The sequence below is a fragment of the Oxynema mangrovii CENA135 genome, assembly GCF_016632315.1.
GTDB lineage: Bacteria > Cyanobacteriota > Cyanobacteriia > Cyanobacteriales > Laspinemataceae > Oxynema > Oxynema aestuarii.
This window is the reverse complement of record NZ_JAEOXH010000002.1, coordinates 1-101,688: the sequence shown is the minus strand read 5'-3', so window position 1 is coordinate 101,688 and position 101,688 is coordinate 1. Positions and strand designations below refer to the sequence as shown.

The following is a 101,688-nucleotide window of genomic DNA, read 5'->3' as shown; positions in this document are numbered from 1 at the left end:
GCATCCGAGCGATCGAAATCGGCCTTCGCCGATCGTGGGATGGATGCTATCGACCCCCACAGCTCGAGCTGGGACCCCAGTGCAGAAATGGGCATTCGCGGCCCCTCAAAGTTTCGTGGGTCAGACCTCGAACTTCAGGTAGATTGCCCGGCAGGATTCCACCCCTGTCGGGCTAATTCCCCCATGCCACTTTTTCGCCTAAATAGGGAAATGGGGCCACTCGCCCCCCGGGTAATTCGTGTGCTTGGCTTGAGGGGTTTCAATCAGCAACTACCCCCAAAACAATGAATACAGATTTTTTAGTCATGGGCGTCGATGTTTCGGCCCATCGGCTCGATATTTTTTGCTCGTTTTCTGACTTTGAAGTGTCCCCTAGGGATCTCTACGAGTCGCCAGAACTCGATCGATTCCACCTTTGCCTAGATATGGACATAGAGGCAGTGGAGCGCATCGCCGAAATGAATCCCGATGTTGTCGTTTTTGAGCCAACTGGGCCATATTCCCGCTTCCTCGCCTCAGCACTTGAAGAGCGCGGCATCGCCTACACCCTCTGCAATCAGACTATGGTCAAGGAGACTCGAAAAAGCTTCGCGGGGACCGACAACAAGGACGATGCATTTGATGCCGTACTCCTTGCTTGGATTTATCGAGAGCGGTACTTGCGAGTCTACGATCGCCGCTACTGGATCAAAAATAGGCACGCCAGTATCAAGAAACTCCGAGATCTGTTACTAAGGCGCAAGACATTGATCAAAAAGAGGACGGCGGCTATCAATACGGCAAAGCAGCGACTCGCTCAGGGCGAGTGGATAGCCAAGTCTAGAGTCCAATACAAGATCGGCTCCGGCGCAAGGGACGGTACTCTGCCCGGGTTTTGGGCTTGGGTTGCCGGGTGGACGGAAAACAGAGAATGGAGCATGGGAACCTCTCAGGCTACCCGATTCACGAATCAACACCAGGCGGCGAAAGAGAAGGGAGAGGCGCGCGAATTCTCGCACGAAACCAAGAGTCTCGCTCGATGTATCTGCCTACTCGCCGATTCAGAACTGAGCTTGAAGCGAGAGATAGACTCGGTTCTCTACTCGCCAATCTTTCACCCATACCACAAGGCCTTCAATCGGTTCGGGTTCGGCGACGATCTAAGAGCCTGGATACTTTGCCGGGTGTACCCCTTCGAGGACTTTCTCGACGAGAAAGGGCGCGCGATCGTCCAATTCACAAAAGGCATAAAGGATCCCTCTACCAACAAGAGAACCTCTAAACCTCGAAGCAAACGGCGATTCAAGCAAGCTCTAGGCGTGGGTAGAGTTTCACAAAGCTCCGGATCTAGCGTCCGATCTGGATCCAAAATGAAAGGCAGCAGTGACGCGCGCTCGGCTATATGGCTGCACCTAAACACCGCCTATGAAATGTGCCTGAGCCAGTCGGGCAACAGAAGAAAAAACATCCGGTTCACGGATGAGCCTATCCGCGCGAAAATCGAGGAGTATTTCGTATCCCGAGCTTTCGAGCCTGACAGCAAGGGGTTGAAGAAAAAGAAGGGCGACGCATTGAAGGCCGCACGGAACGCGACCTGTAGGAAGATTGCCGAACTCGTATTCTCGGAATTACTTAAAGATCTTGGATCTGGATCCGATCCTGATACCCATTGAGAAACAGTCCCCCTGCCCTCCAGTTAGGATAGGGGGACTGTTTTTGTGACTTACTGAGATCCATAGGGAAACTTTCGAGGTGGATGCCCAAGGGAATTTAGTTGAATCTGTCAACCGTCGAGGGGAGGCGATTCAATATACCTACAACGCCGATGGGTTGCCAGTTCGCAAACAGTATCAGGACGGGTCGGCGGTTGATTTTGCCTATGACAACCGGGGCAATTTGGTTTCAGTGACAGATAAAAGCGGCACCATTTCAATGGTCTATGATGCCACTGACCAACTGACTAAAATTAGCTATTCTGATGGGCGATCTTTACAGTACACCTACGATACTGCGGGTCGGCGCACCCAAATGGTTGACCAAGATGGGTTTACGGTTAACTATGCTTATGACCCAGTAGGACAGCTAACCCGTCTGACGAATCATAACGGCGAAACAATTGTCAGCTATACCTACGACGATGCGGGTCGTTTGGTTCGGGAAGATAATGGCAACGGCACAGCGACCACTTATGAATATGATGCTGGGGGACAAGTGCTGCACGTCGTTAATCTTGCCCCCGATAACAGCGTTAATTCGCGGTTTGACTATACCTACGACAGCTTAGGGCGCCGTACCACCATGACCACCTTAGAGGGAACTTGGCAATATGGCTATGATGCCAACAGTCAACTAACCTCGGTGCAATTGCCAGACGGTCGCACGATTCATTATCAATATGATGCGGCAGGAAATCGGATTGCGGTGACAGATGATGGGGAGGCAACCGCTTACACCACCAATAATCTGAATCAATATACGGCTGTCAGTGGCGCAACCTATACTTACGATACCGATGGCAATTTAATTGCTAAAACTGAGGCGGGTCAAACTTCCACCTATACTTATGATGCGGAAAATCGCCTCGTCGGTGCGATTACTCCAGAAGGAAACTGGACTTATGAATATGATGCCCTGGGAAATCGCACGGCAACAATCAAAGATGGTCAGCGCATAGAATATCTGGTTGACCCATTTGGGTTGGGAGATGTGGTGGGGGAATATGATGCCAATGGTAATCCAGTCGCCCGCTATATTCACGGCATTGGTTTAGAAAGTCGGGTTGATGCCAATAATGCTAAATCTTTCTACGATTTTGATGCTTTAGGTTCCACCGCAGGATTAAGCGATGCCAATGGGGACTATCTTAACCATTACAGTTATCTGCCTTTTGGAGAAGATTTAACCAAAGTCGAAACGGTGCCGAATTCCTTTGAATATGTCGGTGAGTGGGGCGTGATGGATGAGGGGAATGGCCTCGATTTCATGCGAAATCGTTATTATTCTCCAGAGTTAGGACGGTTTACGGCTGTAGATGCGATCGGGCTTGCTGGTGGCGATACTAATTTTTATCGTTATGTGGGTAATAACCCTCTAAATTTAGTAGATCCACTTGGATTAGATCCAGTAAGCGAGGATGAGGCCGCTCATACTCACTGCGATGATGGAACCACAGAAGTACACTTCGATCCTGCATATAAAGATGACTTAGGCACAATTCTGCACGAATATGTACATGAACTACAGTGTCGCCAGGGACTATGGTCTGAAAATGAGAGTCCGAGAGAGTGCAACCTTGCCGAAGTACAAGCTCTATCAGTTCAGCGTAGGTGGCGTGAGATAGATCCAAATGTTAAGTGGTCGCAAGTAGAAGAAGTTGATTATTTGCTTAACCGGGCGAAGCATGGTTTATATCCAGGCTGTGATTTTGCTCAGGAGCTTTTTCCCCCCTACCTACCACTACCTACATCTCCGGCTCCTCTTTACACTAAGTTCTCGGATTCAGATTTTGAACCAATTATTTTGGATTCAGATTTTGAACCAATTATTATCGAGCGTTGTCCAGAAGACAAAGAAGACAAAGACAAGCCACCAGTCCCGGATGATAAAGAACCACCAGTCCCGGATGATGAAGAACCACCAGTCCCGGATGATGCCACCAGTCCCGGATGATAAAGAACCACCAGTCCCGGATGATGAAGAACCACCAGTCCCGGGTGATGGCGAACACCCGGGAGGTAGCGGAGGAGGTGGTTTGATGGATAGTGGACGTTTTCCCAGTCGTCCCTCCAAAACCCCAGAAGACAAATTTGGCCCACTGGGTTACGACAACCCCGACACTCCCACCGAGGAAAAACAACGCTTTATCCTCCCAGACCAAACCTTCAACTATCGCATTGACTTCTGGAACAAACCCGATGCCGAAGTTCCCACCCAAGATGCGGTAATTGTCGATACTCTCGACCCGGATTTAGATTGGAGTACCCTTTCTTTTACGAATATCGGTTTCCTGGACTGGGATGTAGACCTACCCGGTGGTCAAGCAGTGGATACCCGCGTCGATTTACGTCCGAAAATGGATTTAGCCGTGGATGTAGAAGCCACCTTTAATCCTGAAACCGGGGAAATTCGCTGGTGGTTCCATGCTGTCGATCCGGTGACAGGGGAATCTCCCGATGACCCGATGGCAGGTTTCTTGCCACCATTCAATCCCGAAACCCAATACGAACTCGGTTGGGCAGAATTCACTGTCGAACCCAAAGAAAATTTACCCAGTGGCACCGAAATCGAAAACCAAGCTTTTGTCCAGTTCGATTTCCTCGGCCCATTTAACCCTGCACCGAAACCAGACCCTTGGTTAAATACGATCGATTCCGAAGCCCCCACCAGTACGGTGCAACCCTTACCGGAAACAGTGGATCAGGAAGCGTTCGCGGTTTCTTGGTCGGGTTCCGATGCAGAAAGTGGCGTCAAATCTTATGATGTGTTCGTTTCTGTGGACAGCGGGCCGTTTACACTCTGGTTGGATGACACCTCGGACACCGAAGCTACCTATACCGGGAAAGATGGTAAAACATACAGTTTCTATACCGTCGCTACGGATAACCTCGGTCATGTTGAATTAGTCTCCGCAACAGGGCAAGCATCTACCACCGTGGACAGTGGTGGCACCCTCCCTCCGAGGATTACGATCGCGCCCGAACTTCCTAGCCTGCCGAGTACGACCGTCGGCGATGCAGTCAGCGAGGAGGACGCCAGTTCCACTAGCGTTGTCGAAACCCGTCGCGAAGGCATCAGCTACTTACCCCCCAGCCTGACTGCTGGCATTCCCAGGGATCTCTTCGTTCTGCTGTTCGATACCGATTTTTATCTCAATAGTAATCCCGATGTAGCCGAAGCAGTTGCCAGTGGTGCTTTCCTTGATGGTTTGGAACACTTCCGGCTGTTTGGTTTTGCTGAAGGGCGCGAACCCAGCGCCATCTTTGCTCAAGACTACCTCAACGACAACCCGGACGTGGCGGATGCGATCGCGGGTGGCGCGTTCCATAGCAGTTACCAGCACTTTATTAAATATGGCTTCGCCGAAGGACGCGCACCCAGTTCGTTATTGACCCCCTTGGAATTGTTTTATCTCTCGGAAAACCCGGATGTTGCCCAAGCTGTAGAAGGCGGTAGTTGCAGTAACGGACTCGAACATCTAATTTTGTACGGCATCGCAGAAGGGCGCGACCCAGGCGATCGCTTTCAGGTGATTTCCGAAACCTTTGATGCTAACTTCTATCTTGGAGCCAACTCCGACGTAGCCCAAGCTGTCAATTTAGACGAGTTTGACAGTGCTTTAGAACATTTTGTCCGCTATGGCTTATTTGAGGGGCGCGACCCCAGCCTTTTCTTCAACAACAGCGACTATCTCACCAACTATCCAGACGTCGCTGAAGCGGCAAATAACGGCGCTTTCTCCAGTGGGTACGAGCATTTTATGCACTACGGCATGGCTGAAGGTCGAGTCGGTGCAGAAATTGTCGGTTCGGAATTTGACGACACCCTTATCGGCAATGCAGGTGCCAATGTGCTTGATGGAAAACCAGGCAAGGATTCGATTACGGGTGGCGCTGGCAATGACGTGCTATTGGGTGGCAATGACAACGATATTTTAATTGGGGTTCAACCCGATGCAGGCTCTCCCGGAAACGGCGAGGTCGATCGTTTGACGGGTGGGGAAGGTGCCGATACTTTTGTCTTGGGCGATCGAACAACGGCTTACTATACCGAGACTGGAAACGGTGACTACTCGCTGGTTGCCGATTTTGATGCCACTGTCGATCGAATCCAGTTACAGGGAAGTTCGGCAGATTATCTGCTTGCCCCATCCCCAGAAGGTTTACCTGCAGGAACCGCGATTTTCTATCAGCCAGAAAATGGAGGTGAACTGATTGGGATTTTGTTGGGAAATACTGATTTTAGCCTTGATAGCAACTCGTTGAGTTTTGTCTGATGTGTTGCAGTTGCGGACATGAATGGAATGAAGTAGGGCGTTTGAACCCGGAATTCTGGCGGGCAAGATGCTTGTCCTACGGAGTCGCTCACGAGCCGATCAAATGCTGTTGCGATCGCCGATAACGGGCGAGGTGCAGGGCGCGGGCAATCGGAAGTGAGATACCGACGGCGACCACCGGGAGGGTCGTTACGGCGATACCGAGTAGCAATAATGGCGGCCATGCGGCCCATTTTAGACCGATTCCTACAGCCATTCCCGAGAGGGCGCTGAGCAAGGACAGTCCGGCAGCCCACCGGGCGCCGAAATCGCGCTTGACTCGGGTTGCGGTCCACAACAGCGCGCCCCCGGTGACCATGGTCGAGGCGAGGGCGATCGCGGTGGCAAAGGCTCCCGCTACGGTGGCTCCGGCAATAGTTCCCAGGGTAAATCCGGCGATCGCGGCGAGGCAACCCGTCGCCCCGGCGGTGACTAAAAACCTCATCCACAGGGCTTTTGACTGCATCAGCTTCGACAGTCCGGCCCAGGTGACGAAACCGCCGAGGGCGATCGCAATCGGGCTGGCAACGGTCGGTAAAGCCACGATCGCCGATATCACACAAATCGCCCACAAACTGAATAAAGAAGTATAGGGAAAATGGCGCGCGATCGCGGGAATCGGAGCGGTACGAACCGAGAGCGAGACCTCGATCTCGGCGGGAATGCCATTGCCGTGCAGAACTAACAGGCGCTCGTAAGTCCGCCCTGCCTGCAACAAGGCCGTATCGACCTCGATTTGACACTCGATCCGGTTGCTGCACACTTCCTCGGGAGTTATTGTTATCCAGGGATGGGCAGCACCGGATGCGGTCGGCAACAGGGGGGTATCGCCCCGATGGCTCCTCACTTGCCAGCGTCCGACTAACTGGGTTTTTGATATAGTATTTTTAATCAAAATTATCGCACTTAGTTTTTGATCGATTTTGTCCGCACTTAAAGCCAACGCCTCGGGTTGGAGTTGTACGTGAGGAGTACGGACGATCGAGATCGATTCGAGGGCACTTCGTGCGCTGAGGGCATCGGGAAAGCGATCGCCCGGATTCGGTTTGACCAATTTCGCCAGCCACTGGCGCCAAGATTCGCTAACGTCGGGGAGGCGATCGGCGAATTGAATGCGATAATCCTCGTCGAGTAAATCGGCGATCGCCGTCGAAGGGGTTCGAGTCAGCAAGCAGATCGAGGTCGCCCCGACGCCGTAGAGATCGGAAGCGAGGGTCAACTCTCGATTTAACATTTGCTCCGGCGGCATAAAACCGAGGGTTCCTTTAACCATGCTGCTCATGGCGACTTCGCCCATGCCAAAACGAGCGAAACCGAAGTCTACCAAATAAACCCCGAGGCGATCGTCCACTAAAACATTTTCCGGCTTGATATCGCGGTGAATCACCGGAGGGTCTCGCCGTTGCAAATACACGAGAATATCGAGCAACCGCGCCATCAACAGCTCGATCTGTTCCGGGTCGAAACTGCGCGGAACGGCTAAAGAACGGGCAGGTTTATACTCTTGAACCAGACAGAAGCCGGAGGGGGTCGCAAACGAATCGAGGTAGCGCGGAATTCCGGGATGGTCGAGTTCTTGCAAAACGGCGATTTCGCGTTCGTGGGCTTGGTAGGCGGACCATTCGGCAGTGGCGCGGGCAAACTGAAATTGCTTGAGGGTGACGAAGCGATCGCCCTTGAGGTCGCGGGCGAGATAGGTGACGCGCCCCCCGGCAAAATTATGACCTAATTCCCGTTGAATCTGGTAGCCGTGGGCGGTGAAGTCGGGAAACTGACTCATGGCAAAAAGAAGGGACGGGGGAGATCGGACTTGGAGGATCGAACCTGCAAGATCTGACCTATTCTGACCTTTATTGTAGGGCGATCGCGCCGGATCCGGCTGAGGGAACGGTGGGGATGAAGGAAGCAGCAGCGATCGCCCCGTAGTCTGCGAGGCGGGATGGAGGGGACTGCGCCCCTTCAAAACAAACGTGTCGGCGCGATTCTCCTACGGAGATGCTCCGCGAACGGGCGATCGCGCGGCGCAAGCGGCCAACTATCAGGAGGGTTCGCGCCCCCAGTGCCGATCGCGAGCGGAGATTGGGTACTATTGAGGAGGGCTGATGGAGGGCAATGTCCGGCTCTCTAGGGCATAAGGAGTTTATTGTATTGTTATGGATAACGCAATCCCCGAACTCGATAACATCAGAAGTCAGTTGAAAAGCTTAGAGAGACGAAAAAAACCGAAAATGCTCGTGGTAGACGACGAACCAGACAATCTGGATTTGCTCTACCGCACCTTCCGGCGAGAATTTCAAGTCCTCAAAGCGGAAAGCGGCGGCAGTGCCTTAGAGATTCTCTCGCAAGAAGGAGAAGTTGCCGTAATCATCTCGGATCAGCGAATGCCCGAGATGAAAGGGACGGAGTTTTTAAGCAAAACGGTTCCCCAATTTCCCAACACGGTTCGGATCATCCTGACGGGATTTACCGATATCGAGGATTTGGTCGAAGCGATCAACTCCGGACAGGTCTATAAATATATCACAAAACCCTGGGACCCCAACGAACTCAAAGCGGTCGTGCAACGGGCCGCAGAAACTTACGAACTGCTCAAACAGCGCACGGAAGAGTTGCGCCGGGCTCAAGCGCAAACCAACTTGTTAATGACCTTAGTCCGTTCGGCGCAAGAGTCCCAGAGTTTTGACGAATGTTTTGAACCGATCGCCCGTGCCTTTGGCGAGAACTTTTCTGCGGATATCGCGATCGTGCAGATGCTCGAAGGCAGCGAAATTGCTGGCGCTCACGGGATTTACGCTCGGGAAGGAGAAGCGGAAAACTGGCTCGCGGACGATCCCCTCGTCAAAGAGGCGATCGCCACCGGATCGATCCAGGTCGTCGTCAACGTGCCTGCGGATGACAAGTTGGCGGAATTAGGCCACTATCAAAAATCCGACGTGCAGGCTCATTTAATCATCCCGATTAAATACCGGGAGGTCTCGATCGCCCTGCTGTCCTTGCAGTGGAAGCGACCGTGTACCCTGCGCGAAGACGAACTCTCTACCTTGCACCTGTGCGTGCAACAAGCGGCGATCGCCCTCACTTGTACCCGTTACCATCCGTGAACCCCTTGAATTCTCCCGCATCTACCACCCCGACCGCGCGTTCGCGTAGCGACGCCGTTAGCGAAGCGACTCCGAAGGAGTTAGGCGGATCGCGTAAGGTCTCCAACCCCGAAGTCCAACAGCTCTTCAACCGCATTGCCCCAGTTTACGATCCCCTCAACGACTGGCTCAGTCTCGGCCAACATTGGATCTGGAAAGGCATGGCGATCGCGTCGAGTCGCGTCAAAGCCGGAGATACGGCCCTCGATCTTTGTTGCGGTAGTGGGGATCTCGCCCGACTCCTCGCCCGCGAAGTCGGTCCCGAGGGGCGGGTCTTCGGCGTCGATTTTTCCCCCATCCAGCTTCAAGTCGCGCGCGATCGCTGCAAAAACAGCCCGACCGCGATCGCCTGGGTCGAAGCCGACGCCCTCCATCTCCCTTTTGACCCCGACAGCTTCGACGCCGCTACAATGGGATACGGCTTGCGAAACGTCGCCGACATTTCCCAATGTTTGCGCGAACTCCACCGAGTCCTCAAACCGGGCGCCACCGTCGCGATCCTAGACTTCCATCGCAGCGAACAGCCCTGGATGCGACAGTTCCAACAGTGGTATCTCGATCGCGTCGTCGTCGCGATCGCCCGTCAGTTCGGACTGACCGAGGAATACGCTTACATCAGTCCGAGTTTAGATCGCTTTCCCGTCGGCGCCGAACAGGTCGCCCTCGCCCGACAAGCCGGATTCGATCGCCCCAACCATTACACCCTAGCCGGAGGGATGATGGGCATCTTACGCGCCACCAAACCCCACGATCCGCACCTGTAACCCAACCCACCCGAACCCCGCCGATTTGCCGTTCCTCTTGCCCAACCCCAATCCCGGATCCCGATGGATGTTGCAACCCTATGGCCTTACGTTTTACCGCCGATCGCGGGGGGCATTATTGGCTATTTCACCAACGATCTCGCCATTAACATGCTCTTTCGTCCCTATCGGGCGATCTTCATCGGCGGGCGTCGCCTTCCCTTCACTCCCGGCTTGATCCCGCGCAATCAAGAACGCCTCGCCCAACGGGTCGCCGATACGATCATGGGATCGTTGCTGACCCCGGAAGAATTGCAAAACCTGGCGCGACGACTGCTGGCGACAGAACGAATGCAATCGGCGATCCTCTGGTTACTCGAACTCGCTCTCGACCAGCTTAAATCGGATACGGAACAAAAAACCGCCAAGATTCTCGCCGGAATTTTGCGCGATTTGCTCGGCGAATCTTTACCCCGCCTGATCAAAGTTCTCGCACGTCGGGAAGACTTTCTCGAAGAACAACTCAACCAAATTTTCGACCAAGTTTTACTCGAATTTCAACTCTCCGATCTCCAAGCACGCCAACTCTCCGATTGGTTGCTCGCGGCGGTCATTCCCCCGGATGTCATCCGTCAAAACCTCGTCGATTTCCTCACCGATCGCAACATCGCCATTATCGATGAAGGATTTCGAGAAAAAACCAGTGGCACCTATTGGGTCGTTGCCAATTTATTCGGCTTGCGCAACGCCTTAACCCGCCTGCGAACCTTTTGTTTGGACGAAAAAGAACAAGCAAACGCCCGTATTGCCGAGTTAATCGAGACCTTAGCCCTGTCCGACCGCTTCCAAGAATGGTTGTTAAATATTTCCCTGCAAAATCTGCCCGTTTCTACCGTTCGCCAACTGCGTAAAACCATGCGCGATACCGTGCGCGCTTACATCCGCGATCGCGGCGCCGAACTGTTGCAAGGATTGAGCGATTCGGTCAATTGGGAAAATGTCGCCAATTTAATCCTCAAACGCCTGCAAGCGTCCTCCGTAGTCAGTACCTCCTTGGGATTGGTCAGCCAAGAATTAGCCTTAATTCTCGAACGCTATTTAGAAAGAGATCTAGAAACCATTGTCGCCAAAGCCATCCCGATTCTCAACATCGATGGCGTCATCGTCGATCGCGTTAAAGGCACTTCGCCGGAAAATTTAGAAGCCGCCGTACAAGGGATCGTCCGCAGCGAACTGCAAGCGATCGTCAATCTGGGTGGGGTTCTAGGGACACTGGTCGGTTTATTGCAAACCGTTTTACTCCTGTTGCGCTAACCGGAAATCTCCTGGGCGATCGAACTGTTGAGGAGTTGGCTCAACCCTCAGTGGGTCACTTGAGGTGACCTACAGCATTTTCCTCTGCTATGCAAGACATTTAGATCCCCCTCAATCCCCCTTAAAAAGGGGGACTTTGCTCGTTCCCCCCGAAATCCCCCCAACCCCCCTTTGAAAGAGGGGCGAAGGGGGGATAGGAGGATCGGTACTGTACCTCATCAGACGCCCAAGTGCTGTATTCCCGACACCGATGCAAGCATACGGTGGGAGAAGCTCCCACCAGAAATCTTTTCCCACTGGCTACCGGATTCGAGCTGTTTAGACTGAGGTGGGCGTCGGGATACTTCGAGTCGCAACAACCAGCTCATTTAACTTTTGAAGGGTTCGGGGAGCGATAAGTCCCGCCCTGCGGGAAGGGCCAAGCCCTACGATCGGTATGAGACCAGCATTTATCAGCAGCTATAGCCTGTGGTCAACTCCGGTCATGCTGACCATGAACTACACCTACCGAATCTATCCAGACGCCACCGGGCAGACTGAACTGCGGTCGTGGCTTGAGACGTGCCCAGGCGTATATAACTACGCTTTGCGCGAACTCAAAGACTGGATTGCTTCGCGTAAGTGTCAGGTAGACCGATGCTCGTTGGAAAAGGAATACACCATTCCTGCCGATGAACCATTCCCGTCTTACCATCGTCAGCAGAACAACCTGCCCAAAGCGAAGAAGCAATTCCCACATCTGGGTCAGGTGCATTCTCAGGTGTTGCAGACCACAATGTCGGGAGGATGTCACGCGGTTCCTATGAGAGCTTCCTAGGGTCTGTCATCAATTAAGAAAATTGACAAAAATAGTGAAATGTGTGTAGCCTGCTACCCGTTCACTCAAGATAGCTCAAAACCGGGATGAAACGGCGTTACGCTTTACGAGACGACCAATGGCAACGCATTGAACACCTGCTTCCGGGTCGTCCGGGTACAGTTGGGGTCACAGCTAAAGATAACCGTTTATTCGTCGAAGCCGTGTTGTATCGCTTTCGAGCAGGGATTCCTTGGCGAGATCTTCCCGAACGCTTTGGGGATTTTCGAGTCGTCCACACACGCTTCACTCGCTGGTCAAAAACTGGGGTGTGGGAGCGCGTTTTCCAAGTCCTCTGCGAGGAAGCCGATAACGAATATGCTGCCATCGATTCCACCATTGTGCGAGCGCATCAGCACAGTGCTGGAGCATCAGGGAGTTCAGCCGAAGAGGAAAATATCGGTCGTAGCCGAGGCGGGTTGAGTACGAAAATTCATGCGGTGGTGGATGCTTTGGGGAATCCCATATCTTTTTTTTAACTCCCGGTCAGGCCAGCGATCTAGTCGGTGCCGAGCGGTTGCTACCATCAGTGGAAGTCCAGGCACTGCTAGCGGATAAAGCTTACGATGCCGACGAACGAGTCAGACAACCGTTGCACGAGCGAGGGATTGAAGTCGTCATTCCCTCGAAAAAGAATCGAAAACAAGCCCACGATTACGATCGATTCTTGTATCAAACCCGACATCTGGTGGAAAACTTCTTTGCCAAGCTCAAACAGTATCGAGGGATTGCCACTCGTTATGACAAGCGCTCGGTGAACTTCCTGGGTGGCATTTACCTGGCTGCATCCGTGATTTGGCTGGCTTAAATGTCCGCAGGCGCTTTCCTCCACATTTGGTCACTTTTGTCAACCTACATAATTGATGACACGCCCTAGGAGCAAGCCTATGAAAGTCGTGATAATCTGACAGAGGATTCGAGGGAACGGAAACCATCGAGTCCCCACCCCACTCTCAAGAGACTGGGGTTCGAGCCTCAACTTGAGGAGATGGTTTGATGCGGAAGACCCGATCGCCCGATAGAAATAAAGAGTTGCAACGGTTAGTGCGATCGCTTTTGATTTCACTTCACGTTTGATTTCGCTTAAGAAAGGACGACGCTCTAAAAATGAACATTTTGGATTCAAAAGGACGTTTATTTGGCAAAATTAGCGTCTTGGACTTGGGTGCGGCCCTGGTGATTGTTTTCGTGATTATCGGGATCTTTTTCTTCCCCGGACAAACAGGTTCGGTGGCACAAGTCGGCGTGACGACCAAACCCGTAGAAGTCGATCTGATTGTGCGCGGGTTGAGTGTTCGCGATCCCCAAGCCTTACTCGAAGAATTTAGAGAAAAAGGCCAAACTAATATTATTATCCGCAACCAACCGCACGGAGCGGTGGACGTTAAATCGATCGAATTGCTGACCAAAACTTTAGCAGTTCCGCAGCCGGACGGCTCAGTAAAAGCGCTTCCGGATCCGAGACAGGAAGAATCTTTTAGTTCTAATTTGATGATTACTTTGGGTGGTCGCGCTCAGATTACGGAGAATGGCCCGGTGTTGGGGAACAACAAACTCAAAATTGGTACCCCGGTGGAGTTGGAAGGACTGACCTATAACTTTAATGCGAGCGTGATCGACGTTCGGATTAAATAAACGAATAGCTAGAAGCGGTTTTGAGAGAAGGGCGATCGCGAGGCAGGGGGATGCGCTTCCCCTGCCTTTTTCGTCGGTGGGAGATCAGGCGGCGCCGTCGAGTAAGGATAGAAAGTGGCGAATCAGTCCGATCGCGATCGCCGGGACTTCTAATTGCGGGGTGAGTCCGACCTCTTCCAGGCGCTGGAAATAGCGAATGGCTCGGGGGTTGAGGCTGGCGAGTCGCTCGCCGATTTCGGGTCCGGTAAATTGGGATTGGCGTCCCCAAATGATGGCAGTGGGGACGGCGAGCTGATGGATGTAGGCGGATAGGTCGAAGCACAGATCGCCGCGCACGAAGGATAAGGCGGCGTATTCGGCGTTGGGTTGTTGGGCCGATCGCAGGTAGGCGTCTACGATTTCGTCGTGGATGCGGTTGGGACGGGCAAATTGACGGGTTTCTAAAAAGCTGCGAATCCCTCCGGGGGTGGCGATCGCACTGCTATAGAGGAAGCGGTCGATTAAGGGGGTTTTGACGAGTTGGGCGAAGAAACTGCCGCGATAATCTTCGCCGAAGTCGGACAGTCCCGCCGGAGTGGTTAAAATCAAGCTTTTGAACAGTTCGGGACGGGCGATCGCCACCCGGATGACGAAGGCGGCGGTGAGGGAGGAGGCGACGACGGGGACGGGTTCGCTACAGGTTTGTTCTAAAAATTCGGCGATCGTGGTGGTGTAGTCCTCGATCTGGTAATCCCGTTGGGGATGTTCCGATCGCCCCCAGCCAATTAAATCCGGTGCCAAAATCCGGTAGTCGCTGGCAAATGCGGGATAGACTTTCGACCATTCGTAAGCGGAGGATCCCCCTCCAAAGCCGTGCAGAAACACTAAGGTCGGTAGGGGAGCCTCTCCGGATGCTGCGTCGGTGGAGATCGGCCAGGGTTCGCCGACGGCGGTGTAATAAACCATTCTCCCGAGGGAGGTCACGATCGAGCGCTGGTCAAAACCGAGGGGAATATACATAAAAGACCTCTAGTTGCTGCGGTACGGGACACGGGCGATCGCGCGCCGAGAACGGGCGATCGCCGTAACATCAAGTTCAGTGGCATTTTATAGAGATTCACGAAAAATCTTAAAAACTGTCCGGATGGCGGGCGCGATCGCCTGTTTTATAAATGCAATCTGCGCACCCGATGCCTCAATTTCTTAAACTTGTTGTTTTCCTAATGCCAAAATACGCCAGATCGGTAATAATTTTTAAAGTGTGGGGTGTAACCCCACACCCCCTTTCCCCACCTTGAAGTTGCGATCGACTTTTTTTAAAAAAGCAAGGGTACTACGGGGAAAACTAGGGAAAGGGAATCAAAGAACGACTGGCATCCGCTTGACCCCCTGGCGGCGACCGACCCGAGCCAGTTGACTTGAAGCTTTGCCATTCATGAAGTGCTATCGAATGACGGAGAAGTTAATGACAGTCAAACAGGGATTTATGGTAGATCGAGTGCAAGTTAACGGCGACCCGGCTCAAGTGTCCCCCCCCTCGCCGATGCCGTGGTCCGAATTGTCCCCCGCAGAGCGTAGACGGGCGATCGCCACCAACGGCGTACCATTCGAGTTGCCGATACCTTCAGAAATCGACGTGCGCTTGAATCTTCAAGACTTAAACTGTTTTGAAGTCGTCGAACGACAATTTGAGAAGTGGGGGGCGATTTTCCGCAACGCACTCGCCTTGAGTCCGTCGAATCCGGCGTTTCCGACTCACTCCGGTTCGATCGTCTTGATGGGAGGTCCCAAAAGTGGCTCGATGGAAGTCATTTTTACTCAGCCGATTTCTCGGGTAAGAGCCCTGGTGACCAGTTCGCGACGCACGGTGTTGTCCGCTTACGATCGCGACGGTCAATTGTTAGCTAAAACGGAAACGAGCGCTCCTAATTTGGCCGGATCTCAATCGAATTTGTCTCCAAATACCCTATTGAGTCTCGACGGTCAAAATATTCATCGGATCGGCTTTTATGCTTTTGACGGTCAATTAACGGTGGCCGATTTTGCGTTTGGATTTTAGAACGAGCTGACGACGATCGCCCGTTCCGGGAGCGACTGCGGCAAGAAAATGCAAATTTAAACAAATTTTCCCCGCGAGATTCGAATTCGCTCGCTTGTTTAACTTGAAAATCGTTTAAAGACAAGGGATTTACCAAGAAAACGAGGGCGATCGCCGCGTCTCAAATTAAATTATTGTTTTAATCTGCACTTTAATTGGGAATATTTTAGCCATCGGGTGGGGCGATCGCCTGCCTAGGGCTACAGAGCAAAGGAAACTCAAACCGCACAGCAAGACCCCTCAACTCGGTGGCGCCAGGCGATCTCATCGACCCGCGAGTCGCGCAAAGATTCCAAGCGGGGTGGCTGACGGGTTAAAATTGCTCCAGTCAATCGCGACCGTCCGCTCACGCATTCCATCGGATTCGAGATTGGTTTGAGATTGAATTTGGCTTCAATTCGCAGTAACTAGGTAAGTAACGTGGCACAGGCGTCCTCCCAGTGGCGGCAGTTGTCCGAGTTCGTTCGGACGATCCCCCTTTCCGCTCTCGATCAACCCACCCTCGATCGCCTTTGGCGAACTCGGTTGCGAAACAATCCCAGTTTGATCTTGGGCTTGTTTGTCGCGACCCTCCTGCTGGCTTGTAACTGGAAGTTGGCCGTCGCGATCGCGATCGGAACGGGGGCCATGCTCGGAGTTTACGCCTTGCAAAGCAGCCACTGGCCGGGGTTCGAGACGAAATTGCGCCAATTCCTGCACGGAACCAACCGGGATCTGGCGATCGCCGTCGGTAGTGGAGGGGTGGCGACCTTCGGCAGCTACCTCGCCGTTTCGATTTGGGTCGAGTCGGAGAACCCGTGGCTGGCAACCGGGGCGATTTTCCAAGGACTCTGTACGATGGCAACTTTGGGCTTGCTGACCTGGCATTTTCTCGACCGCCAAACCGGATCGGGACGAGACCGTTTCCACGCCTTACTCGACGATCTCACCGACACCGACCCGCTCAAACGACTGATCGCCGTACGACAACTGACCCGGATGATGAACGCCAGCACGGCTGAAGACCGTCAGGCGATCGCCGATTGTTTCCGCCTGCTGCTCGCTCGCGAAACCGAGCCGATCGTCCGCAATGCGGTACTCGACGGTCTCAAACCCACTCAGGACGGCAGACCCCATCAATTGGGCGTCGGTCGCGACCCCTTATCGATTCCCGTGTCCGCACCGCGAACGACGCAGAACGTCCGGCGCCGGGTCTACGAGGGCGATCGCGACTGAAAGCGGCGCACCTGGGGCGGCAGTTTACACGAGCATGACGCTGACGAGTTCTCCCGGGGCGATCGGACCTCGATCGACCCCGACGACGGCTAAGGCGGTGGTTTGCGCCAAATTAATCAGATTCCCGGAACTGTGAGAGCCTTGGGACAGTTCAAATTCGTATCCTCCGGAGACGGGATGGAGTTTGCCCCACAGATAGGTTTCCCGACGGCCCGCTCCTTTCAATTCGTGGCGCGATCGGGCGGTGAGAAAGGTCGGCTCCCATCCCTGCGGTTCTCCGGCCAATTTTTTAAGGGCGGGTCGCACGAAACGCCAAAAGGTGACTAATGCCGAAACTGGATTTCCCGGCAGGCCGAAATAGAGGCGGTTCGGTCGATCGGTTTCGGCACTAAAGCGGGCGACGGTAAGGGGTTTACCCGGTTTGACGGCGACGGATTTAACGTGAATTTGACCGCCTAATTCTTCTAAAATTTGCTCGACGTAATCGTAATCGCCGACGGAGACGCCTCCGGTGGAAACAACGAGGTCGGCTTGCTCTAAGGTGCGGGCGATCGCCTGTTTGAGGGCGTCGGGTCGGTCGGGAACGATTCCCGAGAGCAGGGGAATGGCTCCGGCAGCCGTGACGGCGGTCGCGAGGGCGTATTGGTTGGAATCGACGAGCTGTCCCGCTTGTAAGGGGGTGCCGGGGGGGACGAGTTCGTTTCCGGTGGAGAGGATGGCGACTCGGGGACGGCGGTACACCGGGACTCGGCTACATTGGGCGATCGCCAGCAGGGCGACGTCGGCAGCACCGAGGCGAACCCCCGCAGGCAGTAAGGGGGTTCCCGCCCGGTAAAACGAACCTGCTATCCTCACGAAATCGCCCTTTTCGGCGGGGGAAGCGAGAATTTCGACGCGATCGCCCGTTCGGCGGGTCTGTTCCTGCATGACCACGGTATCGGCTCCTGGGGGCATCATCGCCCCGGTGAAAATGCGGGCGGCTTGTCCGGGGGCGATCGCCGTTTGCGGGGTCGTTCCGGCGGCAATTTCGGTGACGAGTTCTAAAGGGATAGGGCGCTCGGGACTGGCGCCGCTTACGTCTTGGTAGCGCACGGCGTACCCGTCCATTGCGGAGTTATCCCAATAGGGAAAGTCGGAGTGGGCGGACAGGGGGGTGGCGAGCAGGCGATCGCCGCAAGATTGCAAATCGACCGTTTCGATATCGGTTTGTGGGTCGAACGGTCGGATGAGGTCTAGAATAATCGATTGCGCGTCTCGGACGGACAACATGGCAAGCACTCAGCTTTTTTTCTCCCGATAGTTTAGGGGAAATCCGTTGAGGGCGATCGGACTGAGTCGGTCAGCTTTAAGCGGGATCTGAAGGTTCCGATGGCGGTTCTTCCCCAATTTGCAATTCTTTTTTCGAGGTTTTGAGGTCTTTCCAAAGTTTTTTGATTTCTTCGTAGGCTTCGATGCTCGAAATTTTGCCCCCGGTTTCCAAATTGCAAATATAACTGACTTTTTGGGCAAATTCCTGCAAGTTGGCATTAAATGCCAGTTTTTGAGGCGTAAAATCGCCGTAGTAACGACCGCGCGGGTAGAGAAAATCGGATTTTTCAGACATAGTTTTCGTGGTTGTCGATCGGTTATCTAAATCACTGAAATTCCGAAAACAAGCCGGGTCTGGGATCTCAGTTTCCTAATGAACAGTATAGTTTTAACCTCTTGTTAACTTCTAGATAAAGTTTAAATAATCTCGATAGACCCGACGGGCGATCGCGATTCGGGGAGGGCCGATCCGGTGGTTCGGGGCGATAACGGCGATACCATAGATCTGCGTCGATCGCCGCTTTGTGCCCCCTCGGGAGAAAACGCACGATCCGCATCAGCAAGATTGTCAGGGATTCAAGTAGATATGGAAAGCAATCACAGCAGTGCGATGCCAGCAACGACCGATTCTGTAGAATCGGGTTTGACGGCGGAACAATACCGCCAAAAGATGCAACGCCGCAAGGCGGTTCAAGAGGAACGGCTGAAGGCGTCAAACCGCGAAAAGGGTTTGATTATTGTCAATACGGGCAATGGGAAAGGAAAAACCACGGCGGCCCTCGGAATGGTGATGCGATCGCTCGGTCACGGATATCGGGTCGGTATTGTGCAGTTTATCAAAGGAGCCTGGGAACCTGCGGAAAAGGCGGTGTTAAACCAGTGGTCGCAGCAACTGGAGTTTTTCGCGATGGGGGAAGGCTTTACCTGGGAAACGCAAGATCGCGATCGCGATACCCAAAAGGCTCTCGAAGCTTGGCAGAAAGGACTAGAATTCCTTCACCAACCGGAGTACAAGTTGGTTTTACTCGACGAGATTAATGTAGCGATGAAACTGGGTTATCTGCCCGTCGAAACCGTACTGGCAGGTCTCGACCAAAAACCGGAAGACACCCACGCAATTTTAACCGGGCGCGGCGCCCCGGACGCCCTCATCGATCGCGCGGATTTGGTCACAGAAATGCGCCTGGTCAAGCATCCCTTCCGGGAACAGGGAGTGAAAGCTCAACCGGGAATTGAATATTAGCTTAATCGGCGGGAAGCCCCGCACTCTACGCACCTCAAAACGAAAGACTCCCAATCTGCGGCTGGACGGGTCGTGGATGTCAAACAAAATGCCTGTGGACGGGTTCGGTCGGGGGCGTTGCCTAGACCAGACCGGATGAAACAGGAACTTCCCAAGACGCCGGGGCAGATGGACTTCTGTCCGTGAGGTGGGAAGCCCGCGCTGTACCCTTGGCGAAGCCTGGACGAAGCGCATAGGTCAGCGTCGGGAGAACGTCACGATTGAGGGAGATTGAGGGAGGGATGGTTCAAGATTTTAACAAAGAATCTCGAATCTCGCTCTTATTCTCCCCACAGTTTTTGTTGGTAGTTTTGCTGACACACGCCTAAGATCCGGCGATCGTTGTCGCTGAGTTCTTTGAGGCGGCTCATTCCTTCCAGTCCAAATTCACCCACGCCGGAATCGTTGGCGCCAGCGACAGGTTGGGCTTCAATGGGCATGGCGTAAGCGTATTCGCTTTGTTCGTAACTGTCGATGATGGTCAACGCCAGTTGACGGTCTTCGATATTGCCGTAGAAACAGTCAAAGGAAGAATGAGGCATGTAAAATGCACCCAAAAGGCGATCGCCCCGGACTTCAAAGACCATGTAGGCTTGTCCGATTTCTTCCGGCGTGGCGGACTGACCGTACAAGTACACTCCGTCGGATAACTGCGGACCTTGACGGGTCGCGGTGGCGCCCGTGTCAGTGCTTTCGGCGGTCAGTAATGCGGCGTCAGTCAGGGGTTGGGCTGCAATGCGACTTTCGGAAAGTCCCAAGGCGTAAGTGGTGGCGATCAGGGTACATAACCCTCCCGCAACCCATTCAAAGACTCCGTTCAAACCCTTGTGAGGGGTTGGTTGCGTTTTATTTTTCGGCGATCGGTTGCTTGCCGAACGCAAATCTTCTAATATATCTAGCACCCTCATACTCTCCCTAAATACTAAAATGCCAATCGACCTCAGTCGCGAAACCTCCCTACAAGGATTTCGCACTTGCTGAGTATTGACTTCACCCTCGGCTTTGCAGATTGCCGATTTTGTTTACATTTGTTTACAAAATCGAAAGCATTTGCTCTTGATTGAAAGTTGCGAGCGGTGGCGGTCACGGCGATCGCCCTGGCTGAAGCTGACCTTCAATTCCCTTGGGCTAAGCTGTTTTCAGCGAAAACAGGTAGATGCGATCGCCCCTTACTCAAGAGGTAAAGGGCTGTAGGGGCTTTCGATCTCTAGCTTTAGATCTTTAGAAATTATCCCGAAGGATGATTTTCTTTTTCCGGTTTTTTGGGGTTAACCGCAAGTTTCTTGACGGTCGAGATTAGACAATCTCGGAGCTTTTAGTTTTTTTTAAACGTTCTAAAAAAAGATACAGATCGCCTGCTAGAGGAAGAACTTGAGTTTAATTCTAACGCCTGCGATCGCGCCTTCGAGGGCTGCTATTCACAAAAATTAGTGTTTTGAGACGGTTGTTCATATTGTCGGGGCGATCGCTCACCAGGGGGCTTACCAGGGGGATTGATGCGAGGGGGTGGGTCGTGGTGGCGAGGGAGTTCGATTGTCTCTAAAACATGGCACTGTTGCGTACTAATTTTGCCGAGCAGTTTTGCGATCGTCGCTCCGGATAGGTTTCAAATATCAGAATATATCCCTCTTTTGTCAAGCAGGGGTGAAATCCTGTTACAAAAAGTCCCCAACGTCTTGCAGAACTCGATCTGGGGAAATTTTAGGCGCAAAAAATATACAACTTCTAAAATTCGAGTCGAAAGATCTCTCAAAGCTGCTATTTGAGAAGAATTAAACGGCTGCGATCGAAATTTCGATCCCGAAAATGACAAAAAAGGGCGATAGTCCCCCTAAATCCATGGAATCTGAGATCGACCTTGTCAAGTTGCCAAATCTCTTTACTAACACCGCATGGCCGTGTCCCTGCAACCCATAAATAGCACGACCTGGATCGCTCCGGTTGTTTTTTGGTTGTCCTTTCGATCGCCAACAAAAAATAACACACCTTTGCGGGTTATTGGTAAATTGATAAGACTGAATTATTTCAACTCAAAATCAACTCAAAAGCCTTTATCGGACCCGGGCGCGATCGCGTTCCGTCACTTCGACGGCGCTGGTTTCTCCCGTTGCCAACCCATTCGCCTCGTTAATACTGGCAGGATCTAAATGAGCGTCGGTCAGATTTGCCGCTTCCCAACTGACCCCGCTTAAATTCGCACCGATTAAATTGGCTCCGCGTAAATCGGTATAACTTAAGTTCCCATCGCTCAAGTTAGCCATCCCTAAATTGGCTTGGGATAAATTCGCCCCGTTCAAGTCCGAACGGCTTAAATTAATAAAACTGAGATTGGCATTTGCTAACTGCCCTTGTTTGAGATTGACCCCAGATAAGTTCGCTTCAAATAAATTGGCATTAATTAATGTCGCTTTTTCTAAATTAGTTTCTGATAAATCCGCATTACACAGGTTCGCCGCTTCCAAATTCGCTCCCGTTAAATTCGCACCCCTTAAGTTCGCTTCGCGCAAATCCACCCCGACTAAATCCGCATTACTTAAATCGCATCCCTCGCATTGTTTCGTTTCTAACAATTGGGTGACGTGTTCTGGGTTGGCAGCGTGACCGGGAGTAGACCAAGCGATGGCTACGGGTAAAACTAAAGAGAGTAAAAGACTGAGTTTCACGGTTTCCCCCCGTAATTTATAATCTTGCCGCTTAGTGTTCCCCCGCTCCGGCGATCGCTAACAGGTTCTCTCTACAAAAAATCTCCATTTTCCATCGACCGCAGACCTTCAATAATTATTCTTTTAAAACAAATAAAAACGCCACAATCTGACCTTTACTTTCGGTCTCGTCGCGGCGATCGCTCCGACGTCCTCAAACCTTCTTATTTATGGCGTAAACCCAATAGCATTGGTAAAGTTACCGCCTCTCGAACCGAGGACGTTCGCCCCGATTAAATTCGCTGCATTAAAATTGGCATTGAGTAAATTCGAGCCTCTTAAGTTTGCCGCATTCAAATTTGCCCGAAATAAATCGGCATTGCGCAAATCTACTTCTACTAAATGGGCTCCACTCAAGTTTGCAGCTTTTAACAGTGCGTCTTGTAAATTAGCTCCGTCTAAGGTCGCCTCGACTAAATTCGCAACGGATAAATCGGCTTCTGTTAGATTGGCTGCGCGTAAATTTGCCCCTCTGAGGTTGGCTCCGGTTAAGTTCGCACTGGATAAATTGGCGCCGGATAAATCGGCGCCGTTGAGGTTGGCTCCACGCAGATCGACCCCCGCCAAATCCCTACCGGAAAGATCGGCGCCGTTGAGGTTGAAACCCGCACCGTTCCCGGTTTCTAGCAGCTCTTGCACGGGGGCGTTGACTTGGGCGAGGATGGGAAGGGAGCATCCCAGGACGAGGGCGAGGGCGCTGGCGGTCAGCAATGTGGGACGGTTCATGGAAATCGTGCCTCCTAGCTGCATGAGTTGGCGGAGTTGACCTCAATCGGCGATCGCGATCGAATCGGATTGGCGATCGCGCGATCGCTCTCGATTCGGTATTCTTACGGTCAGTTGCTTACGTGCTTTTACTTAATTTTAACATGAGGGTTTCAAAGCTAACCCGGTTGCAGCAGGGTGACCGGGGGCGATCGCCCCTCGTCATCCTCGAAAAGGGGATCGAAATGGGGGGCGATCTGGATTTATTTTTGTCCGATTTTTTTCAATAAATCTTTAAATTCAGGTTGATGAGGTAGGGAGACGGCCATGCCGCATCCCTACATTTCTCGTTCAAACAAATGGGGTGAATGATGTTTTCGATCGCCCGTCTTCCCTGGGCGATCTCCCGGGGTTAAAATCAGCAACTCTACGGTTGCACTGGAGGAGTGACAATTTCCGATTTCGATCCCCGTTCTAAAAATTAAACTGCGTTCTCACCGTTCCCGTATAAATATTGGGATTGCTATTAAAATTATTGGCATTACCAATCCAATATAAGGAAGGAATCACCGCAATTTTATCGGTAACGGGAAAATAATAGGTCGCTTCGATTTCGTACTGAGTTCCGCCATCGCCATCGCCGGACACTAAAAATCGTCGTCCCTCGATCGGGCTGAAGGGAATCACATAAGATAAAGTGGCTAACGATCCTTCTTTGCCCAAATCGGGAAATGCCATGCCGAGTTGGAGGGACTGCACGGTCAAATCGCCGCCGGGAACCGCATCGCTCGCCGGATCGATATCGATATTGCCGTAGCTGTAGCGTCCGAACAGCCCGAATTTCGGAGAAACTAACCAATCGAAGTTGACCGCGAAGACATCGGCGTTGGCGTCTTCGAGATCGCCGCCGAAGCCGTCGTCGGCGACACCGATGAGAGGTCTGCCGCTCACTTGACCGTTGCTGGCTGCGATTTGGGAGCGATCGTAGAGTAAGCGTAAGTTGAGATTGGGAAGGGGAGAGATGGTCAATTGTGTGGTGAGGGCGCGATCGCCGCGAAATAAACCCTCACTGGGGTCGCTACTATCGATCGCCGCGTAACCGAGGCGTAACTCGAACTGTTCGCTGATGCGCCAGGTGGCGACAGCTCCGGAACTGCGGGCGAGATCGTTAATCAGGGGGGAGCCGTAAGTATCGAAACCACTGGCGCCGCGACCGAAAGCGGAGGTAAAGGCGTTACTGTCGAAGAAGCGCGACCACAGGAATTTCGGCCCGATCGCCAGTTGCACGGAAGGGGTGACGGGGAAAATATAAATGGCCTCGGAAATACTGAGGCGGTTCGTTTCCGGGGTGGGCGTGAGATTTAAAACCGGGGTGCCGAAACTGTTAAACCAGCCGTCTGATGTATAGTTGTTGGTCGGCGAATTACCGTTTCCCGTGACCAAGGTGGTAATTAAAGTATCTTTTCCGGTGAAAGAAGTAGTGAGAAAGAAGGCGATCGCCTCGGAAAAAGTGATGCTGGGGTCTTCGCGAACGCGACTGACGATCGCCCGACCGTCGGCGTCGCGTCCGGAACCACTGCCCGTATCGCCGGGATCGAGGCGATTGACCCGCAGATCGTCCCCCGCCGTGGCGGCGGCGACGTTGAAAGTGGCGAGGACGTTGAGTTTGGTGGTAGTGGAGAATTGACGGGCGTCTACCTCGGCGAGGCGGGTTTCCACGTCGGCGAGGCGATCGCGGGTGGCGGCGAGTTCGGCGGCAAATTCCGCCTGCAGTCGTTCGACAACGGCGAGATCTTCCGGGGTCAGGTCTACGGATCCGACGGCGATCGTGTCGAGAAAGGCATTGAGTCCGGCGGCGAATTCGTAGCGGGTGAGGGCGCGATCGCCGCGAAAGCTGCCATCGGGATAGCCTTGGAGGATGCCGTAGGTTTCCACGAGGGATTGCAAGGCTTGAAAGGCCCAGTCCGTCGGTTGCACGTCGGACAATTGTGAGACCGAGGTGATTTGAGCGAGGGGATCCGCTTCTCTGGGCGCGGCGATCGCGCCGAGATCGGCCCATCCCGCGCTGACGAGGGCGATCGCGCCGAGGCTCGATCGCAAAAAAATGGAGAACTGTTGGGAAACACTGAGCCGTGCGAATCGGTAAAGCCCTTGGCGAAGGGCAAGGCGAAGGGAAAATCGATCTAAATTATCTGTTATTTGTCTCACTTTAGGCAAAAAGAGAGGAGTCCAGGGCGATCGCGTCACTGGAGCCATCGCGATCGGGCGATCTTGAAATCGGCGATCGATCCCGGGGAAATGCCAAATTTCCCGAGGCAGTCATCGCCGACGAACCCTGACGTTTCATCGGTTATATAAAAATGGCGTATAGATGCGACCCTCGCCGATCGCCCTCGTTTGCGGCCAAACGGGCGATCGCGCGGTCAAAGAAGTTTAAAAACTAGGCCAATTCGGGGGCGAATTTCCCCTCGATGCTCCCCAATTATTAGCACTGAGTTCTTACAATGTCTAGAGGGATTTACAAATATTTTTTGGCGATCGACGAAGCGAGAAGAGCGCGGCAACGGCGATCGCCCGCTCCCCGTTGCCGCGCTCTCGCACTAGAGTTGTTGGTACCCTTGCAAATTTTCCGGTTCTAACTTGCGTAACAGTCGCGACGCTTGGCGCGTCAGAGTTTCGCTTCCGGTGACCACGACTAAATACTTCCCCGCATTGAGGCGATTGCGATAGGGGAGGGCGTCGCCACTGCCGAGGGCAATCCCGACCCCGCCACCGACAAAAAAGCTGCCCATTGCTCCCGAAGCAGCTCCCAGCAACCCACCGACCAAGTGATTGCCGAGTTCCCCCGCCCAAGCGAAGGTATTCAAGCCCGTAATGATGCTGAAGGTCGTCCCGGCGGCAAATCCGAACGGAACCAACCATAGGGCCATAAATTTGATTTGTTTGTACGCTTGCTCGTTCGGGTCGATCAAGCCAAACTCATCGGCGCTTTTGTAGCCTTTGCCTAAAATTTGGATTTGATTCGCAGATAAGCCTTCTTTTTCGAGGGTACAGTACGCCTCTTCGGCCTGAATGCGATCGGGAAAAACGGCAACCAAATAATTCATAAACTAAAAAAACAAAAATCCTTGCGATTAAATAAAAATTTTAGAGCAATGGGGAGAATCGAGAACAGGGCAACCGGAGTGAAGCCGAGGCGATCGCCCCTTGCCAACCTAAAAAATTTCCCCCCTCGACCCTGTAAGCGCCCCATTTACGGTTAAAATGTCCTACTGCAGCAAGTCTGCCGAGTGGCGAGGTAAGCGCAAGATTGCTGCTTGACACCACCGATGTCGATCGCCCGTCAAGTCCCGAAGCTCGCCAATGCTAGGCGGCTATTGCGGCTCATGCATTCACCCTCAGTCGTTCCGGGACTATTGTTTTTTGTTGCCACTTAAACGCTGACCATGCCAAAGCTTCTCGTCTCCGATCCAATTGACCAAGCTGGGATTGATATCCTTTCGCAAGTTGCTCAAGTCGATGTCGAAACCAGTCTATCCCAGGAAGATTTAGTGCGCGTCATCCCAGAATACGACGCGCTGATGATTCGTTCTGGCACCCGCGTCACCAAAGAAATCATCGAAGCTGCCACCCAGCTTAAAATTATTGGCCGTGCGGGCGTCGGTGTCGATAATGTGGACGTTGCCACAGCCACTCGTAAAGGGATTGTCGTCGTCAACTCGCCCGAAGGCAATACGATCGCCGCCGCCGAACACGCGATCGCCATGATGCTCTCCCTTTCTCGCTACATTCCCGATGCCAACCAATCGGTCAAAAGCGGCAAGTGGAACCGCAAGGCGTTTGTCGGTACCGAAGTTTATAAAAAAACCCTCGGGATCGTCGGCTTGGGGAAAATTGGCTCCCACGTCGCCGCCGCCGCTAAAGCGATGGGCATGAAATTGATTGCCTACGATCCGTTCATTTCCACCGAACGCGCCGAACAAATCGGCTGTCGGTTGGTCGATCTGGATTTGCTTTTCCGCGAAGCCGACTACATCACCCTCCACGTTCCCAAAACCGCAGAAACGGCGAACATGATCGACGCCGCCGCCTTGGCGAAAATGAAGCCCAACGTGCGGATTGTTAACTGCTCCCGAGGCGGGATTATCGACGAATCCGCCTTAGCGGAAGCCCTGCGGGAAGAACGGATCGGCGGCGCCGCTTTAGATGTTTTTGAAAACGAACCCCTCGAAGCCGATTCCCCCCTGCGCAGTGTCGGCAAACAGTTGATTCTTACCCCGCATTTGGGCGCTTCTACCGCAGAAGCTCAAGTGAATGTGGCGATCGATGTGGCCGAACAAATCAGGGATGTTCTGCTCGGATTGCCCGCCCGTTCGGCGGTCAACATCCCCGGACTCTATCCCGACGCCCTCGAAAAACTCAGACCTTATCTGCAACTGGCCGAAACGTTGGGTAATTTGGTCGGACAAGTTGCAGGGGGTCGTATCGAGTTGCTCAACGTCCGGATGCAAGGGGATTTGGCCAACAACGACAGTCAGCCCGTGGTCGTCGCCGCCCTCAAGGGTTTGTTATCCCAAGCCCTGCGCGAGCGCGTCAATTACGTCAACGCCAGCATCGAAGCCAAAGAACGGGGCATCCGCGTGATCGAAACCCGCGATGCATCGATTCGCGACTATGCCGGATCGCTTCACTTGGAAGCTAAGGGATCGTTAGGAGATCACGCGGTGACGGGGGCTTTGTTAGGGGATGGTGAAATCCGAATCACCGATATTGACGAATTTCCGATTAACGTTCCCCCAAATCACTATATGCTGTTTACAAGACACCGCGATATGCCGGGAATTATCGGTAAAATCGGGTCTTTGCTCGGCAGTTTTAACGTCAATATTGCCAGTATGCAAGTCGGTCGCAAAATTGTACGCGGCGATGCGGTGATGGTTTTGAGTATTGACGATCCCCTGCCGGATGGATTGCTCGATGAAATTAAGAAAGTACCGGGGATCCGGGATGCCTACACCGTAACGCTGTAAGCGGCGATCGCCACTGAATCACAAGGAAAGGGGATCGGTGGGGTCGCGGACGACCGGATCTCCCGCCCCTCTCCTCTCGGTGCATTCCCCAACTGCTCACCCCCGAAGTCTTCAATTGCAAACTATGGCCAACAATTGGTGGGAAATTCAAGTGCTGTGCGATCCCGCTCTGGAAGATTCGATCTTCTGGCGCTTGGAAAGTTTCGGCTGTCGCGGGATGGCTACGGAGCTAAAGGGTCATTCCTGTTTGATTTCCACCTATCTGCCCCAGGAACGCGCTCAAATGCTGGATTTGTCCGCGCTTTCCCTACTGTTGCGCCAAGATGCTCTCGCGATCGGATTGCCCACTCCCGCGATGCAGTGGAATTTAATCGAGGAGGAAGATTGGGCGATCAGTTGGAAAAAACATTGGCACCCGCAAGAGATCGGCGATCGCTTTTTGATTTATCCGGCGTGGCTTCCCCTTCCGGAACAGTGCGATCGCCTGCTCCTACGCTTGGACCCCGGCGCCGCTTTCGGTACGGGTGCCCACGCCACCACTCAACTTTGTCTCGAAGCGTTAGAAATGCGTTTGGGCTTCGATCCGAGCGATTCTGGGGTACAAGTGGCCGATATCGGTTGCGGTTCGGGAATTTTATCCATCGGGGCGCTGTTGTTGGGCGCCGGGAAAGCCTACTCGGTGGATATCGACCCCCTCGCCGTTCGGGCCGCCCGTCGGTGTCGCGAACTCAATAAAATTCCCGAGTCGAAAATGTTAGTTAAACTCGGCAGTGTCGAACGGGTCAAACAACTGATCGAAGAACCTGTCGATGGGATTATTTGCAATATCCTCGCCGAAACCATTTTAGATTTAATTCCCGAGATGGATAATATTTGCAAACCGAGTACCTGGGGAATTATTAGTGGGGTACTGCTCGAACAAGCGAAACCTGTCGCCGATACTCTCGAACAGCATGGCTGGGTCGTCGCGACTCTCTGGCGGCGTCAAGATTGGTGCTGTTTTAATATTCGGCGGTCTTGAGATTTTAGAGTTTAGATTTTAGAGTTTAGATTTTAGAGTTTAAATTTTAGATTCTAGATTTTAGACGATCGCACGGTTCTAGGATGACCCGAGTTTTCTCAAGAGTGGGATTAAATAATAGCGGCTGTAAAAGAATGCATAAAAGCTGTTGATGGCAACGATCGCCCCGCGCGCGATCGCATGGGTAAAAATTGGCAAAATTTGCACGCTCGCTAATAAGACGATCGCCAGTTCTACCGATGCGACCCACCGACCATAATGGTTCGGATCCCAGTAAGAAAACGGACTGATAAACCGATAAGAACTAAAAGGGAAAAAGTGACGGTGGGCGTCGTCGTGATGGACGGGTAAATCTCCGAAACAATGGAGCAGAATGCTCAGACAGAAGATTTTTCCCTCCATGAAATTGAAGACATGACAGGCGATCGCCCCGAGAATCGCTAAGGGAATCGAATGCAAGATCGCCACGATATTCTGTAACCGTGGATGCCAATAGCCCTCCGTCCAAATTTCCCGTTCCGATCGCCGGAGAACCCATTTCGAGTAAAAATAAAACACAAAAATCGGTAAATCTGGGGCGATCGCCCCGACGACGATCGCCCCCGGATATTGAGAGAGGGAAACTTGGCTAAAAATGGCCAAATTCACTAACGCATGAGATGGCGTATTCAAAAGTTAAACGCTCAAACAATAACGGCTGAGAAGAGAACGCAGAACAGACTTAAAAACGGGCGATCGATTTACAACAAAGGTTCGAGTTCTGCAATTAGTTGTTCGGCGCTTCTGAGTCCTTCAAAACGCTCTACAGGTTTGCCCGCTTTAAATAAAACTAACGTCGGTAATGCATAAATATGATGATCCGTGGCTAAATCTGTATATTTCTCCGTGTCGATCTTGACAATTTTTAGCCGTTGTTTGAGTTTGGCATTAACTTCGTTCAGAATCGGCACCATCATCTGACAAGGCCCGCACCAATTGGCATAAAAATCGACCAACACGGGCAACTCCGATTGTTGGAGCATTTCATCAAAACTGTTGAACTGTTTTTTGACGGCCATCAGTCACAAACACCATTAACGGTGTGGCGTGAAAACATTTCTATGATAGCGAGACTTGGGTGCAAGTGCGATCCCGTTTTTCTAGAAATGCACAAATATCGATCGCCGTTAGATGCGATGAGAATCGGCGCAGCTTGCGAGAGAAAACAATCCCATGCGCGCGATCGCATTTCACCTTAAAATAAGTGAGTTTGCAATCAAGTGAAAAGGGAAAAAATTAATGGAACTCTTGCCAGAGTCCGTACAGAAATTGCGCGATCGCGTGGCGATCGTTACCGGAGGATCCCGGGGCATCGGACGGGCGATCGCGATCGCCTTGGCAACCGAAGGGGCCACCGTCGTCGTCAACTACGCGCGATCGAGTAGCGCCGCCGATCAAGTCGTCAGCGAAATTACCGCCGCCGGAGGACAGGCGATCTCCGTCCAAGCCGACATGTCCAAAAGCGACGAAGTAGACGCCCTCATCAAAACCACCATCGAACAATGCAGCCGCGTTGATATTCTCGTCAATAACGCCGGAATCACCCGCGATACCTTGCTTCTGCGCATGAAACCCGAAGACTGGCAAGCCGTCATCGACCTCAACCTCACCGGAGTTTTCCTCGCCACCCGGGCCGTCGCGAAAATCATGCTCAAGCAAAAATCCGGTCGCATCGTCAACATCGCCTCCGTCGCCGGACAAATGGGGAACCCCGGACAAGCCAACTACAGCGCCGCCAAAGCAGGGGTCATCGGCTTTACTAAAACCATCGCCAAAGAACTCGCCAGTCGTGGCGTCACCGTCAACGCCGTCGCCCCCGGTTTCATCGCCACTGACATGACCAAAGATCTCAAAGCCGACGACATCCTCAAATTTATTCCCCTCGGACGTTACGGACAACCCGCAGAAGTCGCCGGAATGGTTCGCTTCCTCGCCGCCGACCCCGCCGCCGCCTATATTACAGGTCAAACCTTCAATGTTGATGGTGGCATGGTGATGAGTTAGCATCACCAATAGGGACACGGTATTGTCGTGTCCCTATCGTAGATTAAACCTTAAAATCCATCAACCCAGTCATCCTTTCTCCCAATAAATCTCAATCTAAAATCTAAAATCTAAAATCTAAAATCTAAAATTAAATCACGTCCCAACTTACCGGAGTTCCCTTTTTTAAATCTTTTTTAACCACTTTCCCCAGCAAGATTTGATAATATTTGGGCGACAACCCCAACCCCGGACGAATCGCCCGCAAATTCTCCGGAGTAAAACAGTCTCCCGCCTTCATGTCTCGCGCCACATATAAAGAACGACGAAAGCCCATTGAAGCCCTTTCTGCGTCACTCGGGCCGTATTGAATTCGCCCCAATGATTGCCAAGCTCTCTGGGTTTCGATCGCCAATTGTTGCATGTCCTGTGGTTCCATCGAAAAAGCGGAATCGACACCCCCATCGGCTCGTCTGAGGGTAAAATGTTTTTCGATAAATGTGGCTCCAAAAGCCACACTCGCCACCGCAACGCCGACACCCATCGTGTGATCGGAAAGACCGACTTCGACATCAAAAAGTTGGCGTAAATGGGGAAGAGTTCGCAAATTACTATTTTCCGGTGTCGCCGGATAGGTACTCGTACATTTTAATAAAATGAGGGATCGACATCCCGCTTCTTTCGCCGTTCTCACCGTTTCATCTAATTCGGCGATCGTCGCCATTCCTGTAGAAATAATTAACGGTTTTCCCGTACTGGCAACTTTACGAATTAACGGCAAATCGGTATTTTCAAAAGACGCAATTTTATAACAAGGAACGGCTAGAGATTCGAGAAAATCAACGGCAGTTGCATCGAAAGGCGTACTGAAGCCGATGATGCCTAATTGTTGGCAGCGATCGAAAATAGGCTGGTGCCATTCCCAGGGAGTATGTGCTTTTTCGTAAAGTTGGTAAAGAGAATAACCGTGCCAAAGGCTATCGGGATTGTTAATAAAAAACTCTTCTTCGGCGAGGTCGAGGGTCATCGTCTCCGCCGTATAAGTTTGTAGTTTAACTGCGGAAACTCCAGCCGCCGCCGCCGCTTCGACAATCTCTAAGGCGCGATCTAAAGATTGATTGTGATTGCCGGACATTTCAGCCACAATAAAGGGCGGATGCTCGATTCCAATCGAATAGTTACCGATTTTAATCGTGTTCATGGTTATTGAATATTATTTAATGTTATTGAATATTATTGAAATATTCTTGTCTAATTAAAGATAGACACAGGGCTGGCTGTCCGCGATAACTAATGTTTTCCTTAAATTTAAAATGGCATTTAGAAAAAGCTTTAATCGAGGGTTTATTGGTCGGTTTGATATAGGCGTGGACGATTGGAACGGTGGTGTTTAAAAATAGCTTTTGCGTTCCCAAGCGAATCAAATGGGTTCCGTAACCCAAACCGCGAAATTGGCGATCGATATTGATAGAAACAACGGCTTCGTTCTCGACAATTAAATAGCGAATCGAACCGATCGCGCGATCGTCGCGATCGAGTGCTAAATAAATTAATGAATTCGGATTATTCAAGTGCGATCGCCACCATTGCACGTGATGTTCCCAAGGGATGGGATCGCTGGAAAATGAGGTATTTCTTACATCCGGATCGTTGGCCCATTGCCACAGTAACCGACAATCGCGATCCTGGGGCGATCGCAATCGAATCTTTTCACCTTCTAAAAGCATTAAAACTCGTTCGCTTCCTTCTCCATCTACGAGTTGACAGGCGCGTTGCGAGATTTGCGCGCGTTTAGTTTTAGAACCTAGTAAATCTGCGATCGCCTGCGTCATTCTATTGAGGTCTAACTCTCGATAGTCTCCTAAATTAATAGCGATCTTTTCTTTGGCTAAAGTTTCGGCGATCGCCCGTTGATTTTCTGCGAGAATCACTGTCAAACTCGGCAATCCCATAAACGCCAATTCCCAACAGGTACTCCCTCCGGCTGAAATCCCTAGATCGGCCCATGCCATTAATTCTGGCATATCGGTGATATTTTGCAGCAACCGAATTGAAAACTTTGAAGATCGAGCCGCTTTTTCGAGACTAGAATAATGGGGGTTACTTCCACCGATGACGATCGCAACATCTAAATCCGAGTTGTCTAAATGTTGTAAGGCTTGAATGACTTTTAAAGTCACGTTATCGCGATCGCCGCCACCTAATGTGACTAGAATTTTACGGGCGATCGGGGCAATTTCTCGTCGCCATCCCCGCCACGCCCAAAATTCACAGCGCAGTAAGGCGTAACGAGTGCCGAGTAACAGTTGGGTGTCGGGCGATCGCTGTTTGTAAAAGCTGTCATTGGCGTAAATATTTTGATTTAATATCCAATTCGCATAATAACTTTCACCATGTCCGTAATCGTCTAAAAATAAAAAATTTAATCCCGCTTCCGCGATCCTTTTTTGATACTTAGTTTTAAACTGATAGCCGTCTAAAACCAAGTATTTTATGTTCAATTTACGAGAAATTTCTATAGTTTTTTGGCAATCTTCTACACTACCGGGTTGCGGTTCAATTTCGATTGCTTTGATTCCTTCTGCGTTGAGGCGATCGGCGATCGCGCGGCTACAATCAGCCATAACGAAGATCGGGCGATCGCCGTTTTGTTTGGCAGCTTGTGCTAATGCCAAACAGCGCATCACGTGACCCGTTCCGATCGCTGTAGAGGCATCGGCGCGAATCAGAAATTTGAAGTTTGACTGATTATTGCCCATATTTTTTCTGTTCTATATGGGTATTAATTTTCGACCATTCTGGATGCTCTTCTAACAATATTAAACAATTTTTCAAGGTAAGTGGTTTTCCTAAAGTACACGAGCTTCTGATAATTTTTTCAATTAATTGAAAATCTTCCGGTGTATCGACCGTCCAGCGATGATGACTGTTATCTTCTTTATCCTTTAAATGAGCGATTCGATAGCGTTGGGGCTGACGGTAAATAAATGGGGTAACGTGTTCGCGATTGGGTTGGGCGGTTGCTTCTTGAAAAGCTTCTTCTAAACTCTTAAAAGAAAAGATTTCTGCATCCATTCCTCGGGGATAAGTTCTCTCCAAACAGTTGGAGAGATAATTGACTTGAGGCTGACTGTCGAGATAACTTTGAATGAGGCGATCGACGAGTTCGGGATCGATCAGGGGACAGTCGGAAGTGACGCGAATAATTGGATCGATTTGATACGTTTTTGCGGCGTGATAATATCGGGAAAGTACGTCATTTTCCGAACCGCGATAGTAAGGAATAGCGAGGCGATCGCACCATTCAATAATTGGATTATCCGTTACGTTTGTTGTCGTTGCTACAATAACGCGATCGGCCAGTTGAACTCGTTGTAATTGTTCGAGGTGATATTGCAAAAGCGGTTTGTCGAGAACGGGTTTTAATACTTTTCCCGGTAAGCGAGTTGAGGTCATTCTCGCTTGCGTGACGATACCGATGTTCATTTTTAGGGATCTACGCTACGCCGAAATCGACTCAATTAGTATAGCATTGAGGCGGGCGATCGCCAAAAAGTACGGCAAATAATGCCGTACTTTCTCGGGCTTCTAAATCTTGGTGAATTTAGAATTTATAGAACTGGGATTACCACCATCGGCGATCGCCATTCTCATCCATTCTCGCTTGGCGAATCACGTCAGAAATTTCTTCCGCATCTCGCACGTGATGGAGGGCTTCTTTATTTCCTTCTCCATCTTCAACGATAAAATAGGTGGGAATTTTAACATGTTCCATCGTAATATCCGCAACATCTACCGCGACTTGACGGGCTTTTTCTTCTAAAGTTTGCGGTTCGTTAGGAACGTAATCGCCAGGATTAATTGTTAAGTTTTTCGGTTCGTGTTCTTGGGTTTTCATTTCGATAATTTCCTCAACTTTTCAGACAGAATTTATTAAACTTAGATCGTTCAGGCGTTTTGCCACATTTGCTGAATTCTACCGGGCAGAAACTCGCTAATTTCTTCGACGCGATCGCGGGATAATTCATCTTTAGTGGCGGCAAAAACCGCACGAATTACCGTTTCCGGATCCGTATAGCGCGGAATACCGCCTTCTTGGGCAACCCGTCGCACGAATAAGTCAGCATCGATCTTCAGAGGCGGACGAATTCGACCGATCCAGGTGACAATGGGATTGGTATCCATCCACAAATCCACAATCTCATCTTGCAGCGCTTTATTATCACTAGAAATAGCTTGTGTATGTAATTGATCCGCGACTTTATCCACTGTTTGATTGGGCATCAAATCGCGCATCGTTCTAAACACGACTTCGCTGAGATTGCGCGCGTCAAAAATATCCGGAAGAGCAGCTTTTACCCTAACTTTTTCTAAGAAAGAAACTTGCCGATCGCCGATCGCGCGCTGCTGTGAATTTTCCGCGAGGGATTCCGGGGGGTTCGCTTCCATTTTTTGCAGCATTTCCCGGCCCTTGTCGGTAATTTTTGCCGCTTTAACGTTTACAGGGGCGCTCAGTTTCGAGACCTGTTCGGCGTGGGGGCTGCCCGTATATTCGACTTCAATATAGCCATTGCGATTGAGATAGTCGAGATTGCCGAGTAAGGTTTTCTCATCGACGGGATTGCTGCCAAAATCTGCCGCCGAAAACTCGATCTGGGGGTTTCCTTCAGCTTCCCCAGCGTCGCGCAGTTTTTTGAGTAAAATATAGGTAATGTCTTCTCGAATGGCGATGGTCATGTCGGTCAATATCAAACAACAATTAACTAAAGTGGAAAAAGAGAAAAATCTTTAATCTCACAGTAATTATCTTAACGAACATAGAGAAATAACCAATCTCTCGTTGGTATGAACTTTATTCCAAACAGCGATCTAACTGAAGTATGATTTCAAAGGGCGATCGCGCGCACTCCACGATCGCCCGATCCCCCATGAGATCGAAATCACAGGCGGAATTTAAAAAAGCCGATAGGACTGAGGAACCATCGAAAATCGGTCGAGAAATCTCGGCGCGATCGCCACTGACTCGCCGATCCCCCAGTCCGGCGAAGCAGTTAATCGGTCGATTCGAGTCGATCTCCAGCCGATCGCGCGACGATTTAAGACAGATTTAAAATGGAGATATTTCACGCTCAAAATCCTGCGAGCAAAGGATATTTAACATGGGTAAACCCGAGCAAATTGCCGAAGCGAGCGATCTCGATTTATTCACGGCTAATGGAGTCATTCGCCTCAAACCCCAACAATATATCCATGTTTTAGATAACAATACCGGGATTACCCGACTCGAACTCGGGCCGCAAACGGTAACCTTACGCGATCACGAACGATTAGTCTTAAAAGCGCACCCCACGATCGTCGTTCCACCCCGTTATTACTGCATCGTTGCCAATCCCGTTCGCCGCGACGAAAATGGAGAACCTCGCGTCAACGATCGCGGTGAAATTGAATTGCGTTATGGCGATCGTGAAATTCGTCTGTCTCAAGAACCGTTCCCACTTTATCCCGGAGAACAACTCGATTGTGACGTTACTCAACTGCAAGTTGTCGAAACAAATTGCGCCCTAAGATTGCGAGCAATTCGCGATTTTACCGAGACCCGAACCGTCACTGAGGACGGAGAAACGCGCACGGAAGCGATCGATCGCGTTGCGGGAGACGAGTGGTTATTTGAAGGGCCGGGAACCTACATTCCTCGCATCGAAGTTGAAGTCATCGAAACCGTTAAAGCGACGGTGATTAAAACCAATCAAGCTTTACGTTTATTAGCCCGACAAAATTGCATCGATCGCCAAGGATACCGACGGCGAGCTGGAGAAGAATGGTTAGTACGAGAAGAAGGAGCCTATTTACCGGGAGTTGACGAAGAAATTGTCGGTATTATTAAAGCTTTTATCCTCACCGATCGCCAAGCTTTACATCTGAAAGCCAAACGCACGTTTACCGATATTTTCAATCGGCAACGCAAAGCCGGAGACGAGTGGCTGGTTACATTTCAAAATGCCGAAATTCATATTCCCGACGTTTACGAGGAAGTCATCGGGGAAGTTCAAATTACCACGTTAAGCGATCGTCAATGGTGCATTGTCGTCGATCCGATCGATGAATTAGGTAAGCCTCAATTTGGAATGCGAGAAGTCCGTCAAGGACGAACCTCTTTCTTTTTACATCCCGGAGAATCCTTAGAAAACGGCATTCAAGAAATTTACGTCCTCGGGGAACGCGAAGCCCTTTTATTGCGAGCGAACGAAGCATTTAGCGAAGGTGAAGCAGACGCGATCGTGCGGCGCAATCCGGGGGATTTATGGATGATTAACGGTCCGTGCGACTATATCCCTCGGGTAGAGGTCGAAGTCGTTGAAAAACGCAAAGCTATTCCCCTCGATAAAAATGAAGGGATTTACGTGCGCGACATTCAAAGCGGGGAATTAAAATTAGTAAGCGGTCCGCAAGCTTATATGCTGACCCCTTACGAGGAGTTGTGGGAGAAAGAATTACCGCCCGTTGTCGATCGATTATTGGGGCGAAAAAACGACGCGATCGCCGATCGCGGCGACTACGTAAATCCGGGGGATGAAGAAAATTTAGAACGAGCGCGCTTACCTTTTTCTACATCGCACGATCGCGATCGAACTCGTGCGGTCGTCTTTCACGTTCCGCAAAATGCCGCCGCTCAAATTCACGATTATAAAGAACGCAGCGCCCGCACGGTTTTCGGTCCCGATTTAGTCATGCTCGGTCCCGACGAAGCCTTTACGGTGTTGAGTTTGTCCGGCGGTAAACCCAAACGTCCTAACCTCATTAAATCCCTCGCTTTACTGTTAGGACCGGATTTCATGACCGATATTTTTACGGTGGAAACTTCCGACCACGCCCGCCTGCAATTGCAGTTATCTTATAACTGGTATTTCGACGTCGATAAAAGCGACGAAGAACAGACGGCAAAACTGTTTCAAGTCCCCGATTTTGTCGGCGATGCTTGTAAGGCGATCGCCTCGCGGGTACGCGGATCGGTGGCGGGGGTTCACTTTGACGAATTTCACCGCAATTCGGCGCGAATTATTCGCCAAGCGGTGTTTGGGTTGGACAATGAAGGTCACATTCGCGATGAATTTCGATTCCGCACGAACAATCTCGTGATTACCAATATCGACATTCAATCGGTCGAACCCGTCGATGAAGAGACCTTAAAAAGCTTGCAAAAGTCGGTTCAAATAGCCATTCAAATTACCACCGACGCCCAAGAAGCTGCAGCCCGTCACGATGCCGAACGCATCGAACAAGAAGCGCGGGCGCGATTGGAACGTCAGGGAATCGTCGATAAAAGCGCGGCGGAAGTCGAGCGCAAAAACCTATTAGAATTACAGGCGGAAAATGCGGCGATCGAAACCACCGGACAGGCGATGGCGGAGGCGCGCGCCAAAGCACAAGCGGCTCAAATTCAAGGGGAGTTACAGGTTAATTTAGCCCAACAAGATGCGGAAGCGGCGAGAATTCGCGCGCAAGTGGAATTAAACCAACTGCGTGCCCGTCAGGAAGCCGAACTCGCTCACCGTCAAACCCTCGATAATTTAGAGGTTGAAAAAGCCCGACAAATGGCGGAGATTACCAGTGTAGAATTCGCCCAAAAAGTTTCGGCGTTGGGGGCGGAAACGATCCGGGCGATCGCCCAATCCGGACCGGAAATGCAAGCCCGACTGTTGGAAGGGTTGGGACTGCAAAGCGTGTTAATTACCGATGGCAACAATCCGATCAATTTGTTCGGAACGGCGAATGGATTGATCGGGGGATTTTCATCTAATTCACCGCGAGAGATTGCCGAAGATGAATAAGTTTGGGTAAAAAAAGTTGAGTTTTTCAATGCCTTAAATTTGTCAACGTCGTCGAGATCTACCCAGAGGGGGAAGCGATCGCGCCGGACGATCGCTAGGATGCTAGTGGACGTTCAAAGCATTTGAAAAACTCAATAATTTGATTTTTGGGAAATTCGGCGCGATTGCCGAATTTCTCGCGACGGTGTATTTAGGAGATTTTTTATGACCGTGACCCCCATCAAAACTCAATCCGGTCCCGAAATCGATGTGGGGCAAGTTCGCGAACACAACCGAGAACAGTTAGAGGCGATCGCCCGCTACCGCCGCGCGGCGAATTATCTCGCTGCCACCCAAATTTATCTCAAAGATAACGTACTTTTGCGAGATCCCCTGCAACCGGAACATATTAAAGATCGTTTGTTAGGTCATTGGGGAACGACCCCGGGCATTAACTTAATTTACGCCCATCTCAATCGCCTCATTCGTCGCTACGATGTCAATCTATTTCTGGTCACCGGACCGGGACACGGGGCGCCCGCTAACTTGGCCAACCTGTATCTGGAAGGCTCGTTGCAAGAGTTTTATCCGGAATTGACGTTCGACGCGGCAGGTCTTCACGACTTTATCAAACGGTTCTCCTGGCCCGGGGGCTTCCCGTCTCACTTATATCCCGGCATTCCCGGCACGATTCACGAAGGGGGCGAACTCGGCTATGCCCTGGCGACTTCCTTCGGCGCGGTGATGGACAATCCCGATCTCATCGTTGCCTGTATCGTCGGCGATGGCGAATCGGAAACCGGGCCGACGGCGACGGCGTGGCACAGCTATAAGTATATCGATCCCGCCGAGTCGGGAGCGGTGCTACCGATTTTACACTTAAATCAGTACAAAATTTCGAGTCGCACGATCTACGGATCGATGAGTGATGAAGATTTACTTCACTTGTTTTCCGGCTATGGCTATCAAGTGCGAATCGTCGGCGACGACGACCTCGATGCGGACCTCTACGCTTCGATGGATTGGGCTTATCAGGAGATTTGCCGGATCCAACAGGCCGCCCGATCCGGCGAACCGATCGCCCAACCGCGCTGGCCGATATTAATTTTGCGATCGCCGAAAGGACTCTCGGGGATCGAGGAACTGCACGGCGAACCGATCGAAGGCTCCTATCGATCGCACCAAGTTCCGGCCAAACACGTTAAAAGTCAGGAAGGCGAACGCCAAAAATTAGAACGATGGTTGCGGTCCTACGGTCCCGAGGAGTTGTTCGACGAGTCCGGCACGCCCGAACCGGACATCCTCACCCTTTGTCCGCAAGGCGATCGGCGGATGGGCTGCAATCCGCATACTTTTGGCGGACGGATGCGCGAGGCCCTCAATTTGCCCGACTTGTTCGAGTCGGAAGTCCCCGTGGAACGCCAAGAAACGGACGGCACTTGCAAGCGGGGCGATCGCCAACTCGGCAATACGGAACAATTAGCCAAATATCTCAAACAGGTTATCGCCCTCAACCCGCAAAATTTCCGGATTTTCAGCCCGGACGAACTCGAATCGAACCGTTTGGGCGAAGTGTTCGACCTGACCCAACGTAATTTTCAATGGCCTACCGATGCGGACGACGAAAATATCGGATCGCGCGGCGGTCGCGTCTTAGAAGTGTTGAGCGAGCATAACTGTCAGGGCTGGTTGCAAGGTTATTTATTAACCGGACGTCACGGTTTATTCCCGTCTTACGAAGCATTTTTAGGGATCGTGACGACGATGATGGATCAATATGCCAAGTTCGTAAAAGTCTCTAAAGAATTTCCCTGGCGTCTGCCCGTCGCCTCGTTAAACTATCTCGAAAGTTCGACGTTATGGCGACAGGAACATAACGGATTTTCTCACCAAAATCCCAGTTTTCTCAATAGCGTTCTCGACCAAAAAGCGGAGTTTGCTCGGGTCTATTTACCCCCTGATGCGAACTGCTTAATCAGTACCTTAGACCACTGTTTGCAGAGTACGGGTTATGTCAATTTAGTGGTGGCGAATAAGAACCCGATGCCGCAATGGTTGTCAATGGAAGAGGCGATCGCACACTGCCGCGCCGGGGCCTCGGTTTGGCCGTGGGCGAGTACGGATGATGGGGTCGATCCGGATGTGGTTCTCGTCGGAATTGGCGACGTTCCTACCGTCGAAGTGCTGGCGGCGGCTCATATTTTGCGATCGTAAATGCCTCATTTGCGAGTGCGCGTGGTTAATGTGACGGACTTGTTAGTTCTCGAAGAACAATCCGAACATCCTCACGGTTTGGATGCGGATATGTTTGAGGCGCTATTTACGAGCGATCGCCCGGTGATTGTCAATTTTCACGGCTATCCTTCTCTCATCGAACAACTCATTTTCGGTCGTCCGAATCTCGATCGCTTCCATATTAACGGCTATCGCGAAGAAGGCAATACGACCACGCCGTTCGATATGTTAGTTCGCAATCGAGCCAGTCGTTATCATCTGATTATGCAGGCGATTCGTTTGGGTTCTCGGCGCAATTCTCGGGTCGCCGCCCACGCGAACGATCGCGTCCGCCATTACGAATACGTGTTAGCGGAACACAGCAAATATATCTGTGAAAATGGGGTCGATCCTGCCGAAATTACGAACTGGCAGTGGTGTTAGTCGCTCCTTTTAAAAGAAGGATGAATTGAGAGAGGTTCTCAGGGCGATCGAAGGGAGCCTCTCTCTTCGCCGATTTTGAAATGATGCGGTGTATTTAGCCTGATTTTAAGGTCATCAGCTATGCTTACAGCAATTCGCGCTGTCATGAGTTACAAGAGGCAAAGATCCCCCCAACCCCCCTTAAATCCCCCTAAATCCCCCTTAATAAGGGGGATTTAGGGGGATCGGCACTGTACCTCGATCGGATCGCCCGAGTGCTGTATGAGAGTTTATGAAAGTTTATGAAGATTTTAGTTTTAAATGCCGGATCTAGCAGTCAGAAAAGTTGCCTTTATGACATAAAAAATCGTCCTAAAATAGTACCTAATTCTCCCTTGTGGGAAGCTAAAATCGATTGGACTCGTCACGGGGGAGTGGCGGAATTAACGGCAAAAAAAGGGGAGCAAAGATTAGAGAAAACATTAGCAATTAAAAACCCTACAGAATCGAGATCGCCCGCGATCGCGCAGATGTTAAAAACCTTGTGGGAAGGGAAAACAAAAGCGATCGCCCACCCTCAAGAAATCGATGCCGTCGGACATCGCATCGTTCACGGCGGCGACCAGTATCGATCGCCCGTGACGATCGATCGCGATGTCAAACGCACGATCGCCGAATTGTCCTCCCTGGCTCCATCGCACAACCCCGCCAATTTAGAAGGAATCGAGGCGATCGAAGAGATTTTACCGGAAATTCCCCAGGTTGCCGTCTTCGATACCGCCTTTCACGCCCACTTACCGCCGGAAGCGGCGATTTATCCCGTGCCTTACGAGTGGTACGATCGCGGCATCCGCCGTTATGGATTTCACGGCATCAGCTATCAATATTGCAGCCAGCGCGCCGCACAACTGTTGGGCAAACCCTTAGAAAACTTGCGCTTGATTGCCTGTCATTTAGGCAATGGCTGTTCTCTGGCGGCGATCGCCGGAGGGCGCAGTATCGATACGACGATGGGATTTACCCCGTTAGAAGGCTTGATGATGGGGACGCGATCGGGATCCGTGGATCCGGGACTGCTACTCTACTGGCAACAACAGCACGATCTCACGCCGGAAGATGTAGATAACATGCTCAATCGATCGTCCGGTTTGAAAGGAATTTCGGGCGTTTCCGGCGATTTGCGCGAGCTCGACGCGGCGATCGCCCGGGGAAACGATCGCGCCCGACTGGCGTTGAAATTATACCAAAAATCCCTCAACGCTCACCTCGGATCGATGCTGGTGGCGTTGGGAGGCGCGGACGCGATCGTATTTACCGGAGGAGTCGGCGAACACCACCCGCAAATTCGCGAGGCGGCGTGCGAGGCGTTGGCGCTGATTGGCGTTAAATTAGATCCGCACAAAAACGATCGATCCCCTGTGGATACGGATATCGCCGCGCCGGATTCGAGGGTGCGAGTCTTGCTGGTGCGGGCGCGAGAAGATTGGGAGATCGCCCGGGAATGCTGGCACGAGCTGCGTTAGCACCTGCCTAGCACCCGACCAAAGCATCCAAAATCGGATCGGCACTGAAGCGCACGGGGTCGGCACAGGGTAACCCGGTTTCCCGTTGCACGGCGGCGATCGCGCCTTTCGCCCCCGCATCGTCTAAATCTCTGGTATTGAGGGCGATCGCGGCGACGGGAACCGGGGCGAATGCCCCCGCCGCGTGGGCGATCGATTCGTAGATTTGAATCGCGGCGGGTAACGGTGGAATCGGGACGTGAGGGTGATTGCGAATGTGGGTTTGTCCGGCGCGGTGAACCAGAACTAAGTGAGTCGGTTGGGAGCCGCGAATCAGGGGTAAAGTGGCGGTAGAACCGGGATGAAATAAGGAACCCTGCCCTTCGACAAACACCAGATCGCGATCGCGACCGTAACGCATCACCATTTGTTCGACGGCCCCGGCGGCGAAGTCCACGCGCACCGCATCGAGGGGAATCCCTTCCCCCGAAATTGCCAGTCCCGCCTGTCCGGTGGCGAGGAATTGAGAGCGCAAACCGCGATCGCGCGCCCGTCGGTGCAGTTCGATACTCGCCGACATCTTACCGATCGCCATATCGGTTCCCACCGTTAACACCCGCTTACACGAGAGTTCCCGGGCTTGGGCGCTGCCAATTTGCAAGCCGACGGGTTCTTGACGGATGTCCCAAATCCACTGACCGGGGCGCAAACTGTGGCGTAATTCCGGATGGTTGGCGAGGGAAGTATGCAACCCGTTGACGATCGAGACTCCTGCGGCGATCGCGTGTTGGAGTTCCATAAACCACGACGGCGGGAGCCCACCCCCGGGGGGCGCGATCCCGATCGCCAGAATATCGGGATGGTAGGTGAGGGCCTCTTCGACGGACTCGACAATCGGAACCTCGCGATCGATTCCCGTTAATTCCGGGAGCGATCGCCCCGCGCATTCGCGATCGATGACCGCGACGATCGTCGCTTCGCTGTAGCGCAATAACGTCAATCCAGTTTTGCCGATACTGCCGAGAATGCCCTCGTGCAGGAGGATAGCGACTCTACGATCGGGAGTGAGTTGCACGGTGTTGGACTCCTAAACCGGGTAAATCGTTGGGAAGTAAACAACCTCGTTGCATCGTCGCCCCCTCGAAGGGATCGTCGCGCAAGTTGAGGTGACTGTCTAAATCGAGATAGTCGGCGAGGGGAGAGAGTTGGGCGAGGGCGCTATTCGCTAAAATACTGTCGGAATAGCAACCGAACATCACCTGCAACCCGCAGGCTTTGGCGGTATGAATCATCCGCATGGCTTCACTCAAGCCGCCAGATTTCATCAGTTTGATATTAATGCCATGAACCCGGTCTGCCAATGGGGGGATATCGGCACTGGTGTGACAGCTTTCATCGACAAAAATCGGTAGAGGGGAACGGTCGTAAAGTTCCCGTAATTCGGCTCTGGCGACGACGGGAAGGGGCTGCTCGACGTATTTAACCCCTTTTTGGCCTGCCAGCCAATCGCACATAATTATTGCCTCTTCTAGAGACCAGCCGCCATTGGCATCGACGCTGAACTTCAGTCGCGGCGGGGTTTCGCGGGCGATCGCCTCGAACATGGCGCGATCCGCGTCGATCCCGTCCGGGGATCCGAGTTTGACTTTAACCGCTTTAACTCGCACGAATTTGAGCCAATCTTGTAAGCGTTCGATCGCCTTTTCCGGGGAACCGATCCCGACGGTCACCGACGTGGGGACGATGCGCGATCGCTGTAAGCCCCATAATTGCCATAACGGCAATCCCGCCTTTTTGCCGATCCAGTCCCACAGGGCCGTATCGAGGGCCGCTTTCGCCGCCGAGGGTAATTTCCATTCGATCGCCGCCAGTTCGATTTGTTGGCGGTCGAAGGGAGACCAACAATCGGCCAGATTGAAGATCGGTTCGAGGGAACGGGCGATCGTCTCCGTGGTTTGGGGCGGTCCGCCCGCCGAAAACGGGGACGCTTCCCCCCATCCTTCGATCCCGTCGTGTTCGACTTTGAGCCAAAGATTGGTACTTTCTGCGGTCGTTCCCCGACTGATGGTCAGGGCGAAGCGTTTGCGAACGGTAAATGGGGCGATCGACACGCGCATGATAGATCGAAACAGCTTGGGAACAGGACACTTTCGATTGTAGCGAGCGGGCAGCGCGCGATCGCCCCTGGGCAGTTATTCGATCTCCAAGGTCTGCTCTCCACCTGTTTTCAATTCCAAGACCCCCTGCGATCGTGCAGTTTCACCCTCGAACTTATCGGAAATTAGAGCATAAAAACGCCAGGGCAAAATCAGGGCGGCAACTCCCAAACCCAGCACCCAACCCCACCACAATCCCAAACTCCCCCAGCCCAACTTAAACGCCATCCAATAGGCAGAAACCAAACCGACCCCCCAATAAGAAAACAAACCGATCGCCATCGGGATGCGGGTATCTTTTAAACCGCGTAACGCACCTGCTGCAATAACTTGAACCCCATCAAAAATTTGAAAAAATGCAGCAATTCCCAACAGCGAAATCGCCAACTCGACCACCGCACTATTTTCCGGATTACTTACGTCGAGATAAACCTCAACAATCGATCGCGGAAATTGCCAGACACACACCGCCATAACTGCCATAAACAAGCCGCCGATGCCCATACCCACCGATCCGGCCCGTTTCGACCCTTGCCGATCTTTGCGTCCCAGTTCGTGACCGACGCGCATGGTCGTCGCGTAAGAAATACCCACGGGGACCATAAAGGTAATCGAGGCCGTTTGGAGGGCAACATAATGGGCGGCGAGGGGAACCGTCCCCAGGTATCCCATTAAATACGTAGTCACGGTAAATAAACCCGCTTCAATGGCCAATAAAATACCACTCGGCCATCCAATGTGGAGGATTTCCCAAAAAACGGGGGGATAAAAATGGCGGATGGTTGCAAAAATTCGATACGGTTTAAACTCTTTTTTAAGCTGGATAACGGCCACTGCCGTTAGGAAAGCAGCCCAGAAAGAAAAGGTACTCGCCCAACCGATCCCGGCTAACCCGAGTTCGGGAAATCCGAATTTACCAAACATTAAAATGTAGTTGCCAATTACATTAATTGGCACGCTGCCGATGACGATCGCTAAAATAATATTGGGACGGTGAATGGCAGAATAAGTATTGCGTAAAACAATAAATCCCATTGCACCGGGAAAGCCCCAGACGATCGCGCGCAAATAGGTTTGAGCAATGGCTACAGTCTCGGGATTTTGACCGAAGTGGACAGCGATCGCTGCAAAGTTCCAAATGACGATCGCGATCGGGATCGAAACCCCCATTCCCAACCACAATCCTTGTTCGGCAATTCGGCCAATTTTTTTGTATTCTCCAGCCCCATAGGCTACAGCAGCCATTGCCCCGACAGAGGATAACAGCCCGGTTCCAATTAAAAGAAGGGTACTAAATGAAATCGAACCTAATGCCCCAGCCGCTAAACGTTCGCTACCCAACCATCCCATCATGATCGTATCGACAAAATTGGTCGAGGCTTGAGCGAGTTGGGCAGCCGCTAAGGGAATTGATAATTGTAGGCAGGCTTTAACTTCCGATAAAATCGGTGATTTTGCTGCGATTCTTTCCATCAGATTTTAATTCCCTGAATTGTCCGATCGCCAAGTTATCAGATCGATATTGTTTTGATTTTAGGGTAAGGTTAAATTGCTCTTAAATCGATCTTAAACTCGTCATGGCGATCGCTCGAAATGCTATTTTAACTTTGAAATTTTACGATTCACTTCACCCGATGGGGGGATCTGATGGGGTGAAAGGATGTCAATTCTAGGGAATGGGAATGGGGAATCGGGAAGAAATCGTTTTTAAGGCAAAAAAGAGAAGATCCGCAAGGGTTTCTAAAAATAGCAAAACCCCCGGAGGGACAAGGCAATGCCCGATCGTTAGCGTCTCTTTATCTTTTATCTGTCTATATCTATCTATCTTTTAAGCATTATGGTTTTCTTCCCCCTCAAAGGGAAACTGGGTGTAAATCTGCCACTGACGATCGCGGTGAAGGAGTAAAGTTAACTCGGGAACGGTAAATTGGGCGGCAAAAGGGCGATCGCGAAATTCGGGCCAAGCTGCTTTAAAGGCTTGCCGTTTTAAATCTTTAAAGGCCACGGTCATGTGAGGGGAAAAAGCGCGTCCTCGGGCGCGATCGTCTACAATCCCTAAACGGCGTTCTAAATCAAGTGCTAACTCGGCTTGGACTTGTAAAAGTTCCGGTGTTTTTTCGACATGAATATAGATGACCCGAGGGGGAAAAGCCCCGAACCCGGAAAGGGCGATCGCGATCGGATCGTGAAATCGGGCAAATTGGCGCAACAGTTCGGTCAGGCGATCGAGATCCTCCTCAACCCATTTAAACGGGGCTTGTAAAGTCACGTGAGGGGGAGATTTGAGGGCGTGAGAACTGCCGTAGCGATCGGCAAAATCCTGCTTGATGGCGGTGACCTCCGCTTGCAGTTCGGTCGGAGGCAAGAGCGCGATAAAGTAGAGACGGGGAGATTTTTCCATGGAAAATGAACCGAAATTCAGCAATAACAACGAGAACCGTTAAATAAAATGCCTTGGTTTGCCAAAATTGAGGAAGGAATTGTCGAAAAACCGATTTTCGACCAATATGTAGAGGCTCACAAAGCCTACGTGAGCGATCTCAACGCCAAAGGACATCAAGCCAAAACGGGCTATTGGGCGGGCGCAGCCGGGGGAATGTTGCTATTTCGAGCAACATCGATGGAGGAAGCCCGGGCCATTGTCGAAGCCGATCCCCTGGTGGTCAATGATTGCGTCAAATACGTGCTTTACGAGTGGCGCGTGGTGGTGGAATGAGGGATTTTTGGGGATTTTTCAGCCCGAACCCTTGTTTTCTCCTTTAATAATGATATGCTAGTAAGCGATCCGGACCCATGCGATCGCAACGCCTAAACCTTGTCAGACCCGGAAGGGAGCAGCAACACGGGATGCTTGCGGTAGGCGTGGACTCCGGGTCACTTTTTAGGACTGGATTTCAACTTCTGGTCACTCGGCAGGTTTGCACCCTATCCTGGAATCAGTACCGTAATTGCATAACAAGGAGCAACAGTCGTTATGGCTGGTTTCGGAGATGTGGTTCAAAAAGCCTTCTATCTCGGGGTGGGTTTGGCGTCCTATGCGGGAGAAAAAGCGGGAACCAAACTGACCGAGTTACAAAAACAAGCCCAAAAGTTAGCGGACGAACTGGTAGAACGCGGGGAGATGAGTACGGACGAAGCCCGCCGTTTTGTCGAAGATATCGTCAATCAGGGTCGTCAGTCGGTGAACGAGTCGGCGGGAGACGAGACACCGAAAGAACCGCGTCGCATCGAAATTCTCGAAGATGAAGAAGGGGAACCCGGGGAGACGGAAGCGCAAGCACCGACACAAGCCCCCCAGGGTAAAGGTTCCGACGATGTAGACCAACTGCGCGATCGCGTGCGATCGCTTCAAGACGAACTGCGCCGCCTGCAAAACGAGTAGTCTCGCCGAGGCTGTAGTGACATGGCAAAAGCTTATGGAAAATTGGCCGACTGATTTATTTAAACTCCTCGAAAGCGCCGCCGAAGATGTCGAAGGCTTTTTTCAGGACTTAAGCGAAGAGGTCAACGAATTTTTTGACGAGTTGGCGAAGATTCCCGAACAAATCACCCGGGATTTTAACGACGGTGTGGATTTAGTAGAAGAACTGGAAGAGGGATTTTTTCTCGAAATCGATCGCTTTTTCTTGGAAGTCTTCGATCCGACCCTCGCCGAGGAATTAAACCGATTCGATTTAGAAGACCTCTTCGATTTAGATCGGTCCCTCGATGAAGACTCTCCAGACCCCCCCCAGCCGTTCGTGACTTACGTCCGACCCACCCAAGGGCGACATCCGGCTTGTGTAGGATGCAATCACTATCACGGTCACGTTTACGGCGGTAATTTGCTCGTGTGTGGGATGCATCCTTACGGTTGGGATGGAGAAAGCTGTCCCGACTGGGAATCGGAAGTTTAGCGAAGTCGGCGCCGACTGTCGCGCCGCTTCCCTCGCCAACTGTTGGGGGTCGGGTGTTGTACGAATTCACGACGATCGCCTAAGCCTATGAATAACGCTACAACAACACGACGGCGAACCTCTACGGATCGCCGGAGAACTGCTTTTTTTGCAGCGATCGCCTGTTGTGTCTTCGCATCGGGTACGATCGAACGACAGGCGATCGCTCAAATCGTTCCCGATGGGACCTTACCCGATCGCTCCACGGTCACCGTCGAAGGAAATACAATTCAGATTACCGGAGGAACGGCGCGATCGCGCAATTTATTCCACAGTTTTGAAAGCTTCTCGATCCCTACGGGAACAACCGCCACCTTCGACAACCCCCTAACGATCGAAAATATCTTTTCGCGGGTGACCGGAACCGACCTGAGTAACATCGACGGTCTCCTCCAAGCCAACGGCGGCGCCAACCTCTTTTTAATCAACCCCAACGGCATCGTTTTCGGGCCGAATGCCTCCTTAAATGTAGGCGGTTCCTTTGTTGCAACCAGTGCGGACGCGGTCTTATTCGACGACGGCAGCCGTTTTAGCGCGATCGCCCCTCAAACCGACACTCTCCTCACCGTTAGCGTTCCCGTCGGCTTGCAGTTGGGGGACAATCCCGGGGCGATCGCCGTCAACGGAATCGGACTCGGGCGCGGTTTTGCCACCCCAGATTTCGACGGAACCGAAACGGCGACCCAGAACGTCGAAACCGCGCGCCAAGAAATCGCCTTTCAACTGAGCATTCTCGCCCGCGAAGACGGGTTGGGGGTCCGACCCGATCGCACCTTAGCCCTCGTTGGCGGTCCGATTGTCTTAGACGGGGCCTTATTAAAAGCCCCCCAAGGTCGGATCGAGTTGTGGTCCGGTCGCCACGGACAACTGAAAACGACGGGAACACGAGGAGAATTCGGGTTTGAAGAAACCTCCCCCTTCTCCTCATTTCAAGATATCTCCATCACCAACGAATCCGGCTTATTCACCGGGTTGGGCGGCGATGGCGGCGTCCGCGTACACGGGCGCAATCTCACCATTACCGGAGGATCGGAAATTCGTTCCGACAGTCTCGGCGAAGAAGATGGGGGCGAAATCGCCCTAGAAGCGTCGGAAGTCGTCGAAATTAGCGGGGTTTCCAGGGATGGCACCTCTCGCACGATCGTCGGATCTGGCGCCTTCGGCAATGGCGATGCGGGTAGCGTCGAAGTGCGCGGAACCCAATTAAACGTGTTGGACGGCGGCTGGATTACCGTGGGAACCGTCAGCGACGGCGAAGCGGGAACGATCGCGATCGCCACCTCAGAATCGGTAGAATTAAGCGGAATTCCAGTGAATGGCCAATTTGCCAGCATCCTCGACGCTTCCACCGTCGGAGTCGGCAACGCCAGCAATGTCGATATTACCACCCGGCGCCTGACGATGCGCGACGGCGCCCAAGTGCGGGTGCGAACCTTCGGCCCGGGACGGGGAGGCAACTTGACCATCCGCGCCTCAGAATCGGTGCAGTTGAACGGAACCGACCCCGAAAGCGGAACATCGACCCAAATCGAGGCGACCGCTTACAGCAGTGGCGATGCGGGGGAAATCGAGATCGTCACCCCCTTACTCAGTTTGAGCGACGGCGCCCAAATCGAAGCCGCCAGCAACGGGACGGGAAAGGGCGGCAGACTGGAGATCGAGGGGGCCGAGTTAGTAGATATTGCCGGAGTCAGTGCGGACGGGGAACGCAGTTTGCTGACGACGAAAGGGTTTGGCGCGGGAGATGCGGGGGACGTGACCGTGAGAACCCGCCGTTTGATCGTGCGCGATGGCGGCGAAATCGGGACGAGTACCTCGGTGGACGGGGTCGGCGGGTTGATGTTGTTGGAGGCGTCGGAGGCGATCGAGTTTAGAGGGACCTCGCCGGATGGCAGTTTGCCGACCTTAATCACTGCCGATACCGACGGGGCGGGGAATGCGGGGAACGTGACGATTGCCACTCCCCGCTTGACGGTGGGCGACGGGGCGATCGTGGTCTTGGGAACCTCTGGGGAAGGGAATGCGGGCCGTTTGCGCTTAGAAGCGGCGGAAAGCGTCGAAATTGTCGGGAATGCTCAAATTGACGCGCGCACCCTCGGATCGGGCAATGGCGGCGGCATCGCGATCGCCACGGACCGCCTCCAGGTGGCCGACGGATCCCGGATCGGCGTCAACGGGGAAGGGACGGGAACCCCCGGCAATATTGAGATTGCGGCGTCGGACGTGGAACTCGATCGCGGCGCCTTGCAAGCGTCATCGGCGATCGGAAAAGGGGGTAATATTGACCTGCGATCGCCCGATATTCTCTTACGCAATGGCAGCGAAATTGTCGCCGCAGGCAGTCAAACCGGGAATGTTACTCAGGAAGGCAATATCACGATCGCCGCCGAAACTTTGGTATTGCTCGAAGCCAGCCAGATCGTCACCAGCGCCACGGACCCTCAAGGAGGCAGCAATATCGCCATTGGCGCCATCCGAGGAGACGAGTTATTAGTTCTGCTCTCTCCCGACAGTATTATCAATGCCCGAGGACAGTTGAATATTGACGGCGATATCGATATCGAACCCGCCAATCTGCCCGAAGTCGAGGTCGCCGACCCGGATGCGGCGATCGCGCGCAGCCCTTGCAATCCCGAACAACTCGCCGAAAGTACTTTCGCCATTCGCGGACGCGGTGGCTTACCCGTCAATCCCGGTCAACCCCTCAGCCGCGACGGGGTGTCGGTGGAGTTGGTCGAACCCGTCTGGGAGACCCGGGGGGAACCCTCGGCGACAGACTCATCCCGCGATCGCCCTTCGGATCCTTTAATCGAGGCGCGCGGCTTCGATCGCACTGCCGACGGCCAAATCTTGCTGACGGCGGCGCGATCGTCCGGTGCCAGTTCGCCGCCTCACATAATAGAATTATGTCCTCAAAGGTGAAATACAAAAAAGTGACTATTTGTATATTTTCATCCCTGGGGACGCGACCCGATCGCGGCGATCGCCACTCCAAATAACAAAACGATCGCCCCAATTAAAACCGAGATCCCGGGAACTTCATTAAAGACCAAAAAGCCCAAAAAACTCGATGCAACGGGTTCAAATAAAACCGCCAACGCGACTAAAGTGGGAGAGGTCCAACGAACAGCCCAATTTAAGCTCGTATGACCGATCATTTGAGGAATCAAAGCCATCAGAAGAATATAAAAATAAACTTCCGTGGGATAGCCAAAATATGAAGTTTGAAAAACAAACGGCATCGGTAGTAAAACCAGCGCCGCACAAGTACAAACGATCGCGCTGTACGGACCAATTCCCATCCCCCGACTTTGCACCGACTTCGCCAGCAATAAATAGATACTAATCGTCCAAGATCCTAACAACGCGAGCAGATCTCCCAAAATTGGGTTACTTCCGCCGTACAACCCGCCACTATCTCCCAATCCGATCGCCATTCCCCCCATTAAGGCGATCGCGATTCCGATCGCCGTCATTTTCGTGGGTTTGTCTTTGTAAATCCACCAGGACAGCAAGGAAACCCAAATCGGATTCATGGTGACGATCGTCGTCGAAGCGGCGATCGAAGTATAAGAGAGCGACGCGATCCACCCGGCGAAATGGAGCGCTAAAAACACGCCAGCGAGGGCAGCTTGGGCGATCGCCGCTTTTTCGAGACGGGCGGGTTTGAGGTTGCGCCACGCGGGAGCCAACAAAAGTGAGGCAATTGTGAGACGAGTGGCGGCCATCACCAAACTAAAGCCAATCCCTCGGGTTCCCGCAGCTTCCAGGGTCAAGCGGATAAAAATGGCGGCGGTGGAGACCGCTAAAACCCCGACCGCGATCGTCAGATTGAGCTTCCACGCCAGGGGATTTTTTACAGGAGAGTCCAGAGTAGGTTTGACAGTCATTGGGGATCTTCTGGGGTAAAATCTAGGGGGAATTTACCACAGATAAATCTAAATCGCTGTCAGGAAAAGAGCATAGAGCAGTTTTCGCTGTTCGGCAGTACATTTCGATCCCCCTAAATCCCCCTTAAAAAGGGGGGCAGTGAAAGTCCCCCTTTTTAAGGGGGATTGGGGGGATCTTTGCCTCTTGTACCTCATGACAGCGCGAATTGCTGTAGAGGGTTAAGGCCCTCGCCGATCGCCGCCACCCTTAAAATCAATCAAAATTGACCGAGTGAAGGCGATCGCCGAGAACGGCAAAAACTGCCCCCTTTTGCTAATCGTAATTCGATCGAAATGACCGAAGTCAAATCACAGGTTCGTAAAGCTGTCATTCCGGCGGGTGGATTTGGAACCCGACTGTTTCCGGCGACCAAAGCGATCGCTAAAGAATTATTTCCGATCGTCGATCGCGACGGGATCGCCAAACCGATTATATTGGCGATCGCCGAAGAAGCCATCAGTGCCGGAATCGAACAAATTGCGATCGTCACCCGCGAGAGCGATCGCGCCCAATTTGAAGACTTTTTTAAAACGCCCCTTTCCGAAGCCTTTGCCCATAAAATAAAACCCCATCAAAAAGAATACGTCCGTTATTTAGAAACTGTCGGCAAACGGATTAATATATTGACTCAACCCGTACAAGACGGCTTCGGTCACGCCGTTTATTGCGCTAAAGATTGGGTTGGCACAGAACCTTTTTTATTAATGTTAGGCGACCATATTTATCGTTCGACGCGGGAAATCTCTTGCGCGCGTCAACTGGTTGAAGTCTACGAACGAGTCGGAAAAAGTGCGATCGGGGTGACCGTCACTCCCGCCGAGGAGCTGTATCATTGCGGTTGTGTGGCGGGGAGTTGGCAGCCGGAAACAGGGCTGATAAACTTAAGCGAAGTAACCGAAAAGCCGGATTTGAATTACGCGCGATCGCATCTGCGGGTCGAAGGATTGGCGGAGAACGATTTTTTAACCGTTTTTGGGCTGTATTTGTTAACGCCCAAAATCTTCGAGATTCTCGAACAAAACATCCGAGACGGACGGCGCGATCGCGGCGAAATCCAACTCACGACAGCCTTAGAACAGTTGCGTCAGTTGGAAGGAATGTATGGCTGTTGTTTGGAAGGAGAATGTTTCGATACGGGGGTTCCTCTTTCCTACTGGCAAAGCGTGCGTGACTTTCGATTGTAGACTCCCCGAGGGTGCGATCGCGAGGCCGTGCGGCCTCCTCATGCCCCAAGCAGCGCTTTTAAAAGCCCCAGTCGCCCTTGGGGTCGCCCTCAAACGTGGAGGAACGCGAACAATCGCATTTGAGGGCATCAGGATTGAGAAATGATGTCAATCCGAGGGGGTCAATTAACCCGCGTTGGTATTGAGTAACTGTTTGACTGTTCCCACTAAATCGGACGGATGAAAAGGCTTGGTAATGTAAGCATCAGCCCCTTGTTTCATCCCCCAATAGCGATCGAATTCTTCACTTTTACTCGAACACATTAAAATCGGGATATTTTGACCTTGGGGCTGGCGTCTGAGCCATCGGCAGAGGTCGTAGCCGTTCATGCGAGGCATGATAATGTCCATGACAACGAGATCGGGAAGTTTCCCTTGCAATTTTTCTTGAGCTTCCACACCATCGCGGGCCTCGATCACGTCGAGGCCAATTTTTTTGAGAAGTCCGGCAACCATTTCTCTAGCGGTTGCGCTGTCGTCTACAATCAGAACGGTACTCATCTGCATCATTCCTGGTTCTGGGGTGAAAAGAGTCCTCCGGTCGGTTAGCCGATTGCTAATTTAAACATACCCTTGTTAGCCCAAAAAACGATCTGGGTGTCCTGCCCTTCGAAAGGCAGGCAGGGGAGGACATCTTAATTTTAATCGTATTGGTGACAAACATTAGCCGTTCGCAACGGATCGGAACAAACGGCGGCGATCGCCCCTCGGACGGCTTGTTTGACTGGGGAATCGCGTTCGCTTACGGCCTGTTACTGGTGTAAGTTCCAGCCTCGGATGCGGGTGGCGTCAACGGGAGGCGAGGGGTTGAGGGGTTAGGCGAGGCCAAGTTGCAACGCTAAAGCGCTCGATGGCCGTTCCAGTTCGGCAGCTAAGAGGGGTTCGATCGCCTTGCGATCGTGCGGCGAACTCGTCATTTGTATGTCATCCTCCTCAAACAATCGAGTGGCTTGGATCGGGATGGGTTTCTATTGGATTCCATTGTCAAAATTGCCCCAGCCAAAAACATCGAGCCAACGTCAACAACTGTTCTATGAGTTGACTTGCGATTCGATCCGTGACGGGGGTCATCTCCCTTTTTAACAAGTCACGAATCGATCGTCTGCCCGGGTAAAAATGGGGTCAAACCATCGGGGGCGATCGCCCAACATTCCCTGCAAACTCTTCGTGAATCGACGGGGAGATCGGGTGAACTGGGGGTGGCTGCCAAGGGCTTTAAGGGCGCCCGGGCTGTCTTTGCTCTCACAAGGGAAGATCGCCCCGGAAAACGACCCCAAATTTCACCGATTCCCCTAGGAAATTTCAACGATCGGCGAGGGATTACGGGCTGGGGAACCGCGCAGCCGCTCGTCGAGAGTCAGCGATTCTGTTTTGGAGACGCGACGCGAACGCTACCCTCGACAAATTAGCCCGTCGTTCAAAGCCGCCGGACGCGATCTTGAAAGACGTCCACAACGCTCCCAGAGAGACTGAAGCTTCGGGAATTTTCAAGCTTTTGTATTAAAATAATCGACAAATCCTTTGTTGATTTAAAAGGCAAAAAACACACAGCAGCGATGACCAATTCTCAACCCCAAATCTTGAGTATCGACGAATATCACAAACTGGCCGATCGCGGCTTTTTCAAAGAAGAGGAAGCCGTCGAACTCGTAGAAGGAACCCTCGTGCAGATGGCTCCGATCGGTCAAGACCACGCTGCTTGTTTGCGTGCTTTATTAGAAGACTTGCCCGTGTTTGTGGCCCAACGCGCCCTCGTGCAAACCCAAGGGGCGATCGTTCTCAACGAGAATACGGAAGTGCAGCCGGACTTCGCGATTTTAGCCTATGCCGACGATTACTATCGCGCCCGGTTACCCCAAGCCAGTGAAGTTTTACTGGCGATCGAAATTGCGGACGAACTCTCTCTCGAATACGATCGCGCCATCAAACAACCCCTTTATGCCCGAGCGGGAATTTCAGATTATTGGATTTTCAATTTAAACGATAAATATTTAGAAATTTACAGCGAACCCGACGAACTCAGTCCCGGAAAATTCGGCTATCGAACCAAACGAATTCCCTTCATTAACGAAGCCATTCCTCTCCCTGGATTTCCCGATTCTTTGCTCTCTTTAACCAAAATTTTTCCCGAGTAAAACGGGGGAACGAGCAACTGAGAGACCAAAGTTTTCGCGATCGCGCAACGGCAATTCAACCGCCGTTGGTTCTTTTTGGATCTTTTTTCCTGTATTTTTCCCGTAAATTATGGCCATTTATCTCGATTCGGCGATCGTTGCCGACGCCAAAGCTGCCCGAAAACTCGGCTGGGTCAAAGGCATCACCACCAACCCGACCTTACTCGCGCAAAGTGACGATCCGCCGGAAACGACCCTAAAAAACTTACTCCCGTTTGCCGACGGTCCGCTTTACTATCAATTGCTAGCTGGCGACGTTTCCGGAATGGTCGCCGAAGGACGACGAGCTTACGAGATTATCGGCGATCGCACCATCCTCAAAATTCCCGCCACGCCGACCGGATTTGAAGCCGTCGCCATTCTTTCAAAAGAGATGACCTGTTCGGTGACCGGGATTTACGGACCGATTCAAGCGGCGATCGCCCGGGAAGCCGGAGCCAAAATCGCGATCGCCTACGTCAACCGCGCCACGAGGCTTTTGGGCGACGGGATCGCCCTCGTGCGCGAGATGGCCGCGATCCTCGAAGACAGTGGGGTTGAAATCTTAGCCGCCAGTATCAAGTCTCCCGAAGAAGCTGCCGCCGCCTTACAAGCAGGCGCCGACCACTTGACCTTACCGTTGCCGATGTTAGCGGCGATCGCCCAGCACGAGTTTTCCGATAAAACCGTCGAAGACTTCGCCAAAACAGGCCGGGGATTGACCCTTAAAACGTAAAAATTTGCTTGACCCGGGTCGCTTCATTCTCCTGTTGCGCCCGGGCCAGTTCCCGGTCTAAGGCAGCTAAATTGTCCTCGATCGCCCCGACCAGACGGGCGATCGCCGACCCATTGGTCGGCAGACGGCGCCCGAGTTCGACATCGGTGCGATAGTGGGTTTCGAGGGCGTTGCGCCCCTGTCGAATCGCCGTTTGATACTCGTTCGACTCGGCGATCGCCCGATCCAACTCGCCGCGCAGGCGATCGTACTCCCGGCGTTGGGAGTCGAGTTCGTCTAAGAGCTGTTGTAAGCTGTCGCCGAGGCGATCGCGCTGTCGGGCGTAGTCCGCGATCGCCGCTTTCGCTGTTTCTTCAGTTCGCAATTGCAGGCGATCGCGCCGTCCGCGCAATAATTCGATTTCTTCGCCGAGTTGGGACTGCTGACGCCGTAACTGCTCGATTTGACCGTCGAGATCGGCTTTTTCTCGCTCCAGTTCGCTCAATTGCGCCTGTTGCGGTGCCAAGACGGCACGATCGCGGGCGATCGACGCGCGCAAGCCATCGAGATCGGTGCGTTCCAACTCCCCACGCAGTCGGTCGAATTGCTCTGCTTCGTGTTGCAGTTGCTCTAATTCGGCGATCGCATCGCGCATTTCGCCATCGATCGCCAAAAATTCGCCCGTTTTAGCTAGCAACTCATTGTTTTGCCCGCGCAACTGTTGTAATTGGCGGGCGCGATCGCCGATTTTGGTTTTGAGGGCGTCTAACAACGAGAGGCGATCGAGGGTCGCGCCCGTGCGATCGAGCCATTGCAGTTGGGCGTCTAAGGCGCGAGTGAGCGCGATCGCCCACGCTTCCAAAGTTTCCGGTTCGGTCGCGTCCAACTGTTGCAAAACCTCGGGTGGATAGAGTTGTGCCCAAACATCGAGCAGAATTTCGAGCCATTGCAACGGGAGGGCGATCGTCTCGAAGGTCAACGAGGGGCGTTCGCCCTCAGAGGCGAGGTGTTGGAGACGGGCGATCGATTGGGCGAGGCGATCGAGGGACATGGGTAAGGGGGAGTAAAGAGCCAATGTGAAGTACCCGACGCTCATTGCTACGCAATAGAGCGCGGGCTTCTCTCTTCACCGGGAACCGCCTCTAGGAGGGTAGACTTTCGCCTGCCTCCCTTTGGTCTTACATTCCCTCCGAGAGCAGTAGACCCACTTCCTGAGTCCAATATCCGCAAGCCTTCATTTCTGATATTGATTGCTGCATTGATGTCCCTGTCGTGCCTCTCTGAGCAATGAGGGCACACAAATGAGCGAATCGAGAGATCCATCTTTTCTAGCGGCAACAGGGTGTTTGAGCAAAGGTGTGAGCTTGGGAAGAATCGCCCAACCTCCAGATATACCTTCCCTTCAAACTCTGCCTTGTATTTGAGCAGGGTACAGAATTGCCCCCAGCCGACATCGCTTATCGCTTTGGCTAGGTTGTGATTCTTGACCATGTTTTTAACAGCTAGGTCTTCCACCACAATCACTTGGTTTTCGTTGACTATCTTGCGGGATAGCTTGTGGAGAAAATCCGCTCGCGTGTTGGCAATTTTGGCGTGAACTTTAGCAACTTTGATTCGTGCTTTGTTTCGGTTCTGACTGCCTTTCTTTTTTCTAGACAACTTACGCTGCTTACGCTTCAGGTTCCGTTCATGCTTTTTGAGATGGCGAGGATTGGCAAACTTTGAACCATCGGATGTAATAGCAAAGTCAGTCAATCCCAAATCAATCCCAATCGCCTTACCATCACTGGAAGAATCGGGCTTTTCTGTGCCATCTTCCACCAACAACGATGCAAAGTATTTTCCGTCTGGCATCTTCGACACTGTAACTGTTTTTAGTTGTCCTTCAATCGGTCTGTGAATCTTTGCTGCAACCGTTCCCAGCAAGCCAGGAAACTTGATTGCCGACTCAGAAATCACTTTGACGTTTTGGGGAAACTGAACAGACTGGCGACGATGCTTTGATTTGAAATTGGGATATTTTGCTCTACCCTCAAAGAAGTTCTGAAACCCTTGAGACAGATTAAGTACCGACTGTTGTAAGCATTGTGAATAGCACTCTTTCAGCCATTCATACTCTGCTTTTAGCGTAGGAATCTGTTTCTTCATAGTCAAGGCAGAAATTCCCTTGCCTGTCGTCTTGTACGTTTCCGTCATCACAGACAGGCAATGATTCCACAGCCATCTTGTACAGCCAAAATGCTTGGCTAGTGTGACAGACTGCTCGTCGGTAGGGTAAATTCTGACCTTGATTGCTTTCAACATACCGCTATTTTAGCATGAACCCAGTAATCTGATAAATACTGGTTGCGTTGCGTAGACTATTGCTTGCTTCGGGGGCATCGTAGACGCGAAGCGGCTTCTCGGAGAGTACCCCACTCAGCAAGCGCGGCTCTCATCCCGACGCTCCCCTTCGGGAGAGCGCGGGGCTTCCCGCCTAGTAGCTAAAATCTAAAATCTAAAATTTCCATTATTCAATTAACACGAAACCGGGAAACATTTTAGCTAAAACATTGCCTAACTCATATTCCACTCGTTTTTCCCCGCGAACTTCTTCAATGGTTAAATAAGCAATTTGAGAGCGATCGACGCGCATTCCCACCCGCCATTTATCCTCGGGAGAATAACTCGGTAACTTCACCATATCCGGTAAGGATTCTTCGACCAAGACGCCTTTTCCTTGGGGGTCTACCCAGAGGGTGAGGGTCAAGGGTGCATCTTGTTGAAAGGTCACTAAAGGGGGAATATCGGCAAATTGCGGTTGAGATAACTCTTCCAAGCGGGTGCCACCTTTGATAATTTCGATCGCGCGGCGTTGGCGTTCGGCGTTGGCGTCGATGGTATCGACCACGATCCCGAGATTGTGCAGATATTTTTCGCTGGGTTGGACGCGATCGTTGGCGATCAAACAGGCGCCGTAGGAGATCGCGTAAGCGCTGTGGGTGAGGTTAAAGGTTTCGTCGAGACGGGGATCGTCTGTAGCGAATTGTAAAGCCGAGGCGATCGCCCGTCGCACGAGGAAAAACTGAGAAAAACCGCCGACGAGGAAGACGCGATCGATCGTCTGTTGTCGTTCGGCGATCCAGGTTCGGACTCCTTCGATGACTTCGGTAATTCCGGCGGCGATCGGTGCGAATGCCTCGCGAACTTGTGCGAAATTGAGGGAATACCCCCCGGCAAACACGTAAATCTGGCGATCGCCGTAAATTTCCGGCTCGTGCACGGCATTTGTGAGGTATCGCGTCACGCGGGCGTGAGAGCTAATTTTGACCGTTTCAAATTCGCGTAACAGGCGCAGGAATTCCGGGTCGTTTTCGTCGAGAGTCGAGTCGTGTTTTGCCCTGTAAGCTGCTTGCACGCAACGGCGATCGAAAGCTACCCCGGCGGATTCGAGACCGCGATCGCCCTGCCCGTCAAAATAGAGGACATCGACTTTTTGTTCCCCGTAAATTCGGCATAAACTCACATCAAAGGTACCGCCACCCATATCGCACACGAGGAGATTGCCGGAAAAACTCTCATCACCCGCCTGTTTTGCCCGTCGTTGCATGTCCCAAGTATAGTAAGCGGCGGCGGCGACGGGTTCGCTGACCAATTGAATGAGGGGCAAATCGAGAGCGGCGATCGCCTGTTTTAACAATTCTCGTCCGCGATTGTAAATATCGCGCTGCCAAATTTCGGGAACCGAGACCACCAAACCGGAGATTTCCCCTTGTTGTTTGCAAAAACTGTAAGGATTTTCCGGAGAAACGAGCAATTCGCGCAAGTAATCCGTAGTGACGCTGGCGGGGGTGCGATCGTGGCGAATGTACTCCGGCAATTGGTCGGCGGGAATGGGCAAGCGCATTTTAAAATTGCCGTAAGTTTCCACATCCCCGTGATTGGCGGCGAGAGTCCGCGCGGCGGTGCCAATTTCGACAAATTCCTCGTCGTAGCCGATAAACGAGGGAATATAGCGGCGACCGTCGGGACCGCCATATTGAAAGGCTTCTACTTCGGCGGAGGGGGTGAAGTAAGAGATAATCGAGTTCGTCGTCCCGAAATCGAGGCCGATTTTGTACCCGGACATGGAGCAGTTCAGTATTGAGATTTTCGAGTGGAGGCAAGGCGACTAAGCTATTTCTACATTATCTCAAGGCGATCTTGGCGGGGGTGGGGAGTTTAGAGTTTAGAGTTTAGATTTTAGATTTGAAGTGAAAAAATGGGGGTTGAAAGTATTTATTTGCTGAAATTTAGGGCAATTGGTCAGAAAATCGGTTTTTAATCTAGAAATATGTCTGTAGCTCTTGCATTCTAAAGGAATGGGGAAGCGGCGGGCAAGATGCCCGCGCCACAGTTGACGATACCGATGGGGATGCATTCTTGCTTCTTGCCTTCGCCTCCCTCCCCCCAACGGCTCGCGACAAGGGACAATAAAAAAAACATCTAGCAAAGCGATCATGTTACGCAATCTTTCTTTAGCGCTGTTGGCGTTGGGTGTCGGTGGGGTTTTAACCGTCGTCGGTTTTGTGGCGTATTTCAATGACAATGCCACGTTGAATTTAGCGGGGTTTTTCTATGGAATTCCGGTGTTACTCGGTGGGTTAGCTCTGAAGGCGGCGGAATTGGAACCGACGCCGTTGACTCAAGTGAGTTCTGAGGAAACGATCGCCTTACGGGAACGACAGGCGACGCCGATTCAAAATCAAATTCGCAAGGATGTCAGTCGTTATCGGTACGGTCAGAAGGTTCATCTCGAAGAGGCGCTCGAACGGTTGGGGTTGAGTCCGAACGATGAAGTTTGTCCGGTTCTGGAGGGAATTCGGGAAGAGGCGATCGAGGGGAATTATGCACTCATTTTAGAGTTTAATTCGCCCAATTTGGCCTTAGAAATGTGGCAGGAAAAGCAGGAAAAAATCGAAAAATTTTTCGGTCCGGGGGTGCGATCGCGCCTCAGTGAAGTCCGCAAAGGTCGGGTTGAGGTGGCTTTAATTGCGATCGCCGACGACGCGGCTTAAAAGTTGAGTGATTTTTAGCTTTCCTGGAGGAATTTAAGGGGTTGGTGGTTGGCTCCCGGTGAAGATCGCGAGGGCAACCATCAACCCAAAAATGGGCGATCGCCCCTGTCCTTGTTGTCGCCTCGATCGCCTCTGTCCCTGTTGCCGCCTATTTTTCCAAACGCACCACATACCACTGGAGAAAATGACCGGGGGCGACATCAAATTCGCAATGATTTTCGAGTAAATAGCGAGCTTGTTCTGCTACGGTTGAGAACTTCTGAAGTTCTCGGGGTAAATCATCTTGACGGCGCGTTAAAATCGCGGACAATTTTGCTAAAAGTTCCGGGGCGCTGAGAAATTCTTCCGGGCGATCGGCTTCGAGAACGACATAGTGCTCTTCTTCTTGATACATAATCGAATCGGGCATCGTTTGACTCCTTGGGTTTAGACAGATCGATCGCGATTGTAAAGGATAAGAGCGCTCGGGGCGATCGCGCAGAATCTCTCGAATGTAGGAATTGCGGAGGATCTGCGTAAAACCGGATGGGTATTTTTGGGGAGGTTCGTCCGGCGCACTCAAGCTAAAGTGGGAGAGAGTGCAGATCGCATCAATGCTCGTCGGTAACATCACCCGTAAGGGAGATCGCGATGGCGATCGCCCGATTTTGACGGCTCTACCCATTGGTGATTTGCTGAGGTGTTTGACGCCCAGACAAGCGCTGCTTGCATCTCCTTTCTCTCCATCCTTAAAACCCATGTCGCCCGGAATGTTTGAGTTACCCCCCACGACCCTTGCAATAATTCTAGGACATTGGCCCGCGTTGCTGACGGCGATGCTCAAAGGGAGCCGCTTCGCGATCGCCAAGATAGGAAGCGACGCCGGACAATGGGCTTCAATCGGCTTACACGAAGGGTCAGAAATCATCGTGGGGTTAGCTTATTTGGCGATCGCCGTCCTATTAATTGACTTCGTGAGCCGACGGCAAGATTTACCCTACAACCGGATGGTTTTATGTTTGGGAGCCTTTATCATTTCTCAAGCGATCGTCCACTTTATCGAGGCATGGAATTTATGGTATTCGATCGATTGGATTTCCGGATTGCTTAAAGGAGGAGCCGCCACGATCGCCGTTGCCACCGTAGGGACGATCGCCTTTTTCAAAGCGAAAGCCCTCGAATTTCCGAGTCCCGGCGAACTCGAAGCGAGCAATCGGGAATTAGAAAAAGAGATCCGAGAGCGCCAACGGATCGAACAAGAATTGAGACAGAGCGAATCGTTATTTCGGACCCTCTTTGAAGAAGCCGCCTTGGGGATAGCGATCGCCAGTCCCGAAGGAATTCTCAGAAAAACGAACCCCGCCTTACAACAAATGCTTGGGTTTAGCGAAAGCGAACTAGAAGGAATTTCCTTCGCAAAATTTACTTACGAAGAAGATATAGAACGAGAACGAAAATTCGTCGGCCAACTGGTAGAAGGAAGGCGCAAAAGCTATCAAATTGAGAAACGCTACATTCGTAAAACCGGAGAAATTATTCCCGTTCGTCTGATTGTTTCCAACATCAAAAATCACGAAGGAATTCCCGAGTGCGTTATTGGTATGGTCGAAGAAATTACCGAACGTAAAAAAGCCGAAGCTGAAATCGAAAAACTCACCACCGAGTTAGAAAATTGGGTCTGCGAACGCACCGCCCAACTCGAAATCGCCAACGCCGAACTCACGCGAGAAATTGGCGATCGCCAGCGCGTCGAAACCGCCTTGCGCGAAAGCGAACAACTGTATCGTACCTTTACCCGCAATTTTCCCGAAGGGGCCGTAGTCTTATTCGATCGCGATTTGCGCTACCTGCTCGTAGACGGACAAGGTTTAGAAACCATGGGTCTGTCGAAAGAGCAAATGGAGGGCAAAACGATTTGGGAAGTCTTCCCCCGGGAAACCTGCGAGGCGGTGGTCGATGATTACTGCAAAGCCCTTGGCGGAGAAACAATTACCAACGAAATCGAATATACCGATCGCATTTACCTGACCCGAACCTTACCCGTGCGCGACGAACACGGCAGTATCTTTGCGGGAATGGTGGTGACCCAAGATATTACCCAAAGCAAACGAATAGAAGTGGAAAAAAACGAGTTAATCATGTCTTTGGAAGAACGCGAAGCCCACTTGCGGGCGATCGTCGAAGGAAGCGGAATCGGCATCGTCTTGGGTAACTTGGAAAACGGGCGGATTTTGCAATCGAATCCGGCGTTTCAAGAAATGCTCGGCTACAGCGAAACCGAACTCGCCAACATGGGCTATGAAGAGTTTACCCATCCCGACGATCTCGAACTCGAAAAACCGTTATTTGCCGAGATCGGCGCCGGAACGCGCGATCGCTACCAACTAGAAAAACGCTATATCTGTAAAGACGGGCAGATGATTTGGTGCAACCTGACCGTTTCGATCTTGCGCGACGCCCAAGGACAGCCGCACCTGGCGATCGCCACCGTCGAAGATATTACCGAACGCCGCCGCGCCCAACAAGCCCTACGGGAAAGCGAACGGCGCTATCAAAACCTCAGCGAAGCCTCTCCCGTGTGTATCTTCCGCACCGACGCCGAGGGTAACTGTGTGTACGTCAACCAACGTTGGAAAGACATTACCGGATTGAGTTTAGAAGACGCACTACGGGAAGGATGGGCGAAATCCTTGCATCCGGACGATCGCGATCGCGTTTTCCAAGACTGGTTCGAGTCCGTCGCCAACAACGAGCCGTTTCTGAGCGAATATCGCTTTATCGGCGCCGATGGCACCGTGCGCTGGGTCATCGGACAGGCGATCGCCGAAATCGACGCCAACGGCAAGATCGAAGGCTATGTCGGTACGATTACCGACATCAGCGATCGCAAATCGATGGAACAAGCACTCGCCCAAAGCGAAGAAAAATATCGCTCCGTCGTCAACACGATCGAAGAAACGATCTTCCAAACCGACGCGGGCGGATGTTGGACCTTTCTCAATCCCGCTTGGTTCGCCAGTCTCGGCTTCAGCGTTGACGAAAGTCTGGGTCAATCCTGCGTCGATTACTTGCATCCCGACGATCGCCCGATCGCGATCGCCCATTTAGAAGCTCTCAACCTCGGTCAAAAAGACACCTGTCAAGCCGAATTGCGCTACCTGACCAAAGACGGTAACGTGTGCTGGTTCCAGGTATTCGCCCAGGCGATGCGCGACGAGAACGGGCAAATGAACGGCACCAGTGGCACCCTCAACGACATCACCGAACGCAAACAAGCCGAAGCGGAAAAACTGCACCTGATCGAGTCCCTACAAGAAAGCGAAGCCGCCATTCGCGCCCTCTACACCGTAACTGCTTCTGCCGATCTCGATTTTGACGCGCGCCTGACCCAACTGCTAGAAATGGGGTGCCGTCGCTTTGACGCAGAAATCGGCTTAGTGGGCCATGTAGACGCGGGGGAATTCGGCAATCAAGGAGAAGGGAGCCAAATCGCCTCCGGCGATCGCCTTACCAGCGTCTATTACGAAGTCATCGCCGCCTGGGTCACCCCAGAAAGCCCGATCCGCCCGGTCAAAGGCGACGCCTTCAACTTAGAGCTGACCTATTGCAGCAGCACCATTTATGCCGCCGAACCGAACATTATCGAATCCGCCGCCGATTCCGAATGGCGCGACCACCCCGCCTGTCGCCTGCGCGGTTGGCAAGCTTACGAGGGAATGCGAATCCTTGTCGGCGGCAGAGTATACGGTACGTTGAGCTTCGTCAGCCGTCATCCTCGAACCCACAAATTCCGAGCGGTCGATCGCGAATTGCTGCGCTTGATGGCCCAGTGGGTAGGCAGCGAAATCGAACGCAACAGCGCCGAAAACGCCCTCCAGCGCCAGTTGAAACGCAGTGTCTTACTCGGTCAAATTACCCGAGAAATTCGCCAAAGTCTCGACGCCGAGCAGATCTTTCAAATTGCGGTCACCCAAATCGGTCGAACCTTCGGCGTCAATCGTTGTCTCCTTCATACCTATGTCGAGCAACCGCAACCGACAATGCCCTTAGTGGCGCAATATTTAGAACCGGGATACAGGTCGTTACTCGGCACCGAAGTTCCGGTCGCCGACAACGCTCACGCTCAAAAAGTGTTGGACGGCGATCGCGCGATCGCCACCACCGACGTTTACAGCGAACCCCTATTTAAAGGATTCGAGCCGTTATTAGAGCAACTGCAGGTCAAATCGATGCTCTCGGTGCGAACGTCCTATAAAAACGAACCCAACGGTCTGATTGGCTTGCACCAGTGCGATCGTTTCCGACGCTGGACTGTGGAAGAAATCGACCTCCTCGAAGCCGTCGCCGAACAAATCGGGATCGCCTTAGCTCAAGCCGACTTGCTCGAACAAGAAACCCGCGCCCGCGAGCAAGTCGCCGCTCAAAATACCGCCTTAAAAGAAGCCCGACGCGCCGCCGAAGCCGCCAGTCGCGCCAAGAGCGAATTTCTCGCCAATATGAGCCACGAAATCCGCACGCCGATGAATGCGGTGATCGGGATGACGGGCCTGTTATTGGATATGGACTTGACCCACGACCAGCGCGATTTTGTCGAAACCATCCGCACCAGTGGGGATGCGCTGCTGACGATCGTCAACGACATCCTCGACTTTTCTAAAATCGAATCGGGCAAACTCGAACTGGAACGACATCCGTTGAATTTGCGAATTTGCATCGAGGAATGTCTCGATTTACTCGCGTCTAAAGGGATAGAAAAAGGGTTAGAGCTCGCTTACCACGTCGATCCCGAAGTTCCCGTCGGCATCCTCGGCGACGTGACCCGCCTGCGCCAAATTCTCGTCAATTTACTCGGTAATGCGATTAAATTTACCGATCGCGGCGAAGTGGTCGTCTCGGTTGGCGTGGGCGCGTACGATCGCGGGTTGTCCGAAGAAGTCAACCCGATTTACGAACTCGAATTTTCCGTGCGCGATACCGGGATCGGCATTCCCAAAACCCAACTCGATCGCCTGTTCCAGTCCTTCTCCCAGGTGGATTCGTCGATCAACCGCAAATATGGCGGAACTGGGTTGGGCTTGGCGATTAGCAAGCGCTTGTGTGAGATGATGGGCGGCAGGATGTGGGTCGAAAGTGAAGAAGGGGTCGGCTCGACGTTCTCGTTTACGATCGCCGTTCCCGAAGCGACCGAGGTCGATCCGGCGATCGACGTTGGAAAAGCCCCGAAATTGGAAGGCAAACGCTTGTTAATCGTGGACGACAATGCCACCAATCGCAAGATTTTAACCTTACAAGGCCGTTCTTGGGGCATGTTGCCCGAGGCGGTGTCCTCCGGCTTCGAGGCGCTGGCGTTGTTGTCCGCGTTAGACAACAACGATTTCGATCTGGCGATTCTCGACATGCAAATGCCGGAAATGGACGGACTCGCCCTCGCCAGTGCCATCCGCACTCACGAGAAAGGACGGCAACTTCCCCTGGTCATGCTCACTTCGATCGGCAAACAAGCGAAAGATTTCAAAACCTCCGAGCTCGGTTTTGCGGCGTTTCTCAACAAGCCGATCAAACAATCCCAGCTTTACGATGTTTTAGTGCGGATTTTTTCGACGATTTCGATTCCCGCCAAGCCTCGCCGTTCCCCGCGTCCCACTGCATCTGCCCCCATCGAGAACAATTTACGCATTCTCTTGGCGGAAGATAATGTGGTCAATCAGAAAGTGGCCTTGCGGATTTTGCAGCGCCTCGGGTATCGCGCCGACGTCGCCGCGAATGGGTTGGAAGTGCTGCAAGCCTTGGAGCGCCAGAGTTACGACGTGGTGCTGATGGACGTGCAGATGCCGGAAATGGACGGTCTGGAAGCAACGCGGCGCATTTGCGAGCAGTGGAGCCAACGCAAGGATGTTTCTCCGGTGGGACGACCGTGGATCGTGGCGATGACGGCGAATGCGATGCAAGGCGATCGCGAGTTGTGTTTGAATGCGGGGATGGACGATTACTTGAGCAAGCCGATTCGGATCGAGGCGTTGAGTGCGGTACTGGGTCGATGCGAGATGGCGATCGTGCAAAATGGAGCGCGAACCGCACCGCAAACCGTGCTAGCCACGACGACGGAAGCCCCCCAAACGATCGAAACGAATGAGACTCCAACTCTGGAACCCGCTCTCGATCCTAAAGGATTGAGTAATTTGAAAGAAATGGTCGGAGAAGACGATCGCGAAGGGCTGATCGACGCGATCGATAGTTATCTCGAAGATTTGCCCCAACGCTTGGCGGATCTGGGTGCGGCGATCGCCACTGCCGATGTCGCCCAAGTACAGTTAACCGCTCATACGATTAAGTCTACCAGTGCCACTTTCGGCGCCAAAACGTTAGCCCAGATCGGTAAAGATTTAGAAAGCATCGCCCGTCATTGTGTCGAGACGGGGGTTGCTCTCCCCGAGAACGTTTCGGAGTTCGAGCCTCGCTTGCGCGCCGAATGGGAACGGGTTAAAGAGGCTCTATTGCAAGAAAGAAACTCTTGACAGACTCCCCGCCAATCACGGGACGAGGATCGAACAATATCACTATCGAGACTTTCTCTTCGATCGAGTCGGCTTACTTGTCTGGGTTTCCCCAGTAAGATAATCCCAGATCCTTTTATGCTTTGATGACATGGATAGTCGAGCGATCGCCCAGTATCTCGAATCCACTAACAGCGCCAGCAAACCCTGGCTGTTAGTGCAGCTACGCTTGCAAAAACTGAAGGAAAATCGAGATCGTCTCTCCCCGGAACAATACTCCCAAGCCCTCGCGGACATTCACCAGGACTTGATGAACCTGGGCGAATGGTGGGTCGGAATCGAAGACGAAGCCTTTGGTTCCTAATCCTCTTTAATTCCGAAGCCTACGTCGGGGCGATCGTATTCCCCACCCCATCGCCTCAACGCCGAACTCCTCCCTTCTACTTTCCTGCGATAGAACCATGACCAAAACCAAAAAGAATAAAGAAGCAACGACGGGCGACGAGTTGAATTTGCGAGATCCGCAATATTACTTCAACCGGGAACTGAGTTGGGTTGAATTTAACTACCGCGTCCTCCACGAAGCTCTCGATTCGCGCACGCCTTTACTCGAACGGCTCAAATTCTTAGCGATTTTCAGCTCCAACCTCGACGAATTCTTCATGGTCCGCGTCGCCGGACTCAAACAGCAAGTCGAAGCCAAAGTCTCTTCCCTGACCCCGGACGGACGCACTCCCCAACAACAACTCGACGATATCAGCGATCGCCTCCATCCGATGGTCGCCGAACAACACCGACATTTCGAGCAAGAGATCCGCCCGATACTCGTGGAACACGGCATCCACATCCTCGACTACATGGATCTCAACCAAGAACAGCGCACCTACCTGCAACATTACTTTGAAGAGCAAATTTTCCCGGTTCTCACCCCCCTCGCCGTCGATCCGGGCCATCCTTTCCCCTATATCTCCAATCTCAGCCTCAATTTAGCCGTGGTCATCAAAGACCCGGAAACCGACGAAGAACTATTCGCCCGGGTCAAAGTCCCGAAAGTGCTGCCCCGTTTCGTCGCCATCCCCGAACAACAATGCGATACGTCTGACTCCTTTGGAGTCGCTTCGCGAACGGACTCGCCTCGCGATCGCAACGCCACGGGCAATTCCTCGAACAAACAAAAACAGTGGTACTGGGTCGCTTTGGAACAGGTGATCGCCCACAATCTCGAAGCCCTGTTTCCGGGCATGAATATTCTCGAATACCACCCCTTCCGCATTACCCGCAACGCTTCCCTAGAGGTCGAAGAAGACGAAGCGGACGATCTCTTACTGGCGATCGAACAAGAACTGCGCAAACGCCGTTTTGGCGGTTCGGTCGTGCGCATGGAAATTCAGTCCGACATGCCCGAACCCGTCCGCGACATGGTCGCCCGGGAAATGTCCCTCGACGATAAGGATATTTACGAAGTCGAGGGACTCCTCAACTTGCGAGACTTGATGGGGTTTATGGATTTACCCCTTCCCGACCTCAAAGATCCCCCCTGGTCGGCGGTGGTTCCCCCGCGTTTCCGCCGCTTGGGAGAGGTGGAAATCGACCCGTCCCAACGCGACGGCGAAGAAGCGGAAGATATTTTTGGGTTGATCCGCCAACGGGATTTACTCCTCCACCATCCCTATCAGTCGTTCGCCGCCACGGTGCAGCGTTTCATCACCCAAGCGGCTTACGATCCGGCGGTTTTGGCGATTAAAATGACTCTTTATCGCACTTCGGGAGATTCGCCGATCGTCAATGCTTTGATTGCCGCCGCCGAAAATGGCAAGCAAGTGGCGGTGTTGGTCGAACTCAAAGCCCGTTTCGACGAGGAAAATAATATCCTCTGGGCCCGTAAGTTAGAAAAAGTCGGCGTTCACGTGGTTTACGGGTTGGTCGGACTCAAAACTCATACCAAAATCGCGATGGTGGTGCGCCGGGAAGATGAAGGGATCCGCCGTTACGTCCATATCGGGACGGGCAATTACAACCCGAAAACGGCGAAGTTGTACACGGATTTGGGTTTGTTGACCTGTCGTGAAGATTTGGGCGCGGATCTGACGGATTTGTTCAATTTTTTGACGGGTTATTCCCGCCAGCGTTCTTATCGTAAGTTGTTAGTGGCTCCGGTAAATATGCGCGATCGCATGAGTTCGCTGATTCAACGGGAAATCGAACATTCCCGCAATGGCTATAGCGGTCGCATCGTTGCCAAAATGAATTCTTTGGTCGATCCCAAGATTATCGCTTTGCTTTACGAAGCGTCTCAAGCGGGGGTACAAATTGATTTAGTGGTGCGCGGCATTTGCTGTCTGCGACCGGGGGTTCCCGGTATCAGCGACAATATCCGCATTGTCAGTATTGTCGGGCGTTTTTTGGAACATTCGCGCATTTTCTATTTCCACAATTGCGGCGAGGAAGAGGTGTTTATCGGCAGTGCGGATTGGATGCCTCGCAATCTCAACCGTCGCGTGGAAGCGATTACTCCGGTGGAAGACCCGGATTTGGCTAAGGATTTACAAGAAATTCTCGGGATCTTGCTGGCGGATAACCGTCAAGCCTGGGATTTGCAGTCGGATGGGTCTTACGTACAACGGCGATCGCCCAATGGCACTGACGAGCAAAGTTCTCAGAGAATTCTGATGGAGATGGCGTTACAGTAGGCAAGATTTCCATCCCCGTCGCCCAACCCGGTTTCTGCATGACAGAGAAACCGGGTTGGTCTCCAATCCGGTCTGGGAATGAATTGGTTTAATTCTGGCTGGCAGAATCGGGAAAGGTGCGTTTGAATTCTTCGATCAGATCGTCCATTTCTTCGATCGCCTGATTGACATCGATCCGCAAGGTTCCCAAATCTGGTTTTTCCAACAACCGCAACAGCGATTCCCGCTTGCTCTCGATCGCCTCGATCCGCTCTTTTAAGCTCTGTTCGTCCATGGTTATTTTCCCTTCACTCATCAATTGATAATAGTAGCCCGTTCGATGCTCGCTCTTTTCCAATCCTACAGTGCATCAAGCCCCCCGCACAGATTCTCGAAACTCTCAAATCTAAACTCTCAAATCTAAAATCCCATGCGTCACCTCTTCGCCAGCATCAGTATCATTTGTTTCGCCAGCCAACCCGTTCTCGCTCAAGTGAGATCGCTCTTAGAAGTGGTCGCCGAAATGGAGATCGCGCCGGGAAATATTACGGTGACGCCGGATGGGGCGATCGTCACTAGTTTGCACCAACTGTTCGACCCCGCACAAGCGGTGGTGGAAGTGCGAGAATCCGGGGAGCTGCTGCCGTTTCCCGATCGCGCCTGGAACGATCGCACTTCCGGCGAAAGCGCGATGCTCGATACGGTTTTAGGCATTCAAGCGGATCCCCAAGGTCGGGTCTGGATGCTCGACAATGGCATGAGAGGGCAGCTAACGCCGAAGTTGGTGGCTTGGGATACGCGCGGCGATCGCCTCGACCGCGTCATTTACCTGCCCCCTCCGGTCACGGTTGACGGCTCGTTTGTCAACGATTTGGCGGTAGACTTAACTCACAATTATATTTACATTGCCGATCCGGCACCCGGCGATCGCGCCGCGTTAATTGTGGTAGATCTGAGTACCGGGGTTTCTCGGCGCGTCCTCCAGGGCGATCGCTCGGTAGTGGCGGAAGATGTCCAATTGGCGATCGATGGCGTTCCCCTGACCCAAACGCGCCCGGATGGAACCGTCGTCAGTCCTCGGGTCGGCGTCAATCCGATCGCCCTCGATGGGGCGGACGAGTGGCTGTATTTCGGCCCGATGCACGGCACTAGTTTATATCGAGTGCGAACTTCGGATTTGCGCGATCGCGCCCTCGCCGATGCCGAATTGTCCGCCCGCGTCGAACGCTACAGCGACAAACCCATTTGCGATGGGATCTCGATCGATCGCGAGGGCAACATCTACATTACCGATTTGGCGGCTAACGCGATCGGTGTCATTACGGGCGATCGTCGCTATCAACTCCTCGTCACCTCCGATCGCCTCTCCTGGCCCGATGCCTTCAGTTTCGGCCCCGACGGCTATCTCTACGCGATCGCCAACCAACTCCAACACGCCCCGGCGTTCAATGCAGGGGACGATCGATCGCGATCGCCCTTCTACATCTTTCGCCTCAAACCGTTAGCCCCGGGAATCGTCGGACGCTAATTCTCCATCCTATTCGATCCCCTAACTGATTCTACTCGATTCCCCAACGTGACATCCTCCCGACGCTGAATCAAAGATTACAGCGCGGGCTTCCCAGCCTCACGATTGGGTGTTCCTGCCCCACGCCACCGATCTAGGTCATAGACCCCCGACAGACCGACTTGACAGGTCAGCATGGCCGGAGTTTACCAAAGGCTATAGCTGCCTGTAAATGCTGGTCTCATCCCCATCGTAGGGCTTGGCCCTTCCCGTAGGGTGGGGATGAGACCAGCTCGGGGAGTCCATGGATCCCGACGCTGATGCTTCGCATACAGCGCGGGACTTATAGCTCCCCGAACCCCTCAAAAGTTAAAAACTACACGGCCCCGTTCTTCCATTCGGGCAAATCGTCAAATTGTTCGTCTTCACCCGCATCAGAACGCTATTCGTAAAGTCGGCACCAGCGAGTTTAGCACCGCTCAAATCCGCCCCCGTTAAATCCGCTCCCGTTAACTTCGCCCCGCGCAAATCTGCATCAGTTAAGTTGACATTTCTCATCGTCGCATTTTGCAAATTTGCCTCGACTAAACTCGCCGAACTTAAATTAAAATCCGTCAAATTCAATCCCGCTAACTGGCGGTTACGACGCGGCAAATTAACAATTTTCCAATTGAGCAAATCTTCCGGATCGATTTTCGTCGTATTAATATCGATATCCGCATCTAATAAATTCGCTCCCGCAAGGTTGGCATCACTTAAATTCGCGCGGACTAAATTCGCACTCGCTAAGTTCGCAAATTGCAAATTCGCATTCTTCAAATTCGCCCAATCCAAGCTCGCATTCATCAGCATGGCGCCGCTTAAATTGGCATTTTGCAAGTTACTCCCATTGAGGTTCGACCCTTGAAAATTGGCCTCGATCAAGCTGCTGTCTTCGAGATCGGCGTTATTCAGTTTGGCGTCGCTAAAGTTGACGCGATCCAAATTTAATCCCGCAAAATTTAGTTTCGACAAATCCCGACTGGTGGCATTTTTGATATAGCCTTTCCGCAAAGCCATATTAAATAAAGGTTGGGAAAGTTTGGGATTGAGCAAGATAATAAAAAACGGACTGATCGACGCGAGTAATAAGAGGAAAACCACCGAGGTTTTAAACGCATTCCCCCAGCGACTGGTTCGCGAGGTCGTAAACGCCGAATCGAGCAAGCGGGAGTTTTCTTGATTGGCAACTTCAAGCTGCCATTGGGTTTGAGAAAGTTGATGTTGCAGTTCGAGGCGTTCGCGGTCGGCGCGATCGAGTTTGCTTTGCAATTGGCTGCGTTCTTCGTTGACCCAAGAAAGTCGAGATTCTTGGCTTTGGGTTTGTTGTTGGCTATTACTCAGTTGGCTTTCGAGATCGTTAATTTGCAAGTGCAATTGATTGATTTCTGCGTTGGCGCGATCGAGTTCTTCTTGGGCGCGATCGCTCATTTCAGCCAACATTTGCTCGAACTGATTCGGCTGACTGGTTTCGACTTGTGCCGTTTCGAGTTGACCCCGGGCTTCGGCGAGTTCGGTTTGTAATTGCCAGTAAGCCGTTGCGGCTTGTTGTAACTGCGGTTGGAGGTCGCCGAGTTCTTGGCTGCACGCCGCTAATTCCGATTTGGTTTTCTCTAATTCGGCGTGCAGTTGCGATCGCTTCTGTTGAGAAGCAATCAGTTGTTTTTTCGTATGTTGTAGTTGTCCTTGTACTTGTTTGAGCGAGGCTTCGCGCAAGGCATTTTTTGCTTCGGCTTCTTGTAATTTCGGTTCGACTTCTTTGAGTGCTTTTTCCCGGGCAGATAGCGCTTTTTCCGTCAATTCTAATTTATCCTGCAAGCGCCAGTAAGCCGTTGCCGCTTCGTGAATTTGCGATTTAAAAGTTTGATTTTCCCGGTCGATATCTTCGAGTTGTTGTTGAGTTTGTTCGAGCTGCTGTTGCAGATCTTCGTAAGCTTGTTCCGCTTCTTTTAAAAAAGATTGGAGTTGCGATCGCTCTTTGAGGGCGCTTTTATGTTCTTTTTCTAACGTTTCGTACTGTTGGTGAAGTTGCCAGTATGCCTCTTCCGTTTGCTTGAATAGGGATTCTAACTCCGATCGCTCCTGTTCGGCGAGTTCGAGTTGGGTTTTGAGTTGCGATCGTTCCATCTGCTGGGGCGCCGCCTCTTCCTCCGTCGCCCCCTTCAAACGCTTCTGGGTTTGCTCCCACTGCTGGCGGGCCCACATCAATTGCGCCCGTTCCTTCCTGAGAAATCCCTCGGGAATGCGCCCCAAACTCAGGGGATACGGCGTCAAATCCCAGCCGCAAGTCGAACAAGTTTTGACCTGTCCTTCCGCATACTGGGTCTGACAAACGGGACAATGCGCTACGGTCAAAGCGGTGTACTCCTGTGTTGGTCGGTCGTCACGGGCAAACATCTTCATCGCCATTGCTTCCCCCTGAGAGATTATCTCGCAACTTATCACTTTTTAACCGTTTTCGGAGAAGAGTCAAGTCCCCAGGGGCTAGATTTACCGTGATGGCGAGTGGAACTGGCGCTTTTCGCCGCGATCGCTAACATTGGGGAAACAAAGCCACACTGACCCGTTCCCCCATCCGAAGTTTTCCCTCTATTTCGGAAGATCGGCGATCGCGAACCTTAACATCGCTTCCCCACTTAAATTTTCCCTGACGATTCGGCTTTTTTGACGCTTCACCATCCCCTCGTAAAAATTGCGAATCTCGCGACCGTTGCCGAAATTGGACGGTCGATTGGCATATAAATCTTGACACCAGTCTCTAACTTTTTCCGAGACTTCTGGCGGACAAATGCGCCGGGACTGTTCGCATAAACTCAGGAATATTTGATGTAATTCGTCGGGATTGTAATCGGGGAATTCGATCTGATAGGCGATGCGAGAGGTTAACCCGGAATTGGCGGCTAAAAATTCGGCCATTTCTCGGGAATATCCGGCGAAAATGACCACGAGGCGATCGCGGTAATTTTCCAAATACGGGACTAAAGTATCGATCGCCTCCCGTCCGAAATCCGTGGCGTGACCTCGGGACAGGGCGTAGGCTTCATCGATAAATAATACCCCATCGATCGCGCGATCGATCGCCCCTACGGTTTTCGCCGCCGTTTGTCCCACGTATCCCGCGACTAAATCCGGGCGTCCGACTTCGTGAAAGTCCCCTTTTTTCAATAATCCCAGGGCTTTAAAAATTTTGCCGACCAACCGCGCCACGGTCGTTTTTCCCGTTCCCGGATTGCCAGTAAAAACCATGTGATAGGTGTGAGATTCGCCCTCCGGGTCTAACCCCGCTTCTCGCAGGCGGCGGTTGGCGAGTTGGGTTTCGACTAATTCTGCGATCGCCACTTTCACCGATCGCAGTCCCGCCAGGCGATCGAGTTGCGCTAACAATGTTTCCAACGTCTCGCGATCGCCCTTGCCGCGATCGGCCAACTCCCGATATTTTTGCGGTAAATCTGCAAGCTCGAACGGCGAGTGTACCGGATCCGTACCCGTTTCGATAACTCGGAGCGATCGCCGTTCGTCGAGTTCCTGAAACAGATTTTCCACCAATCCCGCATTGCCAAAGTTTTCGTCGCGTTCGGCGTACAATTGCCCGAATACATCCAACAAAGTCCCCTCTAGATCCGGGGACAAGTCGGCGGCGACGGCGGCGACGCGCTGCCGTAGAATCCCCAACAACTCATCAGGCGTGTAATCTACAAAAACTATTTCCGTGGGGAACCGACGGCGCAAACCGGGATTCGCATCGAGAAAGGCGTCCATTTTCGCCGGATATCCCGCCACGATCGCCGCGAATCGATCGCGATCGTCCTCCAGACGTTTGAGTAACGTTTCGATCGCCTCCCGTCCGAAATCCCCGTCCCCGCCTTCGGTCAATCCATACGCCTCATCTACAAACAAGACGCCATCGATCGCGCGATCGATCGTTTCATTCGTGCGTAAATGGGTTTGTCCGACATAACCCGCCACTAAATCGCGTCCGCCGACTTCTACCAGATGACCGCGCTGTAATAACCCCAAATCTCGGTAAATTTCGCCGATTAAGCGCGCGACGGTCGTTTTTCCCGTTCCCGGATTGCCTTTAAACACCAGATGCAATCGGGGCGGATCGATCGCCTTTCCCTGCTTCGCCCGTTCTTGTTGCACTTGCAGCGATCGCGCCCGACGGCGGATCGTTTCTTTGACGTTTTGCAAGCCGATCGCCGCCTCTAACCGTTGTAGGGCAGGGGTTTCGCTGACATCCCCCGTCAACCAACGCCGCGATCGCGCCGCTTTCAGCGAGATTTCCTCACTTTCATTAAAGCGATCGTACCAGGTATTGAGCGATCGATTTTCCGCCGCCATCCATTGCATTAACTTTGCACGATTTTCCCACGAGATGGCTTTGCCGAACTTCAGTCGAAAATAATCGCTTAACGCCTCTATTTCTTTTGCGCTAGGGGCTGCTAGTCGCACTAAATTACAACTGCGGCGATCGCCCTGCTGCCGATTTATTGCATAATTTGACAAAAAAGTAAAGCCGACTTGCTGACAAAACTCTTGCAGGCGATCGATCGTTTCGTGGTGAAAAATAAAAATACACAGATTGCGATTACTCGGGGGAAGACGCGACCATTCTAAAGTACGACCGAACAGTTCGCGGCGGTTGTCGAAGTTCGCCAAATCTTCCGCATTGGCAAAAACGATCGCCGATTTTTGGCGAGTATCCTGCATTAACGTTTCAAAATACGGCAAAATTTGGACATCTTGCAGGCGTTGGGGCGGTCTTACTTCGGTTGAGGGCGCCGGACTGGGCGATGCGGCGGGATTTGGCGATGCAGTTTGCTTTCCTAACAAGCGGCGTTTGCGTCCGAGAGGACCGGGAGTGACTTGCATCGGTCGGTCGGGTGGCGGGGCGTTGGAGGGGTCTGCTGAAGCTTGCAACCGCGTGCGATCGCGCGATTGGCGATCGAGGAAATAGAGTTTTTTAACGCCGGAATAGAAGACGATGCGATCGTATCCTCGTGACTTTAAATAGTGATGGAGAATGCTTTCAATATCTTGTAAAACGAGATCTTTCGTGCAGAAACTATCGCTGGTTTGCGTTCCGTACAGCACGAAAAAGCGATCGCCTGCGTGTAAATTTAACCCCGACGTTACTCGTTCTACCACAATCGATTGGTTTGTTTTATTTTTAGATTATTCTAAACTAAGTTTGTTCTAATTGAAAGAGTTTGAAATTAACTTTTTTTAAAAGGGCGGGTGGGATACCCGCACCATATTTAGGAGTTTTGACTTCTTATTGTTCCTCGACTAACCAGCGCCAAATTTTAAGGGTGCGATCGCCACTGCTGCTCATTAAACGGCAGCCATCCGGACTAAAAATCACCGAATATACGGTATTGGCATGTCCGGTTAAATTGCAAATTTCTTGACCCGTTTTGAGGTTCCAGAGTTTAATGGTATTGTCAGAACTGGCACTCGCGATCGTGCGTCCATCCGGGCTGATAGCAATGTCATTAATAAAGTCCGAATGACCGATTAAGGTTTGAAAATTCGTTCCCGTTTCCAAGTGCCACAATTTAATCGTTTTGTCCAAACTCGCACTGACTAAAATCTGACCGTCCGGCGTGAAAACGAGGGAGTAAATTGAGTGGGAATGTCCGGCAAAGGTGCGGATTGCTTCGCCCTTTTGTAAATCCCACAATTTAATCGTGTTATCTGCACTACCACTGGCTAAAGTACGACCGTCGGGACTGAGGGCTAACGAGTGAACGTAGTCATCGTGTCCGGTGAGGGTGCGAAGGAGTTCCCCAGTGTGCCCATTCCAAAATTTAATCGTGGTGTCGTCGCTGGCACTGATTAAAATGGGGATAGAAATCGAATTGTCGCCGATTTCTCCATAAATGAGGTCGCGAAGGTAATCGGAATGTCCGCTTAAAGTGCGCAGGAGTTCTCCAGTTTGGAGGTTCCAAATTTTGATGGTTTTGTCATCACTCCCGGTGGCGATCGTTTGGCTGTCAGGGGCGATCGCGAGACAACTGACGGATTTAGAATGTCCGTTTAGGGTATGGCGTTCGGATCGGGTGTGTAGATCCCAGATTTTTACAGTTTTATCGTAACTGCTGCTGGCCAAGGTTTGACCGTCCGGAGCAATGGCGACTTGACTGACGGAGTTGGTATGACCGATTAAGGTACTTTCGCATTCAATCAGTTGATATTTTAAAAATTCTTCGATATAGCGATCCAGACGGGCGAGTTGGTGGGCTTGGCTGCGGGCGCGATCGCCTAAAGTTTGCAGTTGAGATCGCAGTTGTTCTCGTTCTCGTTCGCTTTGTTGCAAGCGTTCTTCTAGGCTCTTGATTTTCTTTTCTAAGAAGGAAAAGTTATCGGATACCATGAGGGGTTGAGATTGTAGACTTTAGAGTTTAGAGTTTAGATTGATGCTGTAGGGAATTGGGAACAACTTCCAGGCCGACAATAGACCTACCCTACTCCACTGCAGAAACACCCCATATCTTGATTGTGCCATCATCGGAGCCACTAACGATCGTATTGCCATCTTGATTGATGGCGGTACATAAAACATAGCCTTCGTGACCGTATCCGGGGGTTTTGACGCCGGGGATCGTGTGAATGAGGCGACCGCTTTCGAGATGCCAAATTTTAATGGTTCCGTCGTCGGAACCACTGGCGAGGGTATGTTGAGAACTGATGGTGACGGAACTGACCGGACCGGAATGTTCGGAAAGGGTGTGCAGGAGTTTTCCGGTGCCGAGATTCCAGAGTTTGATCGTGTTGTCGTTGCTTCCACTGGCGAGAATGCTGCCATCGTAGTTGACGGCGACGGAACAGACGGAACCGCTATGTTCGGTGAGGGTATGGATGAGTTCTCCGGTGAGAAGATTGCGGATTTTGATGGTGTTGTCGTTACTGCCACTGGCGAGGACGTTTCCTTGGGGGGAGATGACGACGGAACGCACGGCGGTACTGTGTCCGTAGAAGGTGGCGAGGAGTTCTTGGGTGTCGAGGTTCCAGAGTTTGATGGTTTTGTCGGCGGCGCCACTGGCGAGGGTGCGTCCTTTGGGAGAGAAGGCGACAGTGTTGACCCAACCGCCATGACCGTGGAGGGTGGTCAGCAGTTCGCCGCTTTGTAAGTCCCAGATTTTGATGGTGTTGTCGCCGCTTCCACTGGCGATCGTTTTGCCGTCGGCGGAAATGGCGACGGCGATCGCCGATCCGAGGTGTCCGCGTAAGGTTCGCATCGGCTGACCGCTTTCTAGATCCCAAATTTTAACGGTTTTGTCATTACTGCCACTGACTAAAATATTGCCTTGAGGGGCGATCGCCACCGATCGCACGGCGTCGTCATGTTTTAAGGTGCGCACGCAGCGAAACAGGCGATAGGGTTTGTACTGTTCGAGGGCTTGACGGGCTCGGGGGGAACGAGTTCGCTTGAGAATGGCGTAGGCAAATTCTTGGATGGCTTCGGAGCGATCGCCTAACGCATCGATCAGCAATTCGACGGTATGAGATTCGGCGTGAGTGTGGGTGAGATTTTCGTTCGTTTTTTCCAGACTCTCGCGGGTTTTTTCGAGTTGGCTTTGCAAGCTGCTGACTTGGCGCCGTTCGCTGTGAATTTGCGATTGCAATTCCAACCGTTCGCGATCGGACTGTTCTAATTTGGCTTTTAGCTCGCTAATTTGGGCTTGTAAGGCGGCGATTTCGGCTTCTTTGCCGACGGAAGAAGTGCCATCTGGGGAATCGGCGGCGCGATTCTCCTCGGTCGCCCCTACGCGATCGCCATCGGAAGGAGCAGTCGTTGGGGATGGTCTCGGGGCTTCGATATGGGACCAAATACGACTGAGTTGGGTTTGAACCTGCGATCGCTCGGTGTCACTTTGTTCTAATTTGGAGAAAATCAGGCCGATCTGATTCTCGAAATGTTCGGATTGGGTTTCGTGAAAGAGGCGATCGCGCTCTAACTCCTCCTTAAAATGATTGCGGTCTTGGCTGACTTCATCCAACCAGGCGAACAGTTGACTGACTTGTTCTTGAATGTGAACTCGTTCTTTCGCCGCGAGATCGAAGCGACCCCAAACTTTCGAGAGTTGTCCTTCAATATCGGCCAATTTCCACTCTAATTCTTTGACCGATTTACCTTGGTCGGTCGTTTCTGCCCAAATTTTGCGCGCCCATTTTAACTTAGCTCGCTCTTTTTCGAGATAGATTTCCGTCAAATTTTCAGCAAGTTGAGGCGGTTCGGGGCTTAAATCCCACCCGCAATTCGAGCAGATGCTCTGCTCTCCTTCGACATACTCGGTTCGACATACCGGACATTCAGACATGGCCTTATTCACTCTCAGATTCACCCTGAAACCCGTTCTATTAAGGGAAACTTTCGAGCAGATTGGGGAATTTTAGATTTTAGATTTTAGATTTTAGATTTTAGATTGGGGATTGGGTATTTTAGAGATAAATTTTATGGTTTGAAAAGTGCTTGAAAGCTTCTTTTAGTTTATCAATTCGATCGCCGGGGAAATGTTAGGAAAATTACTCGAATCCGTTTTCTGTTTCGATCGCGTCTATGGCTTCGATCGCTGGCAATGGCGAAACTTGAGAGGGGATTTTTCAGAGGAGCGATCGCCGTCGAGGGGGTCTTGAATGGTTCGGTGAAACCCATCGCCGCCCCCTCGTCAAAGACGGGCGATCGCGCTTATTCTTCAATCCGATCGCGACGGGATCCCCGACTCCCGATTCCCGACTCCCGACTCTCGCTTCCCGACGGTCGATCGCCCCACAGACGGCGATATTCTTCGCGAGGGCGATCGTAACATTCCAACTCGCCGATCGCCTCTACTCCCGCCTCGTCCAACAGTTGGAAAATTGCCCGCGCGTTCTCCCGAGTGGCGGTTTCGTCGATCAGGGTGGGACTGAAACTGTTAATCGAGATCGAATTGGCGCCAAAGTCGCGATCCGGTGCAATCACCGTGACCACCTCATCCCCGGCGATATTTTTCACTTTCACCGCATAGGCTTCGCGGCGATCGCCCGTCTGATAACACGCATCGGTTTCGGGATTGACCAGAGTATAACCCAAAGATCCGAGAACTTCGACCACACAATCGGCAATTTCGGCGCGCATTTGCGAACTGAGAATCGCCAATTTCGCCGCCGCGACAATTTCATCGAAACGGGGTTGCAAGCTTTCGAGGCGATCGGCGATCGCTTCGAGTCGGGCCGTCGTGAGGGTTCGTTCCCCTTGTTTTAACTCCGTTTCGAGCGTCGCGAGTTCCCCTTCGTACTCGCTTAACGCCCCTTTCGACCAATAATCCACCTCGACCTTAAAGCGTTCCGCCTCCGTTCCCTCGCCGATTTCGAGTTCGCACTCGCGGTGGGCTTTGACTTGAGCGAGCAATTCGCCTAAATCCGTCGAAATCGCGTGATAGAGTAACAGCCATTGTTGTTCTTGGCGTTCCAGGTCGAGCCGCAGTTGATTCAATTCTAGATAAGTTTTCTGAGTCGTGGCGATCGCCGCTTCGCCGAGTCCCGCCGTCAGATTGTCCCGCGCCAGATCCAACTGGCGCCGTAAAACGCTTAACTGTCCCGGCGCGAACTGTTCGTGGCGGTACTGGCGATCGGTTTGTTGCCAGATAGCGTCCACATCGGCCCACAAGGACTCGGCGAGTTCGATTTTCCGGCTTTTTTCCGCCTCGATCCCCCGTACGATCGCGTTGAGTTGTCCCGTTAACTTGGCTTCGGTAGCTTCTCTCGCGGCTCGTTCCGTGGCGATCGCCTCCTGGAAAGCGCGATCGCGCTGTTGCACCGTCCTCAGCCATTCCTGGCGCTGCTGTCGGTGCAGTTGCAAATATTCCTGACGCTGCCGTTCCAAACCGAGGCGCGCCGTGGCGTCGAGGCGATCGGCTTGGAGCTGGAGAGCTTGCGCCTGTTGAGTTTGAAGCCGTTCTACCGTCGAGCGAAACTCCTGTTGCTGTCGTTCCAGGCGGCGGGCGTTTTCCCGTTCGAGATCGGCTAAATTCGTCCTCAAGCGATCGGCGAGTTGGGCTTGATGGAGCGCCCGTTGCTGCAGGGGGAGTAACTGCCGCTCGAACGCTTGCTGGGAGTGCGATCGCAGCAAATTCAAGCGCTCCGGTAAGTCGGATTGCAGCGATCGTAGGCGGCTGTCTTGTTCTTGCAACCGCCGCCATTGAGACTCTTCAACGCGCACGTAACGCCGTTTTTCACCGCTCATCGCACCTGCTCCACTGATTCAACGCACATCGAGATTCGTTTCGTTCAATCCTATCTCGTTCGCCGGGAATTCCCTACCGACACTAAAATCTAAAAAATCTAAAACCCAAAAAAAAGCCCGCCTCAATCGGCGGACTGGAAATCGAAGACTCTTCGACGAGCAAAATGACGATTACATCGCGGCTTTCAGTTGTTCGGCGACGAAATCCCAGTTGACCAGATTGTTGAGGAAGGTGTCGATGTAGTCGGGACGCTTGTTCTGGTAGTCGAGATAGTAAGCGTGTTCCCAAACGTCGATCGTCAACAAGGGAGTTTGACCCGTGGCGATGGGGGTGACGGCGTTGGGGGTCTTGGTGACTTTGAGGGTGCCGTTGTCGAGTACTAACCAAGCCCAACCACTACCGAACTGGGTGGCGGCGGCGTTTTTGAGTTCTTCTTTGAATTTGTCGAAGCTCCCGAAATCGGCTTTGATTTTGTCAGCCAGGGCGCCCGTGGGTTCGCCACCGCCACCGGGTTTCATGCAATTCCAGTAAAAGCTGTGGTTCCAAGCTTGAGCGGCGTTGTTGAACAGCCCAGCTTTGGACTCGTCGTTGTAGATGGCTTTAATGACATCTTCGATCGCCTGGTTGGCGTGAGCGGTCCCTTCGATCGCGGCGTTGTATTTGTTGACGTAAGCCGCGTGGTGCTTGTCGTGGTGGAATTCCAAGGTGCTCTTGGAAATATGGGGTTCGAGGGCAGTGTAGTCGTAAGGTAAGGCGGGTAATTGGTAAGCCATAGTGTTCGATCCTCTCTAACCAGTCTCTTTAGGCGGGACGATCTGCGCGGGGCAGTTTGGCTTCGTCCGGCGTTGGCAAGCGGCGCGCGATCGCTCGCGGCGGCAGCTTTCCAACATTACGATAGAATTTTATATCAAAAGTCCCCTCGGATCTACGATTTTATTGGAGAATCTATCTGTGGGTAGAGAATTGGGCGATCGAGAGCGCCCCCGTAGATCCCACGGTGTCGTTGAGATTTTAGAGTTGAGATGGGCTGGGCAAGCGGTTCGGATGCCCGCCCTACGGACGGGGGACTCCCTGATTTTGCTAAAATCCTCTCAAATCCACCCGCATACACTTCATGAGTGACACGGTTTTAGACGTTCGCAATTTGCAGGTTCAATTTGAAACCGACGAAAAACTCGTTACCGCCGTTAACGGGATTTCATTCGAGGTTCGGCGCGGTCAAACCCTCGGCATTGTCGGCGAGTCCGGTTCCGGAAAATCGGTGACCTCCTTAGCGGTGATGGGATTGGTCCCCAATCCCGGTCAAGTCGCCGACGGCGAAATCTGGTTTCGCGACGACGCCGCCGCCGACCCGGTGAACTTGCAACGCCTGTCACGGGAAGAAAAACAACCCTATCGCGGCAGTCGGATTTCGATGATTTTTCAGGAACCGATGAGCGCCCTCAATCCGGTCTACGATATCGGTTTCCAAATGACCGAAGCCATTTTAATGCACCAAAAGGTCTCGGTCTCGGAAGCCCGCAGACAAGCGGTGGCGCGCTTGCAAGAGGTCAAACTCCTCCCGAGTGACGAACAGTTGCGCGACCGTCTCGACGGGGGTGAGGGCATGACCGAACGCGAGATCGCCAGCGCCATTAACGATCGCAAACTCGCCATTCTCAAACGCTATCCCCACGAACTCTCCGGCGGTCAAATTCAGCGCGTGACGATTGCCATGGCGATCGCTTGCAATCCTACCCTATTAATAGCCGACGAACCGACCACCGCCTTAGATGTGACGGTTCAAGCCTCGATTCTCCAATTATTGCGGGAGTTGCGCGACGCCCGGGGCATGTCGATGATCTTTATTACCCACGATTTGGGCGTGATTGCGGAAATTGCCGATCGCGTGGCGGTGATGTATCGCGGCAAAATTGTCGAGTCCGGTTCGGTGTTCGATATTTTTGCCCATCCCCAACATCCTTATACAAAAGGACTGTTAGCCTGTCGTCCCCAACCGGACAAACGCCTGGTTTACCTGCCCACGGTGGCCGATTTTATGGAAGAGGTAACCGACGACTCCGGGGAAGTGGAAATGCGATCGAAATCCCCCGATCGATCGCCGACCCCGGAAGCGGCGGCAGCAGGGGCAACCCCTACAGAAGCCCCCCCTACAGAAATCAGTGCTGTCGAGAGCGATCGCCGTTTGAATCAATTACAAGAACGCGGGGTGTTACTCTCGGCGAATAACTTGCAAGTCGCCTTTCCCATTCGCGGCATTTTCGGCGAAACGCAACGCTATTTTATGGCGGTCAAAGGGGTTTCGTTCGAGGTCTATTTGGGCGAAACTCTCGGTTTAGTCGGCGAGTCCGGTTGTGGCAAAACTACCTTAGCCCGCAGTTTGTTGCGCTTGGTAGAACCGACGGGAGGCGAGGTCATTTTTGACGGCAAAAATGTAATCGATTTAGAGGGGTTATCCCTGCGCCAAGTGCGCCAACAAATGCAAATTATCTTTCAAAATCCCTTCGGTTCGCTCAATCCGCGTATGAATATCGGCGCGTTGGTGATGGAACCGTTGCGGATTCATTTTCCCAAGCAGAAAAAGGCCACTCACCGCGATCGCGCCGCCTATTTGTTGGAACGAGTCGGTTTAAATCCTGAGTTGATGAACCGCTATCCTCACGAGTTTTCGGGCGGTCAACGGCAACGGGTTTGCATTGCGCGGGCTTTGGCATTAAATCCGAAGTTTATTATCTGCGACGAGTCGGTTTCGGCGTTGGATGTTTCGGTGCAAGCCCAGGTGCTGAATTTATTAAAAGAGTTGCAACGGGAGTTCGAGTTAACTTATATCTTCATTTCCCACGATTTAAGTGTGGTCAAGTTTATGAGCGATCGCATTATGGTGATGAATCAGGGGAAAATTGAGGAAATCGGCCCGGCGGAACAAATTTATCGCCAACCGCAACAAACCTATACGCGATCGTTGATCGATTCGATTCCTACAGGGAGTTTGGAACGGATTAAAGAACAACAATCGGGTCGTCAACTGTCAGCTTAGTGGTTCTTTTGTTGGAGGTTTCGTATCCGACGATCGCGGCTTCACATTGGATCGAAATCTACCCATTGGGGGGTATTCTATCAACATCGACCCTTTAAGTACAATGAAGTCCGATCGACGGCGAGGCGATGCTCCAAGGGAGCCGCTTCGCGAACGCCCTGGCGTTGAGAAGCCCTCTCTCATTCCCTCTCACCTAAATCGCGATGAATTTTGCTGAAAAATTACAAACCGCCATTGACTGCAATCAAAGCCTGTTGTGCGTCGGACTCGATCCGAGTGCGGAAACATTACCGTCTCGCTTCGGTTCCCCTCGGGATCTCGACGAGTTAGTACAAAAGTGCGAAATTTGGTTGAAAGAGGCGATCGCTCACACGAAAGATGCGGTTTGCGCCTACAAGCCGACCTTGGGATTTTACACCGCTTTGGGGCCGCCGGGAATGGCCTTACTCGAACGCATTCTAAGCCGGATTCCCTCGGAAATTCCGGTGATTCTAGACGCGAAACACGGCGATCTCAACAGTAGCACCCTATTCGCACGCACGATTTTCGATCGCTGGCAGGTCGATGCAGTGACCTTAAGTCCCTATCCCGGACAGGATTTAGCGGCGCCGTTTCTCCTCTACCCGGATAAGGCAATTTTCGTCCTCTGTCACACCTCGAACCCGGCGGCGGTCTCCCTGCAGGAGTTTCCCCGTCCTCAATCCCCCTTTTACCTGCATTTGGTCGCAGAAGTGCAAACCTGGGGAACCCCGGAACAAGTGGCGTTAGAAGTGGGGACGGCGCAACCGGAAGCATTGGCGCGGGTACGGGCGATCGCCCCGGAAAGGCCCCTGTTACTTCGCAGTATTTGGGCGGAAGGGAGCAATTTAGAGCAGATTTTAGCCGCAGGCTTGAACGCGACCGGGGCCGGGGCGATCGTGCCGATCCCCCAAGATTGGCTCGCCAGTCCGAATTTGAAGGCGTTGGTCGCCGGATTGCGCGAAACGGTCAATCAAGTGCGAATTCGCCTCCCTCACGAGGTGCAAGCCTGTCCGGTCTGGTTGCCGGATCTGCCGCCGGGCGATCGCCATCCCCACGCGGATTTGATCTTACAACTGTACGATATTGGTTGTATTTTATTTGGCGAATACGTACAAGCTTCGGGATCGATTTTTCCTTACTATATCGACTTGAGAAAAATTATCTCGAATCCCCAAATTTTTGATAAAATTATTAATGCTTATGCCGAAATCGTCCGAGGGTTAAAGTTCGATCGGATCGCCGGAATTCCTTACGGCGCCTTGCCGACGGCAACGGGATTGGCGCTAAAGTTAAATCATCCGATGATTTTTCCGCGCAAAGAGGTCAAAGCTCACGGAACGCGGCGTCTGGTCGAGGGGAATTTCAACCCAGGAGAAACCGTAGTGGTGATTGACGATATTTTAATTTCGGGAAAAAGCGCGATCGAAGGAGCGCAAAAGTTAGAATCGACGGGGTTGAAGGTGGAAGATATCGTCGTGTTTATCGACCACGAAAAAGGGGTGAAAGACCGCTTGCAACAGGCGGGATATCGCGCTCATTCGGTGTTGTCGATTTCGGAGATTGTCAAAACTTTATACGATCTCGGTCGGATCGATCGCGACCAATTCGACGCCTTGAATGAAGGAGAGGACTGAAGGAGCGATCTTCTGCCGCGAACATCCACTCGGCAGATGGCGATCGGCAGACTGATAGCACAACAGGGTTATGGTTGGAATTGTTATTGTTTCTCACAGCGAGAAATTAGCTGCCGCCGTGCGAGAACTGGCACGGCAAATGGTCGGATCGGCGGTAGAGATCGCGATCGCGGCGGGGATAGACGACCCGGAAAATCCCTTTGGAACCGACCCGATGCGCGTGCTGGCGGCGATCGAAGCGGCAGATCGCGGCGAGGGGGTGTTGCTGTTAATGGACTTGGGCAGTGCGGTGATGAGTGCGGAAATGGCCTTAGAATTTTTAGAGGCCGATCGCCGTTCCCGGGTGCGATTGTGCGAAGCTCCTTTAGTCGAAGGGGCGATCGCCGCCGCCGTGGCGGTCTCCACCGGGGCGGACCTCGATCGCGCGATCGCCGAAGCCCGCAGCGCCCTGACCCCGAAAGCCTCCCAACTCGGAATCGAAACCGCGTCCCGACCCGCGCCCAACGCCACGACGGGGGAGCCGACCTCACAACTGCGTCTCACGGTCTGCAACCGCCTCGGCATTCACGCCCGACCCGCCGCCCTGTTCGTCCAAATCGCCTCACAATTTACCGCGTCGATCGCCGTCAGCAATCTCAGGCGCTCGTCCGAGGCGATCGACGGGAAAAGTATCATCCAACTGATGACCTTGGGGGTGCGTCAGGGGGACGAAATCGCGATCGCCGCCCGGGGAATCGACGCCGGGAACGCCGTGCAAGCTTTGAAAGAACTGATCCAGTGCAACTTTCACGAAGGGAACGCCGACGCCCCGGAAGCCGCCACCAGCGCGCCGATCGCCCCGACCGGGGAAGGCGTCCAGGGGATCGCCGCCTCGCCGGGAGTCGCCCTCGGGCCACTCGTTCGCTATCACCCCGTACTGCCGGAAGTGCGCGAAGGGATGGCAGAAGACCCGGAAAGTGAGTGGGATACGTTGCAATTGGCGGTACAAAATGCCCGCCGTCAAATGCAGATGCTCGCTAATGCCATGTCTTCCCCGGAAACTGGGGCGATTTTCGAGGCCCATCAGTTATACTTGCAAGATCCCTACCTCTGGAAAGGGATCCGTCACGATATTTTTGTGGAAAAATACGGGGCGATCGCGGCGTGGAAGCGGGCGATCGACGAGACCGTAAGGCGCTATCAAACTCTCGACGACCCCTATCTCCAGGCGCGATCGAGCGATTTAAACGATATCGGCATTCGCGTTTTGCGCGCCTTATCCGGCAATAGTAGCGTCCGCCTCGAACTGAGGGATCCGGGGATTTTGCTGACGGGAGACCTGACCCCTTCCGAAGTCGCCCAACTCGATCCCAAAGTGATTTTAGGCATCTGCACCACCGGAGGCAGTGCCAATTCTCACAGCGCGATTTTAGCCCGAAACCTCGGCATTCCGACGGTGATGGGACTCGGCGATCGCCTCGCGGGGGTTGCCGACGGCACCGAAATCGCCCTCGACGGCGACACGGGAGAAGTGTGGGTCGAACCCGATCGCGATCGCCGTCGCACCCTCGCCGCCAAACGACAGGTGAGCGAACCTCGGGCGATCGCCCCCTCGCCGACCCAAACCCGCGACGGACGGCGCGTTACCCTCCTCGCTAACGTAATGGGGATCCCCGATGCCCAACTGGCGCGCAATAGCGGCGCCGAAGGGGTGGGCCTGTTGCGAACCGAGTTTTTTTATTTCGATCGCCCGATTCCCCCGGGCGAAGAAGAACAAGCACAAGTCTATCGGGCGATCGCCGATATTTTTAAAAATCGGCCCACGGTGATTCGCACCCTAGATGTCGGCGGGGACAAACCTTTACCCTGGTTGCAGTTACCGCCGGAAAATAACCCCTTTTTGGGCTTGCGCGGTATCCGCCTGCTCCTCGATCGCCCGGATCTGTTTAAAACTCAGTTGCGCGCAATTTTAAAAGCCAGTCACGGACGCCAAATTAAAGTGATGTTTCCCACCGTCGCCACCTTAGCCGAATGGCGCGCCGCCAAAGCCCTGCTCGATCGCGCCAAAGCCGAACTCGACGGGGAAGACCGGGCGTACAACCGGGCGATCGCCGTGGGGATGATGGTCGAAATTCCCGCCGCCGTGGCGATCGCCGATCGCTTCGCCGCCGAGGTAGACTTTTTCAGTATCGGAACCAACGATCTGACCCAATATTATCTCGCCGCCGATCGCACCAACCCTCAAGTGTCTCCTTTCGCCAACGTCCTCGAACCGTCCGTGTTGCGCGCGATCGCCCAGACCACCCGCGCCGCCGGGGCTGTAGGGGTTCCCGTCGCCGTCTGCGGCGAGTTGGCTTCCAATCCGGCGGCGGTCCCCCTTCTCGTCGGTTTGGGCATCGCCGAATTGAGCCTCAACCCCCGGGCGATCGCCGCCGTCAAAGCCGCGATCGCCCGTTTTAGCGTTCCCGAAGCCGAGGCGATCGCCGCCACCGCCTTGCAACTCGATTCTGCCGAAGCCGTTCGCAACTTCCTCCAGCAGCAGTGTTCCGCCCTCAGTTAGCAGGTTTGTGCGCGACCTCTTTCGCCCGCATCGGCGCTTCTAGTGCTTTGGCAATGCGATCGCGTGCTTCTTCTAAATGGGCCCGAGTTTGCAAGTCCAGCCGTTTGCCCTCCTTATCCAAACGGCGATCGATCGCCGCGTGCAGGTCTCGCAATTGGTAGCGCGCCAAAGCCCGGGCATCTTCCGGCGGATCGAGGGTGCGTAAGGCGATTATCAAATCTAAAAAGCTGGTCGCCTCCATTGCCGCCTCGATATTCGTTCGCAAGGCCATGTGCAGCAGTATATTCAAGTGTTCCCGTTGCAAACCGCGCCGCAACACCGTAATTTCCCGACGCGGATCGCGATCGTCGGACAGTTCGCTCCAAATTTGCCCCCGCAAGGTCTCGAACAGTTCTCCCAAGCGCAGACTGTCCCCATGGGGATTGCTCAGTTCCGCGTCGCGCAAGCGATTGAGCCGATCCGCAGAGAGTAAGTTACTCAAAATTAAGGTTTGGTGTCCTAAGAGGCGATCGAACAAGGGATAGTCCAAACGTTCCCAGACGATCCAATTGCCCCAATGATCCCAGCGATCCGGCGCCAAACGGGCGATCGTTTCCGGGGAAAAGTTAAAGGCATCTTCCGCAAACACGCGATCGCCGATCGCTGCCAGGGCTTCCCGTTGTCGTTCCACGGCGATCGCTTCAAACGGCGCTTTCGCCCCCGGATCTCCCGCATGGTGGCGGTGGAAACGTTGACCGCCGATATAGCGCGTGAGGTCGTAAGCGTAACCGAAATAGTAATTTAAGACCATGTGGAAGCGATCGCGCAGTTCGCTGTAACTTTCTCCCGGAAGGGGGTATCTTCGGTCCAATTTGTCCCACACTTGGCGGGCGTTATCCATTTGCCATTGGGAATAGCGCAACGGATCGCCGCTCAAATCCCACAAGTTACTATCGGGATAGACTAAATCCATGCTGTCTTCGTCGGTAGCATACTCTAAGCCCGGTTGCGGCGCGCGGCGGGCGATCTCTTGCAGCACATCCCGTTCTAATTCCGGCGTGGGGGCGTCGATGGGCCGATAGCCGTATTCCACCGCCCAGCGATCGTAAGGACCGACGATAACCGGGAAGTAGTCCCCTTGTTCCACTCCTTCCGGGGCGATGTTGACCGCCACGTAGTCCATCACCGAGCCGACCATGCCCTCGTTGCGCGTCAGTAGCACGTTGTTCAAGTCTTCCGGCATACGCCAGGTGCTACCTTGGAAGTTGTGGCGCAATCCCAACACGTGACCGACCTCGTGAGCGGTCAGCCAGCGCACGAACTGATGCACGTACAGTTCCATTTCGTCCTGATTCGGTAGCACGTCGTGTAAGGTACTCAGGGCTAAGGCGCCGAAACGGGCTTGGTTGGTCGCGGCGAGGGCGAAGCAAGGACGACGATCGCCTCGAATTTGCGCCAGGGCGCGCAGTTGGGAGAGGGACGCCGGGTTGGATTGTTGCAGTTGGGCGGCGATCGGACTCGGAAGCTGGCGATCGATGAAGTGAGAAATTTCTGCCCCCAATTCGCAGGTGAGGGGATTGACGAGGGCGCGATCGCCATCGGCTAAGGCCCCGTATTGTTCCCGGATCTGGCGCACGATTCCCCCATCTAAAATGACGTCGGCGTCCAAGATTTCCCCCGTTAACGGGTTGACCCGCGACGGCCCGATCCCCGCAAACCAGGAGTCGAGAGTATTCGACCAGACGATAACGTTGTATCGCACGTCTGCCGGATCCCAGTCCGGGCGATCGGGCATTTGTCGCGCCTCGATCGCCCCGATAAATCCCGCTTGCTCGAAAGCGTCATTCCACATTAAAATGCCCTCGCGGATGGCGTCGCGATAGGCGAGGGGAACCGCGTTGTCTATCCAAAAGACGATCGGCTGTTTTGGCGGCGACAGGGGCGCGCTGGGGTTTTGTTTTTCTAAGTGCCAGCGATTGATATAGTTGACGAACGGATCCGGTTTGCGAGAATTGGAGAGATTTTGATAAGTCGTGAGAAAATAGCCGAGGCGATCGTCCGCCAAACGCGGACGATAACCGTTGTTCGTCGGTAAGAGCGATAAACTCGTGCGAATTTTTAATTGGAAGGCGCGCGGGTCGGGAACCGTCGCCGGACCCAACCAGGACATCGGACCGGAAAAGCCGTAGACCGTCTCGATTTCGGCATTTTCGGGGAAACCTTGGACGCGATCGAGATAGGAGGTCTCGTTATTTAATGTATACAGATCTCCTAAGCTCCAGGCGATCGCCGTGCTCAAACTGCCCCCCTCTCCCATCAAAAAGGGTTTGAAATCGACTAATAGGCTGTTTCGTTCCGGATGAATACTAGTTAAAGGTAAGGTGTAAATCGGCGAATCGCTGAACGAGCGATCGCGCGATCGCCATTGCGGATCCCCCGCTTGGGTACGAAATAAGGTATTGGGAACGACGACATCAATTTTATAATTTCTGCGTTTAAATTGAAAGATAAAATCGGAAAGGGGTAAGCCACGATAGAGTCCGAGCGAACCAATTCCCGAAGAGATCGTCGCGATCGCCAGGAAGTTGCGATCGAGCTGTTCCGGTTGAATTTCTAAATAGATCTCTTCTTTTTCTACATTTCGATAAAAGGTTAATAAGCCCTCAATCTTTTCTAAGTCCTTCGTCACTTCATCGAAGGGTTTTAACGGAGATTCCTCCTCAGATTCTTCTTCCGTTTCAGATGGCGAAGATTCCGTATTTTCAGCCAGTTCTATCGGAACCTCAAAGCGCGGCGATTCCCCTTCGCGAAAGGTGCGGGCGCTAGCAGACGCCCCCACTTCTAACCATAAATAGATTCCCGCGATCGCCAAAGACAAAACTTTCATTGTTTACAACCCCTTTTGCTGCTTTTCATCCCTTTCTTTACCCGGGATCGTCCTTATTTATATGGAGTTTTACCCATCTAGGTCAATTGTAGTCGTTGCGATCGTCATGACACGCCAAATTTTAGCAATTATTAACAGGACGTAGATCTCGCCCGCTTAAGTGCGATCGTACTTCAGTTGTTAACGAAAATGCCTCCGACCGTCTCACTCAGCAAAATCTCAGGATTTTCTCAGATGAATTTTAGCTTAAAATTATTCTTTTTTAAGCTTTGAGCGTTAACTTGATATTTAGAGTAAAGTCAAACCGAACAATTCGGACTGAACTTAACTGAAGATAACGGCGATACCAGCTTTGAATCACCGATTCCGGTAACCTGTGGTATAGTTCGCCACCGAAAGATTATTGGAGCTTTCGTCGAAACGGACTACAACCAACGCCTCGATCTCGATCGAAAATTAGCCGCATTAGAAACATTAACCGCCAAGGTTTAATTTTTTGCTTCTTCCTCGTGCAACTCCTTTAATTGGTCTAAGTTACAGCTCGCTGCGGCGAGCTTTTTTATGGCCGACAATTGCGCGATCGCCCCCGTTGCCCTACCCTAAAACTAGACCTGCGATCGTCGTTTACTGTCCTTGTCTATTATCGTCTATTTATGACCTCCAGCATCTCCCTAACTCGCCTAAATTATCTGGACTATCTCGAAACAGAATTAACCCTTCCTCCGCCTGGCAACTCTCAAGCTTTAGTTATTGACTTATTCGCCGGATGTGGCGGATTTGCCCTCGGATTTGAAGCTGCCGGATTTCAAACCATCGGTTACGAAAGATCTGCCGAAGCCTGTCAAACTTACCGTCATAATTTAAACCGTCCTTGTCATCAAATAACACTCACGCCCGAAACCGAATTACAATCGGGAGCGACCGTCATTATCGGCGGTCCACCCTGTCAACCATTTAGTGTAAGCGGACATCAAAAAGGACTCAAAGATAGCCGCGACGGCTTCCCCATTTTTCTCAATGCCGTTCGGCGCGATCGCCCAAACATTGCGATTTTTGAAAATGTTAGAGGAATGCTTTATCGCAATAAAACTTACTTTCAAGAAATCGTACAAACTCTCAAACAATTAGATTATCAAGTCGAATATCAAGTCTTAACCGCCAGCGATTACGGCGTTCCCCAACGCCGCCAAAGACTTTTTTGTATTGCGCATAGAGGCGGTTGGCAATGGCCGTCAAAAAGCCACGATCGCCATCCCTACACGGCTGGCGAAGCCTTGGGAAACTTAACGTTAACCATTCCTAAAAATGCCAAATTTCTCACCTCCAGCATGGACCGATATATCGAAAAATACGAACGCGCCTCGAACTGTGTCCGACCCCGCGATCTGCATTTAGATCGTCCCGCACGAACGGTCACCTGTCGCAACCTCGGCGCCGCCACGGGAGACATGCTCAGAATTCGTTTACCCGACGGACGCCGCCGCCGCCTCACCGTTCGCGAAGGCGCGCGCCTGCAAAGTTTCCCCGATTGGTTTAGGTTCCAAGGTTCTGAGGAAAATCAATACAATCAAATTGGCAATGCCGTCCCGCCGTTATTCGCAAAAAGATTAGCAACCGAAGTTAAGAATTACTTAAATCTTTGTTTTTACAACAATCTTGCATGAAGATTTTTTTTATTTTATCGCTCTTTCATCAAAAATAGTATCTCGGGGGATAAAGGGATAAGTTTCTAGGCAATTTAGTCAAAATTTGCTATATTAAGAAGTTAATAAAATTTTCAAAAATAAAACGACGATTGTTTCACTAAATCCAAGACATATGAAAAAGCTGATTAACAACCCGGATGACTTCGTACGTGAGAGCTTGGAAGGGATGGCGCTGGCTCACCGCGACCTGATTCGCGTTCGTTTCGAGCCACACTTTGTTTACCGCGCCGACGCTCCGGTGCGGGGTAAAGTCGCGCTGGTCTCTGGCGGGGGAAGCGGACACGAACCGATGCACGCCGGATTTGTCGGTCCGGGAATGCTCGATGCGGCGTGTCCGGGGGAAGTGTTTACCTCGCCGACGCCAGACCAGATGCTAGAGGCGGCAAAAATGGTCAATGGCGGCGCTGGAGTCCTGAATATCGTGAAAAACTATAGCGGCGACGTGATGAATTTCGAGATGGCTGCGGAATTGGCGATCGCCGAAAATATACCCGTTCTCAATCTCCTCATCGATGACGATGTAGCGGTGAAAGATTCCCTCTATACCCAAGGACGGCGCGGGGTGGGAACGACGGTGTTAGCGGAAAAGATTTGCGGTGCGGCAGCCGATCGCGGCTACAATCTCTCACAATTGGCCAATTTGTGCCGCAAAGTCAATCTCAACGGACGCAGCATGGGCATCGCTCTCACTTCGTGTACGGTTCCGGCGAAAGGCTCCCCGACCTTCCAACTCGGCGAGGGAGAAATGGAACTGGGGATCGGGATTCATGGAGAACCGGGACGGGAACGGATGGCGCTCAAATCCGCCGATGAAATTACCGAATTACTGACCCTTTCTATTCTCGAAGATCGTAATTATCGGCGTACCGTTCGAGAATGGGATCTCGATCGCGGAGAATGGAGCGAAATTCAATTAACCGATCCGCCGTTAGAAAAGGGCGATCGCGCGATCGCCTTCGTCAACAGTATGGGAGGTACGCCGCTATCGGAATTGTACGTCGTTTATCGCAAACTCGCCGCAATTTGCGAAGCCAAAGGAATCGCGATCGTTCGCAATTTGATCGGTCCTTATATTACCTCTTTGGACATGCAAGGATGCTCGATTACTTTGCTTAAAGTCGATGAAGAAATGGTCGATCTTTGGGATGCTCCCGTCAAAACGGCGGGATTGCATTGGTAAACCGGACGATCGCCTTGTGAACCATCGTGAATTGTGCGGCATAAATTATCAATGTTACTCATACATCTTACTAGAATATGGAAGAAAAAGTTACTCAAATTCAAATTATTGACTGGTTTAAAAAAATTGCCGAAACGATCGAAGAAAACAAGGACTATTTAACCGAACTCGATGCGGCGATCGGAGATGCAGACCACGGTATCAATATGGATCGCGGTTTTAAAAAGGCGATCGCCCAACTTGTTCAAAATCGGAATAGTGACATTGGCACTCTTTTAAAAACCATCGCCATGACCCTCATTTCTTCCGTCGGTGGAGCGAGTGGCCCGTTGTACGGTACCTTATTTTTACGAGCCAGTAGTGCAGTAGCCGGAAAACAAGAACTGACGGCTCAAGATTTAGCCAACTTACTACAAGCGGGAAAAGACGGCGTCATTCAACGAGGAAAAGCCAATCTCGGCGATAAAACAATGCTCGATGCCTTGTCTCCAGCCGTGGAAACTTACACGACGGCGATCGCCCAAAATCGCAGTCTCGTAGATGCCTTGCGCGAAGCCGTTTTAGCCACAGAAGAAGGGATGAAAAAGACGATTGTGCTCGTGGCTAAAAAAGGACGAGCCAGTTACCTCGGCGAAAGAAGTGCGGGACATCAAGACCCCGGTGCGACTTCTACTTATTTAATTTTACGTTGTTTGCTGGAGGTATTAGAAAAGGAGCGATCGGAAGATATATAATCCTTTTAAATTCGTCCAAATAATAACGGGATCGAAAGTTACATTGAATTCTCTAGTAAGCCAAAGTATGAGATTCGGTGAGTAAATTCTCATTTCCCCAGGAACGATAGGTTAAATTGGTGGATTGAAATGGTAAACTTAGTTATTAATACTTTGTATTTATTTATACTATCAGTAAAATAAGATTACTATAGCCATTGAATCGATCTATAGCCGTCCTCAATCTGTTGAATCTGAGATCGATTTTGGAAAATCGCCAAATTCCTTTAAAGACAAGGCATTCCCGTGTCCCTAAAACCCTTATATTTTACAACCAATTGAGGATGGCTATAGATATCTTTGCCAGATACAGGTGAACTGCACCATCATTAGGGGGTTACCCCCTACAGTACAAGGCAATTCATAAACACTATCAAAAATCAACTAAATATTTAAAAATTTAATAAAGTTTAGATGATTTTTTTGTAAAAACCGATCGACAAAAAATATTTTTGCATATAATTTGCAATCGTAAAATAATCTATTGCGTTATGGTAGAATGGGTAAAAGCTATTTGGCTTTGCTGGTTTTGACGATCTAAATCTTTTATTTGTTTATTTTAAAAAAATGCATTTTAGTGTTATTGAATCCCTTGACAGGAAGAATTTTTGAAAGATTTACGTAGATTTACTGAGGTGACTGTCTTAATTGCCTCAGTAGAATGAACGAGGTCGCGATTGATTGCCCGCTATCTCAAGTGGGAATCGGAAGCGAAAGTAAATGTTGCATCCTCTCAGCAACACATAACTTACTAGTTAAATCGATGGGGTAGACCAAAATCTGGTTTGATGATTGTAAAAGCACCAAATCTATCCAAACCTAACTCAATGAACAGAGGTCAGTTTCGTTGTTACAAGTTGAGTGATGTCGATTTAAAGTTGGTGCGATCTTACAGGGATAAGATCGAACTCTTTAGTTACTCTTGACTGAAGACTTTCATTGTAGTATTCTCGTTTGTTGACGCTCCTATCTTGAGTCATCTGTTTTGTAAGATTTAAGTGTTTTGCCAACTTAAAGCTTTCGCAATTAGACTGCTCTTTTATTGTAAATGGTTCCCCAACCATAGCCAACCTTCTAATAGCCTTCACCGTTAACTAGGGCTTCATTTGTTGACGGATGAGTTTGTGGAAGTTTTTCGCTGTGAATTGTTGATTTTCTTTAAAGCACTTCCTGACTTCATGAAAGACAGGATTGCTAAGTCTGCGAATTTTTCCTTGGGGTTGAGTTTAGGGCGATCGCACGCAACACAAACCCTTTCTCAAGTCATAGTTCAACCAATGCAAGAAGAATTCATCGAAAAGAGCATTCTCAGTCAATCGGTACGTGCTACTTCCCGTCATCAACTCGCAATCCTCGATCCTACGGTTGACGATTGCCAGATGCTCGCTGCAGGGGTCGTTCCTGGAACCCAAGTAGTCATCCTCGATCGCAACCGCGATGGAGTCGAACAGATTACCGAGATCCTGCGTGATATCCCCGATCTCGAATCCCTCCACATCGTCTCCCACGGTAGCCCAGGCACCCTCTATCTCGGCAATAGCGAACTGAGTTTAGGCAACCTCAACCGCTATGCCACCGATCTACAACAGTGGAAAGCCGACAACATTCTCCTCTACGGTTGTAACGTCGCTGCCGGGGTTCTCGGTTCCAAGTTTGTCGGGCAATTCGCCCAGTTCACTGGAGCTGCCGTGGCCGCGTCTCAGACCCGAGTCGGGAGTCAGCAACGCGGTGCCAACTGGCAGCTAGAGACCGTTGTCAATACAACTCGCCGTTTGTTGAAGGCAGCTTTAGCCTTCGACGAACCCACCCTCAATGCTTATGCGGGTGCGTTTGCGCCGACGATTACCAGTCTCGATGATTCGTCTTACAACGAACAAGACCCCGCCACGATCGTAGACAGCGATATCACCTTTTCTGGCGGGACGAACTATCAGGGCGGCTTTATCGAATTCAGCTTGGGGGTTAACTACAGAAGCCGAAAACTTACCCAATCTTACCCAATCTTACTCAAATCGTGAGAAATTCCCGGAGCATTGACCAATATTTCTAGAAACTGAATTGTTAATAAAGTCATCAGTGGTGGTAAAATTAGCTCTAGTTAGGCGCCATTGGTAGCGTAGAGCATTTAACTCCATGTTATTAGGGTTTAAAACACAACTTAAAGTTAATCTTACCCAACGACAAAAACTCGCTCGTCATGCGGGAGTGGCGCGTCATGCTTACAATTGGGGTCACGGGTTGTGTTTAGGAATTTTATCACATAATGCCGATTGTAGTCCCGATGAAAAAATCAAATTTCCCACAGCTATTGACTTACATAAGTGGTTAAATAAGTTAGTAAAACCAGAGAATCTGTGGTATTACGAAGTTTCTAAGTGTGCCCCTCAATACGCTCTCAGACATCTCGCCCAGGCGTGGCAAGATTGCTTTAAAAAAAAGAAATCTAGACCTAAATTTAAGAAAAAAGGCAGACAAGACAGCTTTACTCTAGATGGAACCATAAAAATATTATCTGAAAATAAAATTCAGGTTCCTGTCATTGGAATTCTGAAAACTTATGAAAGATTATCGGGGAATTATCAACCCAAAAATGTGACGATTAGTCGAGAGGCAGATCGCTGGTTTATTTCGTTTAAAATAGATGTCAACGTGACCCCCACCGATAAGAAAACAGATGTAGTGGGGATAGATTTGGGGATAAAAGCGCTTGCCACCTTATCAACGGGAGTAAGTATAGAAGGAATAAAAGCATATAAAAAGCATTCAAATAAACTAGCTAGACTCCAAAGACAAGTTAGCCGAAAAAGTCTCGGCTCTGCCAATCGAAAAAAGTCCCAGCTTCAAGTCCAAAAACTCCATCGGAAAATCGCTAATCTCAGAAAAGATACGTTACATAAGTTGACCTCACAATTATGCAAGAACCACGCCGTTAATGTGATAGAAGACTTAAACGTATCAGGCATGATGGCCAATCATAAACTAGCTAAATCTATCGCCGATATGGGGTTTTATGAATTCCGACGGCAGATGGAATATAAGAGCCAAATATATGGGTCACAACTAATAATCGTAGACAGATTTTATCCATCTAGTAAAATCTGTTCTAATTGTGGAAGCATTAAAGACTCATTACTCTTATCAGAAAGACTGTTTGGTTGCGACCATTGTCATCTCAAAATAGACAGAGATTTAAACGCAGCCAAAAATCTGGAAAAAATAGGTCGAGCTACGGCCAAATTAACGCCTGTGGACAAGAGCGAGCCAACTCCCTTGGTAGAAGCAGGAAGTAAAATCGACTCAAACGTATTGTTCATCAAGCTTTCAGACTTGATGGGTAAGTTTGGGTAAGTTTTATCTAGCGGATATCCTCACCATTCTCGACGAAACTGGCGATAGTGGTGCTGCCTCCACTACTTGGGCGACGGAGACGGTGACTATTACCCAGCAAGGTCAGTATAAGTTTGTCTTCGTTTCCGGTACCTTTGACTTTAGTGGGGGTACAGTCGCAGGAGCTCAGCTCTTCATTGATGATGTGGTGGTCACCCAGGCAGTGCCGCCGCCTGCGATTGTCGATGACACCCATATTTCTAGCATTGCCCAGAAGCTCCAGTACGAGAACACTTCCGATACACCCCCCGCATCACAAACGTTGACGGTTTCGGTTCAAAACAACGCCGTCGAAACTGCAACCGCCAATGCAATCATTAATATCAATCCGGTTAACGACCAACCGAGTTTCACGGCAACCGATCCACCGACCATCACCGAAGATGCTGGCGCACAAACAGTCAATGGTTGGGTCACCGCCTTCAACCCCGGACCGACAGACGAAGCGACCCAAACCGCTACCTATACGGTCAGCAATATCAGCGACCCCAGTTTGTTTGACGTCACTCCGGCAATTGATGCGAGTGGCAACCTGACGTACACCCCTGCTGCAGATGCTTCCGGTACGGCTACTTTTGATGTGGTCGTGCAAGACAGTGGCGGGACGGCGAATGGTGGGGTCGATACCTCGGCAGCTCAAACCTTCACGATTACGATCGATCCGGCTCAAGATCCACCCACTCTCGATAGCGCGATCGCCGATACTTCAGCCACAGCCGAAGAAGCATTTAACTTCGCCATCCCAGCCGGAACCTTCAGCGATCCCGACGGCGACCCGCTCACCTATACGGCGACCTTAGCCAACGGCGATCCCTTACCCAGTTGGCTGACCTTCGACCCGGCAACGGGAGCCTTTAGCGGCACCCCCGCCGAAGGGGATGTCGGCAGTCTCGATATTCTCGTCACTGCCTCCGACGGGACTGATTCAGTCAGTGACAACTTCACCCTGAATGTCAGCGACGTTCCCAACGAATCCCCTGTGGTCGCAACCCCGATCGCCGATACTTCAGCCACAGCCGAAGAAGCATTTAACTTCGCCATCCCAGCCGGAACCTTCAGCGATCCCGACGGCGACCCGCTCACCTATACGGCGACCTTAGCCAACGGCGATCCCTTACCCAGTTGGCTGACCTTCGACCCGGCAACGGGAGCCTTTAGCGGCACCCCCGCCGAAGGGGATGTCGGAACCCTTGCCCTGCTGATTGTGGCAACGGATCCGAACAACGCTACGGTTAGCACGCCCTTTAACTTGAATGTCATTGCGCCCTTCATCGGAGATAATGAGGACGACACGATCGCGGGTAGTGACAATGACGATGCGATCGTCGGCAATGCAGGTGACGACAGTCTCTCCGGAAACGACGGTAACGATACGATTTCCGGTGGCGACAGCAATGACATCCTCAACGGAGGCGTTGGCGACGACAGCCTCGACGGCGGTAACGACAACGACACCCTAGACGGTGGAGAAGG

At 52.1% G+C, this 101,688-nt stretch carries 73 protein-coding genes, 1 other RNA gene and 1 pseudogene; 40 read left to right on the top strand and 35 right to left on the bottom strand.

The features are described from left to right. Window positions 1-284: 284 nt before the first annotated feature. From JJD41_RS14375 to JJD41_RS25545, 3 genes are all read left to right on the top strand, one after another. Window positions 285-1,652 carry an IS110 family transposase gene (locus tag JJD41_RS14375; RefSeq protein ID WP_200667545.1) on the top strand — a complete coding sequence of 456 codons (1,368 nt, stop codon included), beginning with the start codon at window positions 285-287 and terminating at the stop codon, window positions 1,650-1,652. A 79-nt stretch (window positions 1,653-1,731) separates the two neighbouring features. Next, a complete protein-coding gene (locus JJD41_RS14370; RefSeq protein WP_200667536.1) occupies window positions 1,732-3,648 on the top strand; it encodes an RHS repeat domain-containing protein in 1,917 nt (638 codons plus the stop codon). Between the two features lie 85 nt (window positions 3,649-3,733). Further along, window positions 3,734-5,971 carry a calcium-binding protein gene (locus JJD41_RS25545; RefSeq protein ID WP_200669285.1) on the top strand — a complete coding sequence of 746 codons (2,238 nt, stop codon included), beginning with the start codon at window positions 3,734-3,736 and terminating at the stop codon, window positions 5,969-5,971. An 88-nt stretch (window positions 5,972-6,059) separates the two neighbouring features. Here JJD41_RS25545 and JJD41_RS14360 read toward each other — a convergent pair whose 3' ends face one another. Then, window positions 6,060-7,790, bottom strand: a complete 1,731-nt coding sequence (locus JJD41_RS14360) for a serine/threonine-protein kinase (protein ID WP_200667533.1) — start codon at window positions 7,788-7,790, stop codon at window positions 6,060-6,062. 70 nt (window positions 7,791-7,860) lie between these two features. Further along, complete coding sequence (locus JJD41_RS14355) at window positions 7,861-8,037, bottom strand: hypothetical protein (protein WP_200667524.1); 177 nt, start codon at window positions 8,035-8,037, stop codon at window positions 7,861-7,863. Between the two features lie 126 nt (window positions 8,038-8,163). Here JJD41_RS14355 and JJD41_RS14350 point away from each other — a divergent pair, with 126 nt between their 5' ends. The 6 genes from JJD41_RS14350 (at window position 8,164) to JJD41_RS14325 (ending at window position 13,698) form a co-directional block, all read left to right on the top strand. Then, on the top strand, window positions 8,164-9,111 hold the full coding sequence (locus JJD41_RS14350; protein WP_200667522.1) for a response regulator: 948 nt from the start codon (window positions 8,164-8,166) through the stop codon (window positions 9,109-9,111). Window positions 9,112-9,116: 5 nt separating this feature from the next. Next, on the top strand, window positions 9,117-9,914 hold the full coding sequence (ubiE, locus tag JJD41_RS14345) for a bifunctional demethylmenaquinone methyltransferase/2-methoxy-6-polyprenyl-1,4-benzoquinol methylase UbiE (RefSeq protein ID WP_200669203.1): 798 nt from the start codon (window positions 9,117-9,119) through the stop codon (window positions 9,912-9,914). Window positions 9,915-9,977: 63 nt separating this feature from the next. Then, window positions 9,978-11,207 carry a DUF445 domain-containing protein gene (locus JJD41_RS14340; RefSeq protein WP_200667520.1) on the top strand — a complete coding sequence of 410 codons (1,230 nt, stop codon included), beginning with the start codon at window positions 9,978-9,980 and terminating at the stop codon, window positions 11,205-11,207. Window positions 11,208-11,643: 436 nt separating this feature from the next. After that, window positions 11,644-12,024 (top strand): helix-turn-helix domain-containing protein, encoded by a 381-nt coding sequence (locus JJD41_RS14335; RefSeq protein ID WP_370583843.1) that lies wholly within the window; start codon window positions 11,644-11,646, stop codon window positions 12,022-12,024. An 86-nt stretch (window positions 12,025-12,110) separates the two neighbouring features. Further along, window positions 12,111-12,871, top strand: a protein-coding gene (locus JJD41_RS14330; protein ID WP_200664346.1) for an IS5 family transposase whose coding sequence is annotated in 2 segments (ribosomal slippage) — window positions 12,111-12,537 and window positions 12,537-12,871 — 762 coding nt in all. Because the reading frame shifts where the segments join, the coding sequence is not laid out codon by codon here. Between the two features lie 299 nt (window positions 12,872-13,170). After that, window positions 13,171-13,698: a DUF4330 domain-containing protein gene (locus tag JJD41_RS14325; protein WP_200667518.1), complete on the top strand. Its 528-nt coding sequence runs from the start codon at window positions 13,171-13,173 to the stop codon at window positions 13,696-13,698. An 84-nt stretch (window positions 13,699-13,782) separates the two neighbouring features. Here the strand turns inward: JJD41_RS14325 and JJD41_RS14320 are convergent, their stop codons facing one another. After that, entirely contained in the window at window positions 13,783-14,697 is a 915-nt protein-coding gene (locus JJD41_RS14320) for an alpha/beta fold hydrolase (protein ID WP_200667516.1), read from the bottom strand. 445 nt (window positions 14,698-15,142) lie between these two features. On the opposite strand from JJD41_RS14320, the gene JJD41_RS14315 reads away from it, so the two are divergent. Both JJD41_RS14315 and JJD41_RS14305 read left to right on the top strand, forming a co-directional pair. Next, the gene (locus JJD41_RS14315) at window positions 15,143-15,736 is read left to right on the top strand and encodes a hypothetical protein (protein WP_234488831.1); all 594 of its coding nucleotides are present in this window, start codon (window positions 15,143-15,145) and stop codon (window positions 15,734-15,736) included. 459 nt (window positions 15,737-16,195) lie between these two features. Further along, the gene (locus JJD41_RS14305) at window positions 16,196-16,990 is read left to right on the top strand and encodes a hypothetical protein (protein WP_370583842.1); all 795 of its coding nucleotides are present in this window, start codon (window positions 16,196-16,198) and stop codon (window positions 16,988-16,990) included. Between the two features lie 24 nt (window positions 16,991-17,014). Here the strand turns inward: JJD41_RS14305 and JJD41_RS14300 are convergent, their stop codons facing one another. After that, window positions 17,015-18,259 (bottom strand): molybdopterin molybdotransferase MoeA, encoded by a 1,245-nt coding sequence (locus JJD41_RS14300; RefSeq protein WP_200667510.1) that lies wholly within the window; start codon window positions 18,257-18,259, stop codon window positions 17,015-17,017. A 76-nt stretch (window positions 18,260-18,335) separates the two neighbouring features. After that, on the bottom strand, window positions 18,336-18,593 hold the full coding sequence (locus JJD41_RS14295; RefSeq protein ID WP_200667508.1) for a DUF7219 family protein: 258 nt from the start codon (window positions 18,591-18,593) through the stop codon (window positions 18,336-18,338). 291 nt (window positions 18,594-18,884) lie between these two features. Between JJD41_RS14295 and cobO the strand changes: the two genes are divergently transcribed. Continuing rightward, the gene (gene cobO / locus JJD41_RS14290; protein WP_234488830.1) at window positions 18,885-19,541 is read left to right on the top strand and encodes a cob(I)yrinic acid a,c-diamide adenosyltransferase; all 657 of its coding nucleotides are present in this window, start codon (window positions 18,885-18,887) and stop codon (window positions 19,539-19,541) included. Between the two features lie 320 nt (window positions 19,542-19,861). On the opposite strand, the gene JJD41_RS14285 is transcribed toward cobO, so the two are convergent. The 5 genes from JJD41_RS14285 to JJD41_RS14260 form a co-directional block, all read right to left on the bottom strand. Next, window positions 19,862-20,482 carry a hypothetical protein gene (locus tag JJD41_RS14285; RefSeq protein WP_200667504.1) on the bottom strand — a complete coding sequence of 207 codons (621 nt, stop codon included), beginning with the start codon at window positions 20,480-20,482 and terminating at the stop codon, window positions 19,862-19,864. Between the two features lie 1,149 nt (window positions 20,483-21,631). Further along, window positions 21,632-22,243, bottom strand: a complete 612-nt coding sequence (locus tag JJD41_RS14280) for a pentapeptide repeat-containing protein (protein ID WP_200667502.1) — start codon at window positions 22,241-22,243, stop codon at window positions 21,632-21,634. 207 nt (window positions 22,244-22,450) lie between these two features. Beyond that, a complete protein-coding gene (locus JJD41_RS14275; RefSeq protein ID WP_200667500.1) occupies window positions 22,451-23,008 on the bottom strand; it encodes a pentapeptide repeat-containing protein in 558 nt (185 codons plus the stop codon). A 453-nt stretch (window positions 23,009-23,461) separates the two neighbouring features. Next, window positions 23,462-25,243, bottom strand: coding sequence for an iron uptake porin (locus JJD41_RS14270; protein ID WP_234488829.1), 1,782 nt, complete (start codon window positions 25,241-25,243; stop codon window positions 23,462-23,464). 344 nt (window positions 25,244-25,587) lie between these two features. Beyond that, a complete protein-coding gene (locus tag JJD41_RS14260; protein ID WP_200667494.1) occupies window positions 25,588-26,094 on the bottom strand; it encodes a hypothetical protein in 507 nt (168 codons plus the stop codon). 339 nt (window positions 26,095-26,433) lie between these two features. Here JJD41_RS14260 and serA point away from each other — a divergent pair, with 339 nt between their 5' ends. Together serA and prmA are read left to right on the top strand one after the other, a co-directional pair. Next, on the top strand, window positions 26,434-28,017 hold the full coding sequence (gene serA, locus JJD41_RS14255; protein WP_200667492.1) for a phosphoglycerate dehydrogenase: 1,584 nt from the start codon (window positions 26,434-26,436) through the stop codon (window positions 28,015-28,017). Between the two features lie 124 nt (window positions 28,018-28,141). Next, complete coding sequence (prmA, locus tag JJD41_RS14250) at window positions 28,142-29,038, top strand: 50S ribosomal protein L11 methyltransferase (RefSeq protein WP_200667490.1); 897 nt, start codon at window positions 28,142-28,144, stop codon at window positions 29,036-29,038. Between the two features lie 78 nt (window positions 29,039-29,116). Here prmA and JJD41_RS14245 read toward each other — a convergent pair whose 3' ends face one another. After that, the gene (locus tag JJD41_RS14245) at window positions 29,117-29,710 is read right to left on the bottom strand and encodes a hypothetical protein (RefSeq protein ID WP_234488828.1); all 594 of its coding nucleotides are present in this window, start codon (window positions 29,708-29,710) and stop codon (window positions 29,117-29,119) included. 68 nt (window positions 29,711-29,778) lie between these two features. Beyond that, entirely contained in the window at window positions 29,779-30,096 is a 318-nt protein-coding gene (trxA, locus tag JJD41_RS14240; RefSeq protein ID WP_168571267.1) for a thioredoxin, read from the bottom strand. 220 nt (window positions 30,097-30,316) lie between these two features. On the opposite strand from trxA, the gene fabG reads away from it, so the two are divergent. Beyond that, entirely contained in the window at window positions 30,317-31,081 is a 765-nt protein-coding gene (fabG, locus tag JJD41_RS14235; RefSeq protein WP_200667488.1) for a 3-oxoacyl-[acyl-carrier-protein] reductase, read from the top strand. A gap of 130 nt (window positions 31,082-31,211) precedes the next feature. Here fabG and pseI read toward each other — a convergent pair whose 3' ends face one another. The 5 genes from pseI to JJD41_RS14210 all read right to left on the bottom strand — a co-directional run bounded on the left by pseI (window position 31,212) and on the right by JJD41_RS14210 (window position 35,797). After that, window positions 31,212-32,261: a pseudaminic acid synthase gene (gene pseI, locus JJD41_RS14230; RefSeq protein ID WP_200667486.1), complete on the bottom strand. Its 1,050-nt coding sequence runs from the start codon at window positions 32,259-32,261 to the stop codon at window positions 31,212-31,214. 22 nt (window positions 32,262-32,283) lie between these two features. Then, window positions 32,284-33,819 carry a UDP-2,4-diacetamido-2,4,6-trideoxy-beta-L-altropyranose hydrolase gene (gene pseG, locus JJD41_RS14225; protein ID WP_200667469.1) on the bottom strand — a complete coding sequence of 512 codons (1,536 nt, stop codon included), beginning with the start codon at window positions 33,817-33,819 and terminating at the stop codon, window positions 32,284-32,286. After that, window positions 33,809-34,546, bottom strand: a complete 738-nt coding sequence (locus JJD41_RS14220) for a cytidylyltransferase domain-containing protein (protein ID WP_234488827.1) — start codon at window positions 34,544-34,546, stop codon at window positions 33,809-33,811. Before JJD41_RS14220 ends, pseG begins: the two co-directional genes overlap by 11 nt. A 139-nt stretch (window positions 34,547-34,685) precedes the next feature. After that, the gene (locus JJD41_RS14215; RefSeq protein ID WP_200667459.1) at window positions 34,686-34,958 is read right to left on the bottom strand and encodes a hypothetical protein; all 273 of its coding nucleotides are present in this window, start codon (window positions 34,956-34,958) and stop codon (window positions 34,686-34,688) included. A gap of 50 nt (window positions 34,959-35,008) precedes the next feature. Then, complete coding sequence (locus JJD41_RS14210; RefSeq protein ID WP_200669200.1) at window positions 35,009-35,797, bottom strand: DUF2267 domain-containing protein; 789 nt, start codon at window positions 35,795-35,797, stop codon at window positions 35,009-35,011. 422 nt (window positions 35,798-36,219) lie between these two features. On the opposite strand from JJD41_RS14210, the gene JJD41_RS14205 reads away from it, so the two are divergent. The 3 genes and pseudogenes from JJD41_RS14205 to JJD41_RS14195 all read left to right on the top strand — a co-directional run bounded on the left by JJD41_RS14205 (window position 36,220) and on the right by JJD41_RS14195 (window position 43,028). Continuing rightward, complete coding sequence (locus JJD41_RS14205) at window positions 36,220-38,889, top strand: colicin uptake protein (protein WP_200667457.1); 2,670 nt, start codon at window positions 36,220-36,222, stop codon at window positions 38,887-38,889. A 204-nt stretch (window positions 38,890-39,093) separates the two neighbouring features. Continuing rightward, window positions 39,094-41,526: pseudogene (locus JJD41_RS14200) on the top strand (phosphoketolase family protein). Between the two features lie 281 nt (window positions 41,527-41,807). After that, a complete protein-coding gene (locus tag JJD41_RS14195; protein ID WP_200667455.1) occupies window positions 41,808-43,028 on the top strand; it encodes an acetate/propionate family kinase in 1,221 nt (406 codons plus the stop codon). A 7-nt stretch (window positions 43,029-43,035) separates the two neighbouring features. On the opposite strand, the gene JJD41_RS14190 is transcribed toward JJD41_RS14195, so the two are convergent. The 4 genes from JJD41_RS14190 to JJD41_RS14175 all read right to left on the bottom strand — a co-directional run bounded on the left by JJD41_RS14190 (window position 43,036) and on the right by JJD41_RS14175 (window position 47,564). Then, window positions 43,036-44,082, bottom strand: coding sequence for a DUF1611 domain-containing protein (locus JJD41_RS14190; RefSeq protein ID WP_200667453.1), 1,047 nt, complete (start codon window positions 44,080-44,082; stop codon window positions 43,036-43,038). Then, window positions 44,060-45,124, bottom strand: coding sequence for a dipeptide epimerase (locus JJD41_RS14185; protein ID WP_200667444.1), 1,065 nt, complete (start codon window positions 45,122-45,124; stop codon window positions 44,060-44,062). The genes JJD41_RS14190 and JJD41_RS14185 overlap by 23 nt, the downstream gene beginning before the upstream one ends. Before the next feature lie 75 nt (window positions 45,125-45,199). After that, a complete protein-coding gene (locus tag JJD41_RS14180) occupies window positions 45,200-46,636 on the bottom strand; it encodes an MATE family efflux transporter (protein WP_200667442.1) in 1,437 nt (478 codons plus the stop codon). Window positions 46,637-46,991: 355 nt separating this feature from the next. Continuing rightward, window positions 46,992-47,564, bottom strand: a complete 573-nt coding sequence (locus JJD41_RS14175) for a 2'-5' RNA ligase family protein (RefSeq protein WP_200667440.1) — start codon at window positions 47,562-47,564, stop codon at window positions 46,992-46,994. A 48-nt stretch (window positions 47,565-47,612) separates the two neighbouring features. Between JJD41_RS14175 and JJD41_RS14170 the strand changes: the two genes are divergently transcribed. The 5 genes from JJD41_RS14170 to JJD41_RS14150 all read left to right on the top strand — a co-directional run bounded on the left by JJD41_RS14170 (window position 47,613) and on the right by JJD41_RS14150 (window position 52,020). Further along, window positions 47,613-47,879 (top strand): YciI family protein, encoded by a 267-nt coding sequence (locus JJD41_RS14170; protein WP_200667438.1) that lies wholly within the window; start codon window positions 47,613-47,615, stop codon window positions 47,877-47,879. A gap of 66 nt (window positions 47,880-47,945) precedes the next feature. Then, window positions 47,946-48,042, top strand: an RNA gene (gene ffs / locus JJD41_RS14165) — signal recognition particle sRNA small type. A gap of 95 nt (window positions 48,043-48,137) precedes the next feature. Continuing rightward, window positions 48,138-48,545: a phasin family protein gene (locus JJD41_RS14160; protein WP_200667436.1), complete on the top strand. Its 408-nt coding sequence runs from the start codon at window positions 48,138-48,140 to the stop codon at window positions 48,543-48,545. Window positions 48,546-48,579: 34 nt separating this feature from the next. Beyond that, complete coding sequence (locus JJD41_RS14155) at window positions 48,580-49,059, top strand: hypothetical protein (RefSeq protein WP_200667434.1); 480 nt, start codon at window positions 48,580-48,582, stop codon at window positions 49,057-49,059. A gap of 87 nt (window positions 49,060-49,146) precedes the next feature. Beyond that, the gene (locus JJD41_RS14150) at window positions 49,147-52,020 is read left to right on the top strand and encodes a two-partner secretion domain-containing protein (RefSeq protein WP_200667432.1); all 2,874 of its coding nucleotides are present in this window, start codon (window positions 49,147-49,149) and stop codon (window positions 52,018-52,020) included. 29 nt (window positions 52,021-52,049) lie between these two features. Here JJD41_RS14150 and JJD41_RS14145 read toward each other — a convergent pair whose 3' ends face one another. Next, window positions 52,050-52,988 (bottom strand): DMT family transporter, encoded by a 939-nt coding sequence (locus JJD41_RS14145; RefSeq protein WP_200667430.1) that lies wholly within the window; start codon window positions 52,986-52,988, stop codon window positions 52,050-52,052. Window positions 52,989-53,321: 333 nt separating this feature from the next. Here JJD41_RS14145 and JJD41_RS14140 point away from each other — a divergent pair, with 333 nt between their 5' ends. After that, complete coding sequence (locus JJD41_RS14140; protein ID WP_200667428.1) at window positions 53,322-54,212, top strand: UTP--glucose-1-phosphate uridylyltransferase; 891 nt, start codon at window positions 53,322-53,324, stop codon at window positions 54,210-54,212. Window positions 54,213-54,377: 165 nt separating this feature from the next. Here the strand turns inward: JJD41_RS14140 and JJD41_RS14135 are convergent, their stop codons facing one another. After that, on the bottom strand, window positions 54,378-54,752 hold the full coding sequence (locus tag JJD41_RS14135; RefSeq protein WP_168571286.1) for a response regulator: 375 nt from the start codon (window positions 54,750-54,752) through the stop codon (window positions 54,378-54,380). A gap of 1,055 nt (window positions 54,753-55,807) precedes the next feature. On the opposite strand from JJD41_RS14135, the gene JJD41_RS14130 reads away from it, so the two are divergent. Both JJD41_RS14130 and JJD41_RS14125 read left to right on the top strand, forming a co-directional pair. Next, window positions 55,808-56,386 carry a Uma2 family endonuclease gene (locus JJD41_RS14130; protein WP_200667426.1) on the top strand — a complete coding sequence of 193 codons (579 nt, stop codon included), beginning with the start codon at window positions 55,808-55,810 and terminating at the stop codon, window positions 56,384-56,386. A gap of 109 nt (window positions 56,387-56,495) precedes the next feature. Continuing rightward, a complete protein-coding gene (locus tag JJD41_RS14125; protein ID WP_200667424.1) occupies window positions 56,496-57,140 on the top strand; it encodes a transaldolase family protein in 645 nt (214 codons plus the stop codon). Here JJD41_RS14125 and JJD41_RS14120 read toward each other — a convergent pair. From JJD41_RS14120 to JJD41_RS14110, 3 genes are all read right to left on the bottom strand, one after another. Then, a complete protein-coding gene (locus JJD41_RS14120; RefSeq protein WP_200667422.1) occupies window positions 57,130-58,215 on the bottom strand; it encodes a hypothetical protein in 1,086 nt (361 codons plus the stop codon). The two genes, JJD41_RS14125 and JJD41_RS14120, sit on opposite strands and share 11 nt — an antisense overlap. Before the next feature lie 2 nt (window positions 58,216-58,217). Next, window positions 58,218-59,423 (bottom strand): IS200/IS605 family element RNA-guided endonuclease TnpB, encoded by a 1,206-nt coding sequence (gene tnpB, locus JJD41_RS14115; RefSeq protein ID WP_200667420.1) that lies wholly within the window; start codon window positions 59,421-59,423, stop codon window positions 58,218-58,220. A gap of 205 nt (window positions 59,424-59,628) precedes the next feature. Next, window positions 59,629-61,227 (bottom strand): Hsp70 family protein, encoded by a 1,599-nt coding sequence (locus JJD41_RS14110; RefSeq protein ID WP_200667418.1) that lies wholly within the window; start codon window positions 61,225-61,227, stop codon window positions 59,629-59,631. A 370-nt stretch (window positions 61,228-61,597) separates the two neighbouring features. On the opposite strand from JJD41_RS14110, the gene JJD41_RS14105 reads away from it, so the two are divergent. Beyond that, window positions 61,598-62,155, top strand: coding sequence for a DUF2854 domain-containing protein (locus JJD41_RS14105; protein ID WP_200667416.1), 558 nt, complete (start codon window positions 61,598-61,600; stop codon window positions 62,153-62,155). Between the two features lie 148 nt (window positions 62,156-62,303). On the opposite strand, the gene JJD41_RS25920 is transcribed toward JJD41_RS14105, so the two are convergent. Next, window positions 62,304-62,819 carry a CRR7 family NDH-1 assembly protein gene (locus JJD41_RS25920; RefSeq protein ID WP_459543061.1) on the bottom strand — a complete coding sequence of 172 codons (516 nt, stop codon included), beginning with the start codon at window positions 62,817-62,819 and terminating at the stop codon, window positions 62,304-62,306. 85 nt (window positions 62,820-62,904) lie between these two features. On the opposite strand from JJD41_RS25920, the gene JJD41_RS14095 reads away from it, so the two are divergent. From JJD41_RS14095 to ppk1, 3 genes are all read left to right on the top strand, one after another. Further along, window positions 62,905-68,649: a PAS domain S-box protein gene (locus JJD41_RS14095; protein WP_234488826.1), complete on the top strand. Its 5,745-nt coding sequence runs from the start codon at window positions 62,905-62,907 to the stop codon at window positions 68,647-68,649. 130 nt (window positions 68,650-68,779) lie between these two features. Beyond that, a complete protein-coding gene (locus tag JJD41_RS14090) occupies window positions 68,780-68,992 on the top strand; it encodes a hypothetical protein (protein ID WP_200667412.1) in 213 nt (70 codons plus the stop codon). A 97-nt stretch (window positions 68,993-69,089) separates the two neighbouring features. After that, window positions 69,090-71,318, top strand: a complete 2,229-nt coding sequence (gene ppk1 / locus JJD41_RS14085) for a polyphosphate kinase 1 (protein ID WP_200667410.1) — start codon at window positions 69,090-69,092, stop codon at window positions 71,316-71,318. An 88-nt stretch (window positions 71,319-71,406) separates the two neighbouring features. Here the strand turns inward: ppk1 and JJD41_RS14080 are convergent, their stop codons facing one another. Then, window positions 71,407-71,592 carry a hypothetical protein gene (locus JJD41_RS14080; protein ID WP_200667408.1) on the bottom strand — a complete coding sequence of 62 codons (186 nt, stop codon included), beginning with the start codon at window positions 71,590-71,592 and terminating at the stop codon, window positions 71,407-71,409. Window positions 71,593-71,727: 135 nt separating this feature from the next. On the opposite strand from JJD41_RS14080, the gene JJD41_RS14075 reads away from it, so the two are divergent. Then, a complete protein-coding gene (locus JJD41_RS14075; protein WP_200667406.1) occupies window positions 71,728-72,825 on the top strand; it encodes an L-dopachrome tautomerase-related protein in 1,098 nt (365 codons plus the stop codon). A 348-nt stretch (window positions 72,826-73,173) separates the two neighbouring features. Here JJD41_RS14075 and JJD41_RS14070 read toward each other — a convergent pair whose 3' ends face one another. From JJD41_RS14070 to JJD41_RS14045, 6 genes are all read right to left on the bottom strand, one after another. Beyond that, complete coding sequence (locus tag JJD41_RS14070; RefSeq protein WP_234488825.1) at window positions 73,174-75,240, bottom strand: pentapeptide repeat-containing protein; 2,067 nt, start codon at window positions 75,238-75,240, stop codon at window positions 73,174-73,176. 192 nt (window positions 75,241-75,432) lie between these two features. After that, entirely contained in the window at window positions 75,433-77,991 is a 2,559-nt protein-coding gene (locus tag JJD41_RS14065; protein ID WP_200667397.1) for an AAA family ATPase, read from the bottom strand. Between the two features lie 127 nt (window positions 77,992-78,118). After that, a complete protein-coding gene (locus tag JJD41_RS14060) occupies window positions 78,119-79,219 on the bottom strand; it encodes a WD40 domain-containing protein (protein ID WP_200667396.1) in 1,101 nt (366 codons plus the stop codon). 91 nt (window positions 79,220-79,310) lie between these two features. Beyond that, window positions 79,311-81,179 (bottom strand): WD40 repeat domain-containing protein, encoded by a 1,869-nt coding sequence (locus tag JJD41_RS14055; RefSeq protein WP_370583840.1) that lies wholly within the window; start codon window positions 81,177-81,179, stop codon window positions 79,311-79,313. Window positions 81,180-81,535: 356 nt separating this feature from the next. Beyond that, window positions 81,536-83,071 carry a coiled-coil domain-containing protein gene (locus JJD41_RS14050; protein WP_200667394.1) on the bottom strand — a complete coding sequence of 512 codons (1,536 nt, stop codon included), beginning with the start codon at window positions 83,069-83,071 and terminating at the stop codon, window positions 81,536-81,538. A 171-nt stretch (window positions 83,072-83,242) separates the two neighbouring features. Then, window positions 83,243-83,845: a superoxide dismutase gene (locus tag JJD41_RS14045; RefSeq protein ID WP_200667393.1), complete on the bottom strand. Its 603-nt coding sequence runs from the start codon at window positions 83,843-83,845 to the stop codon at window positions 83,243-83,245. A 341-nt stretch (window positions 83,846-84,186) separates the two neighbouring features. Here JJD41_RS14045 and JJD41_RS14040 point away from each other — a divergent pair, with 341 nt between their 5' ends. From JJD41_RS14040 to ptsP, 3 genes are all read left to right on the top strand, one after another. Further along, on the top strand, window positions 84,187-86,109 hold the full coding sequence (locus JJD41_RS14040; protein ID WP_200667392.1) for an ABC transporter ATP-binding protein: 1,923 nt from the start codon (window positions 84,187-84,189) through the stop codon (window positions 86,107-86,109). Window positions 86,110-86,312: 203 nt separating this feature from the next. Further along, on the top strand, window positions 86,313-87,764 hold the full coding sequence (locus JJD41_RS14035) for a bifunctional orotidine-5'-phosphate decarboxylase/orotate phosphoribosyltransferase (protein ID WP_200667391.1): 1,452 nt from the start codon (window positions 86,313-86,315) through the stop codon (window positions 87,762-87,764). Between the two features lie 70 nt (window positions 87,765-87,834). Continuing rightward, entirely contained in the window at window positions 87,835-90,303 is a 2,469-nt protein-coding gene (ptsP, locus tag JJD41_RS14030) for a phosphoenolpyruvate--protein phosphotransferase (protein WP_200667389.1), read from the top strand. On the opposite strand, the gene JJD41_RS14025 is transcribed toward ptsP, so the two are convergent. Continuing rightward, on the bottom strand, window positions 90,296-93,169 hold the full coding sequence (locus JJD41_RS14025) for a zinc-dependent metalloprotease (protein WP_200667387.1): 2,874 nt from the start codon (window positions 93,167-93,169) through the stop codon (window positions 90,296-90,298). The genes ptsP and JJD41_RS14025 overlap by 8 nt on opposite strands. Before the next feature lie 653 nt (window positions 93,170-93,822). Between JJD41_RS14025 and JJD41_RS14020 the strand changes: the two genes are divergently transcribed. The 6 genes from JJD41_RS14020 to JJD41_RS13995 all read left to right on the top strand — a co-directional run. Further along, on the top strand, window positions 93,823-94,833 hold the full coding sequence (locus JJD41_RS14020; RefSeq protein WP_200667385.1) for a DNA cytosine methyltransferase: 1,011 nt from the start codon (window positions 93,823-93,825) through the stop codon (window positions 94,831-94,833). A 154-nt stretch (window positions 94,834-94,987) separates the two neighbouring features. Further along, window positions 94,988-96,055, top strand: a complete 1,068-nt coding sequence (gene dhaK / locus JJD41_RS14015) for a dihydroxyacetone kinase subunit DhaK (RefSeq protein ID WP_200667383.1) — start codon at window positions 94,988-94,990, stop codon at window positions 96,053-96,055. A 77-nt stretch (window positions 96,056-96,132) separates the two neighbouring features. Then, a complete protein-coding gene (gene dhaL / locus JJD41_RS14010; protein WP_200667381.1) occupies window positions 96,133-96,789 on the top strand; it encodes a dihydroxyacetone kinase subunit DhaL in 657 nt (218 codons plus the stop codon). 1,217 nt (window positions 96,790-98,006) lie between these two features. Beyond that, on the top strand, window positions 98,007-98,846 hold the full coding sequence (locus JJD41_RS14005; RefSeq protein ID WP_234488824.1) for a DUF4347 domain-containing protein: 840 nt from the start codon (window positions 98,007-98,009) through the stop codon (window positions 98,844-98,846). A gap of 115 nt (window positions 98,847-98,961) precedes the next feature. After that, window positions 98,962-100,176, top strand: a complete 1,215-nt coding sequence (locus JJD41_RS14000; RefSeq protein ID WP_234488593.1) for an RNA-guided endonuclease InsQ/TnpB family protein — start codon at window positions 98,962-98,964, stop codon at window positions 100,174-100,176. Beyond that, window positions 100,169-101,688 (top strand): putative Ig domain-containing protein (locus JJD41_RS13995; protein WP_200667377.1); only part of this gene is annotated, 1,520 nt, incomplete at its 3' end. The genes JJD41_RS14000 and JJD41_RS13995, both read left to right, overlap by 8 nt.

Excerpts from the sequence above, each read along its gene's own strand:
- cobO (WP_234488830.1), top strand. The coding sequence starts at position 18,885 with ATGGAAAGCAATCACAGCAGTGCGATGCCAGCAACGACCGATTCTGTA.
- pseI (WP_200667486.1), bottom strand. The coding sequence starts at position 32,261 with ATGAACACGATTAAAATCGGTAACTATTCGATTGGAATCGAGCATCCG.
- JJD41_RS14320 (WP_200667516.1), bottom strand. The coding sequence starts at position 14,697 with ATGTATATTCCCCTCGGTTTTGACCAGCGCTCGATCGTGACCTCCCTC.
- JJD41_RS14300 (WP_200667510.1), bottom strand. The coding sequence starts at position 18,259 with ATGTTGTCCGTCCGAGACGCGCAATCGATTATTCTAGACCTCATCCGA.
- JJD41_RS14295 (WP_200667508.1), bottom strand. The coding sequence starts at position 18,593 with ATGTCTGAAAAATCCGATTTTCTCTACCCGCGCGGTCGTTACTACGGC.
- JJD41_RS14040 (WP_200667392.1), top strand. The coding sequence starts at position 84,187 with ATGAGTGACACGGTTTTAGACGTTCGCAATTTGCAGGTTCAATTTGAA.
- fabG (WP_200667488.1), top strand. The coding sequence starts at position 30,317 with ATGGAACTCTTGCCAGAGTCCGTACAGAAATTGCGCGATCGCGTGGCG.
- JJD41_RS14170 (WP_200667438.1), top strand. The coding sequence starts at position 47,613 with ATGCCTTGGTTTGCCAAAATTGAGGAAGGAATTGTCGAAAAACCGATT.
- ppk1 (WP_200667410.1), top strand. The coding sequence starts at position 69,090 with ATGACCAAAACCAAAAAGAATAAAGAAGCAACGACGGGCGACGAGTTG.
- JJD41_RS14090 (WP_200667412.1), top strand. The coding sequence starts at position 68,780 with ATGGATAGTCGAGCGATCGCCCAGTATCTCGAATCCACTAACAGCGCC.
- JJD41_RS14000 (WP_234488593.1), top strand. The coding sequence starts at position 98,962 with ATGTTATTAGGGTTTAAAACACAACTTAAAGTTAATCTTACCCAACGA.
- JJD41_RS14260 (WP_200667494.1), bottom strand. The coding sequence starts at position 26,094 with ATGAATTATTTGGTTGCCGTTTTTCCCGATCGCATTCAGGCCGAAGAG.
- JJD41_RS14175 (WP_200667440.1), bottom strand. The coding sequence starts at position 47,564 with ATGGAAAAATCTCCCCGTCTCTACTTTATCGCGCTCTTGCCTCCGACC.
- JJD41_RS14180 (WP_200667442.1), bottom strand. The coding sequence starts at position 46,636 with ATGGAAAGAATCGCAGCAAAATCACCGATTTTATCGGAAGTTAAAGCC.
- JJD41_RS14110 (WP_200667418.1), bottom strand. The coding sequence starts at position 61,227 with ATGTCCGGGTACAAAATCGGCCTCGATTTCGGGACGACGAACTCGATT.
- JJD41_RS14155 (WP_200667434.1), top strand. The coding sequence starts at position 48,580 with ATGGAAAATTGGCCGACTGATTTATTTAAACTCCTCGAAAGCGCCGCC.
- JJD41_RS14025 (WP_200667387.1), bottom strand. The coding sequence starts at position 93,169 with ATGAAAGTTTTGTCTTTGGCGATCGCGGGAATCTATTTATGGTTAGAA.
- prmA (WP_200667490.1), top strand. The coding sequence starts at position 28,142 with ATGGCCAACAATTGGTGGGAAATTCAAGTGCTGTGCGATCCCGCTCTG.
- JJD41_RS14195 (WP_200667455.1), top strand. The coding sequence starts at position 41,808 with ATGAAGATTTTAGTTTTAAATGCCGGATCTAGCAGTCAGAAAAGTTGC.
- JJD41_RS14060 (WP_200667396.1), bottom strand. The coding sequence starts at position 79,219 with ATGGTATCCGATAACTTTTCCTTCTTAGAAAAGAAAATCAAGAGCCTA.
- JJD41_RS14160 (WP_200667436.1), top strand. The coding sequence starts at position 48,138 with ATGGCTGGTTTCGGAGATGTGGTTCAAAAAGCCTTCTATCTCGGGGTG.
- tnpB (WP_200667420.1), bottom strand. The coding sequence starts at position 59,423 with ATGTTGAAAGCAATCAAGGTCAGAATTTACCCTACCGACGAGCAGTCT.
- JJD41_RS14325 (WP_200667518.1), top strand. The coding sequence starts at position 13,171 with ATGAACATTTTGGATTCAAAAGGACGTTTATTTGGCAAAATTAGCGTC.
- JJD41_RS14095 (WP_234488826.1), top strand. The coding sequence starts at position 62,905 with ATGTTTGAGTTACCCCCCACGACCCTTGCAATAATTCTAGGACATTGG.
- JJD41_RS14270 (WP_234488829.1), bottom strand. The coding sequence starts at position 25,243 with ATGGCTCCAGTGACGCGATCGCCCTGGACTCCTCTCTTTTTGCCTAAA.
- JJD41_RS14020 (WP_200667385.1), top strand. The coding sequence starts at position 93,823 with ATGACCTCCAGCATCTCCCTAACTCGCCTAAATTATCTGGACTATCTC.
- JJD41_RS25920 (WP_459543061.1), bottom strand. The coding sequence starts at position 62,819 with ATGGGTAGAGCCGTCAAAATCGGGCGATCGCCATCGCGATCTCCCTTA.
- JJD41_RS14360 (WP_200667533.1), bottom strand. The coding sequence starts at position 7,790 with ATGAGTCAGTTTCCCGACTTCACCGCCCACGGCTACCAGATTCAACGG.
- JJD41_RS14185 (WP_200667444.1), bottom strand. The coding sequence starts at position 45,124 with ATGCGCGTGTCGATCGCCCCATTTACCGTTCGCAAACGCTTCGCCCTG.
- JJD41_RS14205 (WP_200667457.1), top strand. The coding sequence starts at position 36,220 with ATGGGTAAACCCGAGCAAATTGCCGAAGCGAGCGATCTCGATTTATTC.
- JJD41_RS14275 (WP_200667500.1), bottom strand. The coding sequence starts at position 23,008 with ATGAACCGTCCCACATTGCTGACCGCCAGCGCCCTCGCCCTCGTCCTG.
- JJD41_RS14215 (WP_200667459.1), bottom strand. The coding sequence starts at position 34,958 with ATGAAAACCCAAGAACACGAACCGAAAAACTTAACAATTAATCCTGGC.
- JJD41_RS14070 (WP_234488825.1), bottom strand. The coding sequence starts at position 75,240 with ATGTTTGCCCGTGACGACCGACCAACACAGGAGTACACCGCTTTGACC.
- JJD41_RS14140 (WP_200667428.1), top strand. The coding sequence starts at position 53,322 with ATGACCGAAGTCAAATCACAGGTTCGTAAAGCTGTCATTCCGGCGGGT.
- JJD41_RS25545 (WP_200669285.1), top strand. The coding sequence starts at position 3,734 with ATGGATAGTGGACGTTTTCCCAGTCGTCCCTCCAAAACCCCAGAAGAC.
- JJD41_RS14150 (WP_200667432.1), top strand. The coding sequence starts at position 49,147 with ATGAATAACGCTACAACAACACGACGGCGAACCTCTACGGATCGCCGG.
- JJD41_RS14045 (WP_200667393.1), bottom strand. The coding sequence starts at position 83,845 with ATGGCTTACCAATTACCCGCCTTACCTTACGACTACACTGCCCTCGAA.
- JJD41_RS14315 (WP_234488831.1), top strand. The coding sequence starts at position 15,143 with ATGACAGTCAAACAGGGATTTATGGTAGATCGAGTGCAAGTTAACGGC.
- dhaL (WP_200667381.1), top strand. The coding sequence starts at position 96,133 with ATGGAAGAAAAAGTTACTCAAATTCAAATTATTGACTGGTTTAAAAAA.
- JJD41_RS14120 (WP_200667422.1), bottom strand. The coding sequence starts at position 58,215 with ATGAGCGTCGGGTACTTCACATTGGCTCTTTACTCCCCCTTACCCATG.
- JJD41_RS14350 (WP_200667522.1), top strand. The coding sequence starts at position 8,164 with ATGGATAACGCAATCCCCGAACTCGATAACATCAGAAGTCAGTTGAAA.
- JJD41_RS14035 (WP_200667391.1), top strand. The coding sequence starts at position 86,313 with ATGAATTTTGCTGAAAAATTACAAACCGCCATTGACTGCAATCAAAGC.
- JJD41_RS14080 (WP_200667408.1), bottom strand. The coding sequence starts at position 71,592 with ATGGACGAACAGAGCTTAAAAGAGCGGATCGAGGCGATCGAGAGCAAG.
- JJD41_RS14335 (WP_370583843.1), top strand. The coding sequence starts at position 11,644 with ATGAGACCAGCATTTATCAGCAGCTATAGCCTGTGGTCAACTCCGGTC.
- ptsP (WP_200667389.1), top strand. The coding sequence starts at position 87,835 with ATGGTTGGAATTGTTATTGTTTCTCACAGCGAGAAATTAGCTGCCGCC.
- JJD41_RS14130 (WP_200667426.1), top strand. The coding sequence starts at position 55,808 with ATGACCAATTCTCAACCCCAAATCTTGAGTATCGACGAATATCACAAA.
- serA (WP_200667492.1), top strand. The coding sequence starts at position 26,434 with ATGCCAAAGCTTCTCGTCTCCGATCCAATTGACCAAGCTGGGATTGAT.
- JJD41_RS14375 (WP_200667545.1), top strand. The coding sequence starts at position 285 with ATGAATACAGATTTTTTAGTCATGGGCGTCGATGTTTCGGCCCATCGG.
- JJD41_RS14135 (WP_168571286.1), bottom strand. The coding sequence starts at position 54,752 with ATGAGTACCGTTCTGATTGTAGACGACAGCGCAACCGCTAGAGAAATG.
- JJD41_RS14220 (WP_234488827.1), bottom strand. The coding sequence starts at position 34,546 with ATGAACATCGGTATCGTCACGCAAGCGAGAATGACCTCAACTCGCTTA.
- JJD41_RS14145 (WP_200667430.1), bottom strand. The coding sequence starts at position 52,988 with ATGACTGTCAAACCTACTCTGGACTCTCCTGTAAAAAATCCCCTGGCG.
- JJD41_RS14005 (WP_234488824.1), top strand. The coding sequence starts at position 98,007 with ATGAAAGACAGGATTGCTAAGTCTGCGAATTTTTCCTTGGGGTTGAGT.
- pseG (WP_200667469.1), bottom strand. The coding sequence starts at position 33,819 with ATGGGCAATAATCAGTCAAACTTCAAATTTCTGATTCGCGCCGATGCC.
- JJD41_RS14050 (WP_200667394.1), bottom strand. The coding sequence starts at position 83,071 with ATGAGCGGTGAAAAACGGCGTTACGTGCGCGTTGAAGAGTCTCAATGG.
- JJD41_RS14075 (WP_200667406.1), top strand. The coding sequence starts at position 71,728 with ATGCGTCACCTCTTCGCCAGCATCAGTATCATTTGTTTCGCCAGCCAA.
- JJD41_RS14105 (WP_200667416.1), top strand. The coding sequence starts at position 61,598 with ATGTTACGCAATCTTTCTTTAGCGCTGTTGGCGTTGGGTGTCGGTGGG.
- JJD41_RS14125 (WP_200667424.1), top strand. The coding sequence starts at position 56,496 with ATGGCCATTTATCTCGATTCGGCGATCGTTGCCGACGCCAAAGCTGCC.
- dhaK (WP_200667383.1), top strand. The coding sequence starts at position 94,988 with ATGAAAAAGCTGATTAACAACCCGGATGACTTCGTACGTGAGAGCTTG.
- trxA (WP_168571267.1), bottom strand. The coding sequence starts at position 30,096 with ATGGCCGTCAAAAAACAGTTCAACAGTTTTGATGAAATGCTCCAACAA.
- JJD41_RS14340 (WP_200667520.1), top strand. The coding sequence starts at position 9,978 with ATGGATGTTGCAACCCTATGGCCTTACGTTTTACCGCCGATCGCGGGG.
- JJD41_RS14210 (WP_200669200.1), bottom strand. The coding sequence starts at position 35,797 with ATGACCATCGCCATTCGAGAAGACATTACCTATATTTTACTCAAAAAA.